We start from the raw sequence: 113,793 nt of genomic DNA, 5'->3' as shown, positions 1-113,793 counted from the left end.
CGAAGTGTCGCCGGTCGCCGTGAACCTGCCTGAGCCGGCCGCTGTGCCGGTGCCTGTGCTCGCGCCTGCGGTCCCGGCATTGCCTGAAGTGAGTCCTGAGCCAGTCGTGGTGGATGCCACGCCTGAAGTTGAGCCTGAGGCTTTGCCGCCGGTCGTGCAGCCTCCGGCGCCCATCGAATCGCCTGTGCTTGTTCAGTCAGTCGCGGCACCAGCACCACAATCAGTGCCAGTGCCAGTGCCAGTGCCAGTGCCAGTGCCAGTGCCAGTGCCAGCTCCCGCTCCCGCACCTGCGCCTGCGCCTGCGCCTGCGCCTGCCGAACCGCGCCGCAGTTGGATCGATAAGCTGCGCCAAGGCCTGCGCAAGACCGGCTCCAGCATCGCTCAGGTCTTCACCGGCACGCAGATTGATGACGAGCTGTACGAAGAGCTGGAGGCGGCCTTGCTGATGGCCGATGCGGGCGTCAAGGCCACCGAGTTCTTGTTGGCCGACTTGAAGCGCCGGGTCAAAGAGTCGAAGGCGACGGATCCGCAAGCCGTGCGTGGTTTGTTGGTGGAGGCGCTGGCCGAACTGCTCAAGCCCTTGGAAAAATCCTTGGCGGTGGGCTTGCATACGCCCACGGTGATGATGGTGGTGGGCGTCAACGGCGCCGGCAAGACGACCAGCATCGGCAAGCTCACCAGGCATCTGGCCGAAGCCGATCAGAAGGTCTTGCTGGCGGCGGCCGATACCTTCCGCGCGGCGGCGCGCGAGCAGTTATCGGTTTGGGCCGACCGCACCCAGGTGCAGATCATCAGCCAAGAGGGCGGTGACCCGGCTTCGGTGACTTTTGATGCCGTCAATGCCGGCCGTGCACGCGGCTGCGATGTGGTGATTGCCGATACGGCCGGTCGCCTGCCGACTCAGCTGCATCTGATGGAAGAGCTGAAGAAGATCAAGCGCGTCATCACCAAAGCACAGGCCGACGCGCCGCACGAGGTCTTGCTGGTGGTGGATGGCAATACCGGGCAGAACGCACTCAGCCAGGTCAAGTCATTCGACGATGCGCTGGGCCTCACCGGCCTGATCGTTACCAAGCTCGACGGCACGGCCAAGGGCGGCGTGCTGGCGGCCATTGCGCGCGAGCGGGCCATCCCGGTCTACTTCATCGGCGTGGGTGAGAAGTTGGAAGACTTGCAGACCTTCAATGCGCGCGAGTTCGCGCAAGCGCTGCTGGAGTAAGGCGAGGAAGGGCTGGCGCCCAGCGCCACGAAAAAAGCAAAAAGGGGCCTAGGCCCTTTTTGCTTTTACCCCCACGGGGGGGGTGGACTGCGTACCCGCAGGCCGGGGGCCTTACATCCCGGGCATCATGCCCTTCAGCCCCTTCATACCGCCCATCTTCTTCATCATCTTCATCATGCCGCCGCCGCTCATCTTCTTCATCATGCCCTGCATCTGATCGAACTGAGTCAGCAGGCGGTTCACGTCCTGGATCTGCACGCCGGCGCCGGTGGCGATGCGGCGCTTGCGGCTGGCCTTGCTCTTGCCGTCCAGCAGCAGATTGGGTTGGCGGCGTTCCTTGGCGGTCATCGCGTTCAAGATGCCTTCCATGCGCTTCATATCGCGCTCGGCGCGGTCCATGTCTTGCGGGCCGGCTTTGGCGGTCATCTGCGTGGGCAGCTTGTCCATCAGGCCGGCCAGGCCGCCCATCTTCTTCATCTGCGAGATCTGCGCGAGGAAGTCGTTCAGATCAAAGCCGCTGCCGCTCTTGAGCTTCTCGGCCAGCTTTTGTGCTGCAGCGACGTCGACACCCTTGGTCACTTCCTCGACCAGTGCCACGATGTCGCCCATGCCCAGCACGCGGCCGGCGTGGCGTTCGGCGTCGAAGACTTCCAGGCCGTCGATCTTCTCGGACACGCCGGCGAACTTGATCGGCGCGCCGGTGATCTGGCGTACCGACAGCGCCGCGCCGCCGCGTGAGTCGCCGTCCAGTTTGGTCAGCACGATGCCGGTCAGCGGCAGCGCTTCCTTGAAGGCTTTGGCCGTGTTGATCGCGTCCTGACCCTGCATGGCGTCGACCACGAACAGGGTTTCGATCGGGTTCAGGATGGCGTGCAGATCGCGGATCTCGGCCATCAGCGCTTCGTCAATCGCCAGGCGGCCGGCCGTGTCCACCAGCAGCACATCGAAGTAATGCTTTTTGGCGTAGTCGATGGCGGCCAGCGCAATTTCGCGCGGCTTTTGATCCGGCGCCGAGGGGAACCATTCGGCACCGGCCTGGGCTGTCACCGTTTTGAGCTGTTCGATGGCGGCGGGGCGGTAGACGTCGGCCGAGACCGTCAGCACTTTTTTCTTGCGCTTTTCAATCAGGTGCTTGGCCAGCTTGGCCGTGGTGGTGGTCTTACCCGCGCCTTGCAGGCCGGCCATCAGGATGACGGCGGGCGGCTGGGCGGCAAGGTTGAGATCGGCCACGCCCTCGCCCATGGTGGCGGCGAGTTCCTTTTGCACGATGGACACCAGCACCTGGCCGGGGTTGAGCGAACCCACCACTTCGGCACCCAGGGCTTTTTCTTTGACGCGATTAATGAAGTCGCGCACCACGGGCAGGGCCACGTCGGCCTCCAGCAGGGCCATGCGCACTTCGCGCAGCATCTCCTGGACATTGCTCTCGGTGATGCGGGCTTGGCCGCGCATCGTTTTCACGAGGCGACTGAGGCGGTCGGTCAAATTGGAAGCCATTGGGGGTGGCGCCCTCCTGTAGAGAGAGGCGCGCAAAAGTACACTGTGACCATGATTTTATCCATCGCATCTTCGGGGGCCGCCAATCTGCTGCTGGCGGGCGCCAGTTTGTTGGCGGTTGTGGCTTATGGCGTGGTGGCGGGCCATAGTGCCAAGTCGGTCTTGCCGCAGGTGCCCACGGGCCTGGCGCAGCGCTTGCCCGGCCTTTTGCTGCTGGCCTGGGGCTTGCATCTGCTGGCCTTGCTGCTGGATTTTTCGGGCTTGGGTCAGGCCGTGCCTGGCACCCGGTTCGGCTTTGGGCCGGCCCTGTCGGCAACGGTGTGGTTGGTGCTGGCGGTGTATATGTTGGAAAGCCGCTTCCTGCCTTTGCCGAGCGTGCGGCGCATCTTGGCCTTGATCGCTGCGGCAGCGGTGTTGGTCGCCTGGGTGTTCCCGGGTGAAAGCCGGCCGCATGCAGGTTCACCCTGGGCACCGCTGCATTGGTTGCTGGGTCTGGCCTCCTACGGCTTGTTTGGCGTGGCGGTCTTGCATGCCGCGTTGCTGAACCGGGCTGAGCGCATGATGCGCACCCTCAACAAGCCCGGCCTGGGCGGAAGCAGCGAGCCTGCAGCGCAGCCGGTGATGCCTTTGTTGCGGCTGGAACGGCTGACATTCCAGTTCGTGACTGCGGGCGTGGCGGCCTTGTCGGCAGCCATTTTGTTGGGCTGGTGGTTCACGCCGCATTGGCGTTGGGATCACAAGAATTTGTTGGCCGTGCTGGGTTGGCTGGTGCTAACGGGCTTGTTGACCGGGCGGCGCGTGTTTGGTTGGCGCGGGCGGCGCGCCACGCGTTGGCTTTACTTTGGCGCCATGCTCTTGCTGCTGTCCTATGTGGGCTCGCGCTTTGTGCTGGAAGTGCTGGTGCAAAAGCCAGTCGCCTACTGACTGGTGTGACGCACCAAACCTTTGAGAGTAGGCCTGTGAGATGAAATTCTTCCTGATTCTTTTGCTGCTGGGCCTGGTGGTCTTCTTGCTGGGCATGAAGCATGCACGCCCCGCGCAGACCAAGACGCCTAAGCCCAGTGCGCCCGGCGCGCCCGCCGAGTCTGATGTTGCGCCGCAGACCATGCTCAGTTGCGCCCATTGCGGCTTGCATTTGCCGCGCGACGAAGCTCTGCCGGGCAAGGGTGGCGTGTTCTGCTCGGCCGCGCATCGCGCTGCCTTCGAGGCGCAGCAGCCCCCGTCGGGCGCCTGAGCATGGCCGGGTCCAGGGCGAATTGGTTCGGCTTGGCGCCAAGTGCGCAAGCGGGCCAGGAGGAGGGCGGCGGCGTCTCGCAGTTCGACGAAGGTGATAGCGGTATCGGGAGGGAAGAGGCTGGGCAAGCTGCCCCCCATGAGCTTCATGGGCCTGGCGAGGATGCCGCTGCAGTGGCCTCGGGCGCTGGTGTGGCCGGCCCCGAGTCGCGCTTCTTTTTTCAGCAGGCGCGGCGCTTGGTCAATACCGGCGGCAGTGCGTTTGCGCGGCTTTACCGCACCTTTCTGGGCGCCCGGGCGGCCCTGGGTGTGGTGCTGGTGGCCGTGCAGCTGATGGCTGTTTTGCTGGGCAGCGCGGTTGTGCCCTTGACGCTGGCTTTGTGCGTGCTCTATGCCGTGCAAGCGATGAGTTTGTGGCTGTGGCCGCAGCTGATGCGCGGGGCTTCGGCGCAAACCATGGCGCGTGTCAGCAGCCCGCAGTGGTGGGGCAGCATCGGCCTGGACTTGCTGGTCTTCGGCGGCCTGCATGCGTTTGAGCGCGCCGCCAATGTCAATTACGGCGCCTTGCTGGTGATGCCGGTGCTGATGGCCGGCGTGCTCACGCCCCGGGTTTTGGCCCTGGCCACTGCCGCGGCGGCCACTTTGTGGATGTTGGGTGTGGCGGCCTGGTCGGTGCTGGAGGGCGGCGATGTGGGCCTGCGCCTGACCCAGGCTGGTCTGCTGGGTGGCGGCTTCTTCGTCTTCAGCTTGATGGCCAGTGAATTGGCCAGCCGCCTGGCCAAGGAAGAGCGCAGCGCGCGCGGCAGCATGGAGTTCGCGCGCCAGCAGGCGCAGCTCAATCGTTTGGTGATTGACGAGATGCAAGAAGGCGTGATGGTGGTGGACAGGCGCGGCCGGGTGCGCGCCGCCAATCCGGCTGCGCGGGCCTTGCTGGCGGATGGCACGATGGTTCGGCCAGCCCCTTTTCAGTTGCGCGGTGTGCCGGCCTGGGTGCCCTTGGTGCAGGCGGTGGAACAGGCCTTTGCCGAAGGGGCTTGGCCCGAGGCTGGGCGCGATGTGGATTTGCGTTTCGACGAGCAGGGCTTGGCACAGCGCGGCCTGCGCTTGCGAATGCGCTTCACCCGCCGGCGCGAGTCCGACACCAGCGAAGACCTGTGCGTGCTGTTTGTGGAAGACACGCGCTTGCTGCAGGCCCGCTTGCAGCAGGACAAGCTGGCGGCGATGGGCCGGGTGTCGGCCGGCATTGCGCATGAGATTCGTAACCCGCTCGCAGCCATCGATCAGGCCAATGCCTTGCTGGCAGAAGATGCGCAAGAAGCGCAGGAGCCGCGCGCCCAGCAGCTGACCCGCATGGTGGCGGCCAATGTGCAGCGGCTAAAACGCATTGTTGATGATGTGTTGGAGGTGGCGCCCGGCGCCAAGTCGGTGGCCGTGCCGGTGGACGCGGCGCTGCTGGTGAGTGAGACCTGCCTGGACTGGGCGCGCACCAATCAATTGCCGCCGGGGCCCTCTGACCCCTTGAGTTGCACCGTGCCCTTGCAGCCCTTGGTCATCGCCTTCGACCCCGAGCATCTGCGCCGCGTGCTGGTCAATCTGCTGGACAACGCCTGGCGCCATGCCGAGCCCGGGCCGGCCTGTGTGCAGGTCGAGCTGGCGCTGGAGCCCGAGCTTGATGAGGTCTGGGACGGCCAAAGAGAGTTGCCGCGGGACAGCCCGCGCTGGGCCCGCTTGCGCGTCTTCAACTGCGGCGTGGCGATTCCGCCGGAGGTGGAGCGGCATTTGTTTGAGCCATTCTTTTCCACCCGTAGCCGTAGCCGTGGCTCGGGTCTTGGCTTGTACATTTGCCGGGAGCTGTGCGAGCGCTACGGTGCCAGCATTGATTACCACTGGCGCCCGGGCGGCGCGCAAGCGGGCAATGAGTTCAGTTTGCGCCTACGCCTGATGCCGCCAGCGCGGCCCTGACTTGATGTGGTCAACGAAGCAACCAACGAATGAACGAGTGAAGAAGAACGCGCATGAGCACAGCGAACCCGATCTTTAGCCTGCTGGTGGTGGACGATGAGCCCGATCTGCGCACGCTCTACGAGCTGACCCTGCTGCGCGAAGGCTATGAAATGGAGACGGCCGGCACCGTCAGCGATGCCTTGCGGCATTTGCAGGCGCGCAGCTTCAGCGCCGTCATCACCGATATGCGCCTGCCCGATGGCAGCGGGCTGGACATCTTGCAATGGCTGGAGGCTCAAGGCCGGCAAGAAAAGGCTCTGGTGATCACCGCCTTTGGCTCGGCCGAAAACGCGGTTGAGGCGCTCAAGGCCGGGGCTTATGACTACCTGACCAAGCCGGTGGACCTGCGCCAGTTCCGCCTGGTGGTGGCCTCGGCCCTGGGCCGTATGCCGGCCACGGCCGCGACCGTGCAAACCTCGCAACTGCCCAGCCAGCAGGCTTTGAATGCCAGCGAGGCGGCCACCGCCGCAATTGCCGCCAAGGCCGCCGCACCCAACAAGCCTGCCGCGCTTGCGCCTACGCAGGCCTCATTCGCTGCGCCAGCCAGGCCGCAAGCCATGCCCGCGCAGACAGCCGCCGCGGCGGCCTTGTCGCGCTTGGCCGGTCAGTCCGCCGCCATGCAAGAGGTGCGAGCCTTGATCGACAAAGTGGCCCGCAGCATGGCGCCGGTGCTGGTGCAGGGCGAGTCCGGCACCGGCAAGGAATTGGTGGCGCGCGCCATTCACGACAGCGGCCCGCGCGCGCGTCAGCGCTTTGTGGCCGTCAATTGCGGCGCCATCCCTGAGCAACTGCTGGAAGCTGAGTTCTTCGGCTACCGCAAGGGCGCTTTCACCGGCGCCAACGAAGACCGCGAGGGCTTTTTCCAGACGGCCGATGGCGGCACTTTGTTCTTGGATGAAATCGGCGATCTGCCGCTGGCCATGCAGAGCAAACTGCTGCGCTGCATTCAGGAGCGCTCGGTGCGACCGGTAGGGGCGGTGGTGGAAACGCCGGTGAATGTGCGCATCCTCAGTGCCACCCACAAAGACCTGGGCAGCGAGGTGACGGCGGGGCGCTTCCGCCAGGATTTGTTCTACCGACTCAACGTCATCCAACTGCGCGTACCGCCACTGCGTGAGCGCATCGAAGACATCCCGCTGATTGCCGACAAGGTGCTGAGCCGCATCGCGGCCGATGCTGGCGTGTCACCCACGCCGCGCCTGACCCCGGCGGCGCTGGCCCAGCTGACCCGCTATGCCTTCCCCGGCAATGTGCGTGAGCTGGAAAACCTGTTGCACCGTGCGCTGGCGATGTCGGGTGGTGAGTGGATTGACGCGCCCGATCTGGGCCTGCCCGAGTCCATGCTGGATGAGGTGGAGCCGCTGGATGCGGGTGATGCGCTGCCGCCGGCCTCAGCCTTGCGCGAAAAAGCAGCCGGCCTGCCCAGCTTGGCGCCCGGGGACATCCCGGCGGATCTGGCGGTTTATCTGGACGAGGTGGAGCGCGAAATCTTGCTGCGCGCGCTGGAGCGCCATCGTTTCAATCGCACCGCCGCGGGCGCCAGCCTGGGCCTGTCTTTGCGGCAAATCCGCTACCGCATGGCGCGGCTGGGCATCACCGAAGGCGAGGGCGGCTGAGTTCGGGCCAAGCCCTCACCCGGCTCGCGGGATTGAGGGTGAATTTGGCCTGGGACTTACCCTTTGCGCGGTGCCGGCAGCGTGCCAGTCGTGCCGCCGAATGCGCTGGATCGCAGCGGCGCTGCGCTCTCAATCAGCACTTCTCAAAGCAAGCATTGGCGCGGCTTAGCGGGGCGTTTTCGGCGCCAAGCAAGGCCTGATGCGGGTTGGCGCGGGCGCGCTGCGATGCCATCGGGCTTGGCGTGCTGTGCGAGCTGCGCGCAAACCGGAAAAAAGCCGCCAATTCAAGCCCGGCTAGCCGTTCAAACCTGTGGCGTCAAGCGGATAGGTACGCTATCCGTAGTGCTTGATGGGGTACTTGGCCCCAGATATAGTGCGCTTCATGGTATCCTTCAGCCCTGAGTTCAGCACCTTGTCCGACTGCTTTTCGAGCCGGCAAGGGCGCAGGGTTCGTGTGGAGTTTGAATGCGATTTCGCGCCGCGAAGCGTATTTGCAAGCCCCCGCCGATCACCCCAGGAACGCGCTGCCGTCTCTGGTCAGGCCTTGATGCCTGACCGTCGGGGCGGCACTCCAGGCGCGAGCAATTCAGCACAACAGAAATTCCAATCGCAGGCACGAGATCGCGCCGCCGTGAGCTTCATAGCTCGGTAGCGGCGTTATCGACTGCCTGTTTTTGACCCCGACAAAACCACAGAAGAAAGGACTTCATCCATGCAAACTCATGTTGATCAAGCAGTGTCAGACGGCGATCGCCACGCAGCCGCAGTGAGTCATGGCCAGGGCCAGGCCTCGGCCTATCTGGCGTATCACATCCTGCGCCGCAATGGTGCTGTGGTGTCGTTTGAGCCTAGCAAGATCGCCGTGGCCTTGATGAAGGCATTCCTGGCCGTGCATGGCACGACCGGTGCGGCCTCGGCCAGCGTACGCGAGACGGTGGACGGCCTGACCGAAGCGGTCGTGCGCGCCCTGGTGCGTTCGCGCCCCAGCGGTGGCACCTTCCACATCGAAGACGTGCAAGACCAGGTTGAACTGGGCTTGATGCGCGGTGGCCACCACGAAGTGGCTCGTGCCTACGTCTTGTACCGCGAGCGCCGCTTCCAAGAGCGTGCCCGCCAAGTGGAGCAAATGGCCCCGGTGGCTGCTGCTGCACTGACCGTGATCGACCGTGGCCAGCGCGTGCCGCTGGATCTGGCGCATCTGCAAAGCCTGATCGTGTCGGCATGTGCCGGCCTGGGCGCCGATGTGAAGCCTGAGCCCATCCTGGCTGAAACCAAGCGCAATCTGTACGACGGCGTGCCGATCGACGAGGTCTACAAGGCTTCCATCCTGGCTGCGCGTACCCTGATCGAGAAGGATCCGTCCTACAGCCGCGCCACTGCGCGCCTGCTGCTGCACACCATCCGCCGTGAGGTGATTGGTGGCGAGATCACGCAAGAGCAGATGCACACCCGCTATGCCGAGTACTTCCCCGGCTATATCAAGAAGGGCATCAAGGCCGAGTTGCTGGACGAGAAGCTGGGTCAGTACGACCTGGCCCGCCTGGGCGCCGCGCTGAAGGCTGACCGTGACCTGCAGTTTGACTACCTGGGTCTGCAGACTCTGTATGACCGCTACTTCCAGCACATCGACGACCAGCGCATCGAAATGCCGCAGGCCTTCTTCATGCGCGTGGCCATGGGCCTGGCGCTGAACGAAATCGACCGCGAAACCCGCGCCATCGAGTTCTATGAAGTGCTGTCGAGCTTCGACTTCATGTCCAGCACGCCGACGCTGTTCAACTCCGGCACACGTCGCTCGCAACTGTCGAGCTGCTACCTGACCACCGTGGCCGATGATCTGGACGGCATCTACGAGGCGCTGAAAGAGAACGCCTTGCTGAGCAAGTTCGCCGGCGGCCTGGGCAATGACTGGACACCCGTTCGTGCCCTGGGCTCGCACATCAAGGGCACCAACGGCAAGTCGCAAGGCGTTGTGCCTTTCCTGAAGGTGGTCAACGACACGGCCGTGGCGGTGAACCAGGGCGGCAAGCGCAAGGGCGCCGTCTGCGCCTACTTGGAATCTTGGCACCTGGACATCGAAGAATTCCTGGAACTGCGCAAGAACACCGGCGACGACCGCCGCCGCACCCACGACATGAACACCGCGAACTGGATCCCCGATCTGTTCATGCGCCGTGTCATGGATGGTGGCGACTGGACCCTGTTCAGCCCCTCCAACACGCCTGACCTGCACGACCTGTTCGGCGCCGCCTTCGAGAAGGCTTATGTCGAGTACGAGGCCAAGGCCGACCGTGGCGAGATCAAGCTGTTCAAGCGCCTGCCGGCCAAGGACCTGTGGCGCAAGATGCTCTCGATGCTGTTCGAGACCGGCCATCCCTGGATCACTTTCAAGGACGCTTGCAATGTGCGCTCGCCCCAGCAGCACGTGGGCGTGGTCCACTCCAGCAATCTGTGCACCGAGATCACACTGAATACCAATGACAGCGAAATCGCCGTCTGCAATCTGGGTTCGGTCAATCTGGTCCAGCATTTGAAGGACGGTGGCGTTGACCACGACAAGCTGCGCAAGACGATCTCGACCGCCATGCGCATGTTGGACAACGTCATCGACATCAACTACTACGCCGTCAAGAAGGCGCGTGACTCGAACCTGCGCCACCGCCCGGTGGGCCTGGGCCTGATGGGCTTCCAGGACGCGCTGTACGCGCTGCGCACGCCTTACGCCTCCGACGCTGCGGTGGAGTTCGCAGACCGCTCGATGGAAGCCATCTGCTACTACGCTTATGAAGCGTCGACCGAGCTGGCAGCTGAGCGTGGCCGTTACTCCAGCTACCCAGGTTCGCTGTGGGATCAAGGCATCTTGCCGATCGACTCTCTGGACCTGCTGGCCGAGGCCCGTGGCGGCTATGTGGAAGTGGACCGCAGCACCAGCATGGACTGGGCAGCGCTGCGCGCCAAGATCAAAGCGCACGGCATGCGTAACAGCAACTGCGTGGCGATTGCGCCGACCGCGACCATCTCCAACATCATCGGCGTGGACGCTTCGATCGAGCCTTGCTTCGGCAACCTCTCGGTCAAGTCCAATCTGTCCGGCGAGTTCACCATCATCAATGAATCCTTGGTGCGAGACCTGAAGAAGCTGGGCCTGTGGGATGACGTGATGGTCATGGACCTGAAGCACTTCGACGGTTCGCTGCGTCGCATCGACCGCGTGCCTGAAGAGCTCAAGGCTCTGTACGCCACCGCCTTCGAAGTGGAAACGCAGTGGTTGGTGGAAGCCGCCGCGCGCCGCCAGAAGTGGATCGACCAGGCTCAGTCCCTGAACATCTATATGGCCGGTGCCTCGGGCAAGAAGCTCGATGAAACCTACAAGCTGGCTTGGCTGCGTGGTCTGAAGACGACCTACTACCTCCGCACCATGAGCGCTTCGTCGGCCGAGAAGAGCACCGTCACCAAGTCGGGTCAACTCAACGCCGTTTCGTCCGGCGCGGCTGCCCCGATCTTGTCGGCGCCGGCACCTGCCGCACCGGTGGAAGAGGAGCTGCCCGCCACCGACATGAAGTTCTGCTCGATTGACAACCCGGACTGCGAGGCCTGCCAGTAAGCAAGCGGCCGGCAAGAGGGTTGCGGCGAAGGCTCAGCATCGCGCTGCGATGTGAGTTGCAGCCACAACCCGGACTGCGAGGCCTGCCAGTAAGCAAGCGACCGGCAAGAGGCTTGCGGCGAAAGCTCAGCATCGCGCAGCGATGTGAGTTGCAGCCACAAGCCGGACTGCAATGCTTGCCAGCAAGCATGGGCTCTGCAGGACGGATGGGGTGAAAACACAGCATTGCGCAGCGATGTGTGCGATAGCCACCACCCGGACTGCTCGGCCCTTCAGTGAATGAGGGCGTCGCGCGCACTCAGTTTTGGCTTAAAGCGCGCGATGCCTTGGATGCCACTGTTCATCGACTAAAAGCCGGTTCTCGTTTTAACGTGCCGGCTTCGGTGTTTGGTGGGATCTGCGTAAATTGAGCGTTAGGACGATGCTCGCGAGCAACGCAATTCGTTGCGCGATGTCAAGAAGTTCTTGGTGTTTGAACACAACACTCTGATAATTCGTTTCGATAGGAAGGCCACTATGTTGGTTTGGGAAGAAGACCTGAAGCCTGCTGATAAAGCACATGCAAATACCGCGTCCGGCACTGCTGCGAACGCGGGTGCAACCGTCACCGCTGTGACGACCGCCAACTCCCCAATTCGCAGCGCCGCTGCGCCGGCCCCGGTGTCTTCGGCTGCGGCTGTGGCGCCGACCTTGAGCGCTGCTGAGCGCCGCGTCAAAGCGGCCGACAAGCGCATCATCAACGGCCAGACCGACGTCAACCAGTTGGTGCCCTTCAAGTACAAATGGGCCTGGGAAAAGTACCTCGCCACTTGCGCCAACCACTGGATGCCGCAAGAAGTGAATATGTCTCGCGACATCGCCTTGTGGAAAGACCCGAACGGTCTGAGCGAAGACGAGCGCCGCATCATCAAGCGCAATCTCGGCTTCTTCGTGACCGCCGATTCGCTGGCCGCCAACAACATCGTGCTGGGCACCTATCGCCACATCACGGCGCCCGAGTGCCGCCAGTTCCTGTTGCGCCAAGCCTTTGAAGAGGCGATCCACACCCACGCCTATCAGTACATCGTGGAGTCGCTGGGTCTGGATGAGGCCGAGATCTTCAACGCCTACAACGAAGTCAAGTCCATCCGTGACAAGGACGAGTTCCTGATCCCCTTCATCGAAGCGATCATGGATCCGCACTTCCACACTGGCACGCCCGAGACCGACCAGACCTTGCTGAAGAGCCTGATCGTCTTCGCTTGCTTGATGGAAGGCCTGTTCTTCTACGTCGGCTTCACGCAGATTCTGGCCATGGGTCGGCAGAACAAGATGACCGGCGCCGCTGAGCAGTACCAGTACATCTTGCGTGACGAGTCCATGCACTGCAATTTCGGCATCGACCTGATCAACCAGCTGAAGATGGAGAACCCGCATTTGTGGACGGCCGATTTCAAGGCTGAAATCAAGGCGCTGTTCATGAAGGCCGTGGATCTGGAATATGCCTACGCCGAAGACACCATGCCGCGCGGCGTGCTGGGCTTGAATGCGTCCATGTTCAAGGGCTATCTGCGTTACATCGCCAATCGGCGCGCGACTCAGATCGGCTTGGAGGAGTTGTTCCCTAACGAGGAAAATCCCTTCCCTTGGATGAGCGAAATGATTGACCTGAAGAAGGAACGTAACTTTTTTGAAACTCGCGTCATCGAATACCAATCCGGTGGCGCCTTGAGCTGGGATTGAGCCCGGACGCAAGACAAGCCCTGCGGCTTGTCTTGTGACTCGTTCAAGCCAAATGGCCTGCGTGCCAAATGACTGAACTCCGACTTGGGTGCTTCGTGCGCATCCATCTCAGTTCTCAGCTCAAGAAGAAATTGAATTTGTCGAGGACCAAAGGCTCGTGCTGAAAGCGCGGGCTCGGGTTGTCGAAACCAAAATTCACCGTACTGGGGCGCTCCTCCTGGGCGACATCTGGGCGATGAATAGCTGCGAGGCAGCGGTGCTTAACCGTGCTGGCTGTGCGCAGTGCTTTTTCCACTTGATCAAGGAGAACTGAAATGGCAACTGCAAAGAAAGTCGTGGCTAAGAAGGCCGCCGCACCCGCAAAGAAGGCTGCCGCACCGGCAAAGAAGGTCGCTCCCGTGAAGGCAGCTGCACCTGCGAAGAAGGCTGCCGCTCCGGCAAAGAAGGCCGCTGCACCTGCGAAGAAGGCTGCTGCTCCGGCTAAGAAGGCTGCCGCACCTGCGAAGAAGGTTGCTGCTCCAGCGAAGAAGGCCGCTGCACCTGCGAAGAAGGTTGCTGCTCCGGCGAAGAAGGCCGCTGCACCTGCGAAGAAGGTTGCTGCTCCGGCTAAGAAGGCTGCCGCACCTGCGAAGAAGGCTGCTGCTCCTGCGAAGAAGGCTGCTGCTCCTGCGAAGAAGGCTGCTGCTCCTGCGAAGAAGGCCGCTGCTCCTGCGAAGAAGGCTGCTGCTCCTGCTAAGAAGGCCGCTGCACCTGCGAAGAAGGTTGCTGCTCCTGCTAAGAAGGCTGCTGCACCTGCGAAGAAGGTTGCTGCTGCTCCTGCCAAGAAGGCTGCTGCACCTGCGAAGAAGGTCGCTGCTCCTGCAAAGAAGGACACGCCTCCAGTCAAGCCTCCGGTGAAGACCGGCAAGGCCGCTCCGGCTCCTGCCAAGAAGCCCGCTGCCAAGCCCGCTGCCGCTGCTCCCGCAGCCAAGACCGCGCTGAGCCCCCAAGCCGCATGGCCCTTCCCGACAGGCAACAAGCCCTGATCGTTCGAGATGGTGATCGCCAGCGTGGGTTTAGACCCATGCTTGGCGGCCCAGCAAAACCCGGCTTAGGCCGGGTTTTTTTATGCCTGAAGGTATGGCGTTAGGGCGGGCGCTTTGCGCCGTCTGCTTGTCGCCAGATCGGCGCGGCAGAGGCCCAGAGCCCTGGCTGTCGATGCGTGCTTCGCCCCGCTGCTCAGGGGTAGAAAATTTCGACGGTGTAGCCGCTGATGCTTTGTTGGCCGGTCGAGAGCAGGGCGAGCAAGGGCAGTTCAGCGCCGGCGGGCATAGCCTTGATGTCCGGACTTGCGGCCAGGGCATTGGCCGTGGCGCCCGAGGCAGCACCTGATGCGGAGCTTGATGGGGCTGAGGCCACAGATGCCGCTGATGCTGCCGCAGCCGCGCGCTCGATCCTGAACTCCTTAGGTGCCAGCAGGCGGCGGCTGATCAAAGCGCCTGTGCTGTCGGTCAGGCTCAGCTCCACCCAAGGCGTGGCCACCTCGATATGGCCTTTGTTGCGCAGGCTGATGGCCAGCCGATAGTGATTGCCGGTGTTGCCGGGGCTGAGCTGGCTCAGTGCCGTGCTTTCCACTGCGATCTGGTCGATGCGCTGCCAGGGCTTGAGCTCACAGCCGCTGAGCTGGCAATAGCTTTGCACGGCCGGCCGCGCGCTTGGGAACAGCGCGGCGATGGCATCGTGAAAATGCTGCAGCACCTGAACACTGAGCGTGAGCATCAGTAGCAAGGCAGCCACGCTGAGCCCAGCGCGAACCGAAGTCCGCTGCCAGAACTTTGCGCTATTGGACTGCCGCAAAAAGGACGGAACGTTTTCTTCGCTACTACCGCTGCCAGCCTTGCTTGTCTTCGCTTGCTTGGTCGTGCCGGCCGCCAGTCGCTCAGACAAAACCACATCGGGCTTGTCGTCTGGAATAGGCGCAATGGCGGGCTCGGTGGCGACGACCGGAGGCTTAGCTGCTGCTGCAGGCACTGCGCCGCGGCCATTGGCTTTGCTGTGCGGCTTGGCAGGTGCTTTGCTGGCTGGCTCTGGCTCACTGGGTGTGTCTGCCCAGGCCTGTTCTTCGTTGTCTACCCACTGCGGCTCAAGACGGGTTTCGTCAAAGTTGCTGACGGTGCTGATGGGCAAGGGCTCGTCGTCGGCCGGCTCATGAATATGCGCATGGCTTGCCGGTGTCGGCGCGTGGGCAGGCCTTGCTACATGGCGCGCTGGCGGTGTGAGCGGAGCGGGAGGGGTGGGCCTTGCGTCGCGCCCATCGTCCTGCCAATCTTCCACGGCGATTGGCTCGTCCTCTTGCTGCCAGCTGGCGCGGCCGTCATCCGGTGTCTGGGCGGGCGCCGGCGTGTCGTCGCTGGGGAAGGGGTCGGCTTGTGCCTCGCCTGCGGCCTGGGCAGGCCAGGGCGGGGGCGGCTCACGGTCAATATCGAAGAGCTGTTCGCGGGCGTCAAACACCTCGGCGCAACGGCCGCAACGAACAAATCCTTCGGAAACACGAAGCTGATCTTGCACCACCCGAAAGATGGTGCCGCAAGCGGTACAACGGGTGGCAAGGCTCATGGCCGAATCATGCCATGAGTCTTGCTACTGTCAGCTGCAAGTGCAGCTTAGGCACGCTGGGCGTGCATCAAAATCCAACCCTCTTGGCTGTCGCTGACGTCCAGTTGCAACCAAGGTGCGTAGGCTTGCTTCAGATCGTCGGCTTGACGCTCCAGAATGCCGGCCAGGATCAGATGCCCGCCTTGGGCCACATGGGCGCACAGCAGCGGCGCCAGCAGCTTCAGCGGTGTGGCCAAGATATTGGCGATAACCAGCGGGTACTCGCCCTTGGCGGCATCGGGCAAGGCAGCGTTGAGGTTGACTTGATTGCCTTCGGCATTGGCCTGGCTGGCGATGATGGCCGCCGGGTCGATGTCCACCGCGTCGATATTCACTGCGCCATGCAAGGCCGCGCCGATGGCGAGGATGCCCGAGCCGCAGCCGTAGTCCAGCACGCGCTGCCAAGTCGGGGCCAGGTCTTGATGGGCCGCGATCCAGCGCAAGCACATGCGGGTGGTCGGGTGGGTGCCGGTGCCAAAAGCCAGGCCCGGGTCCAAGCGCATGACCTTGCTGGCTTGCGCCGGCGCTTCGTGCCAGGAGGGCACGATCCAGAATTCCGGCGTGATCTCAACGGGCTGAAACTGCGATTGCGTCAGCCGCACCCAGTCCTGCTCGGCCACGGCCTGAATGGCTTGGACATGCACGTCCTGCGCCCAGTCCTGGCTCAGGATCAGGGTGGCGCATTCGGTGGCTTCGGCCTCGTCCGGGAACAAGGCCTTGACCACCGAGCGCTGCCAGCCGCCGCGCGGTGCCGGCATGCCGGGCTCGCCGAACAGGGCTTTTTCAGCGTCGGTATCGGCGTCGGCGTCTTCCACCGAGACGGCCAAGGCGTCGAGTTCCATCAGCGCATCGCTGACGGTTTCGACATCATCTTCGCCGCAGATCAGCAGCAACTCGTGAAGCGTGGCCGGGTTGGGTTCAGCCTGCGGGGTGCCGGTGTTGGAATCGCTCATCGCTTGTGCTGGCTCATCCAGCCCTCAAGGTAATGGATGTTGGTGCCGCCTTCGACGAACTTGGCGTCCACCATCAGCTCGCGGTGCAGGGGGATGTTGGTCTGAATGCCTTCCACCACCGTCTCGGACAGGGCGATGCGCATGCGCGCCAGGGCCTGCTCGCGGGTGTCGCCGTGGACGATGATCTTGCCGATCATGGAGTCGTAATGCGGCGGCACGAAGTAGTTGGTGTAGACATGCGAATCCACCCGCACGCCCGGTCCGCCCGGTGCGTGCCACATCGTGATGCGGCCTGGCGAGGGGGTGAACTTGAAGGGGTCTTCGGCGTTGATGCGGCACTCGATCGAGTGGCCGCGCATGGTGATATTGCGCTGCGTGAAGGGCAGCTTTTCGCCGGCCGCCACGCGGATCTGCATTTGCACAATGTCCACGCCGGTGACCATCTCCGTCACCGGATGCTCCACCTGTACGCGGGTGTTCATTTCGATGAAATAGAACTCGCCGTTCTCGTACAGGAACTCGAAGGTGCCGGCGCCGCGATAGTTCATCTTGCGGCAGGCAGCGGCGCAACGGTCGCCGATCTTTTCGATTACACGGCGCGGAATGCCAGGTGCCGGCGCTTCTTCCAGAATCTTCTGGTGGCGGCGCTGCATGGAGCAGTCACGCTCGCCCAGCCAAACCGCGCTCTTGTGCGTATCGGCCAAAACCTGGATCTCGATATGGCGTGGGTTCTCGAGGAACTTCTCCATATAGACCTCGGGATTGCCGAAGGCTGCACCGGCTTCCGCCTTGGTGGTTTGCACCGCGTTGACCAGGGCCGCCTCGGTGTGCACCACGCGCATGCCGCGGCCACCGCCGCCGCCTGCCGCCTTGATGATGACCGGGTAGCCAATGGCGCGGGCGATCTTGACGATCTCTTTCGGGTCGGGCGGCAGGGCGCCTTCCGAGCCGGGCACGCAAGGCACGCCGGCGCGAATCATGGCCTGCTTGGCCGACACCTTGTCACCCATCATGCGGATGGATTCGGGCGAGGGGCCGATGAAGGTGAAGCCGCTTTGCTCGACGCGTTCGGCGAAGTCGGCGTTCTCGCTCAGGAAGCCGTAGCCGGGGTGGATCGCTTCGGCGTCGGTGACCTCGGCCGTGGCGATGATGGCCGGCATGCTGAGGTAGCTTTGCGAAGAGGCGGCGGGGCCGATGCAAACGGCCTCATCGGCCAGCTTCACATACTTGGCTTCACGGTCGGCTTCGGAGTAAACCACCACCGACTTGATGCCCAGCTCGCGGCAGGCGCGCTGGATGCGGAGTGCAATTTCGCCTCGATTGGCGATCAGAATTTTTTTGAACATATATGCCTCGGCTCAATTGCCCTGTCGTGCTGCGCCCGACGAGCAATGTGGCTGCGCCGCAAGGCCTGCGGCCTTTTCGCCTGGATGGGCGATCAGATTTGTTTTAAACAATTGTGCTGCCTCGGCTCAATTGTCCTGTCGTGCTGCGCTCGACGAGCAATGTGGCTGCGGCGCAAGGCTTGCAGTCATTTCGCGTCGAGTAGCGATCAGAAGATTTCTAAACATTTGTGTCGCTGCTCAATCGCCCTGTCGAGCTGCGCCCGACGAGCAATCTGGCTGCGTCCTCCTGATTTGCATCAGAAGTCTCTTGAACATGTCGAGGCTTTACTCGATCACGAACAAGGGCTGACCAAATTCAACCGGCTGGCCGTTCTCGCACAAGATCTTGGTGACCGTGCCGCTGAAGTCGGCGTCGATCTCGTTCATGATCTTCATCGCTTCGATGATGCAGATCGCTTCGCCTTCCTTGATGGGCTGGCCCACTTCAGCAAAAGCCTTGGCATTGGGGCCGGAGGCGCGGTAGAAGGTGCCGACCATCGGCGAGGTCACGACATGACCGGTTTCAACCGCCGGGGCGGCCGGTGCGGCGGCCGGAGCGGCTGCAGCGACGGCGGGGGCGGCTGCCGCTGGAGCGGCTTGTTGCGGCACGGCCTGCATCATCATGGGCACAGCGACGGCGCCGTCGGACTTGACGATACGCACCTTGCCATCGGCCTCGGTGATTTCAAGTTCAGAAATATTCGACTCGGACACCAGGTCGATCAGGGTCTTGAGCTTGCGCAGATCCATAAGGTTTCTCCAGCGGATGATTATTTTGTTTTAGGGAACAGGGGGGAGCGTGCCGCGCCGCAGTGGGTCGTCGCTACGCGGCAAAAACGGTGAGCTTGGTGTTCAGGACTGTCCTGATCCACTCAAGCGGCTGAGCGCGAAGCGCAAAGCAAATTGATAGCCCTGGGCGCCAAGCCCGCAGATCACACCAACAGCGAGATCTGAGAAATAGCTGTGCTGCCGGAACGACTCTCGTTTATGAACATTGGACAGATGAACTTCAACAAAAGGCAGTGCCACCGCGGCCAAGGCATCCCGGATCGCCACACTGGTGTGGGTGTAGGCGGCGGGGTTGATGATGATGAACTGGCAGCCATCCTCGCGCGCAGCCTGAATCCTGTCCACCAAAGCCCCTTCGTGGTTGCTTTGGAAGGATTTTAGCTCAGCCCCTTCATTAGCAGCGAACGCGGCAAGATCTGCATTGATCTGTGCCAAAGTGAGTGAACCGTAAATCTCGGGTTCACGTGTTCCGAGCAGGTTGAGGTTGGGGCCGTGAAGGACAAGAATCTGTTTGCGCGTCATCGTGGGTCTGTGTCCGTTCAATTAGAGTCCGGACACTAGAGGCGAAGAAGGCCGGACTTTACGCGTTTTGTGGCCCGATCCCGGGGCTTGCCGTGAAATAAATTGCTTGACCCGAATTGCGGATTGAGACAGGGCGCGGGCGGGGGGCTTGACTCAGCCGGCCTTGATCGTACCGGCCAATTGGCGCAATTCTTCCAGATTTGTCACGCCCACTTTGGTCCAGACGAGTTGCCCGGCTGGATTGAAAACGACGCTGAAAGGCAGGCCGCCCTGGGCATTGCCGAGGGTGCGAGTCAACGTGGTGCCCGCCGAGCCGGCCATGGCCAGGGAGAAGTCCAGGGGCATTTTCTGTAGAAATTCGCGCACCGGACCGACGGCGTCCACCGCCAAGCCCAGGACTTGCCAGCCTTGGGATTTAAATTCTTGCTGGAATTGATTGAGCTCCGGCAGCTCTTTCACGCAGGGCGCGCACCAGGTGGCCCAGAAGTTCACCAGCAGTGGCTTGCCGCGCAGGCTTGCTGCTGCCAGCAGTTCGGCCGGCTGAGCCGCCGCAGGGGTGGCGCTGACGCGCTCGAAGCTGGCGGCCCAGAAGGCTTGTTCCGCCGGGTTCAGCACCGGAGTGGCGGGCTTTTGCCCGCGCCAGGCCAGGGTCGCGCCAAGCCCTGCGGCGCCCAGGCCGGCGGCGGCCAGCAGCAAGTTGCGGCGGCTGCCGGTGTTTGGGGTCTTGTCGCTCATAGGGATTCGTCGGCCTCTTCGGTCAGCAGTTTTTGCAGGGCGGCCAGATCGCCGCGCTCGCTGCGCCCGCGGGCATCGGTTTTGAGTGCGCCGCGTAAATCGTCAAAGTCCAGAATGCTCAGGTGCAGGGTAACCAGCTCGTTCAGGGCCCGGCATGGGGCGGCCAAAGACAGCACATCGATCTCGCGCGCGCCGCCCCGTCCACGACCTCCAGCAATAGGTCCCGCCGTGGCGCCGACCTCGTAATCCACATTCATATTGATCAGCGCGATTTCGGCCGATTTGCTGTCGTCGCAATACAGCTGCAAATGGATATTGGACAAGCGGGTCGCCGTGCCACGCCAGACGGCGCCGCACAAATGCGGTCGGAATTCGGCCAGCCGGGCCATCCACTGGGCGGCCAGCTCGCGCAGGGCGCGCAGTTCCTGCGGCTGGGTGTCGGCGCAGAACAGGGCCAGGTAGTCGCGTACCTGGTCTTCCAGCTCATCATTGCTGGGCAGGGCGGCGCGGCTGCGGCCCAGGCCCAGGGTTTTGAGTGCGCGTTGCTTGGCTGGGCCGTATTCCAGGCCCTCTTCCACCACCAGGCGGGCGGCAGTGGCGGCAATCTCGGCGGTCACGCTGGATTCGTATGACATGGTGTCAGGGGAGTTCAACCGCTGGCATGCGGGCCTCGATGGTAGCCGCGCGGGACAAGACATAGCCCGAGGCCGGGCGTTTCTCGAAGCGCTTGGGCGCCGGCAACATCACGGCCAGTCTGGCCGCCTGGCTGCCGGAGAGCTGGCGCGCATCGACCCGGAAGTAGTGCCGGGCGGCGGCCTGGGCGCCGAACACACCTTCACCCCATTCCACATGGTTGAGGTAGATGGTCAGGATGCGGTCCTTGCTGAGCAGGGCTTCCAGCATGAAGGTGATCACAAATTCCTGGCCTTTGCGCAGCAGATTGCGCTCGCCGCTGAGGAATAAGTTCTTGGCCAGCTGCTGGGTAATGGTGGAGCCGCCGACGATCTTGGCTTGGGGCGCAGGCTTGGGCGCGGCATTGGTCTTGGCCGTGTTGTTTGCCTTGGCCGCCTTGGCACTTTGTTGGGCGGCGCGCTGCTCGGCCAGGGTTTGAGCGCGCTGATTCTTTTCCCAGGCTTTTTCCAGGGCGTCCCAGTCCACGCCTCCGTGCTCCACAAAGCCGGCGTCCTCGCTGGCGATGACGGCGCGCTTGAGTTGGCGCGACAGGGCTTCACCATCGACCCACTGCTGGCTCCAGGCGATCTCGTGCTTCTCGACCGCCAGGCGCCAGGCCTCGGAGCGCTCGAAACTGGTGGATTCGGGCGGCAGCCAGGCCATCAAGGCGATGCGGCCGGCAAAGTAGATCTGCAGGGCCAGCACGCCCATCAAGAGCAGCAGGCCCAGGCGCGCCAAGCTCTTCATCATGCTCATCGCGCCGCGGTGTCCGCTCGCAAGCTGGCCAGAACCGCTGTGGTGTCAGGGGTAATGCCTCGCCAGACCGCAAAGGCCTCGGCCGCTTGCTCCACCAACATGCCCAGGCCGTCGCGCGGCTCGGCGCCATGCTGGCGGGCCCAGTCGAGAAAGGGCGCGGCGGCCGGGCCGTACATCATGTCCAGGGCCAAGGCGCCCGGGGCCAGCACGCTTGGGGCCACCGGCACGCCGGCGCCTGCCAAGCTGGCACTGGTGCCGTTGATCAGCACATCAAAGCCGCTGCCGCAACTGCCCAGCTCGCTGGCGTGCAGCCGCACCCCATGCGGTTCCGCCCAGGCAAGATGAGCCGCGACGATGGCTTGCGCCTTGTCCAGGCTGCGATTGGCCAGGCAGATCTTGGCCGGCTTGGCGGCAATCAAGCTGCCCAGCACGCCGGCTGAAGCGCCGCCTGCGCCCAGCAGCAAGACGCGCTGGCCCGCCAGCTGGCGGCCTGCATTGGCTTGGATGTCGCGCACCAGGCCGGCGCCGTCGGTGTTGTCGCCGTACCAGCCGCCGTCTTGCGTCGCATCGAAGCGCAAGGTGTTGACGGCGCCGGCCAACTGGGCGCGTTGGCTGAGCCGGGTGGCCAGGGCATGGGCCTCAAACTTGAAGGGCACGGTGACATTGCAGCCGCGCCCGCCCGCCGCCGAAAAGGCTTGCACGGTAGAGGCAAATGCGTCCAGAGGGCAGAGCAGGCGTTCGTAGCTCAGGGCCTGGCCGGTCTGCTGCGCGAACAGGGCATGAATGCGCGGCGACTGGCTGTGCGCCACCGGGTTGCCGGCAACGGCGTAGCGATCAAGGCCGGGGATGGAAGTTGTCGTCATTGCGGGGCAGTCACACTGGTTTCCAGGCCATCTTCGCGGGTGAAGCGAAAACGAGAGGTGATCACCAGCACTTCGGCGCCCTGGCGCATGGCGCTGGTGAAGGGACCGAAGGGGGCTGCGGCGCGCACGATGGCCACGGCGCGGCGGTCCAGATTGGCATTGCCCGAGGGCGCCACGATGTCGGTGGCGATGACGCGACCTTGGGTGTCGACGTGGATATTCATGGTCAGCTCGCCGTAGAGCTTGCGGCCAGCGTGTTCGGGGAAGTCGCGGGTGCCGCGCTCCTCGATGCGGTGGCGCAGCTTGTCGTAGTAGGCGGCGTAGACCACCTCACGGGTGGCGGGGCTGATGTAGCGCTTGCGGGGGCGCGCGCTCTCTTCGTTGACGCGCTTTTCAATCTCGGCCAGCAGTTGCACCAGGGCGCGGCGGCGCTCGTTTTGCTCGCGCGCGGCCTCCGAGCCCTGATCGCGCTTGGGGTCAGGTGGCGGCAGCAGGGCCAGGTCACGCCGCAGCTGGCTCAGCAGCTGCTGCTCCTGCTCCTTCAGCTTGGCGTTCAGGGCGTGTTGGGCTTCCAGCGCATCGCCCACTTCCTGGGTTTTGGACGGCGGCAGGGGCGAGGTGGCCCGGCCGGCCTCGGCCTCACCACCACCGCTCAAATTGGCTTGCGCCAGCGCGGCGGCCTTGGTGGGCGCTTCTTTGCTGCGGGCATTCACCAAAACCACTTCCAGAGGCGTGTCCTGGAAGATGCGGTTAAAGCCCGCCGGGTCCACCAGGCGCAGCGTCAGCAGGGCGCCATGCAGACCCAGCGAAACCAGCAGCGCGACATGAAGGGTGCTGAGCCGGCGCCGCATCGTCAGGTCGCAGCGACCTCGGGGGTGTCGCTGGCGGACTCGCCTTCACCGTCGGCGCTGAGGTCCAGCGCCAGGGTCAGCGGGCCGCTGCCGGCCGCTTCGTCTTCGTCCTCGTCGATGGCTTCGGCATCGGTCGCCTCGGCGCTGGCCTGTGCGGCGTCCAAACGCTCAATCAGCGTGGCATGCACATCCAGCGTCATCTCATCGGTGCCGGTGATGCGCACCCGCACATGGCCGCCGCGCGCCAAAGGCTCGCAGCCCAGGGCCTTGAAGACCAAGGGCAGCTCATCGGCACGCACCAGGCCGTCCTTCATCACGGTGGCGGTGAGCTCGGTGATTTGGTTTTGCACCAGATAACGCAGGGTCCAGAAACGCTCGATGCCGTTCTGGAAGCCGTTGTAGGCGGTGTAGGCCGCATCAAAGCCCGAGATGATGGAGAACAGCTGCGCGTCTTTGGGCTTGAAGGGCGCCACCAGGGCGGCGGTGCGGCCATTCTTGGCGCAAGCAATGATTTGCCACTGATTGACCAAGTCCACATAACGCCGCAAAGGGCTGGTGGCCCAGGTGTATTGCGCCACGCCCATGCCGGCATGCGGCTGGGCACGCGTGCCCATGCGCACCTTGACGCCAGGGGCCATGCTGGCCTGGCTGCGGTAGATGCCAGGCAAGCCCATCTCATTGAGCCAGCCGCCCCAGGTGGAGTTGGCCAGAATCATGGCCTCGGCCACGATCAGGTCCAGCGGCGAGCCGCGCACCCGGGTGCTGATGCGCACAATTTCATCGCCCTTGGGCTCATTACCCTCACTGCCGGCCTCGCGCTCCAGGCGGAAGTTGTAGTCCGGCCGGTTGAAGTTCTCCGGCTTGCCGCGCACCACTTCGCGCTGTGCTTTTAAGGCGTTAGCCAGGCGGAAGGTGAAGGCCAGCTCGGGCGCGAAGGCATAGTCGGCCGGCGCCTCGCCACTCAGCGTGGCGGCGGTGATGACCCCGTCCAGCTTGTCGTGACGCAGATTGGCGCGGATGCTGACGCGTTCGAGCTTGGTCTCGCTGCTTTGAATCGCCAGCGTGGCTTCGTCGATGGTGAAGTAGATCGACACCGCCGGGCAGTCGCGCCCTTCGATCAAGGTGTAGGCCTGCACCACCTCGTCCGGCAGCATGGTCAGCTTCCAGCCGGGCATGTAGACGGTAGAGAAACGCTCGCGCGCCACCTTGTCCACGGCCGAGTCGGGCGCAAACGCCAGGCCAGGCGCGGCAATGTGCACGCCGAAGATGATGGTGCCGCTGCCCAGGCCTTGCACCGACAGCGCATCGTCGATTTCGGTGGTGGCCGAGTCGTCGATGGAGAAGGCTTGCGCTGCCGACAGCGGCAGCTCGTCCTTGATCTCCGGGGCGCTCAGGGCGGGGAAGCCCACGCCCTTGGGGAATTCTTCGAACAGGAAACGCTTCCAGTGGAACTGGTAGGGGCTGGAGATGGCGCCAGCGGCCTTCAGCAAGTCCAACGGTGCCTTGTGCGAGGCGCGGGTGGCTTCGACCACGGCCTTGTACTCGGGGCCGTTTTTGTCGGGCTTGAAGAGAATCTTGTAGATCTGGTCGGCAATCGGCTTGGGGCAGGTGCCCGCCACCAGCTCGGCCGCCCAAGCTTCAATTTGCAGGGCTTGCTGGCGCTTGCGCTCAATGCCCAGCAGCGCGGCCTTGACGGTTTCTTCCGCCGCCTTTTTGAATTGGCCCTTGCCGGCGCGCCGGAAGTAATGCGGTGCCTCGAACAGACGGAACAGCGCGCCCACTTGATGCGCGGTGCTGCACTTGGCGTCGAAATAGTCGCGCGCCAGATCGGCAAAGCCGAACTCGCCTTCGGGGGCGAACTCCCAGGCCAGGTCGAGATCGATCTCCTGCGCCAGGCGTTGGCCTTCCGCGATCAAGTCGGCGGGGGCGGGTTTATCGAATTTGAGCAGCACATTGGCTGATTTCACTTTGACGCGCTTACCCGATTCCAGTTCGACTTGCATCGAACTATCGGCTTCAGACATCACGCGGCCGGCGAGGAATTTTCCGGCGTCATCGAACAGGGCAAACATATGGGCGGCATTGTCGCTGATTGGCGGGCGGCTCCGCCCCGAGCCTGTGCTTAAGATACGGCACCGCCCTCTAACCTCTCTACTGCGCGCCGACCCGGCGCCGCCACGGAAGTTTGTTCATGACACCCTCGACGACCTTCAAAGCTGTTTCCAAGCTGAGCATCCTGGCCGCTGCCAGCTTGAGCCTGCTGACCCTGGCGCAAGCCGCTGAGCCCTATCCGGCCACGCCGCAGAAGCCCGTGACCGACAACTATCACGGCACCGCAGTGGTCGACTCCTACCGCTGGATGGAGGATATGAAGGCGCCGGAATTCCAGGCTTGGATGAAGACGTAGTCGGCTTACGCGGCCGAACAACTGGCCCGGCTGCCGGGGCGTGCGGCTTTGCGTGAGCGCTTGGTCAAGCTCTCGGATGCGGGTGAGTCCACCGCCGGCTACGACATCGTGGCCGGCAAGCTGTTCTATTTGAAGCGTGCACCGGGCCAGAATCAGGCCCGGCTGTGGCTGCGGGATGGCCTGAACGGCGCCGACCGCGAACTGCTGGACCCGAATAATCTGCCGGGTGAAGCCGGCAATCACGCCATCGATTGGTACAGCGCCGCGCCGAACGGCAAATTGCTGGCGGTGGGCTTGTCCAAGGGCGGCTCGGAAAACAGCGTGCTGCGCGTGCTGGACCTGGCCAGCGGCAAATTCCTCAGCGAGGCGATTGACCGCACCGGCCTGAACGAGGGTGGCGTGGCTTGGCTGCCGGACTCCTCCGGCTTTGCCTACAACCGCCATCCCGCCGACGAGCGCTACAACAAGAGTGCCGTCTTCTTGCACAAGCTGGGCCACAACGATGCCAAGGATCAGGCCTTGATCGGCTGGCAAGTTAGCCCCAAGCAGAAATTCGCGCTGCCTGATCTGCCCTATCTCCGCCTGAGCAAAGACTCCAGCTTCGCCCTGGCCGAGGTACTGCATGGCGACGCGGTGGATCATTCCTTTTGGGTGGCGCCCGTCAAGCAACTCAAGGGTGCGGCCACGCCCTGGCGCCGCGTGATTCGGCCGGAAGACCGGGTCATTGCCGCCGCCTTGGCCGGCGATACGCTTTACGCCCTGACGCAAAAAACCGCCTCCCGCCGCCAACTGCTTAGCCTGGATTTGGCCAAAGCACATGCCAAGTTCAAGACCGTGATGCCGGCCGGCGACAGCGTGCTGCAAAGCCTGGAAGTGGCGGAAGACGCGGTCTATGTGAAGGCCTTGGACGCAGGCGTGAGCAAGCTCTGGCGGGTGGATCGCAAGAGCGGCAAGACGGCGGCCGTGGCCCTGCCTTTCGAGGGCACGCTGCGCAGCATCGCCCCGCTGAAGGACGGCAAGCTGCTGGTCTTGCTGGAAGGCTGGACCCAGGCGCCGCAAAGCCTGTTGCTGAACCCACGCGAGCCGGGCGCTGCGCCGCAGCCGGTGACCGTGCAAAAGCCGATCACGCTGGACGTGAGCGGCATGCAGGCCAAGCGCGTGATGGTGAAGAGCCATGACGGCGTGATGGTGCCGCTGTCCATCGTGGCGCCCAAGGATGTGGTGCTGGATGCCTCCCACCCCACGGTGCTGACCGGCTACGGTGCCTACGGCATCACCATGGAGCCGCGTTTTGCCGCCACCCGTCTGGCCTGGATCGAGCGCGGCGGCGTGCTGGCGACCTGCCATGTGCGGGGCGGCGGTGAGCTGGGCGAAGAATGGCATCAGGGTGGCTATATCGCCACCAAGCAGAACACGGTGTCGGACTTCATTGCGTGCGCGGAATGGTTGATCGCCAACAAATACACCAGCACGTCCAAGCTGGCGGGCACCGGCGGCAGCGCGGGCGGCATCACGATTGGCGGCACCATCACCCAGCGGCCGGATCTGCTGGCCGCCGCGCAAAGCTCGGTGGGCCTGTCCGACATGCTGCGCATGGAAAACACGCCGAACGGCGCGCCCAATGTGGCCGAGTTCGGCACGGTGACGAACCCTGTGCACTTCAAGAGCATGTACGCCTTGAGCCCTTATCACCGCGTGGTCGATGGCAAGGCCTATCCGGCGGTGATGGTCACCACAGGCGCCAATGATCCGCGCGTGGAAGCCTGGATCCCGGCCAAGCTGGCCGCCCGCCTGCAGGCCGCCAACCCGGAGAGCTACAAGAGCAAGCCGACCCTCCTGCGCATCGACTTCGATGCCGGCCACGGCATGGGTTCCAGCGTCTCGCAGCGCCTGGATGAGACTGCCGATGTGTGGAGCTTCTTCCTCTGGCAGTTCGGCGATGCGGCATTTGCGCCCAAGCCTTGAGGGTTGATCGCCTGTTGATTGACGCTTGATTGCGCGCCGGCCCCAGGGCCGGGCGCTAATATGCGCGCCAAACAGTGGCCGAACGTCAGCCTGGCGTTCGGCCTCGGCCCACCATCACCATCTAAACGCAATCAGCATGTCTCAAGTATTCGTCAAGACCGCCGCCAGCCTCGTCGCCGCATTGGCGCTGGGTGTCGCCAGCTTCTCCAGCCTGGCCGCCAGCTCGGCCACGTCCTCGGTGTCCGACAGCCTCAGCACCTCGGTGGGCAGCTTGTCTGACTCCATCAAGGGCTCCAGCAACAGCTCCACCGGCGGTAATAAGGTGGCCGCAGGTGATTACAAAATCATCGACGTTGCGGCCATTCCCGGCCAGCCCGGCATGGTGGGCATGACCTTGCAGGCCGCTGTGGCCCAGCATGGCCAGGCCGCCGCTGAGTTCACCCTGGTGCTGCCCCAGCAAGCCCTGGACAAAAGCCGCTTGGCGCAAGGCCAGACCGTGAGCGCGCGTGAGCATGCCTATGGCCTGGAGTTCGCCGTGGCCACCACCCAGCAGGCCTTCTTCCTGGTTCTGCGGGACGAGTGGTTCAAAGAGCTGCAGAGCAACCCCGTCACGCTTTGATGCGGATTCGGGGGCTGCGGGCGGCCGCGCTGCTGTGTGCGGCGCTGGCCGTTTCAGCCAGCGCGCATGCCGATCTGCTGGGTTATTGCGGACGTCAGGCGCCCATGAATGCGGCTGCGCAAGACAAGCTCTTGCGCTTCACCGAAATCGTGAAGATCGAGCTGAGCCAATCCGGCCAAGGCATGGCGCTGATTTCGCGCTCGGGCCTGGACCTGACGCGCTTTGGTCAACGCTATTCCCATGCGGGCCTGAGCCTGCGCGACAGCGAAAACGCGCCCTGGTCGGTGCGTCAGCTGTACTTCTCTTGCGATGAAGGTCGGCCGCGCATTTACGACCAAGGCATGGCCGGCTTTTTGCTCGGCACCAATGACCCCAAGCTGGGCTATGTGTCCCTGGTGTTTTTGCCTGAGGAACGCTCGGCGCAGGTGGCGCGGGCTGCGCTTGACAAGCCGCTCAGCCTGCAACTGCTGAGCCCCAACTACAGCGCCAACGCTTACGCCTTTGGCCTGCAATACCAAAACTGCAATCAATGGGTGGCGGAGCTGCTGGCGGCCAGCTGGGCGGGCGCCCAGGGTGCCCAGGGCGCCGATGGGCAGAGCCGTGCTGCGGCACAGGACTGGCTCAAAAGCAATGGCTACCAGCCCACCGTGATGGCGGTGAACTGGCGCCCGATGATGTGGTTGGGTGCCTTCATCCCTTGGGTGCACAGCGATGACCACCCCGAGGAAGACTTGGCCCAGCTGCGCTTTCGCGTCAGCATGCCGTCCTCACTCGAGGCGCTGATTCAGGCCCAGGCACCCGGGGCGCAGCGGGTGGAGATGTGTCACACCGAGACACAGGTGGTGATCCGCCGCGGCTGGGCGCCGATTGCAGAAGGCTGCGTGGCCGAGCCGCAAGACAGCGTGATCGCTTTGAATTAGTACGGCGCGGCTTTAGCCGGCCTTGCGAAAAGTCAGATTGATGCGCATAGCGCCCAGCGCTGGGTGCTGCCCTTCAGCCACCGGCATCACGCCGTGAAAGCGCAGTCGCGCCGGGCCGCCCCACACCAGTACGTCGCCATGGCTGAGTGGCAGGCGAGCCGTTTTGTCGCTGCGGCTCAGGCCGCCCAACAAAAAGACGGCAGGCAGCCCCAGCGATACCGAGACGATGGGCTGCGTGAAGTCCTGCTCGTCGCGGTCTTGGTGCAAGCTCAGCCGCGTGCCGGGCAGGTAGCGGTTGACCAGGCAGGCGTCGGGCGTGAAATCCGCATAACCGGCTTGTTCGGCGGCCTCATGTGCCAGTGCGGCGAAGGCGGCGGGCAGCGCCGGCCAGGGCAGGGCGCTGATCGGATCGCTGGCTTGATAGCGGTAGCCGGCGCGATCCGATACCCAACCCAGTGGCCCGCAATTCGTCATCCACACGGCCATGTTTTGCCCGCCCGGCGTTTGCATTTGCCGCCAGGGCGCGGCGTCGAGCACCGTGGCAATGGCGTCGAGCAAGGGCTTTTCAACTGGCAAAGCCAGGCCGCGCACGAGCGTCACGCCGGGTGCGATGGCTTGCACGGCGGGTTCGTCAAACAGGCTGGCGTTCATCGTGAGGGATAATGGCGTGGTGAAGCAAGTCAGACCGCCGCTGGTGCGAGCATGGAAACATGGCACTGGAGGAAGGTCCGGACTGCAAAGAGCAGCGTAGCAGCTAACGGCTGTCCGGCGTGAGCCGAGGATTAGAGCAACAGAGACGAGTCGATCAAACGTGCAGGGCGCAAGCGCTGCGGGACCGGAAGCGCAGCCTCCGGGGTCGGGTGAAACGGGCAATCTCTACGCGCAGCAACACCAAGTAGGCCAGTATTGATGCGGCTCGCAGAGCTGGCGGGTAGGTGGCACCGAGCCGGGCAGTGATGCTCGGCCAAGAGGAATGGCGGTCACAGAATTGCGTTCGCAAGAACGCGGTTCTGCACAGAATCCGGCCTATCGACTTGCTTCACTCTTAATTTTCCGATTCGCCCTGCTGCGCTTGGCATGTCACTGGCATGTCAGCGCCCTCGGGGCTGCATCGCTACACTGCTGCCTTACTTCTGCCTGGCTTGCCGCCCCCGCTATGAATCCTGATGCCAGTCGTTTGTGGCGCGCCCCGCGCTGGGCCTTGGCCGTCTTGTTGGCCGCCCTGGGCATGATCGGCCCCTTCTCGATCGATACCTATCTGCCTGCTTTTTCCGGCATTGCCAGTGCGCTGGGTGCCACGCCGGTGCAGATGCAGCAGACCCTGTCGAGCTATTTGCTGGGCTTTGCCCTGATGAATCTGTTCCACGGCGCCTTGTCGGACAGCTTCGGCCGCCGGCCCGTGGTGCTGTGGGGCATGGCGGCGTTCACGCTGGCCTCGGTGGGGTGTGCCCTGTCCACCAGCATCGGCCAGCTGGTGTTCTGGCGCACGGTGCAGGGCATGTCGGCAGGCGCTGGCATCGTGGTGTCGCGGGCCATCATTCGCGATATGTTTGCGCCCTCGGAAGCGCAGCGGGTGATGTCGCAGGTGACCATCTTCTTCGGCGTAGCGCCGGCCATCGCGCCCATGATTGGCGGCTTTTTGTTTGTGCACTTTGACTGGCACATGATTTTTTGGTTTCTGGTGCTGATTGGTGCGAGCCTCTTCGTCGCCAACTGGCGCTTGCTGCCTGAAACCTTGCATGCCCAGGCGCGCCAGCCTTTCCACGTGGGGCCGCTGATGCGTGAGTACGGGCGCTTGCTCACCAGCCGGCGCTTCATGCTGCTGGCGCTGGCCAGCGGCATTCCATTCAACGGCATGTTCCTCTATGTGCTGGCCGCGCCGGTGTTTGTGGGCGAGCATCTGGGCCTGGCACCCACGCAGTTCTTCTGGTTCTTCTGCTTCTCCATCGGCGGCATCATGGGTGGCGCCTGGCTCAGCGGGCGCCTGGCCGGCAAGGTGCGGCCGCGCCAGCAGATCCGCTATGGCTTCATCATCATGGGGGTGATGTCCATCATCAACGTGACGCTCAATCTGCTGCTGCCGCCCAGCCCGTTCTGGGCCTTGCCGGTGATTTCCGCCTTCGCCTTTGGTTGGGCTTTGATGGTGCCGGTGGTGACGCTGCTGGTGCTTGATGAGGTGCCCGAGCGGCGCGGCCTGGCCTCCAGTCTGCAGGCCTGCATCGGCAGCGCCGCCAATGGCGTGGTGGCCGGGGTGGTGGCGCCTTTGGTGATGCACAGCACGCTGGCGCTGGCGCTGGCCTCGATGGGCTTGATGTGCATCGGCTTGGGTTCTTGGCAGGTGATCAAACGGGACATCAGCGCCGGGCAAGCCTAATGAGGCCTGACAAGCCCTAAGTCAGCTCAAGCATTGGCGCAAAGCTCCGAAGACTCCAGGGTAGGCCGCATGGTTTGGCCTGGAGCTTCCAATGCAAGAACAGAGTTACCACGCGTGTGATCAAGGCCGGACTGCGCGCCCAGGCCACGCCACCGCCCGCAGTTTCAAGCCACGCTGGACCCGCATCAGCGCTGCCGCCCTGGCCGCGTTGATGGGCGCCACCTTGCTGCTGAGCCTGCCCCGCGCCGCACGCGCGGAGGAAGAATCGCTGGAGGCCTTGCGCCAACGCTTGGCCGAGCGGCTGAGCAATAAAGACGGCGCAGGGGCCCTGAAGGTCAAGCCCAAGCCGGGCGAAGAGGCCGGCGGCAAGGCGAGTAAGGCCGGGGCCAAAAAAGCAGATGGCGCAGAGAAGGGTGGGCATGGCGACAAATCCGCCGCCCATGCGCATTGGGGCTATACCGGCGAGGGCGCGCCCGACCGCTGGGCCGCCTTGAACCCGGAATTCGCCACCTGTGCCGTGGGCACGCGGCAAAGCCCCATCGACATCCGCGAAGGCATTCGCGTGGACCTGGAGAAGATCCAGTTCGATTACCGGCCCAGCAACTTCTCGGTGCTGGACAACGGCCACACCGTGCAGGTCAATGTGGCGCCGGGCAATTCGCTGCAAATCATGGGGCGGCGCTTTGAGCTGCTGCAATTCCATTTCCATCGCCCCAGCGAAGAACGCATCAACGGCCGCCAGTTCGATATGGTGGCCCATCTGGTGCACAAGGATGCCGAGGGCAAGCTGGGCGTAGTGGCGGTGCTGCTGGAGCGTGGCCGCGATCAGGCGCTGATCCAGACCATCTGGAACAACCTGCCGCTGGAGAAAAACGAGGCTCTGGCGGCCCAGGTCAGCATCGACCTGAACCAGCTGTTGCCCGAGGATCGCGGCTACTACACCTATATGGGTTCGCTGACCACGCCGCCTTGCTCGGAGGGTGTGTTGTGGATGGTGATGCGCCAGCCGGTGCAGCTGTCGATGAATCAGATCAATATCTTCTCGCGCCTGTATCCGATGAACGCCAGGCCGATCCAGAGTGGCTCGGGGCGTTTGATCAAGGAGTCGTCAGCGGGGAATTGATGGGGCAGGGCTAGCGAGCGGCCAGCCGAGGCCGTGATGAGTGCGGCCTTGTTGTCTACGGGACTGACTTGGCTTGAGCGCCCTCAGCCCGGCTCAGTTCAAGGCGCTGATGATTGGGCTTGCTGTGCCTGGCTGCGCGTCAGCCACAGCTTCAAGGTAGTGAACAGCTGCTCGGCCACCACGGGCTTGGCCACATGGTCATTCATGCCCACGTCCAGGCAGCGCTGCTTTTCCTCTGCGAAGGCGTTGGCGGTCATGGCCAGGATGGGGATATGGCGGCCGCGCTCGGTCTGGCGGATGGCGCGGGTGGCGTCCAAGCCATCCATCACCGGCATCTGCACATCCATCAAGATCAGGGCGTAAGGCTTGCTCGGGTCGCTCAGCATGTCCAGCGCGGCTTGGCCGTCGCCGGCCACATCGACTTGAATGCCGGCGCTGCCCAGCAAGGCGATGGCAACTTCCTGGTTGACCGCATTGTCTTCGGCCAGCAGCACCAGGCTGCCGCGGAAGGGGGCCAGCGCGTCGCGCGCGGCATGCTTGTTGACGGTGGGGCTCCGGCCCGCTGTGACGGTGGTGGCGAGACCTTGCAAGAGATCGAAACCGGGCTCTTGTTGCTTTGTTTGAGTCAGAGGCATATCGGTTTGCTCGAGTTGCAATTCCAGCCAGAAGGTACTACCCAGGCCGGGCTTGCTGTTGACGCCAACTTCGCCGCCCATGGCGTGGGCCAAGCGGCGGCAAATGGCCAAGCCCAGGCCGGTGCCGCCGTAGCGGCGGGTGGTGGAGCTGTCGGCCTGTTCGAAGTCCTGGAACAGGCGGGCGCAGGCATCGGCGGCGATGCCGATGCCGCTGTCTTCCACCTCAAAGCGGACTGTCAGGCGGCGGCTCTGCGTGTCCAAGACGCGGGCGCTGAGTTTGACAAAACCGCTGTCGGTGAACTTGATGGCGTTGCCGGCGAAGTTGAGCAAGATCTCGGCAATGCGCTGCGAGTCACCCAGCAAAGCCTGCTTGCGCAGCGCTTCATCCAGCGTCACTTGCAGTGGCAGGCCTTTGTCGGCGGCGCGCTGGGTGAGCATGCTGGCGACGCCGTCGAGCACTTGGCTGACGTTGAATTCGGCATGGAGGAGCTGCAACTTGCCCGCCTCGATTTTCGATAGGTCCAGGACGTTGTTGATCACCCCAAGCAAATGCTCGGCGGCGTCGGCCACTTTTTGCAGCCGGTCTTGCTGCTTGGGTTCCTTGGCTTCGCTTTGAACCAGATAGGTCAAGCCAATGATGGCGTTCATGGGCGTGCGGATTTCATGGCTCATATTGGCCAGGAACGCGCTCTTGGCCAGGCTGGCGGCTTGAGCTGCTTGGCTGGCCTCGGCCAGCTCGGCGGTGCGGGCCTCCACCAGTTCTTCCAGATGATTGCGGTAGCGCATCAGCTCCAGCGCATCGCGGCGCTGGGCCGAAATATCGGTCAGGAAGCCATGCCACAGCACGCCTGCGGCTTCGCTGTCGCCGGCAGCGCCCTCGCCATCCGGGATCAGCGCTTGGGCGATGGCATTGCCATAGAGCCAGCGCTCCGAGCCGTCTTTGTTGTAGGTGCGGAACTCCAACTGCCAGGGGGTCAGGGCGTGCGCCGACTGCAGCAGGCTGTCGCGCACCATTTGGCGGTCACTGGCGTGAATGCCCTCAAACCAGCGCTCTGCATCCAAGCTCAGCTGGGCGGCGCTGAGCTGGAAGAACTTCTCCACCGCCTCGCTGACGTATTCGAAGGCGAACTCACCCCGTGCACTGAGGCGCAGCTGGAACACCACGCCGGGCACGGTTTCCGCCATGCCGCGCAAGCGATCAATCAGGGCGCGCTGCGCGCCAAACTGCTCTTGCAGCGCATCGCGCATATGTTCCAGATGCTGGCCCAGCTGGCCGATCTCGTCGCTGCGGCCGGTGTTCTCCAGCGTGGCTTGAAAGCGGCCTTCCGCCAAATCGTTGGCGAATGTGCCCAGGCCATGCAGGGGTCTGAGCAGGCGCCGGTTCAGCAAAAACAGAATCAAGGCCAGCGAGACCAGCAACTGCCCGCCCACGGTGGCGCCGTACAGCCAGCGCTGGCGGGATAAGGCGGCCTTGCTGAGGGAGTCGTCCAGCTGAATGCGGATGCGGCCGATATGGGCGCCATTGCGGATGATGTCGCGCTCCCCCGTGATCAACTGGCCTTGCTGGCGCGAGGGATCGCTGACGTCCACGAAGTTGCTGTCTTGCGAGTGGTCGCTGATCTGCACCAGCACCACATCGGGCGACTTCATGATGGCGTGCACCACTTCCTGGGCCGCCACGGTGTCGAGGTTCCACAGCAGCTCGGGCAGGCTGCTGGCCAGCACATCGAGCTTGGCTTCGAGTTCACTTTGCTGGCTGGCGGCACTGACTTGCGATTCGCGCCAGCCGACCAGAAGGCCGCCCACCACCACCGCGGGAAGCAGCAGGCCGACGCTGGCGCCCAAAGCGATCGCGAAAAACAGCGAGGAAGAGGATTTGCTACTGCTCAAAAAAGCCTCATGGTTGTCGCCTTGCTCTTGTCTCGGCCTGCCTGGCTGCGGGTGGCATGCCTAGCGCGGCAAGCCATTTTGCAGTGTGCGGCAGGCCGCTGGCGAGCTTGCCGGTGAACTTTCCCCTCTCACCAACAAGCGGCGGTTGCGCGCAGCGTCGGCGGTTCGGCAGCTTGGTGCGAGTCTATCGCCGGATTAGGGGGGTAAGGAGTTACCAGCTAAGTTCATCTTCCACTTGCAGACAGCTTTGCAAGTCCTTATTTTTGAACGAATTTTGTTTTAAAAATCTTCTCAGCAAGCTGTTCTAAGTGCTTGATTTCATTGGAAGTTTTTACGAATTGCCTTGACCTGCCAAAGTTCGATCAGTAAAGTGGTGAAAAGTGTACTTTGGTGGGTCGCCGTGGCGAATTTTGTGTTTCAGGGGGCTTCGTCCTTGGCAATGGATGCCAAGGGGCGCTTTGCCGTCCCAACACGCCATCGCGAAGTCTTGCAAGCGCTGTGCGCCGGCCAGATGACCGTGACCCGCCACCCGGAAGGCTGCTTGATGGTCTTCCCGCGCCCGGCCTGGGAAAACTTCCGCGACCGTATCGCCGCGCTGCCCATGTCGGCTGCCGGTTGGAAGCGGGTGTTCCTGGGCAATGCCATGGATGTGGAGATTGACAGCGCAGCGCGCATATTGATTTCGCCCGAGCTGCGTGCGGCCGCCGGCATCACCCGCGACGTGATGCTGCTGGGCATGGGCAGTCACTTTGAACTCTGGGATTCTGGCGCTCACGCCCAACACGAAGCCGCAGTCATGCAGTCAGAGCTGCCTGACGCACTCAAGGATTTCAGCTTCTGATGGATACCAATCCCGCCCAGTTTTCCCATACCACCGTGCTCTTGCATGAGACCGTGGATGGCGTGCTGACCGACCCCGATGGCATCTATGTGGATGGCACCTTCGGGCGCGGCGGGCATTCGCGCCTGCTGCTGTCCAAACTGTCGGAGCGCGGCCGCCTGATCGCCATCGACCGCGATCTGGAGGCCATTGCCGCGGCCACCGAAGGCGAGTCGCGCATCACCGATCCGCGTTTTTCCATCATTCATTCCGGCTTTGCCGATATGCGTGCGCAGCTGGCTGCGCGCGGCATTGAGCAAGTGCAGGGCGTGCTGCTGGACCTGGGTATCTCCAGTCCGCAGATTGATAACCCTGAGCGTGGGTTCAGCTTCCGTTTCGACGGCCCGCTGGACATGCGTATGGACACAAGCCGCGGTGAAAGTGCTGCGGAATTCCTGGCCCGCGCCGATGAGCGCCAGATTGCGGAGGTCATACGCGACTATGGGGAAGAACGGTTTGCTGTTCAGATTGCAAAGGCGCTTGTTGCTCGCCGGACAAGCGGGAGTCCCGTTGGAAGCACCAATGAGCTGTCCGAGGTCGTGGCTCGTGCGGTCAAGACCCGGGAAGCGGGACAGAACCCCGCCACGCGCACCTTTCAAGCTCTTCGGATTCACGTCAACGGCGAACTGGAAGAACTGAAGCAAGGTCTCGAGTCCACCCTGGCCCTGCTGGCGCCGGGTGGCCGCATGGCCATCATCAGCTTCCATTCGCTGGAAGACCGCATCGTCAAGACCTTCATCGGCGGCCACAGCAAAGATGTGGTCGACCGTCGCGCCTTGTTCGCCGAGCCCAAGCCCTTGGCCTTGACGGCGCTGGCGCGCATCAAGCCCTCCGAGGCTGAGGTGGCTGCCAATCCGCGCGCACGCTCGGCCGTCTTGCGGGTGGCTCAGCGCACCGATGCGCCTTTGGCCGTCGAGCATCACAAAAAGCGCCGTCGGAGCGAATAAGCCATGGGGCGCTGGAACCTCATCCTCCTGTTGGCGGTGCTCTTCAGTGGCACGGCCCTGGTGCGCAGTGCTTACGACGCCCGCCTCTTGTTCACCGAGTTGGACCGCGCGCAGGCCGAAGGTCGCCGCCTGGAAGCCGATGGCCAGCGCCTGCAAGCCGAGCGCCATGCCCAAGCCACCAATCTGCGGGTTGAGCAAGTGGCCCGCGAGCGCCTGCGCATGCATGCCATCACCCCGGGCATGAGTCAGGAATTGGATACGGCGCCAGCCGCAGCAGCCAAGCCAGGAGTCAGCCAATGAAGCTGCCCGGCGCCAAGCGCAAAACCGAGGCGGGAGCGCGTTCGCTCAGCACCCGCAGCGTCAACTACTCCACCAGTCCCTTGCTGGCGTCCAAGACGCCGGCTTGGCGTTCGCGCTTTCTGGTGGCGCTGGTGGGCTTGGCCTTTGCCGGCTTGTTGGGCCGCGCCCTGTATGTGCAGGTGATCGCCACCGAGTTTTATCAAAAGCAGGGCGAGGCCCGCTACGCCCACACGGTGGAGCTGCCGGCCAGCCGCGGCCGCATCATCGACCGCAGTGGCCAGGTGTTGGCAGCCAGCGTGGCCGTGCCCTCGTTCTGGGCGATCCCCAAAGAGGTCGATGCCGACCCCGAGAAGCGCCGTGCCCTGGCCAAAATCCTGGGCTGGTCTAACGCCGAGATGGAGCGCAAGCTCGACCCTGCCACCAAATTCGTCTGGTTGCGTCGCCAGGCCGATGATCAGACCGCTGAAGGCATCAAAGCCCTGGGCCTGAAGGGCGTGTTCGCCGACCGCGAATACAAGCGCAAGTACCCGGAAGGCGAGGCCGCCGCCCATGTGGTGGGCTTCACCAATATCGAAGAGCGTGGCCAAGAGGGTATCGAGCTGGCCTTCCAAAAAGACCTGCAGGGCCGCGACGGTTCGCGCTCGGTCGTGCGCGACCGCTTAGGCCGTGTGGTGGAAGACATTGGCGACCGCATCCCGGCCATGAACGGCCGCGACATCGATTTGTCGCTGGACTCTAAGGTGCAGTTCTTCGCCTATCAGCGCATCCGTGATGCGGTGGCCGAGAACAAGGCCAAGGCCGGCTCGGTGGTGGTGCTGGATGTGCAAACCGGCGAGGTTCTGGCCCTGGCCAACTTCCCCAGCTACGACCCCGGCGAGCGCAAGAACTTGAGCGGCGCCCAGCTACGCAACCGCGCGCTGACCGACATCTTCGAGCCCGGCTCGACCATGAAGCCCTTCATCGCCGCGCAGGCCCTGGAGACCGGGCGCGTCAAGCCCGAGACGGTGCTGTCGACTTCGAAAGGCAGCGTCAATATCAGCGGCTGGTCGCCTACCGATGCCCACCCGCATGGCGACTTGAGTGTTGAGCAAATCATCCAGAAGTCCAGCAATATCGGCGTGGTCAAGATGGCCATGATGATGCCGCCGCGCGAGCAGCATGAGCTGTTCACCGCCATCGGCCTGGGCCAACGCCCGCAACTCAATTTCCCTGGCGCGATTACCGGCAAGCTGCGGCCTTACAAGAGCTGGCGCCCGATTGAGCAGGCCACCATGGCCTATGGCTATGGCCTCTCGGCCTCGCTGTTCCAGCTGGCGCACGCCTACACCATCTTCGCGCGCGACGGCGAAATCATCCCCGTCACCATGATGCACAAGCCCGGTGGCGAGCAGGTGGCGGGCATCAAGGTGTTCTCGCCCAAGACGGCCGCGCAAGTGCGCCACATGCTGGAAATGGCAGCCGCCCCTGGCGGCACCGCGCCCATGGCCATGGCCAGCGGCTACAGCGTGGGCGGCAAGTCCGGCACGGCGCACAAGCAAGAAGGCAAGGGCTACGCCGGCAATAAATATCGCAGCTGGTTTGTTGGCATCGCACCCATCAGCAAGCCCCGCATCGTGGTGGCGGTGATGGTGGACGAGCCCAGCAACGGCGTTTATTTCGGCGGCGCGGTGGCCGGCCCGGTGTTCAGCCAGGTGGTGTCGCAAAGCCTGCGCCTGATGGGCGTGCAGCCCGATCTGGAAGTCAAACCGCAGATCGTGGCCAAGCAGCAGGCGACTGCCGCGGTTGAAGAAAGTTTCTAAGAACATCATGCTGACCAAACTCAAATCCCCCGAGGCCGCCGCCCGCTGGCTGCAGGAGTGGACCACCGGTGCCCTGCGCACCGACAGCCGCGCCGTGCAGCCGGGTGATGCCTTCATCGCCTGGCCCGGCTATGCGCGCGATGGCCGTGAGTTCGTCGCTCAGGCCCTGGCGGCCGGCGCCTCCACCTGCCTGGTGGAAGACGATGGTGTCGAGCCCTACGCTTTTGTGGATGCCCGCGTGGCTTCCTTGCCGGGGCTGAAAAGCAAGACCGGCCTGATCGCCGCCGCGTATTACGGCCAGCCGGCCCAGGCCTTGAGCGTGATCGCCAGCACCGGCACCAATGGCAAGACCTCCACCGCCTGGTGGACCGCGCAAGCCCTGAGCTTGCTGGGCCTGCGCTGCGGCGTGGTCGGCACCTTGGGCGTCGGCCAACCGCCCGTGCCTGGCAATGCGGCCCCCGCGCAAATTGAATACACCGGCCTGACAACACCTGACCCCGTGCTGTTGCAGCAGGGCTTTCGCCGCATGGCTGAGCAGGGCTTCAGCGCCTGCGCCATCGAGGCGTCCAGCATCGGTTTGAAAGAGCATCGCCTGGATGGCACCGCCATTCGCGTGGCCCTGTTCACCAATTTCACCCAAGACCATCTGGACTATCACGGCAGCATGGATGCCTACTGGGCGGCCAAGCGCGAGCTGTTCGACTGGCCCGGCCTGCAAGCCGCTGTGCTGAATCTGGATGACCCCAAGGGTGTGGAACTGGCCGCCGAGCTGGCTGGCAAGCTGGACCTGTGGACCTATGCCCTGGGCAGCGATGCCGCGCGCCTGTCAGCCCACGACCTGCATTACCGCGCCGGCGGCCTGGCTTTCACCTTGCGCGAGCAAGGCACGGCCGAGTCGCTATTGTTGGAAACAGGCTTGATCGGTGAATACAACATTGCCAATCTGCTGGCCGTGATTGGCGGCCTGCGCGCCCTGGGTCACCCGCTGGCCGAGGTCGCCCGCGTGGCCGCTTTGGTGACGCCGGTGCCGGGCCGCATGCAGCGCGTCGGCAACGGCACGGAGTTGCCGCAATTGGTGGTCGACTACGCCCACACGCCCGATGCCCTGGACAAAGCCCTGCAAGCTCTGCGCCCACTGGCCGCTGCCCGCAGTGGGCAATTGGCGGTGGTGTTTGGCTGCGGCGGCAACCGCGACCGCAGCAAGCGCCCGCTGATGGGCGCGATTGCGGCCCGCTTGGCCGACCAGGTGGTGTTCACCAGCGACAATCCGCGCCATGAGGCGCCGGAAGCCGTGCTGGCCGACATTGTTGGTGGGTTAGGTGAGAGTGCCCCTAACGCCGCCCATCAACAGATTACCGATCGCCGCGCTGCCATCGCCCAGGCGGTGCAGCAAGCCGGCTGCCGCGATGTGATTCTGGTCGCCGGCAAGGGCCATGAGGACTATCAGGAAGTGGCCGGTGTGCGCGAGCATTTCTCCGATGTGGAAGAAGCCCGCGCGGCGCTGATCCTGAGGGCCGGGCTGTGAGCGCTGGGCATGACTTCTTGATGACCCTGGGTCAGGCCCATCAGCTGCTGCTGCCGCTCGTGCCGCAGGCGCGCCTGTTCGGCTCGCCCGAGCTGAGCATTCAGCGCGTCCACAGCGACAGCCGCAGCCTGGCTGCCGGCGATTTGTTCGTGGCCCTGCGTGGCGAGCGTTTCGATGCGAATGACTTCCTTCCCCAGGCGGCTGCAGCCGGTGCTGTCGCGGCCCTGGCTGAGCGTGGCCTGGCCGCTGCTGGCTTGCCCGGCATCGAGGTGCCGGATGCCAAGGCCGCTTTGGGCTTGCTGGCCCAAGCCTGGCGCGCCCGCCAGGAACTGCCGCTGATTGCAGTCACCGGCAGCAATGGCAAGACCACGGTGACGCAGATGCTGGCCAGCATCTTGCGCGCTTGGCATGGCGCTTCGGCGCTGGCGACCGTGGGCAATTACAACAACGATATCGGCGTGCCCCTGACTCTGCTGCGCTTGCGCCAGGATGAGTCGGTGTTCCACAAGGCCGCCGTGGTCGAGCTGGGCATGAACCACCCCGGCGAAATCGCTCCGCTGGCCGCCATGGCCCGACCCACCGTGGCCTTGGTCAATAACGCCCAGCGTGAGCATCAGGAATTCATGCAAACGGTGGAGGCCGCCGCCCGCGAGAACGGCGAGGCCATCAACGCGCTGGGCGCCAGCGGCGTGGCCGTGTTTCCGGCCGACGATGCCTGCGCGCCGATCTGGGCCGAGTTGGCTGGCAGCCGCCCGCACTTGAGTTTCGCCCTGCAAGGCGAGGCCGATGTCACCGGCCGTGCCACGTGGATGGACGCCGGCTTGAGCGGCGGGCATTGGGCGCTGGAATTGCACACGCCGGCAGGTATCGCCCCGGTGGCCCTGGGCCTGGCTGGTCAGCACAATGTGCGCAACGCTTTGGCGGCCACGGCCTGCGCCTTGGCCGCCGGTGCGCCACTGGCGGTGATCGTGCGCGGCCTGGAGGACTTCCGTGCCGTCAAGGGCCGCTCGCAACTCAGCCAGCTGCGCTGGCAGGGCGGGGCTGTCAATTTGATCGACGACAGCTATAACGCCAACCCCGATAGCGTGCGCGCCGCGATTGATGTGCTGGCCGATCTGCCTGGCGTCTCCTGGCTGATGCTGGGCGATATGGGCGAGGTGGGCGATCAAGGCCCGGCCTTCCACGCCGAGGTGGGTGCTTATGCCGCTCAGCGCGGCTTGCAGCATTTGTGGACGGCGGGCGCGGCCGCGGCCGATGCCGCCAAGGCTTTTGGCCCGAGCGCGCGCGCCTTCGCCACCGTGCCTGAACTGCAAGCGGAGCTGAGCCAAGGCCCAGTGGTGCAGAACATTTTGGTCAAGGGCTCGCGCTTCATGCGCATGGAGCAGCTGGTGCTGGCTTTGCAGCAAATTTCAAAACAAGAACAAGAAGAAGGAGGCAGCGATGCTGCATAGCCTGGCCCAATGGCTGCTGAGTCAATATCCCGACCTGGGATTTCTGCGCGTCTTTTCCTACATCACCTTCCGTGCTGTGATGGCGGCCATGACGGCCTTGCTGATCGGCCTGGCTTTTGGCCCCTGGGTGATTCGCCGCCTGACCGAGATGAAGATCGGCCAGCCCATCCGCGAGTACGGCATTCAGCAGCATCTGGCCAAGAACGGCACACCCACCATGGGCGGTGTGCTGATTCTGATCGGCATTGCCGTGTCGACCCTGCTGTGGTTTGACTGGAGCAACCGCTTCGTCTGGGTGGTGATGGTGGTGACGCTGGGCTTTGGCGCGGTCGGCTGGGTGGACGACTGGCGCAAGGTGGTCGACAAAAACCCCGAAGGCATGCGCAGCCGCGAAAAGTTCTTCTGGCAGTCGCTGATCGGCCTGATTGCGGCGCTGTACCTGGCTTTCAGCGTGTCGGAGACCTCCTTCCTGGGCGTCGTTCAGCTCTTCTTCCGCTGGATCAGCAGTGGCTTTTCCACCGACCTGCCGCCGCGTGCCGACTTGATCGTGCCTTTCTTCAAAACCGTCAGCTATCCGCTGGGCGTGTTCGGCTTCATCGGCCTGAGCTACTTCGTCATCGTCGGCACCAGCAATGCGGTGAACTTCACCGACGGTCTGGACGGCCTGGCCATCATGCCGGTGGTGATGGTGGGCTCCGTCTTGGGCCTGTTCGCCTACCTGACCGGCTCTTCGGTGTTCTCCAAATATCTCTTGCTGCCCTATATTCCCGGCGCCGGTGAGTTGCTGATCTTCTGCGCCGCAATGGCGGGAGCAGGTCTTGCCTTTCTGTGGTTCAACGCCCATCCGGCCCAGGTCTTCATGGGCGATGTGGGCGCGCTGTCGCTGGGCGGCGCGCTGGGCACCATGGCGGTCATCACCCGTCAGGAAATTCTGCTGGGCATCATGGGCGGCATCTTCGTCGCTGAAGTCTTGTCGGTGATGCTGCAGGTGACGTGGTTCAAGTACACCAAAAAGAAATACGGCACCGGTCGGCGCATCTTCAAGATGGCGCCGCTGCACCACCATTTCGAAAAGTCGGGCTGGAAGGAAACGCAGGTCGTGGTGCGTTTCTGGATCATCACCATGCTCTTGTGCCTGATTGGCTTGGCCAGTCTGAAGCTGCGGTAATCCGTGATGAACAAGAAGCTGCAAGCTCAAACGGTATTGGTGCTCGGTCTGGGAGACTCGGGCCTGGCCATGGCTGTTTGGGTGGCGCGTTTGGGTGCGAGCGTGCGGGTCTGGGACTCGCGCGCCGCGCCCCCTCAGTTGGCGGCCATGCAGGCGGTCCTGCCCGAAGCGCGCTTCTTCAGCGGTGAGTTGGCTGTGACCGAGCTGCAAGGCGTGGGCCTGGTGCTGAAGAGCCCCGGCCTGTCGCCGCGCGACCCGCGCATCGCGCCCTTGCTGAACCTGGCCCGCCAGACCGGCGTGCCGGTGCAGGGCGAGCTGGATTTGTTCGTGCAGGCCCTGGCCGATTTGAAAGCGCAGCGCCAGTACGCGCCGGCGCTGCTGGCCATCACCGGCACCAATGGCAAGACCACCACCACTTGCATGACCGCCTTGCTGGCCGAGCGCGCCGGCAAACGCGTGGCCGTGGCCGGCAATATTGGGCCCAGCATGTTGACCACGCTGAGCGTGGCGCTGGATCAAGAGCCGCTGCCTGAGCCAGTGCCGGCGGAGGCGCCTGAGGCAGAAGTTGCCGCAGAAGGCGAACTCGCTGCCGAGGCGGAAGCTGTGCCTGAGCTCACCGAGCAGGCTGGCGACGCAGTGGAAGTGACTGACGCCGCTCTGGCCAGCACTGATGAAGCTACGACTTCCTTGCCCGTGGTGGAAGCCTTGGCCGCTGAGGGGGTTGCCGAGTCCATCCCGAGCGAAGCGTCAGAAGCGCCCGCAGCGGAAGCAGTGGCTGCCGCACCCGCAGCCACCACCATGGAAATGGTTGACGCCCTGCTGGACGAAGCTCCGCTGCCGATCAAGCCGCCGCCGCCCAAGGGGCCGGTGTTCGAATTCCTGCCGGAGGTTTGGGTGCTGGAGCTGTCCAGCTTCCAACTCGACGGTGTCAAAGGCTTCGAGCCCACCGCCGCCACCGTGCTCAATATCAGCCAAGATCACCTCGACTGGCATGGCGATATGGCCGACTATGTGCGCGCCAAGGCCCAGATCTTCGGCGAGCAAGGCCTGATGGTGATCAACCGCGACGACCCGTTGGTGGAGGCCATGGTGCCCGCCGGCATCGTCGTCAAACAAGGCCGTGGCCGTGCAGCCAAGACCGTGTCACGCCGCGTGGCGCGCTTTGGCCTGAATGCCCCGCAGCGTCCCGGCGACTTCGGTCTGGTGGACGAAGGCGGCATGGCCTGGTTGGTTCGCGCCCGCGAGTTGGACGAAACCATCAAGCGCAAGAAGGGTGATGAGGAAGAAGAAATCACCCTGCAACGCCTGATGCCAGCAGACGCCTTGCGCGTGCGTGGCCGCCATAACGCCGCCAATGCTTTGGCCGCCCTGGCCCTGGCCACGGCCGCGGGTTGCGCACTGGCCCCTATGCTGCATGGTTTGCGCGAATACCGTGGTGAGCCGCACCGGGTGGAGCATGTGGCCAGCATCGATGGCATTGACTTCTACGACGATTCCAAAGGCACCAATGTCGGCGCCACCGTGGCGGCCATCACCGGCCTGGGCGCGGATCGCGCGCCGGCCAAGCTGGTGCTGATTCTGGGTGGCGACGGCAAGGGCCAAGACTTCAGCCCGCTGGCCGCTGGCGTGACGCGTTACGCGCGCGCCATCGCCTTGATCGGCCGTGACGGCGCGCAGATCGCCGCAGCCCTGCAGGACAGTGGCGTGCCCATGCAAGCGCACGAGACGCTGGAAGCCGCCACTGCCTGGTGCTTGGCGCAAGCCACGGCCGGTGACAGCGTTTTGCTCAGCCCCGCTTGCGCCAGCCTGGACATGTTCCGCAACTACGGCCACCGTGCCGAAGTGTTTGTGGCCGCCGTGCACGAGTTGGCGGCCGAGCGAGGTCTGTCGGCATGAGCCAAGCCCAAGCCCTGCTGCAGAACCTGGGTGAGCGCCTGCGTGGCGTGTTCGCCAAGGGGGAGGGCGCCGGGACCGAAAAGGTGCCGGTGCGCGACTGGGTGTCCAGCTCTGCCGGCCAGCCCACGCGTGTGCAGGGCTTGGACCTAACGCTGATCTGGGTGGTGCTGGCCTTGATGGGCCTGGGCTTGCTGATGGTTTATTCGGCCTCCATCGCGATGCCGGACAACCCCCGCTTTGCCAACTATCAGTCCACGCATTTCCTAGTGCGCCACATCATCGGCCTGATTTTTGGCTTGGTGGCCGCGCTTTTGGTGGTGCAGATTCCAGTGGCCAACTGGGAGCGCTGGGCACCTTGGTTGTTTGTGATCTCGCTGGTGCTGCTGGTCATGGTCTTGATCCCGCATGTGGGCAAGGTCGTCTACGGCGCGCGGCGCTGGCTGCCGCTGGGGGTGATGAACTTCCAGCCTTCGGAGCTGTCCAAGTTCGCCATCGCCATGTACGCGGCCAGCTACATGATGCGCAAGATGGACGTGAAGGAGAACTTCTTCCGCGCCGTCTGGCCCATGGCCGTGGCCTTGGCGGTGATCGCAGTTCTGCTCTTGGCGCAGCCCGATATGGGCGCCTTCATCGTGATCGCGGCCATTGCGATGGGCATTCTGTTTCTGGGCGGCGTGAACGGCCGCATGTTCTTCCTGATCGTGGTGGTGCTCCTGGGCGCCTTCGCGCTGATGATCACTTTGAGTGACTTCCGCCGCGAGCGCATCTTTGCCTATCTGAACCCCTGGGATGAAAAGTACGCCCAGGGCAAGGCCTATCAGCTGACGCATTCCTTGATCGCCCTGGGCCGCGGCGAATGGTTCGGCCAGGGCCTGGGTTCCAGTGTTGAAAAGCTGCACTACTTACCCGAGGCGCATACCGACTTTTTGCTGGCGGTGATTGGCGAGGAGTTGGGCTTTGTGGGCGTGGCCATCGTCATCATTGCCTTCTTCTGGCTCTCGCGCCGGCTCTTCCACATCGGCCGCCAAGCCATCGCGCTGGACCGCGTTTTCGCCGGGCTGTATGCCCAAGGCATCGGCATCTGGATGGGCGGCCAAGCCTTCATCAATATGGGCGTGAACCTGGGCGCACTGCCCACCAAGGGGCTGACCTTGCCTTTGATGAGTTTCGGAGGCTCGGCGATTTTGATGAACTGTGTAGCCCTGGCCGTGGTGTTGAGAATTGATATTGAGAACAGACAGCTCATGCGCGGAGGCCGCGCATGAGTTCAAAGCACTTGGTCATCATGGCCGCCGGCACCGGCGGCCACATCATTCCCGGTCTGGCTGTGGCTGAGGAAATGAAGCGCCGCGGCTGGAGCGTCAGCTGGATGGGCACCGAGCAAGGCATGGAGAACAAGCTGGTGCCGCCCACCGGCATCCCGCTTGACCGCTTGGCCTTTGCCGGCCTGCGCGGCAAGGGCTTGATGCACACCGTTAAGGGCGTGTTCAAGCTGGTGCAGGCTTTTGTGCAAAGCCGCCAAGTTTTTGTGACGCGCAGCGCCGATGCGGTGCTGGGCATGGGCGGCTATGTTTGCTTCCCTGGCGGCTTGATGGCTTGGTTGACGGGCAAGCCGCTGCTGCTGGTGAATGCCGATGCGGCCATGTTGCTGAGCAATGCCAGCCTCAAGCCTTTCGCCCGCCGCATTGCTTTTGGCTTTGATGGCGCAGCCGCGGCCAGCACGCCCAAGGCTGTCGTCACCGGCAACCCGGTGCGGGCCGAGATTGAAGCGCTCGATTCACCTGATCAGCGCTTCGCCGGCCGCCAAGGTCGCTTGAAGATTTTGGTGGTGGGCGGCTCGCTGGGCGCGCGTGCCATCAACGAAGCTGTGCCTAAGGCCTTGGCCTTGTGGCCCGAGGCCGAGCGGCCGCTGGTTGTGCATCAAACGGGCCAAGCCAATCTGGCCGCGGTGCAGCAGGCTTATCGCGCCGCAGGCCTGGAAACTGGCTTTGAGCTGCTGCCCTTCATCGACAATATGGCCGCGCAATTGGCGGCGGCGGACTTGATCATCTGCCGCGCCGGCGCGGTGACGGTCAGCGAGCTGTGCGCTGCCGGCCTGCCCAGCGTCTTGGTGCCCCTGGTGGTCAGCACCACCTCGCATCAGCGAGACAACGCCCAATTCATGGCCCAACACGCGGCGGCCATCCATATGCCGCAAGAAGACATGAATCCGCAAAGTTTGTTTGAAATTCTGAAGAGCCAGGACCGCGCGTCCTTGCTGCAAATGGCCCAGCGCGCGCGTCAGCTGGCGCGCCCGCGTGCGGCCAGCCGCGTGGCCGATGAGATCGAAGCCTTGGTGAGCAAGACATGAAGCACGCCATTCAGCACATCCATTTTGTTGGCGTCGGCGGCGCCGGCATGAGCGGCATCGCCGAGATCCTGCACAACCTGGGCTACACCGTCTCGGGCTCCGACCAAAGCGATAGCGCCACCGCGCAGCGCCTGGCCAGCTTGGGCCTGCAAATCCATATCGGCCATGCAGCCGCGCACATCGCGGGTGCGCAAGTGTTGGTCACCTCAACGGCGGTCAAGTCCGACAACCCCGAAGTCATCGCCGCCCGCGCCCAGCAGATTCCGGTGGTGCAGCGCGCCGTCATGCTGGCCGAGTTGATGCGCCTGAAAAAAGGCATTGCGATTGCCGGCACGCATGGCAAGACCACCACGACCTCGCTGGTCACGGCGGTGCTGGGCGAAGCCGGCGTGGACCCGACCTTTGTGATTGGCGGCAAGCTGATGAGCGCGGGTGCCAATTCGCGCCTGGGTTCGGGCGAGTACATCGTCGTTGAGGCGGATGAGTCCGACGCGTCTTTCCTGAACCTATTGCCCATGCTGGCCGTCGTCACCAATATCGACGCCGACCATATGGAAACCTATGGCCATGACTTCGCCAAGCTGAAGGCGGCGTTTGTGGAGTTTCTGCACCGCATGCCTTTCTACGGCGCGGCGATTCTGTGTGGCGACGATGCGGGTGTGCGCTCCATCATGCCGCTGCTCTCGCGCCCGGTGATCAGCTACGGTTTTGCTGAAGGCAACCAGGTTCGCGCGGTGGATGTGCAGGCGCTGGCCGGCGGCCAGATGCGCTTCACAGTGCAGCGCCAGTTCAGCCGGGGTCAGGCCTTGCCTGCTTTGGAAGTGACACTGAATCTGGCCGGCATGCACAACGTCTTGAACGCGTTGGCCGCCATCGCGGTGGCGACCGAGCTGGAGTTGGCGGACGAGCCCATCGTGGCCGCGCTGGCCAAGTTCGGCGGCGTGGGCCGGCGCTTCCAGCGCTACGGTGATTTGCCCGCCGCGCAGGGCGACGGCCAGTTCACCCTGATCGATGACTACGGCCACCACCCGGTGGAAATGGCGGCGGTGATTGCCGCTGCGCGCGGCGCCTTCCCCGGCCGCCGCTTGGTTTTGGCCTTCCAGCCGCACCGCTACACCCGCACGCGTGATTGCTTTGAGGACTTCGTCAAGGTCATGTCGCTGGCGGATGCGGTGCTGTTGACCGAGGTCTATTCGGCCGGTGAGTCACCCATCGTGGCTGCCGACGGCCGCGCCTTGGTGCGCGCCCTGCGCGTGGCCGGCAAGCTGGAGCCGGTGTTTGTAGATGAGGTGGCGGAGATGCCTCAGGCCATCGCACAGGCTTCGCGCGCTGGCGATGTGGTGATCGTGATGGGGGCGGGCTCGATTGGCGCCGTGCCTGCCGCCACGGTGGAATTGTTGTTGACTAAGAAAGCAGGGGGCCTGCTGGCATGAAGCTCGATTTGAATATTGACCCCCAATCGCTGGGCAAAGTGGCGGTGCTGATGGGTGGAACCTCGGCCGAACGCGAGGTGTCGCTGACCATGTCCGGCCCCGGCGTGCTGGCTGCTTTGCGCGGCGCCGGTGTGGACGCCCATCCCTTCGACCCGGCCGAGCGCGAGCTGAGCGAGCTCAAGCATGAAGGCTTTGAGCGCTGCTTCATCGCCCTGCATGGCCGCGGCGGTGAAGACGGCAGCGTGCAAGGCGCGCTGGAATTGCTGGGCATTCCCTATACCGGTTCGGGCGTGATGGCCTCGGCCATGGCCATGGACAAGATCACCACCAAGCGCCTGTGGCTGGCCGACGGCCTGAACACGCCGCGCTACCTCAAGCTCAAGCGCAGCGAGATTTCGCGCGAGCGCTGCATGACGATTCCCGATGAGCTGGGTCTGCCGGTGTTTGTGAAGCCGCCGCATGAAGGCTCCAGCATTGGCGCGAGCAAGGTCGAGGGCTATTCGCAAATGCTCGACGCCGTCAATCTGGCCGCCCGCTACGACGATGAGATCCTCTGCGAAGAATTCATCGACGGCCCCGAGCTGACCTGCCCGGTGCTGGGCGAGGGCGAGGCGGCATTTGCCCTGCCCACCGTGCGCATCGAAGCCGACCACGGTGACTACAACTACCAGAACAAATACTTCACCGACACCACCCGCTATGTGGTTGGCTCGCTGAGCCCGACGCAAGAGCAGGAGATTCAAGCCCTGGTGCTGGCGGCGTATCGCTCGCTGGGCTGCCGGGGCTGGGGCCGGGCCGATTTGATGTTGCGCAAGAGCGATGGCAAACCTTTCCTGCTGGAAATGAACACCTCGCCGGGCATGACCTCGCATTCCCTGGTGCCGGTGTCGGCCAAAGCGGCCGGCATTTCCTATCCCCAGCTGTGCCTGTGGCTCTTGTCACAAGCGCGCCTGGATCATGTCAACGCCGCCAAGGCCTGAGCGAACTCAAAGCTAAACCATGCGCGCCGACAAGCTGCCCGCCCAACTGCCGCCAGACATTCGTCTGATGCAAGCAGTCACGGCCCTGCTTTTGGCGGCCTTGGTGGTGGCTGCCGCCTGGCTGAGCTTGCGCTGGGTGACGCGGCTGCCGGTGTTTGCAATTCGCGCCATCCAGGTTGAGGGCGATGTGCTGCGCAATAGCGCGGCCACTTTGCGTGCCAATGCCTTGCCCCAACTCTCGGGCAGCTTTCTGAGCATGAGCTTGCCGCAAGGCCGCGAAGCTTTCGAGGCCGTGCCCTGGGTTCGCACCGCCGTGGTGCAGCGTGTCTGGCCGAATCGCCTGCGCGTCAAGCTGGAAGAACACAAGCCGGCCGCCTACTGGGAGGCCGAAGGCGCGGTGGCGCATGGCGACGCCAATGTGGATCGCAGCCTGGTGAACAGCTATGGCGAAGTCTTCCAAGCCAATTTGGGCGATGTGGAAGACGAAGAACTGCCGGTTCTGGCTGGCCCCAAGGGCAGCGCGCCCGCGATGCTGCAAATGTGGCAACAGCTGCGCAGCCGCGCCGCTTTGCTGGATGAGTGGCCCGAACGCCTGGATTTGTCGGGTCGCGGTTCGTGGCGCTTAACGATGGAAAAAGGTGCGGTGCTGGAACTCGGGCGCGGAACAGAAGCCGAGGTCTTGGCGCGTTTTGACCAATATGTGCACGCCATCACCCAAATTACCTCGCGCTACCAAGCGCCGGTTTTGTCCGCAGATTTACGTCATGCCGATGGTTTTGCCGTGCGTCTGCGCGGCGTTGCCACCACGCTGACGCCGCCCAAAGGCGGCAAAAAGCCCCGTTGACCTCACCGTGCTGCTCAAGAAGTAACTCTAAGGAAAAGAAATAATGGCCAAGGAATACAAGGATTTGGTCGTCGGCCTGGATATCGGCACCGCCAAAATCATGGCGGTGGTGGCCGAGGTGCTGGGTAATGGCGAATTGCGCATCGCCGGCTTGGGCGTTGCCACCTCGCATGGCTTGAAGCGCGGCGTGGTGGTGAATATCGACGCCACCGTGCAATCCATCCAGCAGGCCTTGAAAGAGGCCGAAATGATGGCCGACTGCAAAATCTCCCGCGTTTACACCGGCATTACCGGCAGCCATATTCGCGGCCAAAACTCCACCGGCATGGTGATTGTGCGAGACAAAGAGGTCACGCCGGTGGACGTGGCGCGGGTGGTTGAAACCGCCAAAGCCATCAATATTCCCAACGACCAGCGCCTGCTTTTGGTCGAGCCGCAGGAATTTGTGATCGACGGCCATGAGGTCAAAGAGCCTATCGGCATGAGCGGCGGCCGCTTGGAAGTCAAGGTTCATATTGTGACCGGCGCCCAAAGTGCGGCCGAAAACATCGTCAAATGCGTGCGCCGCTGTGGTTTGGAAGTGGATCAGCTGGTTTTGAATCCCAGCGCCTCCAGCCATGCCGCCCTCACCTCCGACGAGCGTGACCTGGGCGTGGCCATCGTGGATATTGGCGCCGGCACCACCGATGTGGCGATATTCACCGGCGGTTCCATTCGCCATACCGCCGTAATACCAATTGCTGGTGATTTGATTACCAGCGATATTGCGATGGCCTTGCGCACGCCCACCAAAGATGCCGAGGAAATCAAGGTCGAGCACGGTGTGGCCAAACAATTACTGGCGGATCCGGCCGATCAAGTTGAGGTCCCTGGTTTGGGTGACCGCGCGCCGCGCATGTTGTCCAAACAAGCGTTGGCGGGGGTGATTGAGCCGCGCGTCGAGGAAATATTTTCGCTGGTGCAGCAAGTCATTCGCGAAAGCGGCTACGAGGAATTGCTGTCCTCCGGCATCGTTCTGACCGGCGGTTCTTCGGTCATGCCCGGCATGATTGAGTTGGCCGAAGACATATTCCTCAAACCCGTGCGTCGCGGCAATCCGACCTATAGCGGCGCCTTGTTTGACATGGTTTCCAACCCGCGCTCCGCAACCGTGATGGGCTTGTTGGAAGAGGGCCGTATGTCGCGCACCCGGGGTTTGAAAGCGGCTCAACAAGCGGGTTCCATGAAGACCGCGTTTGGGCGCGCCAAGGATTGGTTCTTGGGTAATTTCTGAGTTCAAGGCCAAGAGTTTGGTCCGAGCAGCGTTTTTGAAGATTTAACTGTCGGAATTCAGCGGCAGGGCATGAAAAAAGAGGGTCATCCCGGTGGTTTTTCATGAGTAGTAACGGCACAATTGGCATAGGAGGTATTTATGGCGATCGAAATGATTGAAGAGTTTGACCAAGGCACCCAAATCAAGGTGATCGGGGTTGGTGGTGGCGGTGGCAACGCGGTCGAGCACATGATTGCTCAGGGCGTGCAAGGGGTGGAATTCATCTGCGCCAATACCGACGCTCAAGCGCTCAATCGCTCGAAGGCTGACCAGCTGCTGCAGTTGGGCACCTCCGGCCTGGGCGCTGGCGCCAAACCCGAGATGGGTCAGGCCGCTGCGGTGGAAGCCGAAGCGCGTATTCGCGACGCCATTCAAGGCGCCAATATGCTCTTCATCACCGCCGGCATGGGTGGTGGTACCGGTACCGGTGCTGCGCCTGTGATCGCTCGCGTGGCCAAGGAAATGGGCATCCTCACCGTCGGTGTGGTGACCAAACCTTTCGAATTTGAAGGCAACCGCCGCGCCAAGGCCGCCGATGCTGGCCTGGCCGAGCTGGAAGCCAATGTCGATTCGCTGATCGTGGTGTTGAACGACAAGCTGCTGGACGTGCTGGGTGACGACGTCACGCAGGACCAAGCGTTTGCGCACGCCAACGATGTGCTGAAGAACGCCGTGGGCGGTATCTCCGACATCATCCACATCCCCGGCCTGGTGAACGTCGACTTCGAAGACGTCAAGACCGTGATGAGCGAACCCGGCAAGGCCATGATGGGCACGGCGCAAGCCAGCGGCCCCGACCGCGCTGCCAAGGCCGCCGAAGCTGCCGTGGCTTGCCCGCTGCTGGAAGGTATCGATCTGTCCGGCGCGCGTGGCGTGCTGGTGCTGATCGCCGCTGCCAAGGGCAATTTCAAGCTGAGCGAGTCGCGCAACGCCATGAACGCCATCAAGCGTTACGCCTCTGAAGAAGCCCACATCATCTACGGCACGGCCTACGATGAAAGCCTGGGCGACTCGCTGCGCGTGACCGTGATCGCCACCGGCCTGTCCTCGCAACGCGCTCGCCAAGCCGCGCCGCTGCAAGTCGTGCAACAGCAAGTGCAGCTGCGCACCGGTACCGACAATATGCCGGTGCTGACGCAGGCTGTGAACATGGCCGCAAGCGCGCCTGGCCAAGGTGGCATCAGCCATTCGCCGGCCCTGGGTGGCGGCAATGATTTCGCTGGCATGAGCGTGCCCAGCGTCTGGCGCCATGGCCGTACGGCCGCCGCCAAGGTGGAAGCTCTGTCGTCCAATGGCATGGACGAGATCGAGATCCCGGCCTTCTTGCGCAAGCAAGCCGACTGAGTCTCCGCCATGCGCCCGGCTTCGTAGCCGGCCGCATCAAGCATGAACCCGGTGCTGTGAGTTGCTCACGCCGCCGGGTTTTCCTTTTGGCGCAAGGCCTGCATGAGGGGCGGCGCGACTTCGGGCTGTGGCATGCTTGCGCCCATCCGAGATGGGTGAATTGGCGTATTGGCCAATCGGCTTGCGGTAAACCTTGAATGCCTGAATCCTTCGAATTTGCCTTGATGCCACTGAGGTCGAGCTGGACGCCAGCGGCACTGCTGCGCCGTGCTGTTTGCTTATGCCTGGGCTGGCTCCTGGGGCTGGTGAGCGCGCATGCGCAGCTGGGGCCGACACCTCCGCCGGCAGGCCAGCTGGCCGGGCATCAAATGGTGCAAGCAGAGCTGGCCGTGAGTCGCTGGTCGCGTGACGACCTGAATGAATGGTGGGCGGCGCTGCGGGCCATGGATGGCAGCCCGGGCAGCCTGCCTGCGGATTTGCAACCGCCCGCCGATCCCGCCACCTGGAAGCCGGTCAAGCTGCCCGACGTGCGCAACCGCGAGGTGGCCGCCCGCTACGGCGAAGAGCGGCAGTACCAGATGCGCTGGTATCGCTTCCGCTATGAACCCGCACAAGGCCTGTGGCCGACCAGCGTGGCGCTCTACATGCCGCGGCTGCGCGGCATGGCGGCTGCGGTGCTGGTGCATACCGATGAGGGCTGGCGCCCGGTGTTTGACAACCAGTCCGGCGCGCGTGAGCAATGGGTGCGGCCGCTGTGGGTGGTGTTCCCTGCGGCACTGACCGAGCTGAACAAGGCGCAGACCCTGGAAGTGGTGCTGGCCGTGCCGGTGCTGGAGGACAGTTTCTATTCGGTGTCCACCGCGTGGATGGGCCCGCGTGAGGATCTTGAACCGCGTTTTCAGCGCCGCTGGGCCTTGCAAATCGGCGTGCCGCAGGCCACCGGTCTGACCTTGGTGGTGCTGGGCCTCTTTGCCATATCGCTGTGGATCAAGCGCCGCGATGAGCCGGCCTATCTGCTTTTTGCCCTGGCCTCGGTGGGCTGGCTTTTGCGCAATCTGCACTATCACATCGATCTGCCCCGCACCCGCTTAGGGCTGGAGTGGTTCTGGTGGGTCACCCATGCCGCGATGGCCTGGGTGATGGTGCTGACCTTTTTGTTTGTGCTGCGTTTTTGCCGGCGCTGCTATCCGCGCTTTGAGGCTGCACTGGGCGTTTTTGTGCTGCTCAGCAGTGCCGCCACCTTGCCCTTGTGGAGCCATCTGTTTGATGGCCTGGTGGCCCAGCACGCCGTCAATGCGGTGGTGGGGGCGGTCTGCACCGGCTTTGTCTGCGTCGTGGCCTTCAAGGAGCGCCGCTACGGCCTGCGCTTGATCGCTTTGAGCCTGGTGCTGAGCTTGGTTTTGGGCTTGCACGATCTGGTGGTTTTGGCTGGCTGGGCCTGGCATGAGGATCTCTATCTGATGCCTTTTGCCACCCTGATGATCGTGGCCAGCTTTTTGTTTGCGGTGCAGAACCGTTATGTCGGCGCGGTCTACGAGGTGGCGCTGCTGAACGAAAACCTGGCTCAGCGTCTGGACGCCCAAAGCCGCGAGTTGCAGTTGCAGCACGACAAATTGCGCGAGGCCGAGCGCCAGCAGGCCTTGCTGCTGGAGCGCCAGCGCCTGATGCAAGACATGCACGATGGCCTGGGCTCCTCGCTGCTATCGGCCATGGTGGCGGTGGAGCAGGGCAGCATGGAGCAAGACCGCGTGGTCGAAGTCTTGCGCGAATGCGTGGACGATTTGCGTTTGGTGATCGACTCGCTGGAGCCCATCGGCCATGACTTGGTGTCGCTGTTGGCCACCATGCGCTACCGCCTGGGCAAGCGCCTGCAAGCCGGCGGCCTGACGCTGGAATGGGATGTGCAAGACCTGCCCATGCTGGACTGGCTGGAGCCGCCCGATGCCCTGCATGTCTTGCGCTTGATGCAAGAAGCGCTGACCAATGTGCTCAAGCATGCGCGCGCCAGGCGCGTGCGCCTGGTGACCCGCCATCAAGGGGGCCAGGTGGAGATTCGTGTTGAAGATGATGGCGACGGCTTTGACCTCGCCACCGCCCAGCGCGGCCGCGGCCTGAAGAGCCAGCAGCGGCGCGCCCAGCGCTTGGGCGGCAAGCTGCGCGTCGACTCCAGCCCCGGCCAGGGCACCCGCTTGAGCCTGCGTTTGCCGGTCGTGCGCGAGGAGCCCGGCGCAGAGCCCTTGGGCCAGCAAGCCCACGGGTAATCACCGACAATCGAGCCATGCTGCAACAAAGAACGCTCAAGTCCTTGACCCGCGCCGTGGGCGTGGGCATTCACAGCGGACAAAGGGTTGAATTGACTCTGCGCCCGGCTCCGCCGGACACCGGCATTGTGTTTCGACGCGTGGATCTGAACACGCCGGTGGACATTCCGGTGCGCACCGAGACCGTCTGCGACACCCGCATGGCCACCACCGTTAGCCCCGGCGGTGACCCCGGCGGGCCCAAGGTGCAGACCATCGAACATCTGCTCTCGGCCTGTGCGGGCCTGGGGCTGGACAACCTCATCGTCGACATCAATGCCGACGAAGTGCCCATCCTCGACGGCTCGGCCGCCAGCTTTGTCTACCTCTTGCAAAGCGCCGGCATCGAGCAGCAGAAGGCAGCCAAGAAGTTTCTGCGCGTCAAGAAGACGGTGGAAGTGCGCCAGGGCGAGGGCAAGCGCCTGATGTGGGCGCGCCTGAGCCCGCATCACGGCTACACGCTCAGCTTCGAGATCGAGTTCGACAATCCGGCCGTCTCTGCCACCGGCCAGCAATATGTGTTCGATATGGGCTCGGGCCAGTACAAGCGCGAGATCGCCCGTGCCCGTACCTTCGGCATGACCAGCGATATCGAGCTGATGCGCTCACGCGGCCTGACCCTGGGCGGCTCGATGGACAACGCCATCGTGGTGGACGACTACAAGGTGCTCAATGCCGACGGCCTGCGCTACGACGATGAATTCGTCAAGCACAAGATCCTCGACGCCATCGGCGATATGCAGGTGGTGGGCTATCCGCTGCTGGCGGCCTACACCTCCTTCAAAGGTGGCCACGCGCTCAATAACAAATTGCTGCGCGCCTTGCTGGCGGATGAGTCCGCCTATGAAATTGTCAGCTTCGACAATGAAGCCGACGCACCCGCCGGCTTCGCCAAGCTGGCACCTGCCTGGTAATTACGCCTCATGATGCTCTTCCGCCTGGTTGTCGGCCTGCTGCTGTTCGCGGGCGTGGTGTCTTTCGCGCTCTACATCGGCACCGGGCAAGTTGTGTGGCGCCAGCGCGGCCTGCTGATCATCAAATGGACGGTGCTGGCCGGGCTGGGATTTTTCGCCGTGCTGATTCTGGAGCGCCTAGCCTTGATGTTGTGAGGCCGGGGCGCCTTCTGCCTAAGCCGCGCCTTCATTCAGCCTCACCACTGGCCGGCTCCTCCAGGGCCTGCAGTTGCACCAGGCGTTGGTAGATGCCGCCGGGCAGCGCCATCAATTCCTCATGCGTGCCGCGCTCAGCCAATTGGCCGTGGTTGAGCACAATGATCTGATCCGCCGCGCGGATGGTGGACAGACGGTGGGCGATGGCCAGCAGGGTGACTTGGCCGCGCAGCGCGCTCAGCGCCTCACCCACAACTTGCTCGGTGGCGCTGTCGATGTTGGAGGTGGCCTCATCCAGGAACAAGATCTTGGGTGCGCCGGCCAGGGCGCGTGCCATGGCGATCAGCTGTTTCTGGCCGGTCGATACGCGCGCGCCGCCTTCGCCCAGCAAGGTGTCGTAGCCCTGCGGCAGGGCGCTCAGAAAATCGTCGATGCGGGCGGCGCGGGCGGCGGCACGCAATTGCTCTTCGCTGATGTCGCGGCCCATGCTGATGTTCTCGCGTGCCGATGCGGCGACCAAGTAGGGCTCTTGCGGCACCAGGCCCACGGCGGCGCGAAAGGCCTCGTCCGGGATGCCGGACAGCGCCTGGCCGTCGATGCTGATGCGGCCCAGCTGCGCGGCATAAAAGCGCAAGAGCAGAGACAAGAGCGTGGACTTGCCGCTGCCGGTGTGGCCGACGATGCCGACGAAAGAGCCGGCCGGGATATGCAGATTCAGCTCATGCAACACCGGCCGCTCGGTCGTGTAGCCAAAGCTCAGCTGCTCAATATCGATCTGGCCCTTCTTGATGTCTTGGCCGGCGGTCGTGACCGGCACGGCCGCGCTCTCTTGCAGCAGGCTGCGCACCCGCGAGGCCGCCACCATGGATTGCTGCAGCTGCCCGAACTGCATGGTGATTTGAATCAGCGGCTCTACCACCCGGGCGATATAGCTCAGGAAGGCGTAGAGCAAGCCCACTTCCAGGCCCGACAGTTCGCGCCGGCCGAAGCCGTAAATCACCGTCACCAGTAGCAGCACATTGAGCAAGTCCAGCGCCGGGCGCAAGAGCCAGGCATTGGCCCGCAGCTCGTCTATGCGGGCGGACCAATGCGCGCCATTGGTCTGCTCGAAGCGTTGGCCAAAGCGCGCCGCCGCTCCTGCCGCCTGCAGCATGGCCATGCCGGCCATGCTCTCGGCCATCTGCGCATTGATCTCGCTGCGCAATTGGCGGGCGCGCGCCACGGCCGGTGCACTGAGGCGCTGGTATAGCAAGATGATGACCACCATGGCCGGTATCAACATGGCCACGATCAACATCAGCTGCCAGTCCAGCCAGGCCATTGCCACCAGCGAGCCCAGCACCACGATGCTGGAGTCCAGCATCACGTAGAGCACCTGTCGGTACAAGGTGTTGACCGCCTCACTGTCGTTGGTGACGCGGCTGACCAACTGGCCGGTGATGGCGCGGTCGAAAAATGCCATCGGCAAGGCCAGCACATGGGCGTACACCCGCTCACGCAGGCGCAGCACCGAACGCTGCGCCACACCGGCCATGCGGCTGAGCTGGGCATAGCGAATCCAGCTGGCGGCCCAGCCGCAGGCCAGCAGTGTGGCCAGCAGCAAGCCCATCGCATTCAAATCGAACTGGCGCGGCAGCAAGTGCTGATCGATGAAGCGTTTGCCCAGAATGGGGGTGAGCGCTTCCAGCCCGGCGGCCACCAACAGCCAGATCACGCCGCGCCACAGCTCGGCCTTTTCGGGCGCGGCGGATTCCAGCAGCAGGCCGACCGAGGCCCAGGGCCGCTCGTCTTTTTTGGTCACGGTTTCCGGCTCAAGCAAGGCTGGCCTCCAGTTGTTGATAGCGCCATTGCGTGGCGTACCAGCCGGCACGCGCCAGCAGCTCGGCATGGCTGCCGAGTTCGGTGATGCGTCCATCGCGCAGCACAGCAATTTGGTCGGCGTCCATCACGGCGCTAAGGCGGTGGCTGTTGATGATGACGCTGCACTCGGGCCGCGCCTCGCGCAGCTCGCGCAGATGGGTCAGGATTTGCGACTCGGTACCGGTGTCCACGGCAGACAGCGCATCGTCCAGCAAGAGGATGGGTGCGGCGGCCAGCAAGGCCCGCGCAATCGCCACCCGCTGGCGCTGGCCGCCGGAGAGGGCCACGCCGCGCTCGCCCACCTCGGTGTCGTAGCCGCGGGGCAGGCGAGTAATGTCCTCGTGCACGGCGGCTTGGCGCGCGGCCGCTTCAATCTCGGCCCGGCTGGCCGTGGGCTTGGCCAGGGCGATGTTGTCCGCGATGCTGGCCGAGAACAAAAACGGCTCTTGCGGCACCCAGGCGATGCTCTCGCGCAGGCTTTGCAAGCGCAGCTCGGGCAGGGCCAGGCTGGTTTGTGCGTCGGGGTCGGAACTGGCGCTGGAGCCACTGACCGTGATGCGCCCGCTGCTGGGTTCACGCTGGCGCAGCAGCAAGCTCAGCAAGGTCGATTTGCCCGCGCCGGTAGGCCCCACCAGGCCCAGGGTGCTGCCGGGCGGTAGGCGCAGGCTCACCTCGTGCAGGGCTTGGCGGCCGGCCTCGGGGTAGCTGAAGCTGATGGCCTCGAAGTCGATTTGCGCCTTCTTGGGCATGCTGGCCTGGCCCTCGTCGCTGAGGCTCAGCGGTGCGGCCAGCACCGGCTGCAGCCGGTCCCAGGCGGCGCGGCCGCGTTCCAGCAGCGACAACACCCAACCGGCCGCAAACATCGGCCAAATCAGCTGGCCCAAATACATGGTGAAGGAGGTCAGCTGGCCGATGCTCAGTTCTTGCTTGGCCACCAGCAAGCCGCCCAGGCCCAGGGCGATGACGGTGGCCGCACTCAGCGTCATGCCGACGGCCGGCTCGTAGGCGGCCTCCCATTTCTGCGCCTGGTAGCTGGACTCGGCAGCGCTGGCGGCCAGGGTGTGGAACTGCTGGCCGTTGTGGCGGGTCAGGCCCAGGGCGCGCAGGGTGCGCACGCTGGCCAGGCCTTCTTGCACATGTTGGTTCAGCAGCGAGAAGCGCGACAGTGAGCTTTGCCAAGCCAGATGCACATGGTCTGAAATGCGCCAAAAGGCCAGGGCCATGAAAGGGAAGGGCAGGAGTGCGGCCAAGCCGAGGCGCCAGTCCACGCCCAGGGTCATCATCAAGAGCACCAAGATCAAGGTCAGCGAGCCGTCAAAGGCCGCCAGCAAGGCTTCGCCCGCGGCCATCTCGACGGCGTCCACATCATTGGTCGCCAGGGCCATCAAGTCGCCGGTGCGCTTGGCCTGGAAAAAGCCCGGGCCTTGCAAAGTCAGGCGCGCATAGAGCTGGGTGCGCAGTTGCTGGCCCAGCCGGTAAGCGGCGGCGAACAGGGCCAGGCGCCAGCCCACCCGCAGCAAATAAATCATCGCCCCGGCGCCGACCAGCAGGCCCAGCTGCGTCAGCAAGACCTGACCCCGTAGCGTGCCCGCCACCATGCCGTCCACCACGTGGCCGACCTGACGCGGGATCCAGGTGGTCAAAACGGCAATGCTCAGCAGCATCAGGGCCGATGCCGCATAGGCACGCCAGTGGCGGCGCACAAAGCCGGCCAGCATTTGGGTCAGGGTCATCGGCGGGCGGTCCGGGTGGGGAAGGGGTGGGGTGGGTGGCAGATTCTAGGTGTCGAGCCTGAAGCGCCTGCGCATCGGCAGCGCGCCAGGCCAAAAATGGGTGGTCGATGAGGGGGAACCCGACCCCTCAAACCGAGGGCCGAATATGTCATCGGGCGTCATATTCGGGCGCTAGTATCAGTTGCAGTGCCTGAGTGAATCGGGCGCAAGCGCCGGGCGTGCACGCGCTGCCAAATTTTGCTGGCGCAGCCGACGAGTCCGGACCCTCGGTATCTTTTTGACGATGCAAACTCCATGAAACTCAAACCCCTTGCCGCCTTGCTGGCGGCTGTGTTTGCCGCACCGCTGGTGCTGGCGTCTACATCCGGCGTGGTGATCAGCCAGGTCTACGGCGGCGGCGCAGCCACCTCCGGTTCGCCCTCGTTCAAATACGATTACGTTGAGCTGTTCAATGCCGGCTCGGCCCCCGTCAATCTGACGGGTTACTCGCTGCAATACGGCAGCGCCACCGGCACCGGCAACTGGAGCGTGTCGGCACTGAACAATCTGGCCAATCCGGTGCTGGCACCCGGCCGCTATCTCTTGATCCGCCAAAACACGGGCACTGGCGCTCTGGGCGCTGACATCACCACCCAAGACGGCACCGGCACCCTCACCATGGCAGCGGCCAGCGGCAAGGTGGCCTTGGTCGGCAATACCACTGCACTGAACGGCGCGAATCCCAGCGGCGGCGCGCTGATCGACATGGTTGGCTACGGCAGCAGCAACGGCTTTGAAGGCGCCTCCACACCGGTCTTGAACAGCACGACCTCGGCCCTGCGCAAGAACAATGGTTGCACCGACAGCGACAACAACAGCGCTGACTTCAGCCTCGGCACCCCGATGTTGCGCAATTCGGCGACACCGGCAAACGTTTGCGGCGGCGGTTCTGTCGCTCAACCCATCATCGCCACCTGCCCGGATGCCTCGAGCGCTTCTGGCGTGGCCGGCAATTTCTTGCTCAGCGCGACCGACGCCGACAGCCGCGTCAACAGCGCCCAAATCAGCGGCAACTGGCCGGCCGGCGTGACCCTGGGCACCTTCACTGCGGCAGCCGGGGCCGGCGGCGTGGCTACGCAGTCGGTCAGTGTGACCGGCGCTGTGCCGGTGGGTAGCTATCCCCTGAGCCTGCAGTGGAGCAATAACGACGGCCAGCAGGCTTCGTGCAGCTTCAATCTGGCGGTGACGGGCCTGAGCCCGATCTACAACATTCAAGGCAGTGGCGCCAGCAGCCCGCTGGTCGGCCAGACCGTCAGCACCCGCGGCATCGTCACCCATGTGGTGGCCACCGGCTTCTACATGCAAGACCGCCTGGGTGATGGCGATGCCAGCACCTCGGACGGCATCTTTGTCTACACCGTCACGGCGCCCACCGTCGCTGTCGGCGCAGAAGTCTCGCTGAGCGGCCAAGTCGCCGAGTTCACGGCCGGCCAGGGCACCATCACCCAGCTGAAGAACATCACTGGCCTGAGCACGCTGAGCACCGGTAACGCCATCACGCCCACCCCGGTGGACCTGACGACGCTGGCACCTGGCGGTCTGGAAGCCTATGAGGGCATGCTGGTCACGCTGACCGGCCCCATCACCGTGCAGCAGAACTACTTCCTGGGCCGCTATGGTCAGCTGACCCTGGCCGCAGGTGGCCGCCTTCTGCAGCCCACCAATGTGATGCGCCCCGGTGTGGACGCGCAAAACCTGGCCAGCGCCAATCTGGCCCGCGCCATCATCCTGGACGACAACAGCTCGGCCCAGAACCCTGCCGTGATCCCCTATCTGGGCGCTGACAACACGATCCGCGCCGGTGACACGGCCGAGTCGCTGACCGGCGTGATCGACTTCGGCCCCGCCACGGCCAATGCCACCGGCGCCTCGATGTACCGCCTGCAGCCCACCGTGGCCCCGGTCTTCGCACGCAGCAACCCGCGCCCCCTGACGGCACCTGCCGTGGGTGGCAATGTACGCGTGGCCAGCGCCAATGTCTTGAACTTCTTCACCACCTTCACCAACGGCCAAACGGCCGCCGGTGGCACCGGCCAGGGTTGTTCCTTGGGCGGCGCGGTCTCGGCATCGAACTGCCGTGGCGCCGACAACCTGAACGAGTTCCAGCGCCAGATCGCCAAGACCGTGGCCGAGCTGAGCACGCTCAACGCCGATGTGGTGGGTCTGATGGAGATCCAGAACAACGGCGACGTGGCTTTGCAAACCCTGGTGGGTGCGCTCAATGCCAAGATGGGCGCGGGCACCTACGCCGCCGCTCCGCTGCCGGCTCAAGGCACCGGTGACGATGCCATCCGCGTGGCCATGATCTACAAGCCCGCCACGCTCAAGCTGGCGGGCGCCTCGATCTCCGACAACAACGCCATCAACAACCGGCCGACCTTTGCCCAAGGTTTCCAGGCCCCCAATGGCGAGCGCTTTGCGGTGGTGGTGAACCACTTCAAGTCCAAGAGCTGCTCGGGTGCCAGCGGCGTCAATGCCGACCAGGGCGATCTGCAGGGCTGCTACAACGCTCAGCGTATCGAACAGGCGCTGCAGTTGCAGAACTTCATCAACCAGGTGAAGACCACAGCCGGCACGCAAGATCTGGTGCTGCTGGGTGACTTCAACTCCTACGCGCAAGAAGACCCGATCCACACGCTGACGCAAGACGGTCAGATCGTGGACCTGGTGGGCATGTTCGAGCCGGCCGACTACTCCTACGTCTTCGACGGCTTCGCCGGCCGTCTGGACCATGGCTTCGGCAGCGCCAGCATTGCGAGCAAGGTCACGGGCGCCACGTCCTGGCACATCAACGCCGATGAGCCGCTGGTGATCGACTACAACACCGAGTTCAAACCGGCGGACTTCTATGCCCCCACGCCTTTCCGTTCGTCCGACCATGACCCCATGGTGCTGGGCCTGAACTTGGTGAAGAGCATCAAGGGCACGGCTGGCAACGATGTGATCGTGGGCACGCCCGGTGACGATGTGATCGAAGGCGGCCTGGGTCGTGACACCCTGACCGGCAACGGCGGCCATGACCAGTTCGTCTACAACACCGGCGCCGATGGCCTGGACACCATCACCGACTTCAAGCCCGGTATTGACCAGTTGGTCTTCACCGGCTTGCTGCGCAATGTCGGCATCAGCAGCAGCGATCCGCTGGCCCAGGGCTTTGTGACCTGCTCCGCCTCCGCCGGTGGAGCCCTGATTGGCTACGACCCTGACGGTGCCGCCGGCCCCGCCAAGTCACGCCCCGTGGTCGCGCTCAAGGGCGTGGCCTGCGCGGCCGTGCAAGCCAATAGCTTCAAGTTCTAATTCGAGGAGAACCCCATCATGATGTTCCGTAAAACCACCCTCGCCCTGGCCTTGGGCCTGGCCAGCCTGGCTGCCCAAGCCGCCAGCTTCAACTTCAATGGCCAACTCGACGCTGGCCCCTTGCTGGGCCAGAGCTTCAGCGGCCAGTACAGCTACGCCGACGCCGCGCTAGGCGGCGTGGGTTCTGAGAGCTTGTCGTTGACCAGCTTCAGCCTGAGCTTTCTGGGCCACAACTACGGCTTGGCCGATGCCAGCTTGGCGCCGACCGCTGACTTCCAGGACGGCGTGTTCCTGGGCCTGAGCTATCAGTACGCCAGCCCCACGGCGCAGCTGAACATGACCTCGGGTAGTTTTGATGCCAGCGACGCGTACTTGAAGTACCAGCCAACGTCGGGCATTGAGAGCTCGGGCGCCTACGCCATCAGCGCCGTGCCTGAGCCTTCGAGCTGGGCCTTGAGCTTGGCCGGCTTGCTGGCCTTGGGCATGTTGGTTCGCCGCCGCCAGGCTTAAGCCTGAGCTAGCGTCGAGGGGGGCCGGACAAGTTCTTAATAAGTCCGGCTGCCCTTGAACTGCGCATGCTGGCGCCGCTGCAAGGTGGTGCTGCGGCTCATGGCCGCGAAGCTCACGCTGGCATGCGCGTGCATGATGGCCAGGCCCAGGGCATCGGCGGCGTCTTTGCCGGGCTCGCCGGGCAAGCTCAAAAGGCGCTGCACCATCAACTGCACCTGCTCCTTCTTTGCATGGCCGTGGCCCACCACGGCCTTTTTCATTTGTAGCGCGGTGTACTCCGACACCGCCAAGTCGCAAGACACCAGGGCGGTGATGGCCGCGCCGCGCGCCTGGCCCAAGAGCAAGGTGGACTGCGGGTTGACGTTGACGAAGACGATCTCCACCGCTGCGCAAGTCGGCTGATAACGCGCCGTCACTTCCCGCACACCGTCGAAGATGATTTTCAAACGCGCCGGCAAGTCACCGGTGGCCACGGCGCTGGTCTTGATGGTGCCGCTGGCGATATAGCTCAGGCGCGGCCCATCCGCCTCGATGACGCCAAAGCCCGTTGTCTGTAGACCGGGGTCAATACCGAGGATACGCATGGTGTTTGAGGCAGCCAATGGGATGAAGTTGTGAAGGGTTTCAGCGCAGGCTCATGTCCGCGCAGCGGACGTGAAGGCGCGCAAGCGCCGGCCGGAGCTAAAGCCCGTTGTTTGTAGACCGGGGTCAATACCAAGAATTCTCATCAACTCGCCCACCTGAAATACCACCGCACCGAGTGAAAGAATACCGGTGCCGAAAAGCACAGCACCGCGATGCGGTCCAGCAGGCCCACCGCACCGGTGATGGAACTTTGATTGCCCCAGTAGCGCACGCCGGCATCGCGCTTGAGCGCTTCCATCACCAGGGCACCGAAGCTGCCCGCTCCAGCCGCAGCCGCGGCCATCAGCATGGCTTGCCAGACATTGAAGGGAGTGATCCAGAACAGTGCTGCGCCCAGCAGCGCGGCCCCCAGCACGCCGGCCCACCAGGCGCGCATGGAGAAGTCGCGGTCAACATGGCGGGCCAGCGGCCGGCGCCGCAGCCAGGTGGCGGCGCGTTCCTCGGCCAGATGACCGCCGCTGACCACAATCACCAGAAAGAACAGCAAGAACGCGCCACGGCCGGAGTAGCTGGGCATGTCCAGCAGCAGCAGGGCGGGGGCATGCGAGAGGCCGTAGATGCAGACCATGATGCCCCACTGAATCTTGGCGTTACGCTCCAGAAAATTGCGCGGGTCACCGGCCAGGGCGCTGACCACCGGAATGGCCAGAAAGCTGTAGACGGGGATCAGCACGGTGAAGAGATTGAACTCCCGCAAGCCCACCACCAAGTATTGCAGTGGCAGCAGCACGAAGAAGGCCAGCAGCAGGCTGCGGTGGTCACCGCGGCGGGTGTGCAGCAAGGTGATGAACTCCCGCAAGGCCAGGAAGGACAGCACGCCAAACAGCACCGTCGCCCCCACCGGCCCCGAAACCCAAGCGGCCCAGAAGATGCTGGCGCCCAGCCACAACATGCGCAACTCATGATGCCAGCGGCGGCGCCGCGCCATCACGGCCTCGTCGGTGCTTTCGCTTTCGCGCAAGCTCATCAAAAAGCTGCTGCAACTCAGCAGCACCAGGGTGCTGAGCAAGGCGATGAAGAGCAGGGCGGTTTGCTGGTGCGGCGCCAGCTTTTGCAGCAAGGCCATCATGGGCGTTCACCTGCGGGGCGCTGCGCCAACACCGCGGCGCGGGCGCGTTCGAGGAAGGCGCGTTTGTCCTCGCCCGCCTCCAGGTGTAGCGGCTCGCCGAAGGTCACGGTGCACAGAATCGGTACCGGCACCACTTCGCCCTTGGGCATGACGCGCTGGACGTTGTCGATCCAGGTTGGCACCAGCACGACTTGCGGGAACTGCTCGGCCAGATGGAAGAGCCCGGCCTTGAAGGGCTGCGGCTCGCCTTTGTTGGAACGGGTGCCTTCGGGGAAGATCACCAGCGAGTCGCCGGCCGTCAGCGCGTCCGCCAGCGGTTCGAGTGGATCATCATCCGGCGTGGCGCGGGTGCGGCTGACGTAGACGGCGTTGAACACGGCAGTGGTGAGCCAGGTCTTGAGCGGGCTGCTGGTCCAGTAGTCACGCGCGGCGATGGGGCGGGTCTGGGCGCGCATATCCCCGGGCAGGGCGGCCCAGATCAGCACCCAGTCGAAATGGCTTTGATGGTTGGCGAAATAGATGCGCTGCTCGGCCTTCGGCGGGCAGCCCTTCCAATGGCCTTGGGCGCCGGTGATCAGCCGCGCCAGGCCGGCCAGAAAATGGCCGGTGAATTTGGCAAGAGACATGCCGCCATCCTAGCCCGGATGTTTCACGAGGGATGCGGGAATTGCGGGAGTCCAGGCCGCAGCCAATGGCGCTGAGACGGCCGCAGCCGATGCCCCGTGGCATCGGCGAGGAGTTGAAGCGTCAGGGGCAAGGTCTGGGCCGCGCAAGCCCGCGTAGGCCCTGTAGGCGAAATGGATAGAACGTCGAAGCGAGAGAACGTCGTGTTCATCAGTGCTGTGGACCAGCCGGGGCCGACCTCGTGAAATATCCGGGCTAACCCGGAACGTCGGGCCAGCCCGGAGTTCGCTTGCCGCAAGCGCCCCGGGCCTGACTGAGCGCAAGCTCAGGCCCAATTCAAGCCAGTTGCACCGCCTTGCCGCTGAGGCTTTGCGCCAGGCCGGTGGCCAGGCGCGCGGCCAGGGTGTAGACCGTGACCTGCGGATTGGCGCCGATGCTGGTGGGGAAGAGCGAGCCGTCATGCACCGACAGGTTCTTGAGCTGCCAATGCCGGCCGTCTGGCTGCACCACGCCGCGGCTGGCCTCGGCGGCCAAGCTGCAGCCGCCCATCACGTGGGCGCTGCCGACCACGGTCAGGAAGGGCTTGTAGTCCAAACGTGCAATCGCGGCTTTGGCGGCCTCCCAGCTGCCGTAGTCAGCGGCCTGTTCGTGGCCGGGGCGCACGGTCTTGGCGCCGGCGGCGAATTGCAGCTCGGCCATGCTGAGGTGGGCGCGGCGGGCGCCTTCCAGCAAATAGTCGCTCAAGGTGTAGGCCAGGGCGGCGCTGCCGTCGGACTTGAGGCTCACTGTGCCGCCGGGCGACTCGGCATGGAAGCCGTCGCGCAGCAGGGCGATGCCCACATGGGTGTGCGGATAGGCTTTGACGCGCGGGCCCAGCTCGGCGCCGAAGCCACCCAGATTGGTCATCGCAAAAGCCGGGTGCACCGGCGCGGTTTCGAGCTTGAAACCGACCGGGCCGTCCACCGGATGCTGGTGCAGGAAATGGTCGGAGAAGACGCTCATGGGCGCGCCGGCCCAACCCTGCACGGCCTCGGGCATGACGGCGCTGCTGACCAGGGTGGGGTGCAAAAAGGTGCGCTTGCCCAGCAGCTTGTGCGGGTCGGGCGCGCCCGAGCGCATCAGCAGAGCGGGCGAGTTGATGGCGCCACCGGCCAGCACGAAATGCTTGGCCGTGATGCGCAGCGGCGCACCATTGGCATCGCCATTGAGGTGGATGGGTTGGCAGATCAGTGCCGCCACCCGGTCGCCCTGCAACTCGTAGCGCTGTGCGCGCGTTTGCACCAGCAAGGTGGCGCCCAGATCAAGCGCCGCCGGAATGGTGGTGACCAGCATGGACTGCTTGGCATTGGTGGGGCAGCCCAGGCCGCAGGAGCCCAGGTTCCAGCAACCCTTCACATTGCGATGCATCTTGACCGGCTCGGCGCCAATCTTCAGCGCGCCGCGCCGCAGCACATCGTTATTGGCATTGGGCTCGCCCATCCACTCACCGATATTCAGCCGCCGCTCCACCTGCTCAAACCAGGGCCCCAGGGCCGCGGGCGTCATATCGCTGAGGCCGTATTTGCTGGCCCAGACTTCCAGCGTGGAAGCCGGCGTGCGGAAGGCCCCTGCCCAGTTGACCGTGGTGGAGCCGCCCACGCAGCGCCCTTGCAGGATCGGCATGGTCTGCTCGGTGTTCTTGCGGCCACCGGCTTCTTGGTACAGCTGGCCATAGGCCTCGGCTTCGAGCTGGCGGAAGTCGCTGCTGGAGCGCAGCGGGCCTTCTTCCACGATGATGATCTTGAGGCCGGCCTTGGTCAGCAGCTCGGCCGTGATGCCGGCGCCCGCGCCACTGCCGACAATCAGCACATCGCAGTCCAGCTGAGCCGGTGGGGCGCGGAAGGCGCCGTCCAGCTCGGTGCCGAAGACCTTCCAGCCGCGAGCCAGACCCTCTTTGATGGGGTCGGCGATCTTGGGTTTATTGCTTTGTTCTTGGCTCATGCTCAGGCGAATTCTCGGGGTCCGGGGTAGCCCACTTGCGGCCAGTTGCTGGCATCGCTGAAGAAGACCAGGCAGTTGAGGTCACGCAGGGCGTGGTAGATCTGTTGGCGCACGTCGAGGCTGGATAGGCGCATGCCGTCCAGCACCGCTTGCACCTCGGCCACCGAGGCCTCGGCCCAGTCGGTCTTCAGGCCGGTCAGCGCCAGGCGGCCGGCGCTGCTGCTCAGCAGGCTCAGCACCTGACCGAGCTGTGCGCGAACCTCGGCCGGAAAGCCTGCGATATTGGCATCCACCTGGGCCAGCTGTTGATCAAGCCGGGCCTCGCGCTGCACCGCGTTCTCGGGCCACAGGCCGTCCAGCACGCTCAAGGCTACTTTGCGCATCAGGACGCGAGCGTCGGGGCTGAGTTTGCCGTCCACCAGGCCGGGGCGCAGCAGGGCCACGCCGGTACCGGCCAGGCCCAGCAGCACCGCGCTGCCCACGCCCAGCTGCAGCCAGCGTCGTCGATTCATCATGCTCAAGCGAGTCTCCATTTTTTGTTTGATCCGAGGCTAACCGCTGCCTGCCCCGGTGCCAAGCGTGTTGGCCCTTGCCTAGAGTTTGCGGTCTATTTGCCGAATGGTCGCAAGGGTGACAGCGCAAGGGCGTGCGCTGGCCGCTGGCTTGGTGGATGATGGGCGAACTCTGCTGATTCCATTCGCTATGACCACCGCACTGCCCACCATCGCTTTCGACAATAGCTACGCGCGCGAGCTTGAAGGCCTGTATGCCCATGTGCAGGCCAGCCGGGTCCCGGCGCCGCGCCTGCTGCGTTTCAACCAGGCCTTGGCGGCCGAGCTGGGCTTGGACTTGGAGGGATTTGACCAAGCCACCTTGGCAGCCCTGTTCGCCGGCATGGAGGTGCCGGTGGGCGCCACGCCGCTGGCGCAAGCCTATGCGGGCCACCAGTTCGGCGGCTTCTCACCTCAGCTGGGCGATGGCCGTGCCTTGCTGTTGGGCGAGGTGATTGATGTGCAGGGCCGGCGGCGCGATATCGCCTTGAAGGGTTCGGGGCGCACGCCTTTCTCGCGCGGCGGCGACGGCAAGGCGGCCGTCGGGCCGGTGCTGCGCGAATACTTGGTGGGCGAGGCCATGCATGCGCTGGGCGTGCCCACCACGCGGGCGCTGGCGGCGGTGAGCACCGGCGAGCAGGTGCAGCGCGAAGGCCTGCTGCCCGGCGCGGTGCTGACGCGAGTGGCGGCTAGCCATGTGCGGGTGGGCACGTTTCAGTATTTCGCCGCGCACGGCGAGATCGACAAGCTCCGCCGCCTGGCCGACTATGTGATTGCGCGGCACGACCCCCAACTGCTGGGTAGCGCCGAGCCCTATCTCGGCTTGCTGCAGGCGGTGGCCGAGCGCCAGGCGGCGTTGATTGCGCGCTGGATGCATCTGGGCTTCATCCACGGGGTGATGAATACCGACAATATGACCATCTCCGGCGAAACGATTGACTACGGCCCCTGCGCCTTCATGGAGGCCTATGACCCCGACGCGGTCTTCAGCTCGATCGACCGGCAGGGCCGCTACACCTACTCGAACCAACCGCAAATCGCGCGCTGGAACCTGGCCCGCTTGGCCGAGGCCTTGCTGCCGCTGATGGGCAGCGATGTGCAGCGCGCCATCGATCAGGCCATGGCGGTGCTGGACGACTTCCCGGCGCGGTATGAGGCGCACTGGCTGCAAGGCGCGCGCGCCAAGCTGGGTTTGTTGGAGGCCCAGGACGGTGATCTTGAATTGGCGCAGGATTGGTTGAACCTGCTGCACACCCAGGCGGTGGATTTCACTCTGGCCTGGCGGCATCTGGCGGCAGTGGCCGATGGCGCAGCGCCACAGGGTCAGGTCTTGCCTCCGAGCGCCTTGCAGGCCATGTTTGCGGATGCCGGTGCATTGAATGCCTGGCTCGCCCGTTGGCAGGCGCGCTTGGCCAGCGAGGCGGCCCAGCCCCCGGCGCAGTGCGCTGCAGCGATGCGGGCCGTCAGCCCGCTCTACATTCCGCGCAATGCCTTGGTGGAGGAGGCCTTGAGTGCCGCCAGCGATCATGGGGATCTGATGCCCTTCGAGCAGCTCTTGGCGGTGCTGAGCCAGCCTTTCGTCGAGCGCCCCGGCCTGGACCGCTACGCCCAGCCCGCGCCTGCGGAGGTGACGGCGAACTACCGCACTTTCTGCGGCACCTGAGGGCTCGATGAGCAGATGGCCGCTCGCTTGAACGAGGCCGAGCTTAGCGCGAAGCCTTAATCGGCATGGCCTTCCAGCATGGCTTGCAGTTTCAGCACCGTGTGCCAGTTGCGTGAAGTGGCGGCCTCGCCGGTGGCGCGGGCAAAGTCCTTGGCCAGTTTGGAATCGATCACGCCGCTGGCGCAATGCAGATAGGCGGCCCGCTCACCCAGGGCAAAAGCCTCATCGCCCCAGTCTTGCTGAAGCAGGGCTTGGGCCTTGGCTTGGGTTTGCGCGGAGGCCAGAAAGGCAACTAGCAATTGGGACGGGTCGGCTTGCCGCTGCAGCAGACTGTTCTGCGCGATTACCTCGTGCAATTCGCTGGCGCTGACAACGATCACCGCAACTGAAAAGCCGCAGCGATGCTCGATGGCAGCCGCAATCGCCGCCGCCGCGCCACTCAGTTGGCTTGGCGTGGCCTTGAACAGCGCGTTGCCGCTATTGAGCAAGGTGCGCACCTCGGTGAAGCCCAAGGTGTCGCTCAAGATCTCGCGCAAGTCCGCCATGGCGATGCGCTTGGCCTTGCCCACATTGATGCCGCGCAGCAGGGCCACGCAAGCGATGGCTTGGGTTTTACTCATGCCAGCTGCGGCCATGAATGAAGCCCCGCGCGGCGTAGCGGCGCGGGGCGTGCGCCGGGCTGCTGCAGGAGCCCGGCTGATCCATCAGTGACGGAAGTGGCGCACGCCGCTGAACACCATGGCGATGCCGCGCTCGTTGGCGGCGGCGATCACCTCGTCGTCGCGCATCGAGCCACCGGGCTGGATGACGCTGGTGGCGCCGGCATCAACAACCACATCCAAGCCGTCTCGGAAGGGGAAGAAGGCGTCGCTGGCGACGGCCGAACCTTGCAGGGTCAGACCCGCGTTCTCGGCCTTGATCGAGGCGATGCGGGCCGAGTCGATGCGGCTCATTTGGCCGGCACCCACGCCCAGGGTCATGCCGCCGGCGCAGAAGACGATGGCATTGCTCTTCACGTACTGAGCGACAGTCCAGGCGAACAGCAGGTCTTGCAGCTCTTGCGCGGTGGGCTGCTTGGTGGTGACCACCTTCAGATCGCTGGCCTTGAGGAAATGGTTGTCCGCGGTTTGCAGCAGGATGCCGGAGCCGACGCGCTTGCTGTCGACGGCATTGCGGCCTTGGCTGAAGGGCGTGGCGCCGCCCGCGGGCAGGGCGATTTCCAACAGGCGCACATTCACCTTGGCGGCGAAGATGGCGCGCGCTTCATCGCTGAAGGCCGGAGCCATCAGCACTTCAACGAACTGCTTGGAGACATGCTGGGCAGCGGCCGCGTCCACCGGGCGGTTGAAGGCGATGATGCCGCCGAAGGCGCTGGTGGGGTCGGTCTTCAAGGCCTTGGCATAGGCTTCGGCCGGGTTGGCACCGATCGCCACGCCGCAGGGGTTGGCGTGCTTGATGATGACGCAGGCGGGGGTGTCAAAGGCTTTGACGCATTCCCAGGCGGCGTCGGCATCAGCGATATTGTTGTAGCTGAGCTCCTTGCCTTGCAGTTGCTTGGCGGTGACCAGCGAGCCGGGGGCGGGGAAGAGGTCGCGGTACAGGGCGGCGGTTTGGTGCGAGTTCTCGCCGTAGCGCAGGTCTTGCACCTTGACGAAGGTGGAGTTCATCTGGCCGGGGTACTCGGCCAGGCTGCCGTCGTCTTGGCGGGCGCTCAGGTAGTTGCTGATGGCCGCGTCATATTGGGCGATGCGATTGAAGGCAGCCACGCTGGCGGCGAAGCGAGTCTTGTCGCTGGTCTTGCCGCTGGCCTTGAGTTCTTCCAGCACGCCGGCGTATTGGGAGGCGTCGGTCAGCACCGTCACGTCTTTCCAGTTCTTGGCGGCGCTACGCACCATGGCCGGGCCGCCGATGTCGATGTTCTCGATCGCGTCTTCCAGCGTGCAGCCGGGCTTGGCCACGGTGGCTTCAAAGGGGTAGAGGTTGACGGCCAGGATGTCGATCATGGTGATGCCGTGCTGGGCAGCGGCGGCCATGTGCTCGGGGAAGTCGCGGCGCGCCAGCAGGCCACCGTGCACCTTGGGGTGCAGGGTCTTGACGCGGCCGTCCAGCATCTCGGGGAAGCCGGTGTGGTCAGCCACCTCGGTGACGGGCAGGCCCGCGTCAGCCAGCAGCTTGGCCGTGCCGCCGGTGGACAGCAGGCGCACGTTCAGGGCGTGCAGTTCCTTGGCGAATTCGAGGATGCCGGTCTTGTCGGACACGGAGATCAGAGCAGTGAGTTGAGACATGGCGTTACTTCTTGGCTAAGTTTGAATTCAAAAAATCGGGCCGGCAGGCTGGCTGGCAATCGGGCGGTCTTTGGTGGCCGCGCCCCTCAAGGGATCAGCTTGTGCTCGGTCAGCTTGCGCCGCAAGGTGTTGCGGTTGATGCCCAACCACTCGGCCGCCTTGCTTTGGTTGCCGGCGGCGTGCTGCATCACCACTTCGAGCAGGGGCTTCTCCACCAGGTGGATCAGCATCTCGTGCATGGAATGGGGTTCTTCGCCTTCGAGGTCGCGGAAATAGACCTCCAGGTTTTCGCGCACGCAGGCATCGATGGGTTTCGGTGTCATGCCAGCGGCCTCAGTTCTTTTTGTTGGTTTGCATTCATAGTCATCGCATATTCATCGTCTGCGTCCGAACCTGCCATTGTTGGCTCGCCTTGCGGCTTGGCAAGATAGGGCAAGCGCTCATAGTCCCCCGCCATGCGGGCGAACCATTGGCGCAGGGCGCTGATTTGCGCCTCGCAGCTTTCCAGCAGGTTCATCGCCTGGCGGAACTCTTCACCACCGGGCAAGTCACGCACCGCCCAGCCGATGTGCTTGCGCGCGGTGCGCATGCCGGTCAGGCTGCCGTAGAGCGTGTAGTGTTCTTGCAGGTGTTCCACCAGCCAGTCGCTGGCCTCCACCACGGTGGGGGCGGGCAGGGTCTGGCCGGTGCTCAGGTAATGGGCGATCTCGCGGAAGATCCAGGGCCGGCCTTGGGCGGCACGGCCAATCATGATGGCGTCGGCGCCGGTGTGGGCGAGCACTTCGCGGGCCTTCTCGGGCGAGTCGATATCGCCATTGGCCACCACCGGAATCTGCAGCGCAGCCTTGACGGCGCGGATGGTGTCGTATTCGGCTTGGCCCTTGTAGCCCTGCTCGCGGGTGCGGCCATGCACCGTCACCATGGCCACGCCGGCGGCTTGGGCGCCCAGGGCCAGCTTGACGGCGTTTTTCTCGCTCTCACACCAGCCGGTGCGCATCTTCAGGGTCACCGGCACGCCATGCGGCGCTGCGGCCTCGACCACGGCGCTGACGATTTGCAAGGCCAGCGGTTCGTCTTGCATCAGCGCCGAGCCGGCCCATTTGCTGCACACCTTCTTGGCCGGGCAGCCCATATTGATGTCGATGATCTGCGCGCCGCGGGCGATGTTGTAGGCCGCGGCCTCGGCCATCATGGGCGCGTCGGTGCCGGCAATCTGCACCGCGATGGGGCCTTGCTCACCCTCATGATTGGCGCGGCGCGAGGTCTTCAGGCTGTTCCACAAGTCCTTGCGCGAAGTCACCATCTCGCTCACCGCGTAGCCTGCCCCCATGCGGCGGCACAGCTGGCGGAACGGCCGGTCGGTGACGCCGGCCATGGGCGCCACGAACAAGGCGTTGGCAAGACGATGGGAGCCAAGCTGTGGGCCAGGCATTGGGGAAGACATGCGGGTGCGGACGGACGGAAGGTGGGGGCTGCAGTTCAGGCGCAGAGATGGCGCTGGCTGCACAAAAAAGAGGCAAGAGTATAAAGCCCTTCGCCCGCTCGGGCCCTGCCCATAATCCACGCCATGGAACAATTTCTGCAATCTGCTATTCACAGCCTGCTCGCCACCATGGCCTTGCCTCAGGTTGGGCTGGCGGCCGTCTTCATCGTGGCGCTGGTGTCGGCCACGCTTTTGCCGCTGGGCTCGGAGCCGGCGGTCTTCCTCTTGGTGAAGGCTGACCCCAGCATGTTTTGGCCCGCCGTGCTGGTGGCCACCGTGGGCAATACCCTGGGCGGCGCCATCAGTTGGTGGATGGGCTACGCCGCCGAGCAAGCTTATGAGCATGCCAAGCGCGAGCAGCCTCCCAACCCGCGCGCCTTGCGCTGGCTGGAGCAGTTTGGTGCCAAGGCTTGCCTGCTCAGCTGGTTGCCGGTGGTGGGCGATCCGCTGTGCGCCGTGGCCGGTTGGTTGAAGCTGCCCTTCTGGCCTTGTGTGGCCTATATGGCCGTGGGCAAGCTGATGCGCTACGTCCTGATGACGGCGAGCTTGCTTTGGGTATTCCCCCCCTGATGGGGGTAAGCCGCGAACTTCTCTTCAGCGATCACAATGCGTGACCGCATTACAGATTTGAGCCAGCCCCCCATGACGACTACCCGCACCCCTGCCTACACTGAATTGCAACAACGCCAGCAGCGCTTGCATCATCTGACGCACCTGCAATCCATCGCCGAGTGGGACCAATCCGCCAATATGCCGGCCAAGGGCAGCGAGGCGCGATCCCTGGCTGTGGCCGAAATGGGTGGCTTGCTGCATCAGCTCAGCACCGAGCCGGTGCTCAAGACCTTGCTGGCCGACGCCGAACAAGAAGAGCTGAGCAGCGACGAGCGCGCCAATCTGCGCGAGATCAAACGCGCCTGGAGCGCCTCTAACGCCTTGCCGCAACGGCTGGTGGAAGCCAAGTCGCTGGCCAGCTCGCGCTGCGAACATGCGTGGCGCAGCCAACGCCCGGCCAATGACTGGGCCGGTCACTTGCCCAATCTGCGTGAAGTGGTGGCCTTGGCGCGGGAGGAGGCGGTCTGCTTGTCGGAAGCCACCGGCCTGTCGCGTTACGACGCCTTGATGGATTTGTATGAGCCCGGCATGCGCAGCGCCGAGGTGGACCGCGTGTTCGGTGATCTGCGCAGCTGGCTGCCTGATTTGATCAAGACCGTGCAGGCCAAGCAGGCGCAGGAGACGGTGCTGGAGCCCGTGGGGCCCTTCCCGAAAGCGGCCCAGCGCGCCCTGGGCCTGGACGCCATGCGCCTGATGGGCTTCGACTTCGACGCCGGCCGCCTGGATGAAAGCGCCCACCCGTTTTGCGGCGGTGTGCCGGAAGATGTGCGCATGACCACGCGCTACCGCGAGGACAACTTCATCCCCAGCCTGATGGGCACCATCCACGAAACCGGCCATGGCCGCTACGAGCAAAACCGCCCGCGCGACTGGATCACCCAGCCCTTGTCACAAGCCCGCTCCATGGGCTTGCATGAAAGCCAGAGCCTGAGCTTTGAGATGCAGCTGGGCAGCCACCCGGCCTTCGCCAAGCTGCTGAGCCCGCTGGTCATCAATCACTTGGGCGATCAACCCGCCTTTGCGCCGCAAAACCTGAATCGCTTGCTGACCCGGGTGCACACCGGCCTGATCCGCGTCGATGCCGACGAAGTCACCTACCCGGCGCACGTCATCCTGCGCTACGAGATCGAGCGCGCGCTGATGGAAGGCGAGATCGAGTGCGAGGACATCCCGGCTCTGTGGGACGCCAAGATGATGGAGCTGCTGGGTCAGGACACGCGCGGCAACTTCAAGGATGGCTGCATGCAAGACGTGCATTGGGGCAGCGGCTCCTTTGGCTACTTCCCTTGCTACACCTTGGGCGCCATGTATGCCGCGCAGTGGTTTGCCGCGATGCGGCGCGCCACGCCGACGCTGGACGCGCAGATCGAGGCCGGCCAATTGCAGCCCGTGTTTGACTGGTTGCAAACCAATATCTGGAGCCAGGGCAGCCGTTGGGAAACGCCTGAGTTGGTGCGCCGCGCCAGCGGCGAGGCGCTCAACCCGGCGCACTTCAAGGCGCATTTGCAGGCGCGTTATCTGGCCTGAGGCTTGGGGGCTTTCCATGCACTGAGGCCCGCCTTGTGGCGGGCCTCAGTGCTGTGATTCAGCAGCCCGCGAGCGCGGTCGGCTGAATCGGTCTTGATCGAAGGGCGCGGCTGCTCAGCGGCCACGCCCGCCTGATCAAGCTGCGGCGGCTTCGGTGCTGGCCGGAGCTGCAGCGACTGGGGCTGCCGCGACCTTCTTGGCAACGCGCTTGGCGGCCGGGGCCTTGGCTTCAACTGGCTTGGCTGCTGCTGCTGGCGCGGCTGCCTTTTTGGCGACGACCTTGGGGGCAGCTTTGGCGGCCGGCTTGGCGGCGGCCTTGACCGGCGCCTTCACAGCGGCCACTTTGGCGGGGGCCTTAGCAACGGGTTTGGCGGCAGGCTTAACGGCCTTGGGCGCAGCAGCCACGGCGGTCTTCACGGCCTTGGTCGCAGCTTTTGCGGCGGGCTTGACGGCTGTCTTCACGACCTTGCTGGCCTTGTCGGCTTTGGCTGCGGGCTTGGCCTTGGCTTTCGGTGCCACGCCCAGGGCGTCGCTCAACTCATTGAGGCGCTCCACCAATTCATTCACCTCCTTGGCCGAGGGCACGCCCAGGCGCTTCAAGGCGCGAGCCACGCGCTCTTCGAAGATGGATTCCAGCTTGTCCCAATGTTGGCCAGCCTTGCTGCCCACATCGTCGGCCATGCCGGTCATCTTGCTGGCCATGGCACCGATCTTTTCTTCGGCGGCGCTTTGGGTCTTCTTTTGCAAGTGGATGCCTTCTTTCACCAGGGCTTCAAACACCTTGCCGCCTTCGCCTTGCGCCTTGGAAAAGGCGCCCAGACCTGCTGCCCAGATTTGCTGGGCCGAGTCCTTGATGTGCTGGGCAAGTTGGCTGTCCAACAGTCCGGCCGGGATCGCGCCACCGAAGGTGCTGCTCGCGGCGGCGTTTTTCTTGGCTGCCATTTTCTGAAGCTTCTTGACCATATTGTCAGTCCTTTGTGTTGACGAATTACTGGCGGGCCCTGGTAGGTACTCGCACATCCTCACTATAGGCCCGCATGCCTGCATTTAGCTGACGCAAGTCCTAGGCAGTGCCCTCTACCTACAGCCTGGTCGACCCCTGGGGAAAGCCTGCAGCTTCGGTCGCCTGCTGATGGTCAAGAATGCGGGTAGACCACATTCTTGACGGAGACACTGATGCAGTATTTCGTGACGGGAGCCACTGGCTTTATTGGCAAGCGGCTGGTGAAAAAACTGCTCGCGCGGCGCGGCAGTACGGTGCACTTTTTGCTGCGTGAAGAGAGCTGGGACAAGCTGCCCGACTTGCTGCAATTCTGGGGCGTTGCCAAGAACCGTGTGCAGCCGGTCAAGGGCGATTTGTGCGCTAAGAAGCTGGGTGTGTCTGTGGAGGACATCAAGCGCCTGAAGGGTCAGATCGACCATGTCTACCACCTCGCCGCCGTCTATGACTTGAATGCGGACGAGGAGGCGCAGATGAGCGCCAATATCGATGGCACGCGCAGCATGGTGGAGTTTGCCCATGCCGTGGAGGCCGGCCATGTGCACCATGTCTCCAGCATTGCCGCCGCCGGGCTCTACGAAGGCGTGTTCCGCGAGGATATGTTTGACGAGGCCGAAGGCCTGGATCATCCCTACTTCAAGTCCAAGCACGAGAGCGAGAAGATCGTTCGCAAGGAGTGCAAGCGCCCCTGGACGGTGTATCGGCCCGCCATGGTGGTGGGCGACTCCAAGACTGGGGAGATGGACAAGGTCGATGGCCCTTACTACTTCTTCAAGCTGATTCAGCGCCTGCGCCAGATCCTGCCGCCCTGGATGCCCTCGATTGGTTTGGAAGGTGGCCGCATCAATATCGTGCCGGTTGATTTCGTCGTTAATGCGCTGGATCACATCAGCCACCAGCAGCGCAAGACGGGCGCTTGCTTCCATTTGGTCGACCCGATGGGCTACCGCGTCGGTGATGTGCTGGACATCTTTTCGCGCGCCGCCCATGCGCCCAAGATGAATCTCTTCGTCAATGCGGCGCTGCTGGGCTTTATTCCAAAGAGCGTGAAGAAGGGCTTGATGGCCTTGGCACCGGTGCGGCGCATCCGCAATGCGGTGATGAAGGATCTGGGCCTGCCGGATGATTTGTTCACCTTCATCAACTACCCGACCCGTTTTGACTGCCGCGAGACCGAAGCCGCGTTAAAGGGATCGGGCGTGGCCTGTCCGAACTTGCACGATTACGCCTGGCGTTTGTGGGATTACTGGGAGCGTCATCTGGACCCAGCCCTCTTCATCGATCGCAGCCTGCGCGGTACGGTGGCGGGCAAGGTGGTGCTGGTCACTGGAGGCTCCTCGGGCATTGGCTTGGCGGCTGCGACCAAGTTCGCCCAGGCCGGTGCGATCACCCTGATTTGTGCGCGTGACGAGGCCAAGCTGGCACAGGCCGTCCAAGAGATCCGCGCGGCCGCTGGTGCTGACGCACAGATACACAGTTACTCCGCCGACATTTCCAACGAGCAAAGCTGCGCCGGCATGATGGCCTGGATTGCCGAGAACTTTGGCGGGGTGGACTTCCTGATCAACAACGCCGGCCGCTCCATCCGCCGCGCCATCGAGGGTAGCTATGACCGCTTCCACGACTATGAACGCACCATGCAGCTGAATTACTTCGGCTGCCTGCGCGTGACCATGGGCCTGCTGCCTGGCATGGTGGCCAAGAAGAAGGGACATGTGGTCAATATCTCCAGCATCGGCGTGCTGACCAATGCGCCGCGCTTCTCGGCCTATGTGGCCAGCAAGGCGGCGCTGGACGCTTGGACGCGCTGCGCCTCAAGTGAATATGCCGACCTGGGCATCACCTTCACCACCATCAATATGCCCTTGGTGCGCACGCCCATGATCGCGCCGACCAAGATCTACAACAATGTGCCAACGCTGAGCCCCGAGGAGGCCGCCGATATGGTGGCCGATGCCTGCATCAGCAAGCCGGTGCGCATTGCCACCCGCTTAGGGATTACCGGCGAGTTGATGCATTCGCTGCTGCCGCGCGTGGCGCAAATCGTCATGAACACCAGCTTCCGCATGTTCCCGGACAGCGATGCGGCCAAGGGCGATGGTTCGGGCAAGAGCCTCAAGTCCCAGCTCTCGCCCGAGGCGATTGCCTTGCAGCAGATGATGAAGGGGATTCATTTTTGAGCCTTCTAAGCCTTCTTAGTATTCTGAGCGGCTGTTGCCGATGGAAGGCCCCGCTGCAGCGTCAGTCACTTCAGCAAAGGATCGCGCCGTGACGCCCAAAGAATTCACCAGCTTCGCGTCCTTCTACCCTTACTACCTGGGCGAGCACCAGAACAGCACCTGCCGGCGCCTGCATTTTGTGGGCAGTGCCGGCGTCTTGAGCTTGCTTTGTTTTGCCCTCATCACCTCGCAATGGCATTGGCTGTACGGTCTGCCGCTGCTGGGCTATGGCTTTGCCTGGTTGGGGCATTTTGTGTTTGAGAAAAACAAGCCCGCCACCTTCCGCTACCCGCTGTACAGCTTGATGGGAGACTGGGTGATGTTCAAGGACATGCTCGTCGGCAAGGTCAAGTTTTAGTTCGCGCTTTTGTTCTCGCGGTACGCAGAATGGCGCAGCACTAGCCAGTCGCTGCCTTCGCGCCATGCCGCAATGCCTTCTCTACCTGGACGTGCCCGTCTGTAGATTTGCCGTCCAAAAAATATGGCCCCGCAGGGCCATTGGTTTGCTTGCGTGAATTGCTTGCTGTCGATCAGCTCTGCAAGCTCGCCACCCGCGCACGGCGTGGGCGGCTGGGGAAGCTGTGGCGCAGGATGCGCCAGATCACCTGGCTGAACTGGCCCACCAGCGAGCCGGTGTTGTAGTGCACGCCGTAGCGGCGGCAGATGTCGCGCACCACCGGGGCCATTTCCACATAGCGGTTGGCCGGCACATCGGGGAAGAGGTGGTGTTCGATCTGGTGGCTCAGATTGCCTGACAAGGTGTTGAGCGCGAAGCCGCCGCTGATATTGCTGGAGCCGCGAATCTGGCGCCAGTACCAATGCGCGCGGGTTTCGTTCTTCAGCACGCTGCGGTGGAAGGTCTCGACCTCGGTGGTGAAGTGGCCGCAGAAGATGATGACGTAGGTCCAGACGCTGCGCATCACATTGGCCAGCACATTGCCGGTCAGCACGACCAGGAAGCCGGGGCCGGCCAGCGCCGGGAAGATCAAATAGTCTTTGATCAGCTGGCGCGAAATCTTGCGGCCGGCGATTTTCAATTCACCGCGCGCGGTCTTGCCATGCTTGCCGAAATAACCGCCCTTGGGCAGGTTTTGAATCGCCACGCCCCACTGGAAGAAGAGCGCAAACAGCACCGCGTAAATCGGCTGCAGCAGGGCGACCGGGGTCCACTTCTGCTCGGGGAACAAGCGCAGCACGCCGTAGCCAATGTCGTCGTCCAGGCCGTGGATATTGGTGTAGGTGTGGTGGCGGAAGTTGTGGGTCTTGCGCCAGTTTTCGCTGGTGCCAACGATGTCCCACTCGAAGGTCTTGCCCTGGAATTTGGGATCGCCCATCCAGTCGAACTGACCGTGAATGACGTTATGGCCGAGTTCCATATTGTCGAGAATCTTCGACAGCCCCAGGCTTAAAGCGCCCAGTGCCCAGAAGGCCCACATCCAGGGCGTGGGCAAGAAGGCGCCGATCATCAGCAGGGCGCGGCCGCTGAACTCGGTCCAGCGCACGGCACGGAAGATATTGCGGATGTAGCGGGCGTCGCGTGGGCCCAGGTCGGCCACGGTGCGGGCGCGCAGCGCCTCGATCTCGGCGCCGAACTTTTCCAACTCGTCGTTGCTCAGATTGCGGGTCAGGGATTTGCTCATGATTTACAGATCAAGACTGATGTCGGTACAGGCGCGGCTGACGCAGATGCGCAGCGCGGTATTGGGCTCGCTGCTGCGCTCGCCGGTGTTGAGGTCTTCGGCCAGGCCTTCGTGCATGGTGCAGACACAGCTGTGGCAAATGCCCATGCGGCAACCCGATGTCGGGCGCAAGCCTTGTGCTTCCAGCGCGGGCAGGATGGCTTCGCCGGAGCCGATTTCCAGCGTGCGGCCGCTGCGGCGCAGCGACACCTTGACGATGTGCTTGCTGTCCACATTCAGCGGCACGGCGGGTGAGAAGGCCTCGGCCTGGAAGCTTTGCACTTGCGCGCCCAGCAACTCACGCGCGCTGGCGACAAAGCCGCCGGGGCCGCAGGCCAGGGCTTGGGTCTGCGCCAATGGCTGGCCCAAGGCTTGGCTCAGGCTGACGCTGTTGATGCGCTCGCCGCCTTCTTGGGTGGCGATCAGCTGGAATTTGAAATTGGCAAAGCGCTCGGCCAAGGCCTGCAACTCGGGCACAAAGCAGGCTTGGGCAGCGGTGCGAACCCAGTAGATCAGCGTCACCGGCACCGGCATGCCTTGGGCGGCCAGGGCGCGGGTCAGGCTCATCAGCGGGGTGATGCCGCTGCCGGCTGCCAGCAGAGCCAGCGCGCCCGGCAGGGTGGTGGGCAGCAGCATGCTGCCGTAAGCGGGGCCCAGGTCCAGCAGATCACCCACGCGGGTGTGCTGGCACAGCTGGGTGCTCACTACGCCGCCGTCGACTTGCTTGATGGTGATGGCGATGCGGCCATCGGCACGCGGCACATCGCACAGGCTGTAGGAGCGGGTGACGCGGCGTCCATTGATCTCGACGCCGATGTTCAGATGCTGGCCGGGCGCAAAACCCTGCCAGTGGCGGTTGGGCTGCAAGACCAGGGTGACGGCGCCTTCGGCGGCAACCGTGCGCTCGACCACGCGGCCCAGGGCACGCTCCCAGGTCCAGCTGCGGTTGATCTTGCCGGCCCAGAAGTCAAACACGGCCGGGTCCACCAGCGGCGCGGCCCAGCGGCGTAAAAGCCCCGGGCGGCGTGCGCGCTGACTGGGCAGGCCGGCCTGCTGCTGGGTTTTGCCTTGCGGCTGGGCAATCGATGCAACGGTCACGAAACTACTCCGTCTGGAAAAATCTGCTGAGCTGAACGCATTGTACGTTCATACATACATTTGTGTATACAGTCGTATATTAAATCAAAAATCGCTATGATGCGCAGTCTGCCGCACCTTCATGACCATGCTTCAAGCGTCCCTGCCAACTCCTGTTCTTGATCTGCCTGGCGCCACCGGCCCCGGCCGCAAGGCGCAGATTTCGCGCGATGACATCATTCAAGCCGCGCTCAAGCTGGTGGGGCCGCATCGCAGCGTGTCGTCACTGAGCTTGCGCGAAGTGGCGCGTGAGGCCGGCATCGCCCCGAACAGTTTTTATCGCCAGTTTCGCGATATGGACGAGTTGGCCGTGGCCCTGATCAATTTGGCCGGCCAGTCGCTGCGGCAAATCATTGGTGAGGCGCGGCGGCGCTCGCACAACGGCTCCAGCGTGGTGCGCAGCGCCGTGCAGGCCTTTATGGATCAGTTGCGCTCGGATGACCTGCTGTTGCACATCTTGCTGCGCGAAGGCACGGTCGGTTCGGACGCCTTCAAGCGCGCGGTGGATCAGCAACTCGATTTCTTCGAGGAAGAGTTGCGCCAGGACTTGATCCGCATTGCCGAGGCCCACGGCACCGGCTTGTTTGAGCCGGCGCTCACGGCCAAGGCCATCACCCGGTTGGTGTTTGCCATCGGCGCCACCGCGATGGATATGCCGCATGAAAAATTGCCCGAGTTGACCGAGCAATTGGTGGTGATGGTGCGCATGATCGTCACCGGCACCCAGACGTTGGCGATCTCAGGTTCGCCCGACCTGGCCTTGGACAGGGTCTAAGGCCCAGGCCCAGGCCCAGGCCATTGCGCTGCGCCCGGCTCAGAATGGTGTTTGCCATTGGCGCCACTGCGATGGACATGCCGCATGAAAAATTGCCCGAGTTGACCGAGCAATTGGTGGTGATGGTGCGCATGATCGTCACCGGCACCCAGACGTTGGCGATCTCAGGTTCGCCCGACCTGGCCTTGGACAGGGTCTAAGGCTCAGGCCCAGGCCCAGGCCATTGCGCTGCGCCCGGCTCAGAAGCCTGCGGCCAGCGTCATGCGTGTGGCCACGCCGGCCAGCGCAATGCGGTGCAGCATCTCGCTGACCGTGGTGCAGCACTCAGGCAGGATGCTCACCTCATAGCCTTGCGCCTGCGGTGAGATGGCGGTGAAGACCACGCAGTTCTGCGTCATCATGCCGCAGACCAAGAGCTCCTTCACCCCCAGCGCCTGCAGCGTGGCCGCCAGGGTGGTGCCGACAAAGCTGTCGGCATGCTGTTTGATCACGATGGGTGCGTTCGGCGCGGCCGCCAGCAGGCGCGGATGCAGGGCCACGCCCTCGCTGCCGGCGTTGAAGAAGGGCGCGGGGCCTTTGCTGGCATCGGCAATGTGCTGAATCAAGATCACCGGCATCTCGCGGGCCTGGGCTTGCGCGATGGCGGCCTCGATCTTGACGAGCGTTGCTTCGCTATTCCAGAGCGGGAATTTGCCGCCGTCGAAATAGTCGTTTTGCACATCGATGACCAGCAGGGCTTGTTGCTTGGTGTTCATGGGGCTTTGCTTTCCTTGGGTTGGGATGCCGCCATTGTTGGCAGCCGAGGCTGTTCCTGCGAGTGGCCCGAAAGCCATTCTTCGATAAGATCGGGCCAATCTGTTTTTGGACTGGCCTATGCCTGCTGCCGCCAACACCGCCATCGCCCGCCACCGCATCGCGGTACTGGCTTTTGACCGTATCAGCCCTTTTCATCTGGCCGTGCCCTGCGCGGTGTTTGGCCATGAGCTAGGGCCGGGGCCACATACAGCGGCCGAACCGCAGTTCGACTTGCGCGTTTGCGCTGCAGAGCCCGGCCTCTTGCGCACCACGGCCGGCTTTGCCGTGCAGCCGGCTTATGGCCTGGAGGCTTTGAAGACGGCCCACACTGTCATCGTGCCCAGCTGGCGCGACCCTGCGGAAGCGGCGCCGCCGGCCTTGCTGAAGGCGCTGCGCGCGGCGCATCAGCGTGGCGCCCAGCTGGTGGGTTTGTGCCTGGGCGCTTATCTGCTGGCCCAGGCCGGCTTGCTGGATGGCCGGCGCGCCACCACGCACTGGGCTTATGCGCAGGACTTTGCCGAGCGCTTTCCGGCCATCCGGGTCGAGCCCGATGTGCTCTATATCGATGAGGGTGATGTGCTGAGCTCGGCTGGCACGGCCGCCGGCATCGATGCCTGCTTGCATCTGCTGCGCAGCCAGTACGGCGTGGCGGCAGCCAACCGGGTGGCGCGCCGCCTGGTGGTGCCGCCGCAGCGCCAGGGTGGGCAGGCGCAGTACATCGAGCAGGCGGTGCCGGTGACGGCGCGGGACTCGGCTCTGGCCTTTGTGTTGGACGATTTGCGCGCCACGCTGAACCAGCCGCACAGCCTGGACAGCGTGGCCGCGCGGGCCTTGATGAGCCGGCGCAGCTTCAGCCGCCATTTTCGGCAGCTGACCGGCGGCACCCTGGGCGACTGGTTGCTGCGGGAACGGCTGGCGCTGGCGCAGCGGCTGCTGGAGCAGGAGGAGCCGCGCAGCATCGACGACGTGGCCGCGCTGGCGGGCTTTGGCTCGGCGGTGTCCTTGCGGCATCACTTCGGGCGGGCCTTTGGCCTGGCGCCCACGGCTTGGCGGCGTAGTTTCAGTGCGGGATGAACCGACCACCTATTCAGGGGGGATGCTCGGGGGGCGGTGCGTCGCGGTCGCAGAATAGCGCGGTCGTAATTTTGGGGGTGGCGATGTCTTGCAAGGCGATGGGTAGCCCATGGTTAGCGCCGCTGCTGTGCGGCTTGACCGTGGCTGCAGCGCAGGCCAGCCCGGTCGGCCAGGACGCGCTGCCCGCGCATGCGGCCTCGGCCTCGGCGGCGAGCCCAATACCGGTCGTGCTGGATGAAGCCGAGCGCAAGGCCTTGTCGGGCCTGATGCCCAACCCGGGGGCCACGCCGACGCGATCGGCCCGTGAGGCACAAGCGGCGGCAGCGGCGCGTGCCGCCCTGGCCGCCTCGGCCGCGGCTGCTGCTTTGACCCCGGCGCAGGCCCAAATCGCGGGAATCAAGCCGCGGGCTGATCAGTCCTCGCGCACCACGGGTGGGGCGGGTAGCCCGAGCGAAGCCATGGTGGGCGATGAGGTGCGCGCCGCCATCAAAGAGAATCTCGCCCCCGAGACGGTGTCGGCCTTGAAGGAATTGCGCAGCGATCTGGGGCAAATCAAAAACAGCTTGGGGCTGGAGAAGCCCGATGCTGCCGCACGCGAGCCCAAGCGCGTGGGCTACCAGGGGGAGGGCCAGCCCGGCCAAGGGGGCCACGACGGCCCCCTTGGCGTTGGCCATCCCGATGCTGGACCGCCACCCGGTTCACGCCTGACCAATGGCCAGGTGCTGGTGCTGGCCGAGCAGCTGTTTTACGAGTTGCTGCCTTGGGCACTGGGTGCCATGGCCTTGTATGGTTCGGGCTCCCTGGTGGTGGCCGTGCTGCGCATGCAAGAGCGTAAGCGCCAGCAGCAGGCGCTGCGGCGTGCGCGCCGATCGAGCGGCGCTAGCAGCTCCAGCCGTTTCGGCGCTCAGGGCGATTCAAGCCTGCCCAGCGATCTGGAGCCGACACCACCCGCCTCGGCCCCTGAGCGCGCCGCTGCGCTCGATGTGCCCATCATCCGTCCACAACATCGCCCGCATCATCACCATCAATCCTCCGGCCACAGCAGCTTTGGCGCTGAGAGCCGCTCCAGTGAGTCCAGCGGCCGCAAAGTCAGCTCCAGCCGCTCGGGACGGTCGCGGCGCTCCGGCCCCTATCTCTGAGGTTTTGAAGGTGTGAGGCTTGGACGCAGTGATGCGCTTGGCCGGCCTTCAGCGGAAGTCCCTGCTCTCCAAGCCCAGCCGGCCCAGCCAGGGCGACAAGTCCTCGAAGCGCTGTGCCAGCAGATGGCGCACGCCGTTCTCGGCCTGCCATTTGCCGTGCGCGGCCAGCAGGCGGGCGTTGCGCAGCAGGCTGCGGTTGGCTTCGTACACATCGGGCCAGACGATCACCTGCACGCTGCCGGTTTCGTCTTCCATGCTGATGAAGAGCACGCCCTTGGCGGTTTGCGGGCGCTGCCGCACCGTCACCAAGCCGCAGGCATGCGCCGGCCTGCCGCTGCGCCAGTGCAGCAGCTGCGCGGCCGTCAGCAGGCCCCGCTTGGCCAGGCGCGGGCGCAAGAGCTTGAGCGGATGGCTGCGCAGGGTCAGGCCCAGGGCAGCGTAGTCCCACAGCACCTCCTCGCCTTCGGGGGCTTGTTCCAAGGCCAGTTCATCCTCCAGCGGCAGCGTGCCTTGCAAAAGCGGCGGCATGGCGCGCAGCGCGGTGGCCTGCCAGACCTGCTGGCGGCGCTGGCCGGCCAGCGACATCAGGGCGTCGGCGGCGGCCAGTTGCTGCAGATCTTGCTGATCGAGCCCGGCGCGCAGGGCCAGGTCTTGCGTGTCGCTGAAAAGGGCTTGGACGCGGGCCATCTCGATGCGCCGCGCCGCCGCGCCAGCCAAGCCGCTGACCAGTTGCAGGCCCAAGCGCACAGCGGGCTGATGCTGGCCGGCAATCGGCTCCAGGCTGCTGACCACGCCGCTGCAGTTGACATCCACCGCGCGCACCTCGATGTCGTGGCGGCGCGCGTCTTGCACCAGCTGGCTGGGTGAGTAAAAGCCCAGCGGTTGTGAGTTCAGCAGGGCGCACAAAAACACCGCCGGCTCATGCTGCTTGACCCAGCAAGACACATAGGTCAGCAGCGCGAAACTGGCGGCATGCGACTCTGGAAAGCCGTAGGAGGCAAAGCCCTTGATCTGGCGGAAGATGGCCTCGGCAAAGTCGTCGGTGTAGCCATTGGCGCGCATGCCGCTCAAGATCTTTTCGTGAAAGCGCTGCAGGTCGCCGGGCCGTTTCCAGGCCGCCATGGCGCGGCGCAGCTGGTCGGCCTCACCGGCCGAGAAGCTGGCCGCGATCATCGCCACCTGCATCACCTGCTCTTGAAAAATCGGGATGCCGCAGGTGCGCTCCAGCGCCACCTTGAGCGCCTCGCTGGGGTACTGAATGTCTTGCGGCCGCATGGCCCGGTTCTTCAAATAGGGGTGGACCATGCCGCCCTGAATCGGGCCGGGGCGCACGATGGCCACTTCCACCACCAGATCGTAAAAACAGCGCGGCTGCAGGCGCGGCAGCATGGACATCTGGGCGCGCGATTCGATCTGGAACACGCCCACCGTGTCGGCCCGGCAGATCATGTCGTAGGTGGGGCGGTCGCCCTCGGGCACGTCCTTCATGCCAAAGGGCTGGCCGCGTAACTGCTCAATCAGCTGGAAGCTGCGCCGCAGCGCGCTGAGCATGCCCAGCGCCAACACATCCACCTTCATCAGGCCGAGCGCGTCGATATCGTCCTTGTCCCACTGGATCACGGTGCGATCGACCATGCTGGCGTTCTCGATCGGCACCAGGCGCGACAGCGGCCCCTGCGTCAACACAAAGCCGCCGGGGTGCTGGCTGAGGTGGCGCGGCATGCCCATCAGCTGGCGCGTCAGCAGCAGCAGCTGGCGCAGCTGCAGGCTACCGAAGTCCAGGCCCAGCTCGGCTTGCAGCTGCTGCAGGCGCTCCTCGGGCAGCACTTCTTCGGTCCAGCCGTGGTGATCCTTGGCCAGGCGCTCCACCAGTTCAGGGTCCAAGCCCAGCGCCCGGCCCACATCGCGGATGGCGCTGCGCGGCCGGTAGCTGATCACCACCGCGGTCAGCGCGGCGCGCTCGCGGCCGTATTTGCTGTAGAGGTACTGAATCACCTCTTCGCGTCGATCGTGTTCGAAGTCCACATCGATGTCGGGCGGCTCGTTGCGTTCGCGGCTGATGAAGCGCTCGAACAGCATGCTGCTGCGCGCCGGGTCAACCTCGGTGATGTGCAGGCAAAAGCAGACGATGCTATTGGCCGCCGAGCCGCGCCCCTGGCAGAGGATCTCTTGGCCGCGCGCAAAGCTCACCACATCGGCCACGGTGAGGAAGTAATGCTCGTAGCCCATCTCGTGGATCAGTGCCAGCTCATGCTCCATCTGGGCGCGGTGCGCTGCTGCCACGCCCTGCGGCCAGCGAATGCGCGCACCTGCTTCGGTGAGGGCGCGCAAATGCTGGGCCGGGCTCTGACCCGGCGGCACCACCTCGCTGGGGTATTGGTAGCGAATTTCGTCGAGCGAGAAGCTGCAGGCCGCCGCCACCACCAAGGTTTGCGCCAGCAGATCGGCCGGGTAGAGCTGCGCCAGGCGCAGGCGGCTGCGCAGATGCCGCTCGGCATTGGGCTGCAGCTCATAGCCGCAGGCGCTGATGGGGCGATTCAGCCGGGTGGCTGTCATCACATCTTGCAGCGGCTTGCGCGAGCGCACATGCAGATGCACATCGCCCGCCGCCACCAGGGGCAGGGCCGTGGCCTGCGAGATCTGCCGCAGCCGGTGCAGCCAGAGTTCGTCGCCCAGTTCGCGCAGCAGGGCCACGCCAATCCAGGCCCGCCCGCTGAAGGCTTGCAACAGCCACTGCGCCTGCGCCAGCAATTGCGCGTCGCTGCTGCTGCGCAGCGGCAGCAACAAGGCCAGGCAGCCGCTGCTCAGCTGCGCGGCATGCTGCTGCAGCAAGGCCCAGCTGAGCTGGTAGCTGCCCTTGGGCGCGCTGCGCCGCAAGTCGGTGATGAACTGGCACAGCTCGCCATAGCCTTGCAGATGGCGGGCCAGCAGCACAAGTTTGAAGCCGGGGCCCTCGGCTTCGCTGACCAGGAATTCGCTGCCGATCAACAGCTTGAGCCCGCAGGCCTTGGCCGCGACATGGGCACGCACCACGCCGGCCAGTGAGCATTCATCGGTGATGGCCAGCGCCGCATAGCCTTGCGCATGGGCGCGCTCCACCAACTCTTGCGGGCTGGAGGCGCCGCGCAAAAAAGAGTAGTGGCTGAGGCAATGCAGCTCGGCGTAGGCGCTGATCATGCGAAGAGCCCGTGCAAGAACCAACCTTGCTCGTCCACCGACAGGCGCTGCTGAAAAATCCACAGCACGCCGGCGGTGGCACTCAGGGCCAGGAAGTAGTCGCGCTGCACATGTTGCGGCGGCCTATTTTTCGGCTCTTGCTGCGATTCTTGCTGGGCTTGGCCTGGGTCGCCCGCGTGGCCGCCCCACCAACCGCCTTCGATGCGCTGCGGCCCCGCCAGCAGGCGCAGCGGGCCGAGGTAATGCGGTTGGTCTTGCCGCACTTCCAGCCGCAGCGGCTCGGGCAGCAGCCAGGTCGGTTGCGGACTGCCGTTGGGGCGCAGGCCCGGCGCGGGTGCCGCGTGGCCGGGCCAGGGCTGCCAGCATTGCATCTGTTCCAGGCGATGGTCCTCTTGCAAATGGCCGCAGCGCACTTGGCGCTCGCCCAGGCGCAGGGCCATGCGCTCCAGCAATTGCGACAGGCTTTCCTGCCCGGCGACGGGCTGGCCGGGGCCGGGCGGCAGCAGGGGCTGGCTGGCTTCGATCAGCGGCAAGACCGTGCCGGCGTGCAGGCTGATTTCACCCACCGGCGCGGGCAGGGCGATGCGCTGCAGATGCTCGCTCAGCAGGCGGGCGAGATGGCGGTAGTCGCGTGTGACTTCGGCCGTGTGCACTTGCAGGCTGCCGTGGCTGGCGATCTCGCGGGCGCGCATCGCGTCATGCTCCCAGTGCAGGGTCAGGTCTTGCACACCGGCATGGCGGGCGGCCAGCCAGGCGCAGAGCTGGCGCAGCAGATGCTGGGCGTGATGCAGCAAGGCCATGGCGTTGTCGCTGCGCTGCGGCAGCTCCAGGCGGGCGCTGAATTGCTCGGGGATGCTGATCCAGGCATGCGCCTCCTGCAACTGGCCATAAGCCTGATCCAGCGCCCGCAGCAGCTCGGCGCCGAAGCGCCGGCCCAGGGCGGCGCGCGGCAGGCGGCGCACATCACCCAGGCGCTTGCAACCCAGCCGGGCCAGCATGGGGGCATGGGCTTGCGCGGCGCTGAGGGCGGGCAGGGGCAGGGCATCAAGCTGTGCGCCCAAGCTCAGGCTGCTAGGCCAGTCCAGGCTGGGCTGGCAGCGCGCCAAGGCCAAGGCGCCCAAGCTGCTGGGCGCCCAGGCGGCCGCCTGCAGGTGCAAGCCGGCCTGCGGCGCGCTGGCAAACAGACGCTGATGCAAGGCCTGCGGGCCGCCGAACAGGCGCAGGCTGGCGGCCACTTCCAGCACCACCGCCTCTTCCAGCAAAGCCACGCGCGGCGTGAACTGCAGCGCCCACCAGGCCAGGGCCTGTTGTTGCGATGCCGCCGTGCCGCCGCTGCCCCCTGCCAGCGTTTCAGTGGGCGCTGGTGGCGGGCTGAGCAGGGCGAGCCAGTGCATGGCTGATGAGGGCGCTGACGGAGGTGATGGCGCTGCCGGCGCTGCTTGCGCTGCTTGCGATTTGCGGCGCCGCCGGCGTGTTGACGACAGTCGTGGTCGGCATGAGCGGAGCGATCGGCGTGACCGGCGTTCCCATGCTGGGCCAAGGCTGGGCCAGCATGCGCGGGCTCAGCACTTCTTGCAGCCCGGCGGGCAGGGCCGGCAGCAGCAGGGCTTGCTCATGCGTGGGCCCGCGGCGTTTGAGGATTTGCACTTGCAAACACCAATCGGCGCCCACGCTCAAGGCCACCCGCAAGGGCGCGGCCGAGGCTTGCGTGTGCGCGGCCAGCGGGCGCAGCAAAAACACCGGCGCGCTGCAGCTCTGGGCATGGCTTTGCAGGCGCCGGATTTGCTCGGGCCTGGCCTGCGGCAGCCAAGCCAGGATGGCGGCGGCGGCATTGGCCTTGATGGCTTGCTCGGTGGCCCAGAGCTGTTGCTGCGCCGTGCCTGCGGCAATCCACAGCAGCTGTTCGGCCGCCGCGCCACAAGCGGCTTGCAGGCCCGGCAGGTGCGGGGTGTAGGGCGGGTTGATCAGCAGCACGACGGGCGCGCGGCCTGGTTGCTGCGGCCGCTTGGCTTGGCCTTGGCCGGGTGCTGCCGTGTGGGACGCCGATGGGGCCAACAGCGCCCGCAGGGCGGGGCCCAGCAAGCGCCACTCCAGCTGCGTGTGGGGCGGCTGCAGGATTTCGCTCAGGGCGTGGCTGGGCCAGCCGGCGCCGGGCAGCTGGGCGTCCAGCGCCGCAAAGCCGCTGCTGAGGCCGGGCTTGGGGCTGCTGCCCAGACTGTTGGCGCGCCAGACTTGGGCGTGCAGCAAGGCCTGGGCTGGCTCTGCCGGGCGGAGAGTTGCGGTGGAGAGCATGGCGGCTTGCTGCGAGCTGGGGGGAACTCATGATACAGAAAGACTGTGTTTTTATACAGCTTAATGAGGCCAGGCTGATGCCACAGCGCTGTCACACCGATGCCGCTGCCCCGCCAACACGGCTGACTTTCCGTGAGAAAACCATAGTTAACCCTCTGCTTGAGGGGTTTTCGCGGCGGCCTGCTTCGGTTTAAGGTGGAAAATTAGGGTTTTCACCATATCGTCATTCCTCGGGATAAACAGTCATGGCCTTGCTTGAGCCCTTGTTGGCAATCTTGGACACCGCGCGTTTGACGCTGCGCGCGCCCGAGGCCAGCGATCTGGATGCCGTTTTTGAGGTGCATGCCGACCCCATCACCAACCGCTTCAACCCCGCCGGTGCACTCGTTTCGCGTGAAGCTGCGCAGGCTTTGTTGGAAGGCTGGCAGGCGCACTGGCAGGCCCAGGGCTTCGGCTACTGGGCGATTGCCTTGCGCGAGCAGCCCGAGCAGCTGCTGGGCTTCGGCGGCATCATGGCCAAGCCCATCGAGGGCCATCAGGGGCGCTTGGATCTGAATCTGTACTTCCGCTTCCGGCCCCAGGCCTGGGGGCAGGGCTATGCCTCCGAGATGGCGATGACGGCCTTGGCGCTGGCCTTTGATCAACTGCGCGCCCCGGCCGTGCTGGCGGTGGTGCGGCCGAGCAATATGCCCTCACGCAAGACGCTGGAGCGCATCGGCATGCGGCTCAAGGGCGCGCTGGCCGATGTGCCGGGCCAGGCCCCCAGCCTGCTGTACGAGATGAGCGCCGAGCATTACGCCACCGTGCCCAAGCAGGTGCCGCCGCCCACGCCCTTTGGCGCCTGAGCCTGCGGCGGGCTGCACGCAGCCCAAACACCGCCCACTCAGCGCCCACTCACAGTCCGCTGACTGTCCCACCCAAAGCCCATCCCCTAACTTCGAAGCGCTGTGTCATCCCGGCCGCGGCGACCGGCGTGCAGAATGGAATGCCATTCGCCGTACGGTAAAGCGCCCGGCATCGGTCAGCACCACTTCTGAGATAGGGAAAGCAAATGCAAGCCACTGTTTTACGAACCGTCTTGCGCGGCCTGGCCTGTTTGGGCCTGGCTGCGGGTGGCGCCAGCGCCAGTTGGGCTCAGCAAGCCGCCGCGCCATCCGCCAAAGCGGGCGCGCCGCAGCCAAGCGCGGTGCTGATCGAAAACGTGCGCATCTTCAACGGTGTAGCTGACAAGCTGTCCGCGCCCGCCAATGTGCTGGTGCAGGGCAATACCATCAAGACCATTTCCAGCGCGCCCATCTCGGCCCCAGCCGACGCGGTGCTGACCCGCATCGACGGCAGCGGCCGCACCTTGATGCCGGGTTTGATCGATGCCCACACCCACATCATGTTTTCCACCCTGCCGCAGCTGGTGATTCTCACCAGCGATGTGGGCTTCATCAATGTGGCGGCGGTGAAGGCCGCGAACGACACCTTGATGCGCGGCTTCACCAGCATCCGCGATCTTGGCGGCCCGGTGTTTGGTTTGAAGCGCGGCATTGATGCGGGCTTGGTGGCGGGGCCGCGCATCTGGCCTTCCGGGGCCTTCCTCTCGCAGTCCGGCGGTCATGGTGACTTCCGCCTGCCTAACGAGTTACCCGTGCGCCCCGGGGAATTTACCTTCAGCGAACGCGCCGGTGCGGCCGTGATTGCTGACAACGCCGACACGGTGCGTCAGCGCAGCCGCGAGTTGCTGGCGCTGGGGGCCTCGCAGATCAAGCTGATGGCCGGTGGCGGTGTGTCCTCCAGCTTTGATCCGCTGGACGTGACCCAGTACACCGTGCCCGAGCTGCGCGCCGCCGTGGAAGCGGCCGAGAACTGGGGCACTTACGTCACCGTGCATGCCTACACGCCGCGTGCGGTGCGCCAGGCCATCGAGGCCGGCGTGCGCTGCATTGACCACGGCCAGTTGCTGGACGACGCCACCGCCAAGCTGATGGCCGATAAAGGCGTGTGGTGGAGCTTGCAGCCTTTTGTGGAGGACCCCCATCATCCATCCGCCTTCCCGGAGGGCTCGCCCAACCGCCTCAAGCAGCTGGAAATGTTCGGCGGCACCGACGCGGCGTATGCGCTGGCCAAGAAGTACAAGATCAAAACTGCCTGGGGCACCGACACCTTGTTCGATGCCGCTGCGGCCGCCACCCAAGGCGCTCAATTGGCCAAGATGACGCGCTGGTACAGCCCGGTGGAAGTGCTGAAGATGGCCACCTCCGGCAATGCCGAACTGCTGGCCTTGTCAGGCCTGCGCAGCCCTTACCGTGGCCGCTTGGGCGTGGTGCAAGAAGGCGCGCTGGCCGATTTGTTGCTGGTGGACGGCAACCCGATCGAGAACATCGCCCTGATCGCCGAGCCCGCCAAGAACTTGCTGGTGATCATGAAAGATGGGCGGGTGGTCAAGAACATCACCCAGTAAATCAGAACCGGCACTGGCGCTGGGAAGCGCTTGGGGGCTGGATGGGCGGCAAAGCTTTTTTGCCGCTCACGCCCCCACCGGCAGCGCCGATACCGCCGGCATCACCTGCGGAAAGCAGCGCAAGCCTTGCAAATCCAGCACCCGCAGCCCGCCGTACTCGATGCTGATCAGGCCGCGCTCCGCCAGCTTGTTGAGGGCTTGGTTGACGCGCTGGCGTGACAGGCCGACCAGATAGCCCAGCTCTTGCTGGGTGATGCGCAACAAGCTGCCCACGCCGGGGTAGAGCTGGGGATGGAAGAGGGCGGCGAGGTTGCGGGCCACGCGCAGATCGGGGTCGCTGATGCGGTCGATCTCGCGGGCGGCGATGAACTGGCCCAGGCGTTCATTCAGCTGGTTGAGCATGAAGCGGTTGAAGGCGATGCTGCCTTCCAGCAGTTCGTGGAACATCTCCAGCGGCAAACCCGCCACGATGCTGGGGCGCAGCACTTGGATGTTGTAGCGGTAGCTCTCGCGTTTGAGCAAAGTGCCCTCGCCAAACCAGCCGCCGGGCGGCACGCCGGTGAAGGTGATGGCCTGGCCGGTGGAGTCGTCATTGCTCATCTTCAGCAAGCCGTCGATGACGCCGAACCAGTAATTGGCTTTTTTGCCAATCTTGCAAATGCGCTCGCCGACCTGCGCGTCGGCCACTTCCAGCTGCGCCACCGCCTTGGCGCGCTGCTGCGGGTCCAGCAAGGCCAGCCAGGGAATGGCGGCCAGCTCCTGGGCGGTGGCGGCGCGGGCGCGCTGGCGCAGGCTGGATGCGGGGGAGGCCGGGGATGCGGCGCCAGTCTCGGCCTGGCTTGAAGCATTTGCGAAGTTCATGGCTGAGTGTTGCCCAGGCTGGGTGACAGGAGGCTTACAGCGCGCTGCCAAGCGACCCCGGGAAAGCACGCCCCCGTACTGACCCTAGGAATGTCGTTGCAAAGACAGCCAAGCGTCAAAGTCGCCCCTAGGATGCCAACACAACAAAGTCCCGGCAGCGCCATTTCGCGCCTGCCAGAGACTCAAGGAGACAAACCGGTGACTACTGCAGCCCCGAGTTCCACCTTTCCGCAGCTTTTGCTGGCGCATGCCGCGCAGCGTCCGCATGCCCCGGCCTTGCGCGAGAAGGAATACGGCATTTGGCAGACCCTGAGCTGGGCCCAACTGGCCCAGTTGGTGCGCGAGCTGGCCCATGGCTTGGCCCAAGCCGGCCTGCGGCGCGGCGACCATTTGCTGGTGGTGGGCGAGAACCGGCCCCGCTTGTCGGCCGCCATGCTGGCCGCGCAGTCGCTGGGTGCCATTCCAGTGCCGCTGTATCAGGATGCGGTGGCGGCCGAGTTTGTGTTTCCGGTCAATAACGCCGAGATTGCTTTCGCGGTGGTGGAAGACCAGGAGCAGGTCGACAAGATGCTGGAGCTGCGCGACCAAGAGCATTGCCCGCAACTGCGCAGCATCTGGTTTGATGACCCGCGTGGCCTGCGCGCTTACGCCGAAGACGCCAGCCTGGCATCACTGGACAGCCTGGCCGAGCAAGGCCGGGCACATGCCGCGCTGCACCCGCATTTCTTCGACGAAGCCGTGGCGCAAGGTCAAGCCGGCGATGTGGCGGCGATGTTCTTCACCTCCGGCACCACCGGCAACCCCAAGGGCGTGGTGCACACCCACGCCAGCCTGATCGACCGCGCCCAGGCCGGTGCCCGCTTCGACAAGCTGACTTGCGATGAGGAAGTGCTGGCCTATCTGCCGCCGGCCTGGATTGGCCAGAACATCTTCAGCTACGCGCAGTGGCTGGTCTGCGGCTATGTGGTGAACTGCCCCGAGTCCAGCGCCACCGTCACCATCGACCTGAAGGAAATCGGCCCGACCTATTACTTCGCGCCGCCGCGGGTGTTTGAGGGCTTGCTGACCAGCGTGATGATCCGCATGGAAGACGCCTCCGCGCCCAAGCGCTGGCTTTTCAATAGCTGCATGGCGCTGGCCCGGCGCGTCGGGCCCGCCCTGATGGACGGCAAGCCGGTGGGGGCGCTGGACCGGCTGAAATACGCCCTGGGCAATCTGGCCATCTACGGCCCGCTGCGCAACACCTTGGGCCTGAGCCGGGTGCGGGTGGCTTACACCGCGGGCGAGGCCATCGGGCCCGATCTGTTCAGCTTCTACCGCAGCATCGGCATCAATCTCAAGCAGCTCTACGGCTCCACCGAAACCGCCGTGTTTGTGTGCCTGCAGCCCGACCATGAGGCGCGCGCTGACACGGTGGGCGTGCCGATTGAAGGCGTGGAAATCAAGCTGAGTGAGAGCGGCGAGATCCTGGTCAAGTCGCCCGGCCTGCTCAAAGGCTATTACAAGAACGACGCCGCCACCGCCGAGGTGCTGACGCCCGAGGGCTGGTATCACACCGGCGACGCCGGCTTCATCGACAGCCACGGCCACCTCAAGATCATCGACCGCGCCAAAGACGTGGGCCGCCTGCGCGGTGGCGCTTTTGACGCCGCCATGTTCGCGCCCAAGTATGTGGAGAACAAGCTCAAGTTCTTCGCCCACATCAAGGAGGCAGTGGCCTTTGGCGATGGGCGCGAGAAGGTCTGCGCCTTCATCAATATCGACTTCGACGCCGTGGGCAACTGGGCCGAGCGCCGCAATCTGCCCTATGCCGGCTACACCGATTTGGCTCAGAAGCCCGAGGTCTACAACCTGATCCGCGAGTGCGTGGAGCAGGTCAATGCCGATCTGGCCGAAGACGAATTGCTGGCCGGTAGCCAGATCAGCCGCTTCCTGATCCTGCACAAAGAGCTCGACGCCGACGACGGCGAGCTGACCCGCACCCGCAAGGTCAGGCGCGGCGCCATCGCCGAAAAGTACGCGCTGCTGATCGCCGCGCTTTATGAAGGCAAGAGCTCCCAGTTCATTGAAACAGCGGTGCGCTTTGAGGATGGGCGTGCGGGCTCGGTTGCGGCGGATTTGAAGATTGCTGACGCCAAGACCTTCGCGCCTGCCAACACTGCAAAGAAGGCCGCCTGAAATGAGCAGCAAAAAAATCGGCGAGGTCATCCTCGACATCAAGAACATCAGCCTGGCCTTCGGCGGCGTGAAGGCGCTGACGGACATCTCCTTCGATGTGCGCGAGCATGAGGTGCGCGCCATCATCGGCCCTAACGGCGCGGGCAAAAGCTCGATGCTGAACTGCATCAACGGCGTCTACCAGCCGCAGCAGGGCTCCATCGCCTTCCGGGGCAAGACCTTCAAACACCTCAGCTCGCGGCAGGTGGCGGAGATGGGGGTGGCACGAACCTTCCAGAATCTGGCCTTGTTCAAAGGCATGAGCGTGCTGGACAACATCATGACCGGCCGCACCCTGCATATGAAGACCGGCCTCTTGCTGCAAGCGCTGCGCTGGGGTCCGGCCGAGCGCGAGGAAATGGCGCAGCGCGAGAAGGTCGAACGCATCATCGACTTCCTGGAAATCCAGCCCTATCGCAAGACCCCCGTGGGTCGCTTGCCCTATGGCTTGCAAAAGCGCGTGGACTTGGGCCGCGCCCTGGCCATGGAGCCGCAGGTCTTGCTGCTGGATGAGCCCATGGCCGGCATGAATGTGGAAGAGAAGCAGGACATGTGCCGCTTCATCCTCGACGTCAACCAAGAGTTCGGCACCACCATCGTGCTGATCGAGCATGACATGGGCGTGGTGATGGACATCTCGGACCGGGTGGTCGTGCTGGACTACGGCAAGAAGATTGGCGATGGCGCGCCCGATGAGGTGCGCGGCAATGAAGACGTCATCCGTGCCTACTTAGGCACCAGCCATTAAGGAATGTCGCCATGGGATTTGTGATTGAAACCATCTTCGGCGGCCTGATGACGGGCATGCTTTATTCGCTCATCGCGCTGGGCTTTGTGTTGATTTACAAGGCCAGCGGGGTGTTCAACTTTGCGCAGGGCGCGATGGTGCTGTTCGCTGCCCTGGCGATGGCGCGCTTCACCGAGTGGATTCCGCAGTGGACCGGCATCAGCCAGCCCATCCTCGTCAATGTGCTGGGCTTTGTGCTGGCCATGCTGGTGATGCTGGCGGTGGCTTGGGCGATTGAGCGCTGGGTTTTGGGCAAGCTGGTCAATCAAGAAGGCATCACGCTCTTGATGGCCACCATCGGCGTGACCTATCTGCTCGAGGGCATGGGCCAGACCCTGTTCGGCTCGGACATCTACAAGATCGATGTGGGCATGCCCAAGGACCCGATCTTTCTGTTCGAGAAAACCTTTGAGGGCGGCGTGCTGGTTAATAAAGAAGACCTGTATGCCGCGCTGATTGCCGCGGCCATGGTGATCTTGCTGGCGCTGTTTTTCCAGAAGACCTCGACCGGCCGCGCCCTGCGGGCGGTGGCCGATGACCATCAGGCCGCGCAGTCCATCGGCATTCCACTCTCCCGCATCTGGGTCATCGTCTGGGCCGTGGCCGGTTTCGTGGCCCTGGTGGCCGGCGTGATCTGGGGCAGCAAGCTGGGGGTGCAGTTCTCGCTCTCGCTGGTGGCGTTGAAGGCCTTGCCGGTGGTGATTCTGGGCGGGCTGACCTCGGTGCCCGGCGCCATCATCGGTGGCCTGGTGATCGGCGTGGGCGAGAAAGTCTCCGAGGTCTATCTGGGGCCGCTGATGGGCGGCGGCATCGAAATCTGGTTTGCCTATGTGCTGGCGCTGCTGTTTTTGCTCGTTAGGCCGCAGGGTCTTTTCGGCGAAAAAATCATTGACCGCGTATGACGCGGGCAAAGAGTTTTCGATGCCGGCCAACTTCGAACAACTAAGCGACTTGAGCGAAGTTAAGCGAACGCAGTGAGCGGCCAAAGTCAAAAGAACATCAAGGACACCCACCATGCTCTACCGTGAGAACGGCCAGTTCAAAACGAGCTATCGCGCCGACAGCCAGATCTTCACCATCCGGCAGGACAAGATCGCCATTGCCGGCTTGCTGCTGCTGGCCTTTGTGTTGACGCCCTGGCTGGCCAGCGACTATTTCTTCAGCGCCATCCTGATTCCTTTTCTGATCCTCTCGCTGGCGGCCCTGGGCCTGAATGTGCTGGTGGGTTATTGCGGGCAGATCTCGTTGGGCACCGGTGCCTTCATGGCGGTGGGCGCTTACGCGGCCTACAACTTTCAGGTGCGTGTTGAGCATATGCCGCTGATTGGCTCCATCTTGCTGGGTGGCCTGTGCGCCACCGCCGTGGGCGTGCTGTTCGGCATTCCCTCGCTGCGCATCAAGGGCTTGTATCTGGCGGTGGCAACGCTGGCGGCGCAGTTCTTTTGCGACTGGGCTTTTCTGCGCATCAAGTGGTTCACCAATAACTCGTCCTCGGGCAATGTCTCGGTGTCGGAGCTGAGCGTCTGGGGCCATGCCATCGACACGCCGGCACAGAAGTATTTGTTCTGCCTGAGCTTTGTGGTCTTGTTCGCCTTGCTGACCAAGAACCTGGTGCGTGGCGCCATCGGCCGCGAGTGGATGGCCATGCGGGATATGGATGTGGCCGCAGCCGTCATCGGCATCCGCCCGGTCTACGCCAAGCTCACCGCTTTTGCGGTCAGCAGCTTCATCGTCGGCGTGGCCGGCGCGCTGTGGGGCTTTGTGCACCTGGGCAGCTGGGAGCCGGCGGCCTTCTCCATCGACCGCAGCTTTCAGCTCCTGTTCATGATCATCATCGGCGGCCTGGGTTCGGTGATGGGCAGCTTCTTTGGCGCCGCCTTCATCATCTTCTTGCCGATTGTGCTGAACCAATTGCCGGCCGCCATGGGCTTGCAGATCGGCACCGAAACGGCCTCGCACCTGGAGTTGATGGTGTTCGGCGCACTGATCATCTTCTTCCTCATCAAAGAGCCGCACGGCTTGGCGCGGCTGTGGTCAACGGCCAAAGAGAAGTTGCGTCTCTGGCCTTTCCCTCACTGATTTGCTTGTTTGATTCGTTTGGATTGCCCCGCGTTTTTCCCATCCACAACAAAGCACCGCTGAGTGCCCATCACAGGAGACAAATCATCATGTCCACACTGAAGAGCTTTGCGATTGCGTCAAGCCTGGCGGCCCTGAGCCTTGCCGGGCTAGTGACTGAGGCCGTGGCCCAGGCCAAGGAACAATTCTTCCCCCTGCTGGTCTACCGCACCGGCCCCTATGCGCCCAATGGCACGCCCTGGGCCAATGGCAAGCAGGACTACATCAAGATGATCAATGCCCGCGATGGCGGCATCAACGGCGTCAAGGTCACGTTTGAAGAATGCGAAACCGGCTACGCCACCGACAAAGGCGTGGAATGTTATGAGCGCCTGAAGGGCAAGAACCCCTCGCTGTTCGACCCGCAGGCCACCGGCATCACCTTCGCGCTGACCGACAAGGTCATCAAGGACAAGATCCCCCTGGTCACCCTCGGCTACGGCCTGGCTGCCTCGCAAGACGGCAATGTCTTCAAGTGGAACTTCCCTCTGATGGGCAGCTACTGGACGGCGGCTGACATGCTGATCCAGCATCTGGCCAAGAAGGAGGGCGGCTTCGACAAGCTCAAGGGCAAGAAGATCGCCCTGGTTTATCACGACTCGCCCTTCGGCAAAGAGCCCATGCCCTTGCTGGACGAGCGCCAGAAGATGCACGGCTTTGAGCTGATCAAGATTCCGGTCACGGCGCCTGGCGTCGAGCAGAAGTCCGCCTGGTTGCAAGTGCGTCAGCAGCGCCCCGACTATGTGCTGCTGTGGGGCTGGGGCGTGATGAACTCCACCGCGCTGAAGGAAGCGCAAGCCACCGGCTACCCGCGCGAGAAGATGTACGGCGTTTGGTGGGCAGGCGCTGAGCCCGATGTCAAGGACGTGGGCGAGGGCGCCAAGGGCTATAACGCGCTGGCGCTGAACACCTCAGGCCAGGCGCCTAAGGTGATTCAGGACATCCTGAAGTACGTGCACGGCAAGGGCGAGGGCACTGGTCCCAAGGAAGAAGTTGGCTCGGTGCTCTACACCCGTGGCCTGATCATTCAGATGCTGGGTGTGGAGGCGGTGCGCCGCGCGCAAGAGCGCTTCGGCAAGGGCAAGGTCATGAATGCCGAGCAAGTGCGCTGGGGCCTGGAAAACCTGGCGCTGGACCAAAAGCGCCTGGACGCGCTGGGCTTTGCCGGCGTGATGCGCCCCATCAGCACCTCCTGTCAGGACCATATGGGATCGAGCTGGGCGCGCGTGCACAGCTGGGACGGCGCCAAGTGGAATTTCTCGTCTGACTGGTACCAGGCCGACGAGCAAATCATCAAGCCCATGGTGAAGGCCGCGGCCGATAAGTACGCCACGGAGAAGAAGCTGGAGCGCCGCACGCCCGCGGACTGCCAATCCTGACTCGCTGCGCGAATCAGGATTGGCTACGCCATTTCTATTGGGCTCCCACCCCATCCCCGCCCTCCAGGAGGGCGGGGCACCGAGGCCCCACCCCTGGCCCCGCCCCCGAGGGGCGGGGAAGGATCGAGGCTGATTTGAAGAGGCAAGAATGAGCAATGTGCTGCTGAATGTGAACGGCATCGAGGTCATCTACAACCATGTGATCCTGGTGCTCAAAGGCGTGTCCTTGCAGGTCAAGGAAGGTGCCGTGGTGGCCTTGCTGGGCGGCAATGGCGCGGGCAAAACGACCACCTTGCGGGCCGTCAGCAATCTGCTGGAAGGTGAGCGCGGCGAAGTCACCAAGGGCAGCATCGAGCTGCGCGGCGAGCGGATCGAAAAGCTCAGCACCTCTGAGATGGTCAACCGCGGCGTGGTGCAAGTGATGGAGGGTCGGCATTGCTTTGCCCACCTCAGCATCGAAGAAAACCTGCTCACCGGCGCCTACACCCGCAAGGACGGCAAGGCGGCGGTGCAGCAGACGCTGGACAAGGTCTACAACTACTTCCCGCGCCTCAAAACCCGGCGCAGCAGCCAGGCTGCTTACACCTCGGGCGGCGAGCAGCAGATGTGCGCCATCGGCCGCGCCCTGATGGCCAATCCGCGCATGGTGCTGCTGGATGAGCCCTCGATGGGCCTGGCGCCGCAAATCGTCGAAGAGGTGTTTGAGATCGTCAAAGACCTCAACGTCAAGGAAGGCGTGACCTTCTTGCTGGCCGAGCAAAACACCAATATGGCGCTGCGTTATGCCGACTACGGCTACATCCTGGAAAGCGGCCGCGTCGTGATGGACGGCGAAGCCCATGCCCTGCGCGAGAACGAAGACGTCAAGGAGTTCTACCTCGGCACGGGTGGTGGCGACCGCAAGAGCTTCAAGGACGTGAAGAGCTACAAGCGCCGCAAGCGCTGGCTGGCTTGAGGCCGGAGCGTATGGCCATGAATGACGACTTCTTCGCGCCGCCCGCCTTCAAGGCCGAGGAGGCCTTGCTGACGCTCAAGCGCAATTTGCGTGATATGCGTTCGCTGCAGGCGCAAGGCGACCGCTTCAGCTTGCAGGGTCAGGTCTTGCTGATGCTGAGCTTGGGTGAGGGCGACAGTGCAGGCCAGCTGCATGCCCGCTTGGCCAAGCGCCCGGCGCAGCGGCCGGAGTGGGATGTGCGGGTGTGCAAAAGCAGCGCCGATGTGCGCGCGCTGCTGGACGAAATCAAGCGCCGCCTGGCGCGCTGGACGGATGAAACACCATGAGCAGTAGCAGCAGTAGTCACAGTCATTTTTATGACGCGCAGGAAACCGTAGAAGCCGGCGCCCGCGAGCAGGCCTTGTTGGCCGCCTTGCCGCGCCAGGTGGCGCATGCGCAGGCCCACACGGCCGCCTTCGCTGAACTGTTCGCCGGCATCGATGCCGCCGGCGTCAGCAGCCGGGCGGCGTTGGCCAGCTTGCCGGTGACGCGCAAGAGCGAGTTGCTGGCGCGCCAGCAGGCCAAACGTCAGTCTGGTCATGGCGACCCCTTCGGCGGTTTCTCCGCCATCGGCTGGTCCGGACTGGGCGCCCAACAGGGCGTGCGGCGCGTGTTCCAGTCGCCCGGCACGATTTACGAACCCGAAGGCATGGCGCCCGACTTCTGGCGTGTGGCGCGCGCGCTGTTCGCCGCCGGCATGCGCCCGGGCGATTTGTTGCACAACAGCTTCAGCTACCACCTCACGCCTGCCGGCGCCATGATGGAAGGTGGCGCCCATGCCCTGGGCTGCAGCGTGTTCCCGGGCGGCGTGGGCAATACCGAGTTGCAGCTGCAGGCGATTGCCGAGCTGCGCCCGCAAGGCTATGTGGGCACGCCGAGCTTTTTGCGCATCTTGCTTGAGAAGGCGGCGCAGACCGGTGCTGATGTCTCCTCCATCACCAAGGCCTTGTTCAGCGGCGAGGCTTTCACGCCGGCGCTGCGCGATTGGTTTGCGGCGCGCGGGGTGACGGGCTATCAGTGCTATGCCACCGCCGACCTGGGGCTGATCGCCTACGAGACCTCGGCCCGCGAAGGCATGGTGCTGGCCGAAGGCGTGATTGTGGAGATCGTGCGCCCCGGCAGCGGCGAGCCCTTGCCCGAGGGCGAGGTGGGTGAATTGGTGGTGACCACGCTGACGCCAGACTATCCGCTGATCCGCTTCGGCACCGGCGACCTCTCGGCCATCTTGCCGGGCCGCTGCCCGACCGGCCGCAGCAATGCCCGCATCAAGGGCTGGTTGGGCCGTGCCGACCAGTCGGCCAAGGTGCGCGGCATGTTTGTCCATGCTTCGCAAGTGGCCGAGCTGATGCGGCGCTTCCCCGAGCTGCTGCGCGCCCGCCTGGTGGTGGAGGGCGAAATGGCGCAAGACCGCATGAGCTTGAAGGCCGAGGTGGCGCAGGCCGCTGAGGGTTTGAGTGAGCGCCTGGCCCAGGCCTTGCGCGACATCACCAAGCTGCGCTGCGAGGTGGAGTTGCTGCCGCCCGGCAGCCTGCCCAATGACGGCTTGTTGGTGCAAGACTCGCGCAGCTTGGCCTGAGTTGCCTGTCGCCCTTCACTCTGCGCTTACGTAGTTCCCAGTATGGGTGGGGCGGATTCCGCTCCTAGCATGCCAGGGCCTAGACCGTCTCAGCAAAGCAGGGAGTGATGACACAGAACAAGCAGCGCGCCAAGCGCGCAGGGTGGGTTGGCGCCATGCTCAGCATGGTGGCCATTGGCTTGGCGGCCGTTTCGCCCGCCCATGGCGCCTATCCGGACCACGCGGTGACCTTGGTCGTGCCTTTTCCGGCCGGCGGCCCCACCGATCAGTTGGCGCGCAGCCTGGCCGAAGCCTTGCGCAAGCCGCTGGGCGTGGCGGTGCAGATCGAACATATCGGCGGGGCTGGCGGCACGGTGGGTGCCGCCAAGGTGGCGCGAGCCGCGCCCGATGGCTACACCTTGCTGCTGCATCACATCGGCATGGCCACGGCGCCGGCGCTCTACCCCAGCCTGGCCTACAACACCCTGGACGACTTTGAGTACCTGGGCCTGCTGCAAGAAGTGCCCATGGTGCTGGTGGGGCGGCCGGGCTTGCCGGCCAAGAGCTATGCGGAGCTGAGCCAGTGGATGGTGGCCAACCGGGGCAAGGTCAATTTGGCCAATGCCGGCCAGGGTTCGGCCTCCCAACTCTGCGGCTTGCTGTTCCGCAGCGTGACGCAGATGGACTTGCGCAGCGTGCGTTACCGCGGCGCCTCGCCGGCCATGGCTGATTTATTGACCGGCCAGGTCGACCTGATGTGCAACCAAAGCACCGACACGGTGGCGCTGCTGTCCAAGAACAAGTTGCGGGCCTATGCCGTGACCAGCCCGCAGCGCCTGGATGTGCCCGGCTTGGCGGAAGTGCCCACCCTCAGCGAGCTGGGTTTGAAAGGCTTTTCCGTGACGGTTTGGCATGGCGTCTACGCCCCCCATGGCACGCCCAAGCCGGTGTTGGAGGCACTGGCCGCGGCGCTGCAGCAAGCCCGGTCTGATCCGGTGTTTCAGGCCAATGCGACAGCGGGTGGCGCCTCGGTGGTGCAGGACGCGCGCAGCCAGGGGCCGGAGCACAAGCGCTTCGTCAAATCTGAACTCAGCAAATGGGGCGCGGTGATTCGCGCCGCCGGTGAGTTTGCGAATTAGGCGCAGCAGCCGGCGGCCCAAGCCGCCTCAGTTGATCCGCAGCGGAATCGTCACCGGCCCGTCGTTGATCAAGCTGACCTGCATATCGGCGCCAAACTCGCCGGCAGCGACCTTCTCACCCAGCTGGCTGCGCGCCAGACTCAGGCAATGCTCGTAGAGCCGGCGCCCTTGCTCAGGGCCGGCAGCGCCGGTGAAGCTGGGGCGGTTGCCGCTGCCGCAGTCGGCAGCCAGCGTGAATTGCGAGACGATCAGCAGGCTGCCGCCGATGTCTTGCAGGCTCAAATTCATCTTGCCGGCGGCGTCGCTGAAGATGCGCAGCTTGAGCGTCTTGCTGATCAATTTCTCGGCCTGCGCCTCGCTGTCGCCGGGTTCGGCGCAGACCAGCATCAGCAAGCCTTGGGGAATGGCGCCCACCACACGGCCTTCGACCTCGACCTGGGCTTGGCGGACTCTTTGCAAAATGGCAATCACGGTGATCTCCTTCGGGCCGCATTGTCAGGGCCAACCCTACAATCAGCGCGCTTTCCTCTCATCGTCTTTTGCAGAGCCCGCCATGAAAATCGAGTCCGCCGCCCCCGCCATCAACACGGATGTGTCCCAGATCGCCCCGCGCGAGAAGGCCGAGATCCTTTCGCAAGCCTTGCCCTATATCCGCAAGTTCCACGGCAAGACCATCGTCATCAAGTACGGCGGCAATGCCATGACCGACCCGGCCCTGCAGCAAGACTTTGCCGAAGACGTGGTGCTGCTCAAGCTGGTGGGCCTGAACCCGGTGGTGGTGCATGGCGGCGGCCCGCAGATCGAAGGCGCGCTGAGCCGCCTGGGCAAGAAGGGTCACTTCATTCAAGGCATGCGTGTCACCGATGAAGAAACCATGGAAGTGGTGGAGTGGGTGCTGGCCGGCCAGGTGCAGCAAGACATCGTCGGCCTGATCAATGTGGCCGGCGGCAAGGCCGTGGGCCTGACGGGCCGAGACGGCGGCATGATCCGCGCCAAAAAGCTCAAGATGGTGGACAAGGACGACCCGGCCAAGGAACACGATATCGGCCAGGTTGGTGACATCGTCAGCATCGACCCCAGCGTGGTCAAGGCCTTGCAAGACGACCAGTTCATTCCCGTCATCAGCCCCATCGGCTTTGGTGAGCAGAACGAGAGCTACAACATCAACGCCGATGTGGTGGCCGGCAAGCTGGCCGAGGTGCTGAAGGCCGAGAAGCTGGTGCTGCTGACCAACACGCCCGGCGTGCTGGATAAGGCCGGTAACTTGCTGACCGACCTGAGCGCCCGCGAGATCGACGCCTTGTTCGCCGACGGCACACTCTCCGGCGGCATGCTGCCCAAGATCGCCTCGGCCCTGGACGCGGCACGCAGCGGTGTCAACGCCGTCCACATCATCGACGGCCGCGTGCCCCACGCCATGCTGCTCGAAATCCTCAGCGATCAGGCTTACGGAACGATGATCCGGTCTCACTGAGACCGGATCATCGTTCCGCGTCCGAACGCAGCGAGGACTTGCGATGATGTGGCCATACTGGGATCGAATCGTCGTTCCGCGTCCGAACTCAGCGAGGACTTGCGATGATTCACTTGCGCCCAGAGGACCAGCGATGAACCCCACCCACCGAGGTCGCCCGTGAAGGCCAAGGCGGGCGCGCCCGTCTGGCTCTTCGATCTCGACAACACCCTGCACAACGCCTCGGCGCGGGTGTTCGCCGAATTGAATGTGGCCATGACGGACTACATCGTCAGCCATGTGCAGGTCGAGCGGGCCGAAGCGAACCGCTTGCGTGCGCTCTACTGGCATCGCTACGGCGCCACCTTGCTGGGCCTGGAGCGGCATCACGGCGTCAACGCTGGCCATTTCCTGCACCACACCCATGCCTTGCCGGGCCTGGAATCGCATGTGCACAGCCATGCGCATGACCTGGCCGCGCTGCGGCGTCTGCCCGGCCGCAAAATCTTGCTGACCAATGCGCCGCTGGCCTATGCCCAGCGGGTGCTGCAGGCTCTGAATTTGAGCCACTGCTTCGAGCGCGTGATCGCGATGGAGCAGATGCGCATGTTTGGCCAGTTACGTCCCAAGCCCGATGCCCGCATGTTTCGCCATGTGCTGGCACGCCTGCATCTGCAAGCCGGCCAATGCGTGCTGGTGGAAGACACCTTGGTGCATCAGAAAACGGCGCGGCGTTTAGGCATGCAGACGGTGTGGATGCAGCGCTGGTTACATGAGGGCAAGTCCGGCGCGCCGGCTACAGCCAGCGCAGCGGCGCAGCCACGGCTGCGGCGGCGGCCTGTGTATGTGGATCAGCGCGTCCATTCGCTGGCCGAGTTGCTGCGCTGATCGGGCGTCTTGTTTCTGGCCGAGCCTGGCCAATCCCGGCCCCGCTCCCTCGCCACGACTGCGCATGAATCCCACGATCGTAGGGTGAGCGAATGTGCAGCGGCGCGTTATCGTGAGTCACCGACTCCGGCGACACGCTGCCCCACCTTTTTGCTCACCGCCATGCCCACTTTTTCCGTCTTGATTGTTGAAGACCAAGCGCGCTTTCGCGACGCCTTCACGCACGCGCTGGCTCAGGTCAAAGACATCCGCCTGCTGGGCATTGCCCCCGACCTGATCGAGGGCACCCGCATGTTCGATCAGCTCCGCCCCGATGTCTTGCTGGTGGACCTGGACCTGCCCGGCGGCAGCGGCATCGAGCTGATTCGCCATGCCGCCCAGGTCAAGCCCGACTGCGAGGTGATGGTGATCTCGGTCTTCGGGGACGAGCAGCATGTGCTGTCCAGCATCGAGGCCGGTGCCACCGGCTATTTGCTCAAAGACAGCTTGGCGCTGGACCTGCCCACCCAGTTGCGCAGCCTGCATGCCGGCGGCAGCCCGATCAGCCCCGTCATCGCCCGTCGACTGCTGATGCGCCTGGCCCCGGCCACAGCGGCCAGCCATGCGGTCGCGTTTGTCCAAGAGGGCGCCAGCTCGCGCGGCTTGGTGGAGGAAGATGCGGTCGCCTTGTCCGAGCAGGAATCACGCGTGCTGCATCTGGCGGCCAAGGGCTTTACTTTTGATGAGATTGCGCAGTTCCTCAGCGTGTCCTCGCACACCGTCAGCACCTATGTGAAGCGAGTCTATCGCAAGCTGCATGTGCGCTCCAAGGTGGAGGCGATTTACGAAGCCCGCCGCTTGGGCTGGTTGCGCGACTGAGGACCAAGCACCTGCTGTGCTTGATTGGGGCGGGCCACTCGTAGACCCGCACAAGCGCCGTCATCTGGCTGTGCCAGAATCGCCGCAACCCACGCCAACCCATGACAAGCGACTACGCCGATGCCTGCCTCCCCGCCCGAACTGACCGCGCCCGAGTCCGCCGTGCTTGAGGACGAGGTCACTGGCTCGGTAGCCGCGGCGCCTGCCGCCGAGGCGCCCGCTGCCCGCAAACGCCCCAAGCCCGGCGAGCGCCGCGTGCAGATCCTGCAGACCCTGGCCAGCATGCTGGAAGCACCCGGTGCCGACCGCATCACCACTGCCGCATTGGCCGCCAAGCTGTCGGTCAGCGAGGCCGCGCTTTACCGTCATTTCGCCAGCAAGGCGCAGATGTTCGAGGGCTTGCTGGAGTTCATCGAGACCAGCATCTTCACGCTGGTGAATCAAATCATCGAGCGCGATGCTTCCGGCCAGCAGCAGGCGCAAAAAATTGTGGCCGTGCTCTTGCAGTTCGGCGAACGCAATCCCGGCATGACCCGGGTCATGGTGGGCGACGCCCTGGTCTACGAGAACGAGCGTTTGGTCGCGCGCATGAATCAGTTTTTCGATCGCATCGAATCCAGCCTGCGCCAGGTCTTGCGCAGTGCCGCTGAGGCCCGCGGCTCGGCCACGCCCACGGTCGAGGCCAATGCCCATGCCTCCGTGCTGCTGAGCTTTGTTGTCGGCCGATTGCAGCGTTATGCCCGCTCAGGCTTCAAGCGCATGCCGACCGAGCAACTGGAGTATTCGCTCAAGCTGCTGGTGGCCTGAACTCAAATTTCAACTGGCCGCGCCGAAGGCCTGCACGCTCAGCGGTAGGCATTGTTCGTAAAGCCTATCGGCTGAGAGCGGCAGCGTTTGCGCCTGGACCGGCGGCGTATCCAGCATGGGCGCCAAGGCTGCATTCAAAGCACTGAGCGGCAGCAGGCTTGCCGCCTGCTGTTGGACGCCATGCCCGCCGCGCTGCGCAAAGCCGATCCAACGCCCGGCTTGATCAAACACGGGCCCGGCGCTGACTTGCGCAGGCAGGGCGATGTCCAGGCCCGGCTGACCGGGTACGAGGCCGAGGCGCCCCACAAAGCCCAGCTGCATGGCCGGCCAGGCCGTGCCGGTTCCCGAATCTGGCAGATAGACCAGCGCCGCGACCGGGCTGCCGGCAAAGGCATCGCGCGCGGCGCAGCTCAGGGGCGGCAGGCCGGCCGGCGGCGTCAGCGGTGTGTCCAGGTTCAGCAGACTCAGGCCTAAGGTGGCCAGGGCGCTGTCGGCCGACGAATTGCTAGCGCCGCGGCTCAGCTGAGCCGTCTGCGTCTGTCCCAGACCATTGCGTAGCCAGAGCGGGCGCCCGTTCGCCCAGGCCCGGCCGGCATCCGGCAAGGCGATCAAGGCTTGCCGCCCTTCGTTCAAGAGCAGGCCGCTGCCCAGTGCCAGGGCTTGCTGGGGCAGTGCAGCGCCGAAAGCCGCTGGGCCCGGCCGGGGCGTGGCGGTATCGGTCCAGCTGCCGTCCAGCAGTTGCTGGATCAGCGGCTGCAGGGCGCGCAGATGGGCTTCTTGCGGCAGGCGCTGCAAGCCGGCGTCAATGATGCGAGCGGCGTAAGCGGCCTGGCCGCTGAGGGCTTGCAGCCAGGCGTAAAGCGCCAGCGCTTCGGGCTCGTCCTTGTGCGCGCCGGCGGTGTGCGATGCGAAGTTCAGGGCGTTGCGGAACTCGCCGGCCTGCAGCATGGCCAGCACCATCAGCATCTCGGTATCGGCGTCATGGCTCATCAGGGCCGCACGTTCCAGCAACTGCAGAGCCTGCTGGGCTTGGCCTTGGTTCAGCGCCAGGCGGGCGGCCTGCAGCAAGGCCAGGCGTTCGGCCTGCAGGGGTGAGCGGGGAGCATGGGCGTCACTGGCGTGTTCATGCGCGGCCAACCGCAGGGGCTGGGCCGCGCAGGAAAAGGCCGCTGCCAGACTGAGGAGTCGGGCAGCGGCGCTGCGCCTGTTGAGCGTGGCGGCTTTCACTTGAGGCAGTGGAGGCATGACGGAGGCAAGGCCAGCCTGGCTCAGGGCAGTTGGCTGATGCGCGGCTTGCTCAACACAGCGCTGCTGGGGTTGTAAGGCGCGGCGGGCGCTTTGTAGCCGGACAGGTAGGCCACCAAGGCATCGATGTCTTGCGCGCCGCCCAGCACATTGGCGCCGCTGATGAAGGTTGTGAAGCCGTCGCCGCCGGTGGCCATGAAGTTATTGACCGTGACGCGGTAAGTCTTGCCCGGGTTTTGCACCACACCGTTGATGACCAGGTTGTCGGTCGGGCCGCTGACTTGCGGCGGATAGACGCTCACATCGGTAGGCGTCAGCGTCACATTGACGATCTTGGCGCAGGCCGGGGCGCTGGCGCTCCAGGAATAGCGCAGGCCGTTGGAGACCTGCATGATGCGCTGCGTGCTCTGGCCCTTGCAGCCAACGAATTGCTGCTCCAGCACGTCCTTGATCTGCTGGGCCGTCAGCGTCATCGTCACCAGGCTGTTGCCGAAGGGCTGGGCCGTGAAGGCATCGGCATAGCTCAGGGCATAGGGATAGCTGGCGGCGGCGGGCTTCACAAAGCCGGGGCTGCGCACGCCGCCTGCGTTCATGAAGGCGACGCTGGCGCCGCCCAGGGCGGCAGGCTGGGTGGCTTGCAGCTGAGCGTCGGCGATCAGGTCACCGGCTTCCATTTCGCCGGCCGCATTGGCCGCATTTGTCATGCCGGCGGTGATGACGGCGATCACCTGGTTGGCCAGCGGCGAGGCCGCGCCCTTGTAGGCTGCCACCACGTTCTTCACTTCGGGGTTGGCGGCGATGGCGGCGGTGACGCTGGCATTCGTGCGGTCCACCAAGCGGTTGAGGGGGCTGACGTCGATCACATCGCGGCTGATAGGGTCAATCTGCAGGTCGATCTCGGTCAGCACGCGGCCAAAGGCGCTGGCGCTGGTGACGGGCACCAGGCGGCCGGCCTTGTTGGGCAGGCCGGCGCTGCGGGCGACGCTGCCGTTGTCCTTGCTGTTTTTGGAGCAGTTGTAGGCGGCGTGGGTGTGGGCGCTAACGACCAAGTCCACCGCATTGTCCAGGCGGGCCACGATCTTGCCGATGTCGCTGGTGCTGCCGTCGCTATTGTTCAGATTGTTCAGGCAGCCATTGATATCGCTGTTGTTGAAGCCGCCGGCCACCGCGGCATTCTGGAAGCCACCCTGGTGCACCAGCACCACGATGGCTTCAATGCCTTGGGCGCGCAGCTTGGGCACCAGGGCGTTGACCGTGTCGGCCTCGTCCTGGAAGCTCAGACCGGCCACGCCGGTGGGCGTGACGATGCCGGGCGTGCCCTTGAGCGTCATGCCGATGAAGGCGACCTTGACGCCGTTGAAGCTCTTCACGCCATAGGCCGGCAGCAGGGGGCGGCCGGTGGCGGTTTCGATCACATTGGCCGACAGCCATTTGAACTTGGCGCCGTCAAAGGTGCCGGGCGCCGAGGAGCCAAAGCCCTTGCAGCTATTGGCATCCGGCACGCCGCCCACCAGCTTGCAGCCGCCCATTTGCAGGCGGCGCAGCTCGTCCTTGCCCTTGTCGAACTCATGGTTGCCGACGGCGCTGAAATCCACCCCGATCTTGTTGAGCGTTTCCACCGCCGGCTCGTCATAAAACAGCGCCGAGATCAGCGGCGAGGCGCCGATGAAGTCACCACCGCCCACCACCACCGTGTTGGGGTTGCTGGCCCGCATCTGCGCCACATAGGCCGCCAGATACTCGGCGCCGCCCACGGCCGGACGCGAGGCGCTGGGCACCGAGGTGTTGGCGCCGAAGGTGCCGGGGGACTCCAGCGTGCCGTGATAGTCGTTGAAGCCGACGATCTTGACCTTGATGGGCGCGATGGCCGCAGCGTGGCTGACGCCGGCACCGAAGGCGGCCGACAGGGCCAGGGCAAGGGCGGGCAGCAGGGGGCGGAAATGTTTGTGCATGATCGGTAGGAGGTTTGGGTGGCGAGGGGTGGCGACGCGAGGTGATGCGAGCTTTAGCCGTGGCGCAAGCTGTTGCGGCGCAGCGCCCAAACCAACATGCCTAAGCCGGCCAACAGGCTGGCGCTTTTGCTGGGTTCTGGCACGGGGGACAGCGTCAGGTTCAGGGCGCCGATGCTGGCGTCGGTGCTGAGGCTGTTGCCGTTGGCTGGGTCGATGAAGCTGGTGGACTTGATCATCAGCCCGCTGATGGTGTGCGTGCCAGCGGCCAGGGTGAAGATGCCGCGGCTGAAGGCGCTGTCGGCCAGGGCTTGCTCGGCGCTGAACTGGAGGGCGCCGGCCACATCGCCGTTGACAGCCGTGCCGGTGTCACCCAGCCAGGCGGCGCCGTCCATGACGCGGAACTGGTCGCCCGAGATCCCCAGATCCACCACCGTCAATCGGCCCACAAAGCCGGCCGGCACGGTAACGCTGAAACTCAGCGTGGCGGCCTCGTCGTCCACCCAGGCAAAGCTGTAGGGCGGCAGATTGGCGTCCACATTGAAGCCGGCCCAGCTGCCGTCGCCGTTCAGCGTGGTGGCGGCGTGGGCGTTGGCGAACAGCAGGGCGGCGAGGGCGGCGCTGAGGGTGCGAAGGGCGTAGGTGCGAACAGTGGTGGGGCGCATGGCGGTAACCTTTCGAGATGGATTTCAGGTCGGCAGGATGGACCGGGGCCGTGACCCGGTCATGACCCGGAAACGGCCGCCCTGAGCGGATCGGACCATGGCGCGGCGCTCACCTTGAAGCTCAAGCTCGGGGCCTGTGCACAGGCGGCCGCTACACTGCGGGCTGCCTTGTTTGGCGCCGCCCCGAGGACGTCGCTATTCACTTTTTTGCCTACTCGCCTGCTCACTGACCGACGCTGCCCATGGCCGATTCCCTGCAAAATTTCCTGTCCCGTGCCGAAGGCCTTTTGGCCCGTGTTGAGGCCTTGCTTCCGGGGGCGGTGGCGGCGCCCGATTGGTCGGCCTCGGTGGCTTTTCGCTACCGCCGCCGTGGCGGCGCGGCGGGCCGCTGTGTGCTGGAGCCGGTGCGTCATGTGGCCGGCATTCGCTTGGCGGATCTGCGCGAAGTGGAGCCGCAAAAGCTGCGCCTGCTGCAAAACACCGAGCAATTCGTGGCCGGCCGCCCGGCCAATAATGTGCTGCTGACCGGTGCGCGCGGCACGGGCAAGAGCTCGCTGATCAAGGCGGTGTTGAATGAGTTTTCGGACCGCGGCCTGCGCCTGATCGAGATCGATAAAGCCGATTTGGTGGAATTGCCC

96 protein-coding genes, 1 other RNA gene and 1 pseudogene (2 of these 98 running past the window's edge) are annotated in these 113,793 nt (G+C 64.4%); 60 read left to right on the top strand and 38 right to left on the bottom strand.

Annotated features, from left to right (window positions below; genetic code table 11):
• Positions 1-1,219: the 3' portion of a signal recognition particle-docking protein FtsY gene (gene ftsY / locus AT984_RS14365; protein ID WP_058720679.1), read on the top strand. Its footprint begins 65 nt before the window's first position; 1,219 of the gene's 1,284 nt are visible here — the last part of the coding sequence; the start codon falls outside the window, past its left edge; the stop codon is at positions 1,217-1,219.
• Between the two features lie 111 nt (positions 1,220-1,330).
• On the opposite strand, the gene ffh is transcribed toward ftsY, so the two are convergent.
• Positions 1,331-2,716 carry a signal recognition particle protein gene (gene ffh / locus AT984_RS14360; protein WP_058720678.1) on the bottom strand — a complete coding sequence of 462 codons (1,386 nt, stop codon included), beginning with the start codon at positions 2,714-2,716 and terminating at the stop codon, positions 1,331-1,333.
• A gap of 51 nt (positions 2,717-2,767) precedes the next feature.
• On the opposite strand from ffh, the gene AT984_RS14355 reads away from it, so the two are divergent.
• The 6 genes from AT984_RS14355 to AT984_RS14330 all read left to right on the top strand — a co-directional run bounded on the left by AT984_RS14355 (position 2,768) and on the right by AT984_RS14330 (position 12,895).
• Positions 2,768-3,640: a cytochrome C assembly family protein gene (locus AT984_RS14355; RefSeq protein WP_058720677.1), complete on the top strand. Its 873-nt coding sequence runs from the start codon at positions 2,768-2,770 to the stop codon at positions 3,638-3,640.
• A 40-nt stretch (positions 3,641-3,680) separates the two neighbouring features.
• Positions 3,681-3,950, top strand: coding sequence for a PP0621 family protein (locus AT984_RS14350; RefSeq protein ID WP_058720676.1), 270 nt, complete (start codon positions 3,681-3,683; stop codon positions 3,948-3,950).
• 2 nt (positions 3,951-3,952) lie between these two features.
• Positions 3,953-5,911 carry a sensor histidine kinase gene (locus tag AT984_RS14345; protein WP_082680037.1) on the top strand — a complete coding sequence of 653 codons (1,959 nt, stop codon included), beginning with the start codon at positions 3,953-3,955 and terminating at the stop codon, positions 5,909-5,911.
• A gap of 53 nt (positions 5,912-5,964) precedes the next feature.
• Positions 5,965-7,569 carry a sigma-54-dependent transcriptional regulator gene (locus AT984_RS14340; protein WP_058720675.1) on the top strand — a complete coding sequence of 535 codons (1,605 nt, stop codon included), beginning with the start codon at positions 5,965-5,967 and terminating at the stop codon, positions 7,567-7,569.
• Positions 7,570-8,281: 712 nt separating this feature from the next.
• The gene (locus AT984_RS14335; protein ID WP_082680036.1) at positions 8,282-11,173 is read left to right on the top strand and encodes a ribonucleoside-diphosphate reductase subunit alpha; all 2,892 of its coding nucleotides are present in this window, start codon (positions 8,282-8,284) and stop codon (positions 11,171-11,173) included.
• 516 nt (positions 11,174-11,689) lie between these two features.
• Complete coding sequence (locus tag AT984_RS14330; RefSeq protein WP_058720674.1) at positions 11,690-12,895, top strand: ribonucleotide-diphosphate reductase subunit beta; 1,206 nt, start codon at positions 11,690-11,692, stop codon at positions 12,893-12,895.
• Positions 12,896-13,010: 115 nt separating this feature from the next.
• Here AT984_RS14330 and AT984_RS23610 read toward each other — a convergent pair whose 3' ends face one another.
• Positions 13,011-13,190: a hypothetical protein gene (locus AT984_RS23610; protein WP_156422038.1), complete on the bottom strand. Its 180-nt coding sequence runs from the start codon at positions 13,188-13,190 to the stop codon at positions 13,011-13,013.
• 19 nt (positions 13,191-13,209) lie between these two features.
• On the opposite strand from AT984_RS23610, the gene AT984_RS23605 reads away from it, so the two are divergent.
• Entirely contained in the window at positions 13,210-13,920 is a 711-nt protein-coding gene (locus AT984_RS23605; protein ID WP_082680035.1) for a histone, read from the top strand.
• Between the two features lie 193 nt (positions 13,921-14,113).
• Here AT984_RS23605 and AT984_RS14320 read toward each other — a convergent pair whose 3' ends face one another.
• From AT984_RS14320 to AT984_RS14270, 11 genes are all read right to left on the bottom strand, one after another.
• Complete coding sequence (locus AT984_RS14320; protein ID WP_058720673.1) at positions 14,114-15,490, bottom strand: zinc-ribbon and DUF3426 domain-containing protein; 1,377 nt, start codon at positions 15,488-15,490, stop codon at positions 14,114-14,116.
• Positions 15,491-15,537: 47 nt separating this feature from the next.
• Positions 15,538-16,482 carry a 50S ribosomal protein L11 methyltransferase gene (gene prmA, locus AT984_RS14315; protein ID WP_058720672.1) on the bottom strand — a complete coding sequence of 315 codons (945 nt, stop codon included), beginning with the start codon at positions 16,480-16,482 and terminating at the stop codon, positions 15,538-15,540.
• Positions 16,479-17,828: an acetyl-CoA carboxylase biotin carboxylase subunit gene (gene accC / locus AT984_RS14310; protein WP_058720671.1), complete on the bottom strand. Its 1,350-nt coding sequence runs from the start codon at positions 17,826-17,828 to the stop codon at positions 16,479-16,481. The genes prmA and accC overlap by 4 nt, the downstream gene beginning before the upstream one ends.
• A 324-nt stretch (positions 17,829-18,152) precedes the next feature.
• A complete protein-coding gene (gene accB, locus AT984_RS14305; protein ID WP_058720670.1) occupies positions 18,153-18,617 on the bottom strand; it encodes an acetyl-CoA carboxylase biotin carboxyl carrier protein in 465 nt (154 codons plus the stop codon).
• 102 nt (positions 18,618-18,719) lie between these two features.
• Positions 18,720-19,178 carry a type II 3-dehydroquinate dehydratase gene (gene aroQ, locus AT984_RS14300; protein WP_058720669.1) on the bottom strand — a complete coding sequence of 153 codons (459 nt, stop codon included), beginning with the start codon at positions 19,176-19,178 and terminating at the stop codon, positions 18,720-18,722.
• Between the two features lie 153 nt (positions 19,179-19,331).
• The gene (locus tag AT984_RS14295) at positions 19,332-19,913 is read right to left on the bottom strand and encodes a TlpA disulfide reductase family protein (protein WP_058720668.1); all 582 of its coding nucleotides are present in this window, start codon (positions 19,911-19,913) and stop codon (positions 19,332-19,334) included.
• Positions 19,910-20,548, bottom strand: a complete 639-nt coding sequence (locus tag AT984_RS14290; RefSeq protein ID WP_058720667.1) for a hypothetical protein — start codon at positions 20,546-20,548, stop codon at positions 19,910-19,912. The genes AT984_RS14295 and AT984_RS14290 overlap by 4 nt, the downstream gene beginning before the upstream one ends.
• Positions 20,549-20,552: 4 nt before the next feature.
• Positions 20,553-21,332 carry a transglycosylase domain-containing protein gene (locus AT984_RS14285; RefSeq protein WP_197418333.1) on the bottom strand — a complete coding sequence of 260 codons (780 nt, stop codon included), beginning with the start codon at positions 21,330-21,332 and terminating at the stop codon, positions 20,553-20,555.
• A 5-nt stretch (positions 21,333-21,337) separates the two neighbouring features.
• Complete coding sequence (gene aroE / locus AT984_RS14280) at positions 21,338-22,204, bottom strand: shikimate dehydrogenase (RefSeq protein WP_058720666.1); 867 nt, start codon at positions 22,202-22,204, stop codon at positions 21,338-21,340.
• A complete protein-coding gene (locus tag AT984_RS14275; protein WP_058720665.1) occupies positions 22,201-23,055 on the bottom strand; it encodes a TonB family protein in 855 nt (284 codons plus the stop codon). The genes aroE and AT984_RS14275 overlap by 4 nt, the downstream gene beginning before the upstream one ends.
• A gap of 2 nt (positions 23,056-23,057) precedes the next feature.
• On the bottom strand, positions 23,058-25,127 hold the full coding sequence (locus AT984_RS14270) for a ribonuclease catalytic domain-containing protein (RefSeq protein WP_058720664.1): 2,070 nt from the start codon (positions 25,125-25,127) through the stop codon (positions 23,058-23,060).
• A 119-nt stretch (positions 25,128-25,246) separates the two neighbouring features.
• Between AT984_RS14270 and AT984_RS23600 the strand changes: the two are divergent.
• The 4 genes and pseudogenes from AT984_RS23600 to AT984_RS14250 form a co-directional block, all read left to right on the top strand.
• Positions 25,247-26,458: pseudogene (locus AT984_RS23600) on the top strand (hypothetical protein); the annotation flags it as partial.
• 147 nt (positions 26,459-26,605) lie between these two features.
• A complete protein-coding gene (locus AT984_RS23595; RefSeq protein ID WP_335338591.1) occupies positions 26,606-27,427 on the top strand; it encodes a prolyl oligopeptidase family serine peptidase in 822 nt (273 codons plus the stop codon).
• 136 nt (positions 27,428-27,563) lie between these two features.
• On the top strand, positions 27,564-28,046 hold the full coding sequence (locus tag AT984_RS14255; RefSeq protein WP_058720661.1) for a hypothetical protein: 483 nt from the start codon (positions 27,564-27,566) through the stop codon (positions 28,044-28,046).
• Entirely contained in the window at positions 28,046-28,966 is a 921-nt protein-coding gene (locus tag AT984_RS14250) for a DUF2145 domain-containing protein (protein ID WP_058720660.1), read from the top strand. The genes AT984_RS14255 and AT984_RS14250 overlap by 1 nt, the downstream gene beginning before the upstream one ends.
• 12 nt (positions 28,967-28,978) lie before the next feature.
• On the opposite strand, the gene alkB is transcribed toward AT984_RS14250, so the two are convergent.
• On the bottom strand, positions 28,979-29,617 hold the full coding sequence (gene alkB / locus AT984_RS14245; RefSeq protein WP_058720659.1) for a DNA oxidative demethylase AlkB: 639 nt from the start codon (positions 29,615-29,617) through the stop codon (positions 28,979-28,981).
• A gap of 21 nt (positions 29,618-29,638) precedes the next feature.
• Between alkB and rnpB the strand changes: the two genes are divergently transcribed.
• The 3 genes from rnpB (at position 29,639) to AT984_RS14235 (ending at position 32,463) form a co-directional block, all read left to right on the top strand.
• Positions 29,639-30,011: RNase P RNA component class A (rnpB, locus tag AT984_RS22255), an RNA gene on the top strand.
• A 111-nt stretch (positions 30,012-30,122) separates the two neighbouring features.
• A complete protein-coding gene (locus AT984_RS14240; protein WP_058720658.1) occupies positions 30,123-31,340 on the top strand; it encodes a multidrug effflux MFS transporter in 1,218 nt (405 codons plus the stop codon).
• A 91-nt stretch (positions 31,341-31,431) separates the two neighbouring features.
• Positions 31,432-32,463: a carbonic anhydrase gene (locus tag AT984_RS14235; RefSeq protein ID WP_082680034.1), complete on the top strand. Its 1,032-nt coding sequence runs from the start codon at positions 31,432-31,434 to the stop codon at positions 32,461-32,463.
• A 98-nt stretch (positions 32,464-32,561) separates the two neighbouring features.
• Here AT984_RS14235 and AT984_RS14230 read toward each other — a convergent pair whose 3' ends face one another.
• Positions 32,562-34,988: a hybrid sensor histidine kinase/response regulator gene (locus tag AT984_RS14230; protein WP_058720657.1), complete on the bottom strand. Its 2,427-nt coding sequence runs from the start codon at positions 34,986-34,988 to the stop codon at positions 32,562-32,564.
• A gap of 412 nt (positions 34,989-35,400) precedes the next feature.
• Here AT984_RS14230 and mraZ point away from each other — a divergent pair, with 412 nt between their 5' ends.
• The 18 genes from mraZ to AT984_RS14140 all read left to right on the top strand — a co-directional run bounded on the left by mraZ (position 35,401) and on the right by AT984_RS14140 (position 56,626).
• Positions 35,401-35,829, top strand: coding sequence for a division/cell wall cluster transcriptional repressor MraZ (gene mraZ, locus AT984_RS14225; RefSeq protein ID WP_058722336.1), 429 nt, complete (start codon positions 35,401-35,403; stop codon positions 35,827-35,829).
• Positions 35,829-36,815, top strand: a complete 987-nt coding sequence (gene rsmH / locus AT984_RS14220; RefSeq protein ID WP_058720656.1) for a 16S rRNA (cytosine(1402)-N(4))-methyltransferase RsmH — start codon at positions 35,829-35,831, stop codon at positions 36,813-36,815. The genes mraZ and rsmH overlap by 1 nt, the downstream gene beginning before the upstream one ends.
• 3 nt (positions 36,816-36,818) lie before the next feature.
• A complete protein-coding gene (gene ftsL / locus AT984_RS14215; protein ID WP_058720655.1) occupies positions 36,819-37,115 on the top strand; it encodes a cell division protein FtsL in 297 nt (98 codons plus the stop codon).
• A complete protein-coding gene (locus AT984_RS14210) occupies positions 37,112-38,914 on the top strand; it encodes a peptidoglycan D,D-transpeptidase FtsI family protein (RefSeq protein ID WP_058720654.1) in 1,803 nt (600 codons plus the stop codon). Before ftsL ends, AT984_RS14210 begins: the two co-directional genes overlap by 4 nt.
• 7 nt (positions 38,915-38,921) lie before the next feature.
• Positions 38,922-40,439 carry a UDP-N-acetylmuramoyl-L-alanyl-D-glutamate--2,6-diaminopimelate ligase gene (locus AT984_RS14205; protein WP_058720653.1) on the top strand — a complete coding sequence of 506 codons (1,518 nt, stop codon included), beginning with the start codon at positions 38,922-38,924 and terminating at the stop codon, positions 40,437-40,439.
• Between the two features lie 20 nt (positions 40,440-40,459).
• Positions 40,460-41,890 (top strand): UDP-N-acetylmuramoyl-tripeptide--D-alanyl-D-alanine ligase, encoded by a 1,431-nt coding sequence (locus AT984_RS14200; protein WP_058722335.1) that lies wholly within the window; start codon positions 40,460-40,462, stop codon positions 41,888-41,890.
• The gene (gene mraY, locus AT984_RS14195) at positions 41,880-43,058 is read left to right on the top strand and encodes a phospho-N-acetylmuramoyl-pentapeptide-transferase (RefSeq protein ID WP_058720652.1); all 1,179 of its coding nucleotides are present in this window, start codon (positions 41,880-41,882) and stop codon (positions 43,056-43,058) included. Before AT984_RS14200 ends, mraY begins: the two co-directional genes overlap by 11 nt.
• A 6-nt stretch (positions 43,059-43,064) precedes the next feature.
• Positions 43,065-44,954 carry a UDP-N-acetylmuramoyl-L-alanine--D-glutamate ligase gene (murD, locus tag AT984_RS14190; RefSeq protein ID WP_058720651.1) on the top strand — a complete coding sequence of 630 codons (1,890 nt, stop codon included), beginning with the start codon at positions 43,065-43,067 and terminating at the stop codon, positions 44,952-44,954.
• Positions 44,951-46,219 carry a putative lipid II flippase FtsW gene (gene ftsW, locus AT984_RS14185; protein ID WP_058720650.1) on the top strand — a complete coding sequence of 423 codons (1,269 nt, stop codon included), beginning with the start codon at positions 44,951-44,953 and terminating at the stop codon, positions 46,217-46,219. Before murD ends, ftsW begins: the two co-directional genes overlap by 4 nt.
• Positions 46,216-47,304 carry an undecaprenyldiphospho-muramoylpentapeptide beta-N-acetylglucosaminyltransferase gene (gene murG / locus AT984_RS14180; protein ID WP_058720649.1) on the top strand — a complete coding sequence of 363 codons (1,089 nt, stop codon included), beginning with the start codon at positions 46,216-46,218 and terminating at the stop codon, positions 47,302-47,304. Before ftsW ends, murG begins: the two co-directional genes overlap by 4 nt.
• Positions 47,301-48,737 (top strand): UDP-N-acetylmuramate--L-alanine ligase, encoded by a 1,437-nt coding sequence (gene murC, locus AT984_RS14175; protein WP_058720648.1) that lies wholly within the window; start codon positions 47,301-47,303, stop codon positions 48,735-48,737. Before murG ends, murC begins: the two co-directional genes overlap by 4 nt.
• Entirely contained in the window at positions 48,734-49,717 is a 984-nt protein-coding gene (locus AT984_RS14170) for a D-alanine--D-alanine ligase (RefSeq protein ID WP_058720647.1), read from the top strand. The genes murC and AT984_RS14170 overlap by 4 nt, the downstream gene beginning before the upstream one ends.
• 19 nt (positions 49,718-49,736) lie before the next feature.
• Positions 49,737-50,561 carry a cell division protein FtsQ/DivIB gene (locus tag AT984_RS14165; protein ID WP_058720646.1) on the top strand — a complete coding sequence of 275 codons (825 nt, stop codon included), beginning with the start codon at positions 49,737-49,739 and terminating at the stop codon, positions 50,559-50,561.
• A 43-nt stretch (positions 50,562-50,604) separates the two neighbouring features.
• Entirely contained in the window at positions 50,605-51,834 is a 1,230-nt protein-coding gene (ftsA, locus tag AT984_RS14160; protein ID WP_058720645.1) for a cell division protein FtsA, read from the top strand.
• Between the two features lie 138 nt (positions 51,835-51,972).
• Positions 51,973-53,217 (top strand): cell division protein FtsZ, encoded by a 1,245-nt coding sequence (gene ftsZ / locus AT984_RS14155; protein WP_058720644.1) that lies wholly within the window; start codon positions 51,973-51,975, stop codon positions 53,215-53,217.
• 224 nt (positions 53,218-53,441) lie between these two features.
• The gene (locus AT984_RS14150; protein WP_197418104.1) at positions 53,442-55,478 is read left to right on the top strand and encodes a sensor histidine kinase; all 2,037 of its coding nucleotides are present in this window, start codon (positions 53,442-53,444) and stop codon (positions 55,476-55,478) included.
• Positions 55,479-55,495: 17 nt separating this feature from the next.
• On the top strand, positions 55,496-56,431 hold the full coding sequence (lpxC, locus tag AT984_RS14145) for a UDP-3-O-acyl-N-acetylglucosamine deacetylase (protein WP_058720642.1): 936 nt from the start codon (positions 55,496-55,498) through the stop codon (positions 56,429-56,431).
• Positions 56,432-56,440: 9 nt separating this feature from the next.
• Positions 56,441-56,626, top strand: coding sequence for a hypothetical protein (locus tag AT984_RS14140; RefSeq protein WP_058720641.1), 186 nt, complete (start codon positions 56,441-56,443; stop codon positions 56,624-56,626).
• A 31-nt stretch (positions 56,627-56,657) separates the two neighbouring features.
• Here the strand turns inward: AT984_RS14140 and AT984_RS14135 are convergent, their stop codons facing one another.
• Positions 56,658-58,427: an ABC transporter ATP-binding protein gene (locus tag AT984_RS14135; RefSeq protein ID WP_231741428.1), complete on the bottom strand. Its 1,770-nt coding sequence runs from the start codon at positions 58,425-58,427 to the stop codon at positions 56,658-56,660.
• Between the two features lie 10 nt (positions 58,428-58,437).
• A complete protein-coding gene (locus tag AT984_RS14130) occupies positions 58,438-60,219 on the bottom strand; it encodes an ABC transporter ATP-binding protein (protein WP_058720639.1) in 1,782 nt (593 codons plus the stop codon).
• 294 nt (positions 60,220-60,513) lie between these two features.
• On the opposite strand from AT984_RS14130, the gene AT984_RS14125 reads away from it, so the two are divergent.
• Both AT984_RS14125 and AT984_RS14120 read left to right on the top strand, forming a co-directional pair.
• Positions 60,514-63,555: an ExeM/NucH family extracellular endonuclease gene (locus tag AT984_RS14125; RefSeq protein ID WP_058720638.1), complete on the top strand. Its 3,042-nt coding sequence runs from the start codon at positions 60,514-60,516 to the stop codon at positions 63,553-63,555.
• 18 nt (positions 63,556-63,573) lie between these two features.
• Positions 63,574-64,065 (top strand): PEP-CTERM sorting domain-containing protein, encoded by a 492-nt coding sequence (locus tag AT984_RS14120; RefSeq protein WP_058720637.1) that lies wholly within the window; start codon positions 63,574-63,576, stop codon positions 64,063-64,065.
• Positions 64,066-64,100: 35 nt separating this feature from the next.
• On the opposite strand, the gene ruvC is transcribed toward AT984_RS14120, so the two are convergent.
• From ruvC to AT984_RS14095, 5 genes are all read right to left on the bottom strand, one after another.
• The gene (ruvC, locus tag AT984_RS14115; RefSeq protein WP_058720636.1) at positions 64,101-64,649 is read right to left on the bottom strand and encodes a crossover junction endodeoxyribonuclease RuvC; all 549 of its coding nucleotides are present in this window, start codon (positions 64,647-64,649) and stop codon (positions 64,101-64,103) included.
• 143 nt (positions 64,650-64,792) lie between these two features.
• A complete protein-coding gene (locus AT984_RS14110; protein ID WP_058720635.1) occupies positions 64,793-65,779 on the bottom strand; it encodes a phosphatidate cytidylyltransferase in 987 nt (328 codons plus the stop codon).
• Positions 65,776-66,405, bottom strand: a complete 630-nt coding sequence (locus tag AT984_RS14105; RefSeq protein WP_058720634.1) for a lysophospholipid acyltransferase family protein — start codon at positions 66,403-66,405, stop codon at positions 65,776-65,778. Before AT984_RS14105 ends, AT984_RS14110 begins: the two co-directional genes overlap by 4 nt.
• Before the next feature lie 334 nt (positions 66,406-66,739).
• On the bottom strand, positions 66,740-68,383 hold the full coding sequence (locus AT984_RS14100; protein ID WP_058720633.1) for a GMC family oxidoreductase: 1,644 nt from the start codon (positions 68,381-68,383) through the stop codon (positions 66,740-66,742).
• Positions 68,384-68,385: 2 nt separating this feature from the next.
• Positions 68,386-68,898: a hypothetical protein gene (locus AT984_RS14095; RefSeq protein WP_058720632.1), complete on the bottom strand. Its 513-nt coding sequence runs from the start codon at positions 68,896-68,898 to the stop codon at positions 68,386-68,388.
• Positions 68,899-69,085: 187 nt separating this feature from the next.
• Between AT984_RS14095 and AT984_RS14090 the strand changes: the two genes are divergently transcribed.
• On the top strand, positions 69,086-70,597 hold the full coding sequence (locus tag AT984_RS14090) for a protein adenylyltransferase SelO (RefSeq protein ID WP_058720631.1): 1,512 nt from the start codon (positions 69,086-69,088) through the stop codon (positions 70,595-70,597).
• Between the two features lie 56 nt (positions 70,598-70,653).
• Here the strand turns inward: AT984_RS14090 and AT984_RS14085 are convergent, their stop codons facing one another.
• From AT984_RS14085 to dusB, 4 genes are all read right to left on the bottom strand, one after another.
• Positions 70,654-71,217, bottom strand: coding sequence for a DUF1697 domain-containing protein (locus AT984_RS14085; RefSeq protein WP_058720630.1), 564 nt, complete (start codon positions 71,215-71,217; stop codon positions 70,654-70,656).
• A gap of 84 nt (positions 71,218-71,301) precedes the next feature.
• Positions 71,302-72,882: a bifunctional phosphoribosylaminoimidazolecarboxamide formyltransferase/IMP cyclohydrolase gene (purH, locus tag AT984_RS14080; RefSeq protein WP_058720629.1), complete on the bottom strand. Its 1,581-nt coding sequence runs from the start codon at positions 72,880-72,882 to the stop codon at positions 71,302-71,304.
• An 86-nt stretch (positions 72,883-72,968) separates the two neighbouring features.
• Positions 72,969-73,205, bottom strand: a complete 237-nt coding sequence (locus tag AT984_RS14075; protein ID WP_058720628.1) for a helix-turn-helix domain-containing protein — start codon at positions 73,203-73,205, stop codon at positions 72,969-72,971.
• On the bottom strand, positions 73,202-74,326 hold the full coding sequence (dusB, locus tag AT984_RS14070) for a tRNA dihydrouridine synthase DusB (RefSeq protein WP_231741427.1): 1,125 nt from the start codon (positions 74,324-74,326) through the stop codon (positions 73,202-73,204). The genes AT984_RS14075 and dusB overlap by 4 nt, the downstream gene beginning before the upstream one ends.
• A gap of 123 nt (positions 74,327-74,449) precedes the next feature.
• Here dusB and AT984_RS14065 point away from each other — a divergent pair, with 123 nt between their 5' ends.
• Together AT984_RS14065 and AT984_RS14060 are read left to right on the top strand one after the other, a co-directional pair.
• Positions 74,450-74,935 carry a YqaA family protein gene (locus AT984_RS14065; protein WP_442952146.1) on the top strand — a complete coding sequence of 162 codons (486 nt, stop codon included), beginning with the start codon at positions 74,450-74,452 and terminating at the stop codon, positions 74,933-74,935.
• Between the two features lie 72 nt (positions 74,936-75,007).
• A complete protein-coding gene (locus tag AT984_RS14060) occupies positions 75,008-76,504 on the top strand; it encodes a carboxypeptidase M32 (RefSeq protein ID WP_058720626.1) in 1,497 nt (498 codons plus the stop codon).
• A gap of 135 nt (positions 76,505-76,639) precedes the next feature.
• Here AT984_RS14060 and AT984_RS14055 read toward each other — a convergent pair whose 3' ends face one another.
• On the bottom strand, positions 76,640-77,467 hold the full coding sequence (locus AT984_RS14055; protein ID WP_082680031.1) for a phasin family protein: 828 nt from the start codon (positions 77,465-77,467) through the stop codon (positions 76,640-76,642).
• A 213-nt stretch (positions 77,468-77,680) separates the two neighbouring features.
• Between AT984_RS14055 and AT984_RS14050 the strand changes: the two genes are divergently transcribed.
• Together AT984_RS14050 and AT984_RS14045 are read left to right on the top strand one after the other, a co-directional pair.
• Positions 77,681-79,684: an SDR family oxidoreductase gene (locus tag AT984_RS14050; RefSeq protein WP_058720625.1), complete on the top strand. Its 2,004-nt coding sequence runs from the start codon at positions 77,681-77,683 to the stop codon at positions 79,682-79,684.
• Positions 79,685-79,772: 88 nt separating this feature from the next.
• Positions 79,773-80,081 carry an Mpo1-like protein gene (locus AT984_RS14045; protein ID WP_231741426.1) on the top strand — a complete coding sequence of 103 codons (309 nt, stop codon included), beginning with the start codon at positions 79,773-79,775 and terminating at the stop codon, positions 80,079-80,081.
• Positions 80,082-80,253: 172 nt separating this feature from the next.
• Here the strand turns inward: AT984_RS14045 and AT984_RS14040 are convergent, their stop codons facing one another.
• Positions 80,254-81,363, bottom strand: a complete 1,110-nt coding sequence (locus AT984_RS14040) for a fatty acid desaturase family protein (protein WP_058720623.1) — start codon at positions 81,361-81,363, stop codon at positions 80,254-80,256.
• A 3-nt stretch (positions 81,364-81,366) separates the two neighbouring features.
• Complete coding sequence (locus tag AT984_RS14035; RefSeq protein ID WP_197418102.1) at positions 81,367-82,500, bottom strand: ferredoxin reductase; 1,134 nt, start codon at positions 82,498-82,500, stop codon at positions 81,367-81,369.
• A gap of 121 nt (positions 82,501-82,621) precedes the next feature.
• On the opposite strand from AT984_RS14035, the gene fabR reads away from it, so the two are divergent.
• On the top strand, positions 82,622-83,314 hold the full coding sequence (gene fabR / locus AT984_RS14030) for an HTH-type transcriptional repressor FabR (protein WP_058720622.1): 693 nt from the start codon (positions 82,622-82,624) through the stop codon (positions 83,312-83,314).
• A gap of 77 nt (positions 83,315-83,391) precedes the next feature.
• Positions 83,392-83,514 carry a hypothetical protein gene (locus AT984_RS23790; RefSeq protein WP_257721160.1) on the top strand — a complete coding sequence of 41 codons (123 nt, stop codon included), beginning with the start codon at positions 83,392-83,394 and terminating at the stop codon, positions 83,512-83,514.
• Between the two features lie 39 nt (positions 83,515-83,553).
• Here the strand turns inward: AT984_RS23790 and AT984_RS14025 are convergent, their stop codons facing one another.
• Complete coding sequence (locus AT984_RS14025; protein WP_058720621.1) at positions 83,554-84,069, bottom strand: isochorismatase family protein; 516 nt, start codon at positions 84,067-84,069, stop codon at positions 83,554-83,556.
• 118 nt (positions 84,070-84,187) lie between these two features.
• On the opposite strand from AT984_RS14025, the gene AT984_RS14020 reads away from it, so the two are divergent.
• Together AT984_RS14020 and AT984_RS14015 are read left to right on the top strand one after the other, a co-directional pair.
• Positions 84,188-85,183: a helix-turn-helix domain-containing protein gene (locus tag AT984_RS14020; RefSeq protein ID WP_058720620.1), complete on the top strand. Its 996-nt coding sequence runs from the start codon at positions 84,188-84,190 to the stop codon at positions 85,181-85,183.
• Between the two features lie 98 nt (positions 85,184-85,281).
• Positions 85,282-86,322 carry a hypothetical protein gene (locus AT984_RS14015; protein WP_058720619.1) on the top strand — a complete coding sequence of 347 codons (1,041 nt, stop codon included), beginning with the start codon at positions 85,282-85,284 and terminating at the stop codon, positions 86,320-86,322.
• 48 nt (positions 86,323-86,370) lie between these two features.
• Here AT984_RS14015 and AT984_RS14010 read toward each other — a convergent pair whose 3' ends face one another.
• Genes AT984_RS14010 through imuA form a run of 3 tightly spaced genes read right to left on the bottom strand, consistent with a single transcriptional unit; the run spans position 86,371 to position 91,791 of the window.
• The gene (locus AT984_RS14010) at positions 86,371-89,499 is read right to left on the bottom strand and encodes an error-prone DNA polymerase (protein ID WP_058720618.1); all 3,129 of its coding nucleotides are present in this window, start codon (positions 89,497-89,499) and stop codon (positions 86,371-86,373) included.
• Positions 89,496-90,893 (bottom strand): Y-family DNA polymerase, encoded by a 1,398-nt coding sequence (locus tag AT984_RS14005; protein ID WP_058720617.1) that lies wholly within the window; start codon positions 90,891-90,893, stop codon positions 89,496-89,498. The genes AT984_RS14010 and AT984_RS14005 overlap by 4 nt, the downstream gene beginning before the upstream one ends.
• Positions 90,850-91,791, bottom strand: a complete 942-nt coding sequence (gene imuA / locus AT984_RS14000; RefSeq protein WP_058720616.1) for a translesion DNA synthesis-associated protein ImuA — start codon at positions 91,789-91,791, stop codon at positions 90,850-90,852. Before imuA ends, AT984_RS14005 begins: the two co-directional genes overlap by 44 nt.
• A gap of 245 nt (positions 91,792-92,036) precedes the next feature.
• Here imuA and AT984_RS13995 point away from each other — a divergent pair, with 245 nt between their 5' ends.
• A complete protein-coding gene (locus tag AT984_RS13995) occupies positions 92,037-92,636 on the top strand; it encodes a GNAT family N-acetyltransferase (protein ID WP_058720615.1) in 600 nt (199 codons plus the stop codon).
• A gap of 206 nt (positions 92,637-92,842) precedes the next feature.
• Positions 92,843-94,240, top strand: coding sequence for a metal-dependent hydrolase family protein (locus AT984_RS13990; protein WP_058720614.1), 1,398 nt, complete (start codon positions 92,843-92,845; stop codon positions 94,238-94,240).
• Positions 94,241-94,306: 66 nt separating this feature from the next.
• Here AT984_RS13990 and AT984_RS13985 read toward each other — a convergent pair whose 3' ends face one another.
• Positions 94,307-95,101 (bottom strand): Crp/Fnr family transcriptional regulator, encoded by a 795-nt coding sequence (locus AT984_RS13985; protein ID WP_082680030.1) that lies wholly within the window; start codon positions 95,099-95,101, stop codon positions 94,307-94,309.
• A gap of 90 nt (positions 95,102-95,191) precedes the next feature.
• On the opposite strand from AT984_RS13985, the gene AT984_RS13980 reads away from it, so the two are divergent.
• From AT984_RS13980 to AT984_RS13940, 9 genes are all read left to right on the top strand, one after another.
• On the top strand, positions 95,192-97,279 hold the full coding sequence (locus tag AT984_RS13980; RefSeq protein WP_197418100.1) for an AMP-dependent synthetase/ligase: 2,088 nt from the start codon (positions 95,192-95,194) through the stop codon (positions 97,277-97,279).
• A 1-nt stretch (position 97,280) separates the two neighbouring features.
• Positions 97,281-98,066 (top strand): ABC transporter ATP-binding protein, encoded by a 786-nt coding sequence (locus tag AT984_RS13975; protein ID WP_058720612.1) that lies wholly within the window; start codon positions 97,281-97,283, stop codon positions 98,064-98,066.
• Positions 98,067-98,077: 11 nt separating this feature from the next.
• Positions 98,078-99,007: a branched-chain amino acid ABC transporter permease gene (locus AT984_RS13970; RefSeq protein ID WP_058720611.1), complete on the top strand. Its 930-nt coding sequence runs from the start codon at positions 98,078-98,080 to the stop codon at positions 99,005-99,007.
• A 112-nt stretch (positions 99,008-99,119) separates the two neighbouring features.
• The gene (locus AT984_RS13965) at positions 99,120-100,184 is read left to right on the top strand and encodes a branched-chain amino acid ABC transporter permease (RefSeq protein WP_058720610.1); all 1,065 of its coding nucleotides are present in this window, start codon (positions 99,120-99,122) and stop codon (positions 100,182-100,184) included.
• 89 nt (positions 100,185-100,273) lie between these two features.
• Complete coding sequence (locus tag AT984_RS13960) at positions 100,274-101,602, top strand: ABC transporter substrate-binding protein (protein WP_058720609.1); 1,329 nt, start codon at positions 100,274-100,276, stop codon at positions 101,600-101,602.
• Between the two features lie 148 nt (positions 101,603-101,750).
• Complete coding sequence (locus tag AT984_RS13955; RefSeq protein WP_058720608.1) at positions 101,751-102,557, top strand: ABC transporter ATP-binding protein; 807 nt, start codon at positions 101,751-101,753, stop codon at positions 102,555-102,557.
• A gap of 17 nt (positions 102,558-102,574) precedes the next feature.
• Positions 102,575-102,883, top strand: a complete 309-nt coding sequence (locus AT984_RS13950; RefSeq protein ID WP_156422037.1) for a hypothetical protein — start codon at positions 102,575-102,577, stop codon at positions 102,881-102,883.
• Positions 102,880-104,172 carry a phenylacetate--CoA ligase family protein gene (locus tag AT984_RS13945; protein ID WP_058720606.1) on the top strand — a complete coding sequence of 431 codons (1,293 nt, stop codon included), beginning with the start codon at positions 102,880-102,882 and terminating at the stop codon, positions 104,170-104,172. Before AT984_RS13950 ends, AT984_RS13945 begins: the two co-directional genes overlap by 4 nt.
• A gap of 107 nt (positions 104,173-104,279) precedes the next feature.
• Positions 104,280-105,290 carry a tripartite tricarboxylate transporter substrate-binding protein gene (locus AT984_RS13940; RefSeq protein ID WP_231741425.1) on the top strand — a complete coding sequence of 337 codons (1,011 nt, stop codon included), beginning with the start codon at positions 104,280-104,282 and terminating at the stop codon, positions 105,288-105,290.
• A gap of 27 nt (positions 105,291-105,317) precedes the next feature.
• Here AT984_RS13940 and dtd read toward each other — a convergent pair whose 3' ends face one another.
• Positions 105,318-105,761, bottom strand: a complete 444-nt coding sequence (dtd, locus tag AT984_RS13935) for a D-aminoacyl-tRNA deacylase (protein ID WP_058720605.1) — start codon at positions 105,759-105,761, stop codon at positions 105,318-105,320.
• Positions 105,762-105,843: 82 nt separating this feature from the next.
• On the opposite strand from dtd, the gene argB reads away from it, so the two are divergent.
• The 4 genes from argB (at position 105,844) to slmA (ending at position 109,296) form a co-directional block, all read left to right on the top strand.
• Positions 105,844-106,764 carry an acetylglutamate kinase gene (argB, locus tag AT984_RS13930; RefSeq protein WP_058720604.1) on the top strand — a complete coding sequence of 307 codons (921 nt, stop codon included), beginning with the start codon at positions 105,844-105,846 and terminating at the stop codon, positions 106,762-106,764.
• A gap of 159 nt (positions 106,765-106,923) precedes the next feature.
• On the top strand, positions 106,924-107,631 hold the full coding sequence (locus AT984_RS13925) for a pyrimidine 5'-nucleotidase (protein ID WP_058720603.1): 708 nt from the start codon (positions 106,924-106,926) through the stop codon (positions 107,629-107,631).
• A 162-nt stretch (positions 107,632-107,793) separates the two neighbouring features.
• Complete coding sequence (locus AT984_RS13920) at positions 107,794-108,489, top strand: response regulator (RefSeq protein WP_058720602.1); 696 nt, start codon at positions 107,794-107,796, stop codon at positions 108,487-108,489.
• Positions 108,490-108,609: 120 nt separating this feature from the next.
• The gene (slmA, locus tag AT984_RS13915) at positions 108,610-109,296 is read left to right on the top strand and encodes a nucleoid occlusion factor SlmA (RefSeq protein ID WP_082680028.1); all 687 of its coding nucleotides are present in this window, start codon (positions 108,610-108,612) and stop codon (positions 109,294-109,296) included.
• A gap of 9 nt (positions 109,297-109,305) precedes the next feature.
• Here slmA and AT984_RS13910 read toward each other — a convergent pair whose 3' ends face one another.
• From AT984_RS13910 to AT984_RS13900, 3 genes are read right to left on the bottom strand one after another with little or no spacing between them, the layout of a single operon-like run.
• Complete coding sequence (locus tag AT984_RS13910) at positions 109,306-110,541, bottom strand: hypothetical protein (protein WP_156422036.1); 1,236 nt, start codon at positions 110,539-110,541, stop codon at positions 109,306-109,308.
• Between the two features lie 23 nt (positions 110,542-110,564).
• A complete protein-coding gene (locus AT984_RS13905; protein WP_058720600.1) occupies positions 110,565-112,493 on the bottom strand; it encodes a bifunctional metallophosphatase/5'-nucleotidase in 1,929 nt (642 codons plus the stop codon).
• Positions 112,494-112,546: 53 nt separating this feature from the next.
• Positions 112,547-113,155: a hypothetical protein gene (locus AT984_RS13900; RefSeq protein ID WP_058720599.1), complete on the bottom strand. Its 609-nt coding sequence runs from the start codon at positions 113,153-113,155 to the stop codon at positions 112,547-112,549.
• Positions 113,156-113,397: 242 nt separating this feature from the next.
• Here AT984_RS13900 and AT984_RS13895 point away from each other — a divergent pair, with 242 nt between their 5' ends.
• On the top strand, positions 113,398-113,793 hold the 5' end (the start) of the coding sequence (locus tag AT984_RS13895) for an ATP-binding protein (RefSeq protein ID WP_058720598.1). It continues 540 nt past the right edge of the window; 396 of the gene's 936 nt are visible here — the first part of the coding sequence; it begins with the start codon at positions 113,398-113,400; its stop codon lies off the right edge, out of view.

Origin of the sequence: Paucibacter sp. KCTC 42545, assembly GCF_001477625.1 — a bacterium.
In the GTDB taxonomy this organism is placed as follows: domain Bacteria; phylum Pseudomonadota; class Gammaproteobacteria; order Burkholderiales; family Burkholderiaceae_C; genus Paucibacter_A.
This window is presented reverse-complemented; position numbering and strand designations above follow the sequence as displayed.

Coding starts and splice junctions, on each gene's coding strand:
- ffh (WP_058720678.1), bottom strand. CDS start 2,716: ATGGCTTCCAATTTGACCGACCGCCTCAGTCGCCTCGTGAAAACGATG.
- AT984_RS14355 (WP_058720677.1), top strand. CDS start 2,768: ATGATTTTATCCATCGCATCTTCGGGGGCCGCCAATCTGCTGCTGGCG.
- AT984_RS14350 (WP_058720676.1), top strand. CDS start 3,681: ATGAAATTCTTCCTGATTCTTTTGCTGCTGGGCCTGGTGGTCTTCTTG.
- AT984_RS14345 (WP_082680037.1), top strand. CDS start 3,953: ATGGCCGGGTCCAGGGCGAATTGGTTCGGCTTGGCGCCAAGTGCGCAA.
- AT984_RS14340 (WP_058720675.1), top strand. CDS start 5,965: ATGAGCACAGCGAACCCGATCTTTAGCCTGCTGGTGGTGGACGATGAG.
- AT984_RS14335 (WP_082680036.1), top strand. CDS start 8,282: ATGCAAACTCATGTTGATCAAGCAGTGTCAGACGGCGATCGCCACGCA.
- AT984_RS14330 (WP_058720674.1), top strand. CDS start 11,690: ATGTTGGTTTGGGAAGAAGACCTGAAGCCTGCTGATAAAGCACATGCA.
- AT984_RS23605 (WP_082680035.1), top strand. CDS start 13,210: ATGGCAACTGCAAAGAAAGTCGTGGCTAAGAAGGCCGCCGCACCCGCA.
- AT984_RS14320 (WP_058720673.1), bottom strand. CDS start 15,490: ATGAGCCTTGCCACCCGTTGTACCGCTTGCGGCACCATCTTTCGGGTG.
- prmA (WP_058720672.1), bottom strand. CDS start 16,482: ATGAGCGATTCCAACACCGGCACCCCGCAGGCTGAACCCAACCCGGCC.
- accC (WP_058720671.1), bottom strand. CDS start 17,828: ATGTTCAAAAAAATTCTGATCGCCAATCGAGGCGAAATTGCACTCCGC.
- accB (WP_058720670.1), bottom strand. CDS start 18,617: ATGGATCTGCGCAAGCTCAAGACCCTGATCGACCTGGTGTCCGAGTCG.
- aroQ (WP_058720669.1), bottom strand. CDS start 19,178: ATGACGCGCAAACAGATTCTTGTCCTTCACGGCCCCAACCTCAACCTG.
- AT984_RS14295 (WP_058720668.1), bottom strand. CDS start 19,913: ATGAGCGACAAGACCCCAAACACCGGCAGCCGCCGCAACTTGCTGCTG.
- AT984_RS14290 (WP_058720667.1), bottom strand. CDS start 20,548: ATGTCATACGAATCCAGCGTGACCGCCGAGATTGCCGCCACTGCCGCC.
- AT984_RS14285 (WP_197418333.1), bottom strand. CDS start 21,332: ATGAAGAGCTTGGCGCGCCTGGGCCTGCTGCTCTTGATGGGCGTGCTG.
- aroE (WP_058720666.1), bottom strand. CDS start 22,204: ATGACGACAACTTCCATCCCCGGCCTTGATCGCTACGCCGTTGCCGGC.
- AT984_RS14275 (WP_058720665.1), bottom strand. CDS start 23,055: ATGCGGCGCCGGCTCAGCACCCTTCATGTCGCGCTGCTGGTTTCGCTG.
- AT984_RS14270 (WP_058720664.1), bottom strand. CDS start 25,127: ATGTTTGCCCTGTTCGATGACGCCGGAAAATTCCTCGCCGGCCGCGTG.
- AT984_RS23595 (WP_335338591.1), top strand. CDS start 26,606: ATGCAGGCCAAGCGCGTGATGGTGAAGAGCCATGACGGCGTGATGGTG.
- AT984_RS14255 (WP_058720661.1), top strand. CDS start 27,564: ATGTCTCAAGTATTCGTCAAGACCGCCGCCAGCCTCGTCGCCGCATTG.
- AT984_RS14250 (WP_058720660.1), top strand. CDS start 28,046: ATGCGGATTCGGGGGCTGCGGGCGGCCGCGCTGCTGTGTGCGGCGCTG.
- alkB (WP_058720659.1), bottom strand. CDS start 29,617: ATGAACGCCAGCCTGTTTGACGAACCCGCCGTGCAAGCCATCGCACCC.
- AT984_RS14240 (WP_058720658.1), top strand. CDS start 30,123: ATGAATCCTGATGCCAGTCGTTTGTGGCGCGCCCCGCGCTGGGCCTTG.
- AT984_RS14235 (WP_082680034.1), top strand. CDS start 31,432: ATGCAAGAACAGAGTTACCACGCGTGTGATCAAGGCCGGACTGCGCGC.
- rsmH (WP_058720656.1), top strand. CDS start 35,829: ATGGATACCAATCCCGCCCAGTTTTCCCATACCACCGTGCTCTTGCAT.
- ftsL (WP_058720655.1), top strand. CDS start 36,819: ATGGGGCGCTGGAACCTCATCCTCCTGTTGGCGGTGCTCTTCAGTGGC.
- AT984_RS14210 (WP_058720654.1), top strand. CDS start 37,112: ATGAAGCTGCCCGGCGCCAAGCGCAAAACCGAGGCGGGAGCGCGTTCG.
- AT984_RS14205 (WP_058720653.1), top strand. CDS start 38,922: ATGCTGACCAAACTCAAATCCCCCGAGGCCGCCGCCCGCTGGCTGCAG.
- AT984_RS14200 (WP_058722335.1), top strand. CDS start 40,460: ATGACCCTGGGTCAGGCCCATCAGCTGCTGCTGCCGCTCGTGCCGCAG.
- mraY (WP_058720652.1), top strand. CDS start 41,880: ATGCTGCATAGCCTGGCCCAATGGCTGCTGAGTCAATATCCCGACCTG.
- murD (WP_058720651.1), top strand. CDS start 43,065: ATGAACAAGAAGCTGCAAGCTCAAACGGTATTGGTGCTCGGTCTGGGA.
- ftsW (WP_058720650.1), top strand. CDS start 44,951: ATGAGCCAAGCCCAAGCCCTGCTGCAGAACCTGGGTGAGCGCCTGCGT.
- murG (WP_058720649.1), top strand. CDS start 46,216: ATGAGTTCAAAGCACTTGGTCATCATGGCCGCCGGCACCGGCGGCCAC.
- murC (WP_058720648.1), top strand. CDS start 47,301: ATGAAGCACGCCATTCAGCACATCCATTTTGTTGGCGTCGGCGGCGCC.
- AT984_RS14170 (WP_058720647.1), top strand. CDS start 48,734: ATGAAGCTCGATTTGAATATTGACCCCCAATCGCTGGGCAAAGTGGCG.
- AT984_RS14165 (WP_058720646.1), top strand. CDS start 49,737: ATGCGCGCCGACAAGCTGCCCGCCCAACTGCCGCCAGACATTCGTCTG.
- ftsA (WP_058720645.1), top strand. CDS start 50,605: ATGGCCAAGGAATACAAGGATTTGGTCGTCGGCCTGGATATCGGCACC.
- ftsZ (WP_058720644.1), top strand. CDS start 51,973: ATGGCGATCGAAATGATTGAAGAGTTTGACCAAGGCACCCAAATCAAG.
- AT984_RS14150 (WP_197418104.1), top strand. CDS start 53,442: ATGCCACTGAGGTCGAGCTGGACGCCAGCGGCACTGCTGCGCCGTGCT.
- lpxC (WP_058720642.1), top strand. CDS start 55,496: ATGCTGCAACAAAGAACGCTCAAGTCCTTGACCCGCGCCGTGGGCGTG.
- AT984_RS14140 (WP_058720641.1), top strand. CDS start 56,441: ATGATGCTCTTCCGCCTGGTTGTCGGCCTGCTGCTGTTCGCGGGCGTG.
- AT984_RS14130 (WP_058720639.1), bottom strand. CDS start 60,219: ATGACCCTGACCCAAATGCTGGCCGGCTTTGTGCGCCGCCACTGGCGT.
- AT984_RS14125 (WP_058720638.1), top strand. CDS start 60,514: ATGAAACTCAAACCCCTTGCCGCCTTGCTGGCGGCTGTGTTTGCCGCA.
- AT984_RS14120 (WP_058720637.1), top strand. CDS start 63,574: ATGATGTTCCGTAAAACCACCCTCGCCCTGGCCTTGGGCCTGGCCAGC.
- ruvC (WP_058720636.1), bottom strand. CDS start 64,649: ATGCGTATCCTCGGTATTGACCCCGGTCTACAGACAACGGGCTTTGGC.
- AT984_RS14110 (WP_058720635.1), bottom strand. CDS start 65,779: ATGATGGCCTTGCTGCAAAAGCTGGCGCCGCACCAGCAAACCGCCCTG.
- AT984_RS14105 (WP_058720634.1), bottom strand. CDS start 66,405: ATGTCTCTTGCCAAATTCACCGGCCATTTTCTGGCCGGCCTGGCGCGG.
- AT984_RS14100 (WP_058720633.1), bottom strand. CDS start 68,383: ATGAGCCAAGAACAAAGCAATAAACCCAAGATCGCCGACCCCATCAAA.
- AT984_RS14095 (WP_058720632.1), bottom strand. CDS start 68,898: ATGATGAATCGACGACGCTGGCTGCAGCTGGGCGTGGGCAGCGCGGTG.
- AT984_RS14090 (WP_058720631.1), top strand. CDS start 69,086: ATGACCACCGCACTGCCCACCATCGCTTTCGACAATAGCTACGCGCGC.
- AT984_RS14085 (WP_058720630.1), bottom strand. CDS start 71,217: ATGAGTAAAACCCAAGCCATCGCTTGCGTGGCCCTGCTGCGCGGCATC.
- purH (WP_058720629.1), bottom strand. CDS start 72,882: ATGTCTCAACTCACTGCTCTGATCTCCGTGTCCGACAAGACCGGCATC.
- AT984_RS14075 (WP_058720628.1), bottom strand. CDS start 73,205: ATGACACCGAAACCCATCGATGCCTGCGTGCGCGAAAACCTGGAGGTC.
- dusB (WP_231741427.1), bottom strand. CDS start 74,326: ATGTCTTCCCCAATGCCTGGCCCACAGCTTGGCTCCCATCGTCTTGCC.
- AT984_RS14065 (WP_442952146.1), top strand. CDS start 74,450: ATGGAACAATTTCTGCAATCTGCTATTCACAGCCTGCTCGCCACCATG.
- AT984_RS14060 (WP_058720626.1), top strand. CDS start 75,008: ATGACGACTACCCGCACCCCTGCCTACACTGAATTGCAACAACGCCAG.
- AT984_RS14055 (WP_082680031.1), bottom strand. CDS start 77,467: ATGGTCAAGAAGCTTCAGAAAATGGCAGCCAAGAAAAACGCCGCCGCG.
- AT984_RS14050 (WP_058720625.1), top strand. CDS start 77,681: ATGCAGTATTTCGTGACGGGAGCCACTGGCTTTATTGGCAAGCGGCTG.
- AT984_RS14040 (WP_058720623.1), bottom strand. CDS start 81,363: ATGAGCAAATCCCTGACCCGCAATCTGAGCAACGACGAGTTGGAAAAG.
- fabR (WP_058720622.1), top strand. CDS start 82,622: ATGACCATGCTTCAAGCGTCCCTGCCAACTCCTGTTCTTGATCTGCCT.
- AT984_RS23790 (WP_257721160.1), top strand. CDS start 83,392: ATGCCGCATGAAAAATTGCCCGAGTTGACCGAGCAATTGGTGGTGATG.
- AT984_RS14025 (WP_058720621.1), bottom strand. CDS start 84,069: ATGAACACCAAGCAACAAGCCCTGCTGGTCATCGATGTGCAAAACGAC.
- AT984_RS14020 (WP_058720620.1), top strand. CDS start 84,188: ATGCCTGCTGCCGCCAACACCGCCATCGCCCGCCACCGCATCGCGGTA.
- AT984_RS14015 (WP_058720619.1), top strand. CDS start 85,282: ATGGGTAGCCCATGGTTAGCGCCGCTGCTGTGCGGCTTGACCGTGGCT.
- AT984_RS14010 (WP_058720618.1), bottom strand. CDS start 89,499: ATGATCAGCGCCTACGCCGAGCTGCATTGCCTCAGCCACTACTCTTTT.
- AT984_RS14005 (WP_058720617.1), bottom strand. CDS start 90,893: ATGCACTGGCTCGCCCTGCTCAGCCCGCCACCAGCGCCCACTGAAACG.
- imuA (WP_058720616.1), bottom strand. CDS start 91,791: ATGCTCTCCACCGCAACTCTCCGCCCGGCAGAGCCAGCCCAGGCCTTG.
- AT984_RS13995 (WP_058720615.1), top strand. CDS start 92,037: ATGGCCTTGCTTGAGCCCTTGTTGGCAATCTTGGACACCGCGCGTTTG.
- AT984_RS13990 (WP_058720614.1), top strand. CDS start 92,843: ATGCAAGCCACTGTTTTACGAACCGTCTTGCGCGGCCTGGCCTGTTTG.
- AT984_RS13985 (WP_082680030.1), bottom strand. CDS start 95,101: ATGAACTTCGCAAATGCTTCAAGCCAGGCCGAGACTGGCGCCGCATCC.
- AT984_RS13980 (WP_197418100.1), top strand. CDS start 95,192: ATGTCGTTGCAAAGACAGCCAAGCGTCAAAGTCGCCCCTAGGATGCCA.
- AT984_RS13975 (WP_058720612.1), top strand. CDS start 97,281: ATGAGCAGCAAAAAAATCGGCGAGGTCATCCTCGACATCAAGAACATC.
- AT984_RS13970 (WP_058720611.1), top strand. CDS start 98,078: ATGGGATTTGTGATTGAAACCATCTTCGGCGGCCTGATGACGGGCATG.
- AT984_RS13965 (WP_058720610.1), top strand. CDS start 99,120: ATGCTCTACCGTGAGAACGGCCAGTTCAAAACGAGCTATCGCGCCGAC.
- AT984_RS13960 (WP_058720609.1), top strand. CDS start 100,274: ATGTCCACACTGAAGAGCTTTGCGATTGCGTCAAGCCTGGCGGCCCTG.
- AT984_RS13955 (WP_058720608.1), top strand. CDS start 101,751: ATGAGCAATGTGCTGCTGAATGTGAACGGCATCGAGGTCATCTACAAC.
- AT984_RS13950 (WP_156422037.1), top strand. CDS start 102,575: ATGAATGACGACTTCTTCGCGCCGCCCGCCTTCAAGGCCGAGGAGGCC.
- AT984_RS13945 (WP_058720606.1), top strand. CDS start 102,880: ATGAGCAGTAGCAGCAGTAGTCACAGTCATTTTTATGACGCGCAGGAA.
- AT984_RS13940 (WP_231741425.1), top strand. CDS start 104,280: ATGACACAGAACAAGCAGCGCGCCAAGCGCGCAGGGTGGGTTGGCGCC.
- argB (WP_058720604.1), top strand. CDS start 105,844: ATGAAAATCGAGTCCGCCGCCCCCGCCATCAACACGGATGTGTCCCAG.
- AT984_RS13920 (WP_058720602.1), top strand. CDS start 107,794: ATGCCCACTTTTTCCGTCTTGATTGTTGAAGACCAAGCGCGCTTTCGC.
- slmA (WP_082680028.1), top strand. CDS start 108,610: ATGCCTGCCTCCCCGCCCGAACTGACCGCGCCCGAGTCCGCCGTGCTT.
- AT984_RS13910 (WP_156422036.1), bottom strand. CDS start 110,541: ATGCCTCCACTGCCTCAAGTGAAAGCCGCCACGCTCAACAGGCGCAGC.
- AT984_RS13905 (WP_058720600.1), bottom strand. CDS start 112,493: ATGCACAAACATTTCCGCCCCCTGCTGCCCGCCCTTGCCCTGGCCCTG.
- AT984_RS13900 (WP_058720599.1), bottom strand. CDS start 113,155: ATGCGCCCCACCACTGTTCGCACCTACGCCCTTCGCACCCTCAGCGCC.